This is a genomic window from Mesorhizobium sp. BR1-1-3 (assembly GCF_020165455.1).
Classification (GTDB): domain Bacteria; phylum Pseudomonadota; class Alphaproteobacteria; order Rhizobiales; family Rhizobiaceae; genus Mesorhizobium; species Mesorhizobium ciceri.
Window position 1 is genome coordinate 56,424 of the sequence record NZ_JAIUIC010000002.1, and the last position, 114,139, is coordinate 170,562.

At 59.6% G+C, this 114,139-nt stretch carries 111 protein-coding genes and 2 pseudogenes (2 of these 113 only partly in view); 54 read left to right on the forward strand and 59 right to left on the reverse strand.

All coding sequences use genetic code 11. From position 1 onward, the window contains the following. The 6 genes from LB559_RS04615 to LB559_RS04640 form a co-directional block, all read right to left on the reverse strand. Positions 1-10, reverse strand: the start of a protein-coding gene (locus LB559_RS04615) for a hypothetical protein (protein ID WP_013525073.1). 338 nt of this gene lie to the left of the window's left edge; only the first 10 of its 348 coding nucleotides appear in the window; its start codon is at positions 8-10; its stop codon lies beyond the left edge, outside the window. Positions 11-93: 83 nt separating this feature from the next. Beyond that, the gene (locus LB559_RS04620; protein ID WP_224673141.1) at positions 94-525 is read right to left on the reverse strand and encodes a hypothetical protein; all 432 of its coding nucleotides are present in this window, start codon (positions 523-525) and stop codon (positions 94-96) included. Positions 526-942: 417 nt separating this feature from the next. Then, positions 943-2,253: an HlyD family type I secretion periplasmic adaptor subunit gene (locus LB559_RS04625; protein WP_224673142.1), complete on the reverse strand. Its 1,311-nt coding sequence runs from the start codon at positions 2,251-2,253 to the stop codon at positions 943-945. Then, positions 2,253-3,998, reverse strand: coding sequence for a type I secretion system permease/ATPase (locus LB559_RS04630; protein WP_224673143.1), 1,746 nt, complete (start codon positions 3,996-3,998; stop codon positions 2,253-2,255). Before LB559_RS04630 ends, LB559_RS04625 begins: the two co-directional genes overlap by 1 nt. Before the next feature lie 101 nt (positions 3,999-4,099). Further along, positions 4,100-5,491, reverse strand: coding sequence for a family 16 glycosylhydrolase (locus LB559_RS04635; RefSeq protein ID WP_063170806.1), 1,392 nt, complete (start codon positions 5,489-5,491; stop codon positions 4,100-4,102). A gap of 346 nt (positions 5,492-5,837) precedes the next feature. Further along, the gene (locus LB559_RS04640; RefSeq protein WP_013525078.1) at positions 5,838-6,101 is read right to left on the reverse strand and encodes a hypothetical protein; all 264 of its coding nucleotides are present in this window, start codon (positions 6,099-6,101) and stop codon (positions 5,838-5,840) included. A gap of 297 nt (positions 6,102-6,398) precedes the next feature. On the opposite strand from LB559_RS04640, the gene LB559_RS04645 reads away from it, so the two are divergent. From LB559_RS04645 to LB559_RS04665, 5 genes are all read left to right on the forward strand, one after another. Beyond that, positions 6,399-6,920 carry a hypothetical protein gene (locus tag LB559_RS04645; RefSeq protein ID WP_156949288.1) on the forward strand — a complete coding sequence of 174 codons (522 nt, stop codon included), beginning with the start codon at positions 6,399-6,401 and terminating at the stop codon, positions 6,918-6,920. Positions 6,921-6,940: 20 nt separating this feature from the next. Then, positions 6,941-7,849, forward strand: coding sequence for a lipid kinase (locus LB559_RS04650; RefSeq protein WP_013525079.1), 909 nt, complete (start codon positions 6,941-6,943; stop codon positions 7,847-7,849). Between the two features lie 387 nt (positions 7,850-8,236). Further along, positions 8,237-8,473, forward strand: a complete 237-nt coding sequence (locus tag LB559_RS04655) for a hypothetical protein (RefSeq protein WP_013525080.1) — start codon at positions 8,237-8,239, stop codon at positions 8,471-8,473. After that, positions 8,470-9,717 (forward strand): hypothetical protein, encoded by a 1,248-nt coding sequence (locus LB559_RS04660; RefSeq protein WP_224673144.1) that lies wholly within the window; start codon positions 8,470-8,472, stop codon positions 9,715-9,717. Before LB559_RS04655 ends, LB559_RS04660 begins: the two co-directional genes overlap by 4 nt. After that, positions 9,704-10,327, forward strand: coding sequence for a hypothetical protein (locus LB559_RS04665; RefSeq protein ID WP_224673145.1), 624 nt, complete (start codon positions 9,704-9,706; stop codon positions 10,325-10,327). Before LB559_RS04660 ends, LB559_RS04665 begins: the two co-directional genes overlap by 14 nt. Positions 10,328-10,330: 3 nt before the next feature. Here LB559_RS04665 and LB559_RS04670 read toward each other — a convergent pair whose 3' ends face one another. The 3 genes from LB559_RS04670 to LB559_RS04680 are packed head-to-tail and all read right to left on the reverse strand — an operon-like array spanning position 10,331 to position 12,507. Next, positions 10,331-10,780: a GtrA family protein gene (locus LB559_RS04670; protein ID WP_224673146.1), complete on the reverse strand. Its 450-nt coding sequence runs from the start codon at positions 10,778-10,780 to the stop codon at positions 10,331-10,333. Beyond that, complete coding sequence (locus tag LB559_RS04675) at positions 10,773-11,465, reverse strand: class I SAM-dependent methyltransferase (RefSeq protein WP_027161851.1); 693 nt, start codon at positions 11,463-11,465, stop codon at positions 10,773-10,775. Before LB559_RS04675 ends, LB559_RS04670 begins: the two co-directional genes overlap by 8 nt. Beyond that, complete coding sequence (locus LB559_RS04680) at positions 11,440-12,507, reverse strand: glycosyltransferase family 2 protein (RefSeq protein WP_164753819.1); 1,068 nt, start codon at positions 12,505-12,507, stop codon at positions 11,440-11,442. The genes LB559_RS04675 and LB559_RS04680 overlap by 26 nt, the downstream gene beginning before the upstream one ends. Before the next feature lie 262 nt (positions 12,508-12,769). Here LB559_RS04680 and LB559_RS04685 point away from each other — a divergent pair, with 262 nt between their 5' ends. Beyond that, entirely contained in the window at positions 12,770-13,201 is a 432-nt protein-coding gene (locus LB559_RS04685; RefSeq protein ID WP_027161853.1) for a hypothetical protein, read from the forward strand. A 237-nt stretch (positions 13,202-13,438) separates the two neighbouring features. Here the strand turns inward: LB559_RS04685 and LB559_RS04690 are convergent, their stop codons facing one another. The 4 genes from LB559_RS04690 to LB559_RS04705 all read right to left on the reverse strand — a co-directional run bounded on the left by LB559_RS04690 (position 13,439) and on the right by LB559_RS04705 (position 16,987). After that, entirely contained in the window at positions 13,439-13,936 is a 498-nt protein-coding gene (locus LB559_RS04690) for a metallophosphoesterase (RefSeq protein ID WP_013525087.1), read from the reverse strand. Positions 13,937-13,973: 37 nt separating this feature from the next. Further along, positions 13,974-14,150, reverse strand: coding sequence for a hypothetical protein (locus LB559_RS04695; RefSeq protein ID WP_084015754.1), 177 nt, complete (start codon positions 14,148-14,150; stop codon positions 13,974-13,976). Positions 14,151-14,436: 286 nt separating this feature from the next. Further along, positions 14,437-14,781: a hypothetical protein gene (locus LB559_RS04700; RefSeq protein ID WP_224673148.1), complete on the reverse strand. Its 345-nt coding sequence runs from the start codon at positions 14,779-14,781 to the stop codon at positions 14,437-14,439. A gap of 571 nt (positions 14,782-15,352) precedes the next feature. After that, positions 15,353-16,987 (reverse strand): FAD-dependent oxidoreductase, encoded by a 1,635-nt coding sequence (locus tag LB559_RS04705; protein ID WP_013525090.1) that lies wholly within the window; start codon positions 16,985-16,987, stop codon positions 15,353-15,355. Positions 16,988-17,550: 563 nt separating this feature from the next. Here LB559_RS04705 and LB559_RS04710 point away from each other — a divergent pair. Together LB559_RS04710 and LB559_RS04715 are read left to right on the forward strand one after the other, a co-directional pair. Then, a complete protein-coding gene (locus LB559_RS04710) occupies positions 17,551-17,859 on the forward strand; it encodes a hypothetical protein (RefSeq protein ID WP_224673149.1) in 309 nt (102 codons plus the stop codon). Between the two features lie 543 nt (positions 17,860-18,402). After that, positions 18,403-19,302: an SIR2 family NAD-dependent protein deacylase gene (locus LB559_RS04715; protein WP_024504643.1), complete on the forward strand. Its 900-nt coding sequence runs from the start codon at positions 18,403-18,405 to the stop codon at positions 19,300-19,302. Positions 19,303-21,615: 2,313 nt separating this feature from the next. Here the strand turns inward: LB559_RS04715 and LB559_RS04720 are convergent. Further along, positions 21,616-21,867 carry a hypothetical protein gene (locus LB559_RS04720; RefSeq protein WP_024504642.1) on the reverse strand — a complete coding sequence of 84 codons (252 nt, stop codon included), beginning with the start codon at positions 21,865-21,867 and terminating at the stop codon, positions 21,616-21,618. A 239-nt stretch (positions 21,868-22,106) separates the two neighbouring features. After that, positions 22,107-22,400 (reverse strand): multiprotein-bridging factor 1 family protein, encoded by a 294-nt coding sequence (locus tag LB559_RS04725; protein WP_224673634.1) that lies wholly within the window; start codon positions 22,398-22,400, stop codon positions 22,107-22,109. A gap of 686 nt (positions 22,401-23,086) precedes the next feature. On the opposite strand from LB559_RS04725, the gene LB559_RS04730 reads away from it, so the two are divergent. Continuing rightward, on the forward strand, positions 23,087-23,326 hold the full coding sequence (locus LB559_RS04730; RefSeq protein WP_024504641.1) for a hypothetical protein: 240 nt from the start codon (positions 23,087-23,089) through the stop codon (positions 23,324-23,326). A 63-nt stretch (positions 23,327-23,389) separates the two neighbouring features. Here LB559_RS04730 and LB559_RS04735 read toward each other — a convergent pair whose 3' ends face one another. Together LB559_RS04735 and LB559_RS04740 are read right to left on the reverse strand one after the other, a co-directional pair. Further along, entirely contained in the window at positions 23,390-24,319 is a 930-nt protein-coding gene (locus LB559_RS04735; RefSeq protein ID WP_224673150.1) for an NAD(P)/FAD-dependent oxidoreductase, read from the reverse strand. A 94-nt stretch (positions 24,320-24,413) separates the two neighbouring features. Continuing rightward, positions 24,414-24,566 carry a hypothetical protein gene (locus tag LB559_RS04740; RefSeq protein WP_164760674.1) on the reverse strand — a complete coding sequence of 51 codons (153 nt, stop codon included), beginning with the start codon at positions 24,564-24,566 and terminating at the stop codon, positions 24,414-24,416. 895 nt (positions 24,567-25,461) lie between these two features. On the opposite strand from LB559_RS04740, the gene LB559_RS04745 reads away from it, so the two are divergent. Further along, positions 25,462-27,234: an SLC13 family permease gene (locus LB559_RS04745; RefSeq protein WP_024504640.1), complete on the forward strand. Its 1,773-nt coding sequence runs from the start codon at positions 25,462-25,464 to the stop codon at positions 27,232-27,234. A 500-nt stretch (positions 27,235-27,734) separates the two neighbouring features. On the opposite strand, the gene LB559_RS04750 is transcribed toward LB559_RS04745, so the two are convergent. The 3 genes from LB559_RS04750 to LB559_RS04760 form a co-directional block, all read right to left on the reverse strand. Beyond that, the gene (locus LB559_RS04750; RefSeq protein WP_013525101.1) at positions 27,735-28,331 is read right to left on the reverse strand and encodes a hypothetical protein; all 597 of its coding nucleotides are present in this window, start codon (positions 28,329-28,331) and stop codon (positions 27,735-27,737) included. 22 nt (positions 28,332-28,353) lie between these two features. Further along, the gene (locus LB559_RS04755) at positions 28,354-29,097 is read right to left on the reverse strand and encodes a DUF4142 domain-containing protein (protein WP_024504639.1); all 744 of its coding nucleotides are present in this window, start codon (positions 29,095-29,097) and stop codon (positions 28,354-28,356) included. Between the two features lie 800 nt (positions 29,098-29,897). Further along, complete coding sequence (locus LB559_RS04760; RefSeq protein WP_024504638.1) at positions 29,898-30,275, reverse strand: low affinity iron permease family protein; 378 nt, start codon at positions 30,273-30,275, stop codon at positions 29,898-29,900. Positions 30,276-30,749: 474 nt separating this feature from the next. On the opposite strand from LB559_RS04760, the gene LB559_RS04765 reads away from it, so the two are divergent. After that, the gene (locus LB559_RS04765) at positions 30,750-31,049 is read left to right on the forward strand and encodes a DUF1236 domain-containing protein (protein WP_013525105.1); all 300 of its coding nucleotides are present in this window, start codon (positions 30,750-30,752) and stop codon (positions 31,047-31,049) included. A 114-nt stretch (positions 31,050-31,163) separates the two neighbouring features. On the opposite strand, the gene LB559_RS04770 is transcribed toward LB559_RS04765, so the two are convergent. Beyond that, on the reverse strand, positions 31,164-31,481 hold the full coding sequence (locus LB559_RS04770; RefSeq protein ID WP_050580505.1) for an ArsR/SmtB family transcription factor: 318 nt from the start codon (positions 31,479-31,481) through the stop codon (positions 31,164-31,166). Between the two features lie 398 nt (positions 31,482-31,879). Continuing rightward, positions 31,880-32,128, reverse strand: a pseudogene (locus LB559_RS04775) (amino acid synthesis family protein); the annotation flags it as partial. A 97-nt stretch (positions 32,129-32,225) separates the two neighbouring features. On the opposite strand from LB559_RS04775, the gene LB559_RS04780 reads away from it, so the two are divergent. Beyond that, positions 32,226-32,390, forward strand: coding sequence for a hypothetical protein (locus LB559_RS04780; protein WP_164752019.1), 165 nt, complete (start codon positions 32,226-32,228; stop codon positions 32,388-32,390). Positions 32,391-32,900: 510 nt separating this feature from the next. Here LB559_RS04780 and LB559_RS04785 read toward each other — a convergent pair. After that, entirely contained in the window at positions 32,901-33,410 is a 510-nt protein-coding gene (locus LB559_RS04785; protein ID WP_024504634.1) for a ferritin-like domain-containing protein, read from the reverse strand. Positions 33,411-34,069: 659 nt separating this feature from the next. On the opposite strand from LB559_RS04785, the gene LB559_RS04790 reads away from it, so the two are divergent. From LB559_RS04790 to LB559_RS04815, 6 genes are all read left to right on the forward strand, one after another. Then, positions 34,070-34,369 (forward strand): hypothetical protein, encoded by a 300-nt coding sequence (locus LB559_RS04790; protein WP_024504632.1) that lies wholly within the window; start codon positions 34,070-34,072, stop codon positions 34,367-34,369. A gap of 234 nt (positions 34,370-34,603) precedes the next feature. Beyond that, positions 34,604-36,001, forward strand: coding sequence for a cytochrome b6 (locus LB559_RS04795; RefSeq protein ID WP_013525109.1), 1,398 nt, complete (start codon positions 34,604-34,606; stop codon positions 35,999-36,001). 59 nt (positions 36,002-36,060) lie between these two features. Continuing rightward, positions 36,061-36,663 carry a DUF4142 domain-containing protein gene (locus tag LB559_RS04800; RefSeq protein ID WP_224673151.1) on the forward strand — a complete coding sequence of 201 codons (603 nt, stop codon included), beginning with the start codon at positions 36,061-36,063 and terminating at the stop codon, positions 36,661-36,663. Between the two features lie 142 nt (positions 36,664-36,805). Further along, positions 36,806-37,099, forward strand: coding sequence for a DUF768 domain-containing protein (locus LB559_RS04805; RefSeq protein WP_013525111.1), 294 nt, complete (start codon positions 36,806-36,808; stop codon positions 37,097-37,099). Positions 37,100-37,802: 703 nt separating this feature from the next. After that, a complete protein-coding gene (locus LB559_RS04810; RefSeq protein ID WP_013525113.1) occupies positions 37,803-38,003 on the forward strand; it encodes a hypothetical protein in 201 nt (66 codons plus the stop codon). A gap of 9 nt (positions 38,004-38,012) precedes the next feature. Continuing rightward, entirely contained in the window at positions 38,013-38,234 is a 222-nt protein-coding gene (locus LB559_RS04815) for a hypothetical protein (RefSeq protein WP_013525114.1), read from the forward strand. A 144-nt stretch (positions 38,235-38,378) separates the two neighbouring features. Here LB559_RS04815 and LB559_RS04820 read toward each other — a convergent pair whose 3' ends face one another. The 3 genes from LB559_RS04820 to LB559_RS04830 all read right to left on the reverse strand — a co-directional run bounded on the left by LB559_RS04820 (position 38,379) and on the right by LB559_RS04830 (position 43,302). Further along, the gene (locus LB559_RS04820) at positions 38,379-39,767 is read right to left on the reverse strand and encodes a phospholipase D-like domain-containing protein (protein ID WP_224673152.1); all 1,389 of its coding nucleotides are present in this window, start codon (positions 39,765-39,767) and stop codon (positions 38,379-38,381) included. After that, positions 39,712-40,038, reverse strand: a complete 327-nt coding sequence (locus LB559_RS04825; protein WP_027161870.1) for a low affinity iron permease family protein — start codon at positions 40,036-40,038, stop codon at positions 39,712-39,714. Before LB559_RS04825 ends, LB559_RS04820 begins: the two co-directional genes overlap by 56 nt. Before the next feature lie 111 nt (positions 40,039-40,149). Continuing rightward, a complete protein-coding gene (locus LB559_RS04830) occupies positions 40,150-43,302 on the reverse strand; it encodes a GAF domain-containing protein (protein ID WP_224673153.1) in 3,153 nt (1,050 codons plus the stop codon). Between the two features lie 278 nt (positions 43,303-43,580). Between LB559_RS04830 and LB559_RS04835 the strand changes: the two genes are divergently transcribed. Further along, positions 43,581-43,829, forward strand: coding sequence for a hypothetical protein (locus LB559_RS04835; RefSeq protein WP_013525118.1), 249 nt, complete (start codon positions 43,581-43,583; stop codon positions 43,827-43,829). Positions 43,830-43,940: 111 nt separating this feature from the next. After that, entirely contained in the window at positions 43,941-44,225 is a 285-nt protein-coding gene (locus tag LB559_RS04840) for a DUF6894 family protein (protein ID WP_013525119.1), read from the forward strand. A gap of 387 nt (positions 44,226-44,612) precedes the next feature. Here the strand turns inward: LB559_RS04840 and LB559_RS04850 are convergent, their stop codons facing one another. The 3 genes from LB559_RS04850 to LB559_RS04860 all read right to left on the reverse strand — a co-directional run bounded on the left by LB559_RS04850 (position 44,613) and on the right by LB559_RS04860 (position 46,068). Continuing rightward, positions 44,613-44,852 carry a hypothetical protein gene (locus LB559_RS04850; RefSeq protein ID WP_032899472.1) on the reverse strand — a complete coding sequence of 80 codons (240 nt, stop codon included), beginning with the start codon at positions 44,850-44,852 and terminating at the stop codon, positions 44,613-44,615. 225 nt (positions 44,853-45,077) lie between these two features. Then, positions 45,078-45,314 (reverse strand): DUF6894 family protein, encoded by a 237-nt coding sequence (locus tag LB559_RS04855; protein ID WP_224673154.1) that lies wholly within the window; start codon positions 45,312-45,314, stop codon positions 45,078-45,080. A 19-nt stretch (positions 45,315-45,333) separates the two neighbouring features. Beyond that, positions 45,334-46,068, reverse strand: coding sequence for a Crp/Fnr family transcriptional regulator (locus LB559_RS04860; protein ID WP_013525123.1), 735 nt, complete (start codon positions 46,066-46,068; stop codon positions 45,334-45,336). A 544-nt stretch (positions 46,069-46,612) separates the two neighbouring features. On the opposite strand from LB559_RS04860, the gene LB559_RS04865 reads away from it, so the two are divergent. Continuing rightward, positions 46,613-47,110, forward strand: coding sequence for a hypothetical protein (locus LB559_RS04865; RefSeq protein WP_013525124.1), 498 nt, complete (start codon positions 46,613-46,615; stop codon positions 47,108-47,110). 473 nt (positions 47,111-47,583) lie between these two features. After that, positions 47,584-47,757, forward strand: a complete 174-nt coding sequence (locus LB559_RS04870; RefSeq protein WP_013525125.1) for a hypothetical protein — start codon at positions 47,584-47,586, stop codon at positions 47,755-47,757. A 635-nt stretch (positions 47,758-48,392) separates the two neighbouring features. Here the strand turns inward: LB559_RS04870 and LB559_RS04875 are convergent. Continuing rightward, complete coding sequence (locus tag LB559_RS04875) at positions 48,393-48,668, reverse strand: hypothetical protein (RefSeq protein WP_224673155.1); 276 nt, start codon at positions 48,666-48,668, stop codon at positions 48,393-48,395. Positions 48,669-49,119: 451 nt separating this feature from the next. Here LB559_RS04875 and LB559_RS04880 point away from each other — a divergent pair, with 451 nt between their 5' ends. Next, positions 49,120-50,286: a beta-glucosidase gene (locus LB559_RS04880; protein ID WP_013525128.1), complete on the forward strand. Its 1,167-nt coding sequence runs from the start codon at positions 49,120-49,122 to the stop codon at positions 50,284-50,286. Between the two features lie 87 nt (positions 50,287-50,373). On the opposite strand, the gene glf is transcribed toward LB559_RS04880, so the two are convergent. Both glf and LB559_RS04890 read right to left on the reverse strand, forming a co-directional pair. Beyond that, positions 50,374-51,516, reverse strand: coding sequence for a UDP-galactopyranose mutase (glf, locus tag LB559_RS04885; RefSeq protein WP_024504623.1), 1,143 nt, complete (start codon positions 51,514-51,516; stop codon positions 50,374-50,376). 2 nt (positions 51,517-51,518) lie between these two features. Next, on the reverse strand, positions 51,519-52,691 hold the full coding sequence (locus tag LB559_RS04890) for a glycosyltransferase (protein WP_224673156.1): 1,173 nt from the start codon (positions 52,689-52,691) through the stop codon (positions 51,519-51,521). Between the two features lie 356 nt (positions 52,692-53,047). On the opposite strand from LB559_RS04890, the gene LB559_RS04895 reads away from it, so the two are divergent. The 5 genes from LB559_RS04895 to LB559_RS04915 all read left to right on the forward strand — a co-directional run bounded on the left by LB559_RS04895 (position 53,048) and on the right by LB559_RS04915 (position 57,135). Next, positions 53,048-53,965 (forward strand): hypothetical protein, encoded by a 918-nt coding sequence (locus LB559_RS04895; RefSeq protein WP_024504621.1) that lies wholly within the window; start codon positions 53,048-53,050, stop codon positions 53,963-53,965. A gap of 172 nt (positions 53,966-54,137) precedes the next feature. Beyond that, complete coding sequence (locus LB559_RS04900; RefSeq protein WP_013525132.1) at positions 54,138-54,983, forward strand: manganese catalase family protein; 846 nt, start codon at positions 54,138-54,140, stop codon at positions 54,981-54,983. A gap of 318 nt (positions 54,984-55,301) precedes the next feature. Further along, positions 55,302-55,910, forward strand: a complete 609-nt coding sequence (locus LB559_RS04905) for a hypothetical protein (RefSeq protein WP_224673157.1) — start codon at positions 55,302-55,304, stop codon at positions 55,908-55,910. Next, on the forward strand, positions 55,907-56,299 hold the full coding sequence (locus LB559_RS04910; RefSeq protein ID WP_013525134.1) for a phage holin family protein: 393 nt from the start codon (positions 55,907-55,909) through the stop codon (positions 56,297-56,299). Before LB559_RS04905 ends, LB559_RS04910 begins: the two co-directional genes overlap by 4 nt. Positions 56,300-56,355: 56 nt before the next feature. Continuing rightward, positions 56,356-57,135, forward strand: a complete 780-nt coding sequence (locus LB559_RS04915; protein WP_224673158.1) for a hypothetical protein — start codon at positions 56,356-56,358, stop codon at positions 57,133-57,135. A gap of 73 nt (positions 57,136-57,208) precedes the next feature. Here the strand turns inward: LB559_RS04915 and LB559_RS04920 are convergent, their stop codons facing one another. Genes LB559_RS04920 through LB559_RS04965 form a run of 10 tightly spaced genes read right to left on the reverse strand, consistent with a single transcriptional unit; the run spans position 57,209 to position 66,367 of the window. Beyond that, positions 57,209-57,625 carry a c-type cytochrome gene (locus LB559_RS04920; RefSeq protein WP_027161878.1) on the reverse strand — a complete coding sequence of 139 codons (417 nt, stop codon included), beginning with the start codon at positions 57,623-57,625 and terminating at the stop codon, positions 57,209-57,211. After that, positions 57,606-58,484, reverse strand: coding sequence for a cytochrome c oxidase assembly protein (locus LB559_RS04925; RefSeq protein WP_127412907.1), 879 nt, complete (start codon positions 58,482-58,484; stop codon positions 57,606-57,608). Before LB559_RS04925 ends, LB559_RS04920 begins: the two co-directional genes overlap by 20 nt. After that, positions 58,481-58,822 carry a hypothetical protein gene (locus tag LB559_RS04930; protein ID WP_013525138.1) on the reverse strand — a complete coding sequence of 114 codons (342 nt, stop codon included), beginning with the start codon at positions 58,820-58,822 and terminating at the stop codon, positions 58,481-58,483. Before LB559_RS04930 ends, LB559_RS04925 begins: the two co-directional genes overlap by 4 nt. 1 nt (position 58,823) lies before the next feature. Continuing rightward, complete coding sequence (locus tag LB559_RS04935; RefSeq protein ID WP_013525139.1) at positions 58,824-59,429, reverse strand: heme-copper oxidase subunit III; 606 nt, start codon at positions 59,427-59,429, stop codon at positions 58,824-58,826. Continuing rightward, the gene (gene ctaD / locus LB559_RS04940; protein ID WP_013525140.1) at positions 59,426-61,402 is read right to left on the reverse strand and encodes a cytochrome c oxidase subunit I; all 1,977 of its coding nucleotides are present in this window, start codon (positions 61,400-61,402) and stop codon (positions 59,426-59,428) included. The genes LB559_RS04935 and ctaD overlap by 4 nt, the downstream gene beginning before the upstream one ends. After that, positions 61,399-62,391 carry a cytochrome c oxidase subunit II gene (gene coxB / locus LB559_RS04945; RefSeq protein WP_013525141.1) on the reverse strand — a complete coding sequence of 331 codons (993 nt, stop codon included), beginning with the start codon at positions 62,389-62,391 and terminating at the stop codon, positions 61,399-61,401. The genes ctaD and coxB overlap by 4 nt, the downstream gene beginning before the upstream one ends. A 14-nt stretch (positions 62,392-62,405) precedes the next feature. Then, positions 62,406-62,939, reverse strand: coding sequence for a c-type cytochrome (locus LB559_RS04950; protein WP_224673159.1), 534 nt, complete (start codon positions 62,937-62,939; stop codon positions 62,406-62,408). Then, on the reverse strand, positions 62,936-63,805 hold the full coding sequence (locus tag LB559_RS04955; protein WP_224673160.1) for a substrate-binding domain-containing protein: 870 nt from the start codon (positions 63,803-63,805) through the stop codon (positions 62,936-62,938). The genes LB559_RS04950 and LB559_RS04955 overlap by 4 nt, the downstream gene beginning before the upstream one ends. Continuing rightward, positions 63,786-65,666: a methanol/ethanol family PQQ-dependent dehydrogenase gene (locus LB559_RS04960; protein WP_224673161.1), complete on the reverse strand. Its 1,881-nt coding sequence runs from the start codon at positions 65,664-65,666 to the stop codon at positions 63,786-63,788. Before LB559_RS04960 ends, LB559_RS04955 begins: the two co-directional genes overlap by 20 nt. Then, positions 65,663-66,367: a heme-binding protein gene (locus LB559_RS04965; RefSeq protein WP_224673162.1), complete on the reverse strand. Its 705-nt coding sequence runs from the start codon at positions 66,365-66,367 to the stop codon at positions 65,663-65,665. Before LB559_RS04965 ends, LB559_RS04960 begins: the two co-directional genes overlap by 4 nt. Before the next feature lie 411 nt (positions 66,368-66,778). Between LB559_RS04965 and LB559_RS32985 the strand changes: the two genes are divergently transcribed. Next, positions 66,779-67,048: an enolase C-terminal domain-like protein gene (locus LB559_RS32985; RefSeq protein WP_318014152.1), complete on the forward strand. Its 270-nt coding sequence runs from the start codon at positions 66,779-66,781 to the stop codon at positions 67,046-67,048. Then, on the forward strand, positions 67,002-67,307 hold the full coding sequence (locus LB559_RS04975; protein WP_224673163.1) for a hypothetical protein: 306 nt from the start codon (positions 67,002-67,004) through the stop codon (positions 67,305-67,307). The genes LB559_RS32985 and LB559_RS04975 overlap by 47 nt, the downstream gene beginning before the upstream one ends. A gap of 607 nt (positions 67,308-67,914) precedes the next feature. On the opposite strand, the gene LB559_RS04980 is transcribed toward LB559_RS04975, so the two are convergent. The 4 genes and pseudogenes from LB559_RS04980 to LB559_RS04995 all read right to left on the reverse strand — a co-directional run. Then, positions 67,915-68,427: a ferritin-like domain-containing protein gene (locus tag LB559_RS04980; RefSeq protein ID WP_024504610.1), complete on the reverse strand. Its 513-nt coding sequence runs from the start codon at positions 68,425-68,427 to the stop codon at positions 67,915-67,917. A 326-nt stretch (positions 68,428-68,753) separates the two neighbouring features. Continuing rightward, positions 68,754-70,226, reverse strand: coding sequence for a protein adenylyltransferase SelO (locus LB559_RS04985; protein WP_224673164.1), 1,473 nt, complete (start codon positions 70,224-70,226; stop codon positions 68,754-68,756). Positions 70,227-71,270: 1,044 nt separating this feature from the next. Then, a complete protein-coding gene (locus LB559_RS04990; protein ID WP_224673165.1) occupies positions 71,271-71,771 on the reverse strand; it encodes an HAD-IIA family hydrolase in 501 nt (166 codons plus the stop codon). Between the two features lie 10 nt (positions 71,772-71,781). Continuing rightward, positions 71,782-72,033, reverse strand: a pseudogene (locus LB559_RS04995) (TIGR01457 family HAD-type hydrolase); the annotation flags it as partial. A gap of 382 nt (positions 72,034-72,415) precedes the next feature. On the opposite strand from LB559_RS04995, the gene LB559_RS05000 reads away from it, so the two are divergent. Both LB559_RS05000 and LB559_RS05005 read left to right on the forward strand, forming a co-directional pair. Beyond that, positions 72,416-72,682 (forward strand): DUF982 domain-containing protein, encoded by a 267-nt coding sequence (locus LB559_RS05000; RefSeq protein ID WP_224673166.1) that lies wholly within the window; start codon positions 72,416-72,418, stop codon positions 72,680-72,682. Between the two features lie 73 nt (positions 72,683-72,755). Then, the gene (locus tag LB559_RS05005) at positions 72,756-72,896 is read left to right on the forward strand and encodes a hypothetical protein (RefSeq protein WP_224673167.1); all 141 of its coding nucleotides are present in this window, start codon (positions 72,756-72,758) and stop codon (positions 72,894-72,896) included. Between the two features lie 8 nt (positions 72,897-72,904). On the opposite strand, the gene LB559_RS05010 is transcribed toward LB559_RS05005, so the two are convergent. From LB559_RS05010 to LB559_RS05025, 4 genes are all read right to left on the reverse strand, one after another. Continuing rightward, on the reverse strand, positions 72,905-73,156 hold the full coding sequence (locus tag LB559_RS05010; protein ID WP_224673168.1) for a hypothetical protein: 252 nt from the start codon (positions 73,154-73,156) through the stop codon (positions 72,905-72,907). A 3-nt stretch (positions 73,157-73,159) separates the two neighbouring features. Beyond that, complete coding sequence (locus LB559_RS05015; RefSeq protein ID WP_224673169.1) at positions 73,160-73,420, reverse strand: hypothetical protein; 261 nt, start codon at positions 73,418-73,420, stop codon at positions 73,160-73,162. Further along, complete coding sequence (locus LB559_RS05020) at positions 73,421-73,618, reverse strand: hypothetical protein (protein WP_224673170.1); 198 nt, start codon at positions 73,616-73,618, stop codon at positions 73,421-73,423. 112 nt (positions 73,619-73,730) lie between these two features. Further along, positions 73,731-74,486: a hypothetical protein gene (locus LB559_RS05025; RefSeq protein ID WP_224673171.1), complete on the reverse strand. Its 756-nt coding sequence runs from the start codon at positions 74,484-74,486 to the stop codon at positions 73,731-73,733. Between the two features lie 527 nt (positions 74,487-75,013). On the opposite strand from LB559_RS05025, the gene LB559_RS05030 reads away from it, so the two are divergent. The 5 genes from LB559_RS05030 (at position 75,014) to LB559_RS05050 (ending at position 82,438) form a co-directional block, all read left to right on the forward strand. Next, positions 75,014-75,778, forward strand: coding sequence for an ImuA family protein (locus tag LB559_RS05030; RefSeq protein ID WP_224673635.1), 765 nt, complete (start codon positions 75,014-75,016; stop codon positions 75,776-75,778). After that, positions 75,690-77,213: a DUF6504 family protein gene (locus LB559_RS05035; protein ID WP_224673172.1), complete on the forward strand. Its 1,524-nt coding sequence runs from the start codon at positions 75,690-75,692 to the stop codon at positions 77,211-77,213. The genes LB559_RS05030 and LB559_RS05035 overlap by 89 nt, the downstream gene beginning before the upstream one ends. Beyond that, entirely contained in the window at positions 77,210-80,473 is a 3,264-nt protein-coding gene (locus LB559_RS05040) for an error-prone DNA polymerase (protein ID WP_224673173.1), read from the forward strand. The genes LB559_RS05035 and LB559_RS05040 overlap by 4 nt, the downstream gene beginning before the upstream one ends. Positions 80,474-80,652: 179 nt before the next feature. Further along, a complete protein-coding gene (gene greA, locus LB559_RS05045) occupies positions 80,653-81,135 on the forward strand; it encodes a transcription elongation factor GreA (RefSeq protein ID WP_224673174.1) in 483 nt (160 codons plus the stop codon). 511 nt (positions 81,136-81,646) lie between these two features. Further along, positions 81,647-82,438: a hypothetical protein gene (locus tag LB559_RS05050; protein ID WP_224673175.1), complete on the forward strand. Its 792-nt coding sequence runs from the start codon at positions 81,647-81,649 to the stop codon at positions 82,436-82,438. Between the two features lie 228 nt (positions 82,439-82,666). On the opposite strand, the gene LB559_RS05055 is transcribed toward LB559_RS05050, so the two are convergent. After that, positions 82,667-84,100 carry a helix-turn-helix domain-containing protein gene (locus LB559_RS05055; protein ID WP_224673636.1) on the reverse strand — a complete coding sequence of 478 codons (1,434 nt, stop codon included), beginning with the start codon at positions 84,098-84,100 and terminating at the stop codon, positions 82,667-82,669. A gap of 334 nt (positions 84,101-84,434) precedes the next feature. Between LB559_RS05055 and LB559_RS05060 the strand changes: the two genes are divergently transcribed. From LB559_RS05060 to LB559_RS05070, 3 genes are read left to right on the forward strand one after another with little or no spacing between them, the layout of a single operon-like run. Further along, complete coding sequence (locus tag LB559_RS05060; RefSeq protein ID WP_224673176.1) at positions 84,435-85,295, forward strand: ADP-ribosyltransferase domain-containing protein; 861 nt, start codon at positions 84,435-84,437, stop codon at positions 85,293-85,295. Next, positions 85,276-85,596, forward strand: a complete 321-nt coding sequence (locus LB559_RS33070) for a nucleotidyltransferase domain-containing protein (protein WP_224673177.1) — start codon at positions 85,276-85,278, stop codon at positions 85,594-85,596. Before LB559_RS05060 ends, LB559_RS33070 begins: the two co-directional genes overlap by 20 nt. Beyond that, complete coding sequence (locus tag LB559_RS05070) at positions 85,571-85,981, forward strand: HI0074 family nucleotidyltransferase substrate-binding subunit (protein ID WP_224673183.1); 411 nt, start codon at positions 85,571-85,573, stop codon at positions 85,979-85,981. Before LB559_RS33070 ends, LB559_RS05070 begins: the two co-directional genes overlap by 26 nt. 289 nt (positions 85,982-86,270) lie before the next feature. Here LB559_RS05070 and LB559_RS05075 read toward each other — a convergent pair whose 3' ends face one another. Both LB559_RS05075 and LB559_RS05080 read right to left on the reverse strand, forming a co-directional pair. Continuing rightward, positions 86,271-86,864: an SOS response-associated peptidase gene (locus LB559_RS05075; protein WP_224673637.1), complete on the reverse strand. Its 594-nt coding sequence runs from the start codon at positions 86,862-86,864 to the stop codon at positions 86,271-86,273. Positions 86,865-86,948: 84 nt separating this feature from the next. Then, a complete protein-coding gene (locus LB559_RS05080) occupies positions 86,949-87,698 on the reverse strand; it encodes a hypothetical protein (RefSeq protein WP_224673185.1) in 750 nt (249 codons plus the stop codon). Between the two features lie 146 nt (positions 87,699-87,844). Here LB559_RS05080 and LB559_RS05085 point away from each other — a divergent pair, with 146 nt between their 5' ends. Then, positions 87,845-88,231 carry a very short patch repair endonuclease gene (locus tag LB559_RS05085; RefSeq protein WP_224673187.1) on the forward strand — a complete coding sequence of 129 codons (387 nt, stop codon included), beginning with the start codon at positions 87,845-87,847 and terminating at the stop codon, positions 88,229-88,231. Here the strand turns inward: LB559_RS05085 and LB559_RS05090 are convergent. The 4 genes from LB559_RS05090 to LB559_RS05105 form a co-directional block, all read right to left on the reverse strand. Next, positions 88,228-94,110 carry a DEAD/DEAH box helicase gene (locus LB559_RS05090; RefSeq protein WP_224673189.1) on the reverse strand — a complete coding sequence of 1,961 codons (5,883 nt, stop codon included), beginning with the start codon at positions 94,108-94,110 and terminating at the stop codon, positions 88,228-88,230. The genes LB559_RS05085 and LB559_RS05090 overlap by 4 nt on opposite strands. 3 nt (positions 94,111-94,113) lie before the next feature. After that, entirely contained in the window at positions 94,114-96,159 is a 2,046-nt protein-coding gene (locus tag LB559_RS05095; RefSeq protein ID WP_224673191.1) for an ELKS/Rab6-interacting/CAST family protein, read from the reverse strand. A 59-nt stretch (positions 96,160-96,218) separates the two neighbouring features. Next, the gene (locus LB559_RS05100) at positions 96,219-98,648 is read right to left on the reverse strand and encodes a hypothetical protein (RefSeq protein WP_224673193.1); all 2,430 of its coding nucleotides are present in this window, start codon (positions 98,646-98,648) and stop codon (positions 96,219-96,221) included. Between the two features lie 169 nt (positions 98,649-98,817). Then, positions 98,818-100,644 (reverse strand): DNA cytosine methyltransferase, encoded by a 1,827-nt coding sequence (locus LB559_RS05105; protein ID WP_224673195.1) that lies wholly within the window; start codon positions 100,642-100,644, stop codon positions 98,818-98,820. Positions 100,645-100,991: 347 nt separating this feature from the next. Between LB559_RS05105 and LB559_RS05110 the strand changes: the two genes are divergently transcribed. Then, a complete protein-coding gene (locus tag LB559_RS05110) occupies positions 100,992-103,085 on the forward strand; it encodes a ParB/RepB/Spo0J family partition protein (RefSeq protein WP_224673197.1) in 2,094 nt (697 codons plus the stop codon). A gap of 880 nt (positions 103,086-103,965) precedes the next feature. After that, positions 103,966-104,277 (forward strand): DUF736 domain-containing protein, encoded by a 312-nt coding sequence (locus LB559_RS05115; protein WP_127390927.1) that lies wholly within the window; start codon positions 103,966-103,968, stop codon positions 104,275-104,277. An 88-nt stretch (positions 104,278-104,365) separates the two neighbouring features. Here LB559_RS05115 and LB559_RS05120 read toward each other — a convergent pair whose 3' ends face one another. After that, the gene (locus tag LB559_RS05120) at positions 104,366-104,896 is read right to left on the reverse strand and encodes a MucR family transcriptional regulator (protein WP_224673206.1); all 531 of its coding nucleotides are present in this window, start codon (positions 104,894-104,896) and stop codon (positions 104,366-104,368) included. A 414-nt stretch (positions 104,897-105,310) separates the two neighbouring features. On the opposite strand from LB559_RS05120, the gene LB559_RS05125 reads away from it, so the two are divergent. Then, the gene (locus LB559_RS05125; protein ID WP_224673638.1) at positions 105,311-106,516 is read left to right on the forward strand and encodes a DUF932 domain-containing protein; all 1,206 of its coding nucleotides are present in this window, start codon (positions 105,311-105,313) and stop codon (positions 106,514-106,516) included. A 251-nt stretch (positions 106,517-106,767) separates the two neighbouring features. Here the strand turns inward: LB559_RS05125 and LB559_RS05130 are convergent, their stop codons facing one another. Next, a complete protein-coding gene (locus LB559_RS05130) occupies positions 106,768-107,028 on the reverse strand; it encodes a helix-turn-helix transcriptional regulator (RefSeq protein ID WP_224673208.1) in 261 nt (86 codons plus the stop codon). A gap of 116 nt (positions 107,029-107,144) precedes the next feature. Here LB559_RS05130 and LB559_RS05135 point away from each other — a divergent pair, with 116 nt between their 5' ends. The 10 genes from LB559_RS05135 to LB559_RS05180 all read left to right on the forward strand — a co-directional run. Then, complete coding sequence (locus tag LB559_RS05135) at positions 107,145-107,423, forward strand: DNA -binding domain-containing protein (RefSeq protein WP_224673639.1); 279 nt, start codon at positions 107,145-107,147, stop codon at positions 107,421-107,423. A gap of 140 nt (positions 107,424-107,563) precedes the next feature. Next, the gene (locus LB559_RS05140) at positions 107,564-107,770 is read left to right on the forward strand and encodes a transcriptional regulator domain-containing protein (RefSeq protein WP_224673211.1); all 207 of its coding nucleotides are present in this window, start codon (positions 107,564-107,566) and stop codon (positions 107,768-107,770) included. Positions 107,771-107,840: 70 nt separating this feature from the next. Continuing rightward, on the forward strand, positions 107,841-108,359 hold the full coding sequence (locus LB559_RS05145) for a DUF2285 domain-containing protein (RefSeq protein ID WP_224673212.1): 519 nt from the start codon (positions 107,841-107,843) through the stop codon (positions 108,357-108,359). Between the two features lie 136 nt (positions 108,360-108,495). Beyond that, positions 108,496-108,786 carry a helix-turn-helix transcriptional regulator gene (locus LB559_RS05150; RefSeq protein WP_224673215.1) on the forward strand — a complete coding sequence of 97 codons (291 nt, stop codon included), beginning with the start codon at positions 108,496-108,498 and terminating at the stop codon, positions 108,784-108,786. A 17-nt stretch (positions 108,787-108,803) separates the two neighbouring features. After that, positions 108,804-109,670, forward strand: a complete 867-nt coding sequence (locus LB559_RS05155; protein WP_224673217.1) for a replication initiator protein A — start codon at positions 108,804-108,806, stop codon at positions 109,668-109,670. A gap of 319 nt (positions 109,671-109,989) precedes the next feature. Continuing rightward, entirely contained in the window at positions 109,990-110,454 is a 465-nt protein-coding gene (locus LB559_RS05160) for a DUF2840 domain-containing protein (RefSeq protein WP_224673225.1), read from the forward strand. Then, the gene (locus tag LB559_RS05165; protein WP_411970027.1) at positions 110,451-111,011 is read left to right on the forward strand and encodes a S26 family signal peptidase; all 561 of its coding nucleotides are present in this window, start codon (positions 110,451-110,453) and stop codon (positions 111,009-111,011) included. Before LB559_RS05160 ends, LB559_RS05165 begins: the two co-directional genes overlap by 4 nt. Positions 111,012-111,057: 46 nt before the next feature. Continuing rightward, positions 111,058-111,384 (forward strand): DUF736 domain-containing protein, encoded by a 327-nt coding sequence (locus LB559_RS05170; protein ID WP_224673227.1) that lies wholly within the window; start codon positions 111,058-111,060, stop codon positions 111,382-111,384. 4 nt (positions 111,385-111,388) lie between these two features. Beyond that, the gene (locus LB559_RS05175) at positions 111,389-112,477 is read left to right on the forward strand and encodes a lytic transglycosylase domain-containing protein (protein ID WP_224673229.1); all 1,089 of its coding nucleotides are present in this window, start codon (positions 111,389-111,391) and stop codon (positions 112,475-112,477) included. A 247-nt stretch (positions 112,478-112,724) separates the two neighbouring features. Continuing rightward, a protein-coding gene (locus LB559_RS05180) for a relaxase/mobilization nuclease domain-containing protein (RefSeq protein WP_224673641.1) crosses the window boundary here: on the forward strand, positions 112,725-114,139 show its 5' portion. Its footprint extends 325 nt past the window's final position; only the first 1,415 of its 1,740 coding nucleotides appear in the window; the start codon lies at positions 112,725-112,727; its stop codon lies beyond the right edge, outside the window.

Below are 114,139 nucleotides of genomic sequence, written 5' to 3' on the forward strand. Positions count from 1 at the left end.
GGTCATGCATGGCTAAAAAGCTCTCCTGTCACGCCGGGAACGATTCAACCTGCCGAGGTCGCGCGAGGGGTCGCAATACCAAGTCTCCTCCGATCAGTTTATGGGCAACTTCGTTTCCCCGCCTCGCCCTGCCGTGCGGAGCGCCGCGAGTGCGTCAGCACAAGCTGCCTCAGAGGTCGTTCCGTTCATCCGCGCTATCCTAGCCGCAGGGCGGGACTTCGCAATGTCCACGCCGGTCATCCTACAACAGGGGGCGTATCGTCGTAGCCAATGGAACCTATCCCCGGATGCCTGGGCTATGGCGAGTATCTGAGTCTCTGGCTCGCGGTTGTAGGCCATCAGCGCCTTCACGGTCTCAAGCGGGCTTTCGTAGCGGGCGACAAGCTTCACGGCTTCAGAGTGCAACTCGGCTTTGACCTCGGCATCGAAGTACATCGTTCCCATCGCGGTTCCTCCTAGCGTGTCGCACGCGTGATGGAGGGAGCACATCAAGTCGCTCCTAAGTTGGCCGTTGAGCAGGTTCATCCCTTTGAGCGCCTTACGTGATGATCGGCATGAGCATGGCAGTTGGCCTTTCCGGCAGGCTCGGGAAGTGAACATAACGGGAACATAAATGTCAAGCAAGAATTGACTCGGGCGAGGGGTCAATTCCTATTTTTGGCCATGCCGGACGCGGCAGAACTCGGTCGGCTATGTCCTGGCATGCTGCAGCCACCCTCAAGGCGCGGCTCCACTCGGTCCTTAACCCCTAGGCCGGTTGAGCATTGAAGCCAACGTGCCCGCGTTCGACGTCCCCATGCCTTTTACCTCGGAGGCGGCCAGTGGATCGAGCCCAGCAGGGAGTCGTCGAGGATCAATAAACCGAAAGCAGCATTCCGCCAATTTCCCAGCCGATGAATGCTCGCGGCGGGAAGCGGCCGGTCGCTGCAGCCCAGGCGCGCTTCACTCCTCCCGGAATGCTCGCTGGATCTGATCGGCCAGGGGCTTGACGAGATAGGACAGCATCGTGCGGCTGCTGGTCGTGAAGAACACCTCGACCGGCATGCCGGGCGCCAGGGTCAGTCTTTTGAGTCTGGCAAGTTCCGTGCGCGGCAAAACGATATGCACGGTGTAATAACCGGCGCCGGTGCGCTCGTCGGTGCTGAGATCGGGGGAGATCTTGCTGACGCTTCCGTTGAGTTCAGGCGTGGTCCGCTGATTGAAGGCCGAAAGCCGCAGCGTCGCCTCCTGCCCCTGTTTCAGCTGATCGATGTCCTGTGGAGCGACACGGGCATCGACGGTCAGTCGGTCCGCGACCGGCACGATGAGCATGACCGGTTCGCCCGCAGTGATGACACCCCCAATCGTATGTACGGCAAGCTGAAGGACGACGCCGGCCTGCGGGCTTCGAATGTCGATGCGCTTGAGCTGGTCCTCGGCCGATACCTTGCGTTCGACTAGCTCCGAGAGTTTTGCCTGGACCTCACGCAGCTCCGTGGCGACTTCGCTGCGCAGATCCTGATCGATCTGGATGATCTGCAGGCGGATTTCCGACGTGTGACCTTTCGACTGCGCTATCGCCGCGATCAACTGCCCGTGTTCAGCCTCCAGCCGCACGGCCTCGCGCTCGAGCGCGGTGATGCGATCGATCGAGACCAGCTTGCGCTCCCATAATGTGCGCATGCCCGCGAGCTCGGTTCCGATCAGCTTGATTTCCTGGCTCTTGGCGTCCTTTTGCTCGGTCAGGCCGGAGACTTCTTCGGCGAGCTGGGAGATACGTTCCGCCAACTGCGCCTTCTGGCCAGCGCGTGCCTGCCGGCGGAACTCGAAGAGCGACTGCTCTCCGGCCATTGTTCCGCTGACATCCGGATCGTCCCGCCGAGACATCAGCGACGGCGGAAAACCGATGGCGTCCGCACCATCGCGCTCGGCCTTGAGACGTGCCAGGCGGGCATCGAGTTCATCCGCGCTCTTGGTGACAATGGCCAGATTGGCGCGGGTGACGGTTTCATCGAGATGAATCAGAACCTGTCCCGCTTGCACGGCATCGCCTTCGCGCACGAAGATTTGGCCGACCACGCCGCCGGTTGGATGCTGCACCTTTTTGACGCTGGAATCGACAACCAGCTTTCCCGATCCAATGACCGCGCCAGAGAGGTCGATCACGGCGGCAAGGCTGCCCGCTCCACCGACCAGTAGGATGGAGGTCGCAATGCCGCCAAGCAGATAACGTCGAATGGCCCGGTCGATCACCGATGTCGCCCTCTCTGGCATCAGAGCGCCGCCTCTTCAGGACTTGGGACAACTTTCAACGGAACGCTGATGGGACGGGTCACCTTGGTCATGATCTCATTCTTCGGGCCAAAGGCCTGAATGCTGCCGTTCGTCATGACAAGGATCTGGTCAAGACTTTGCAATGCACTCGGGCGATGCGCCACCACGATGGCCATGCCGCCTCTGTCGCGCACGCCTTGGATCGCCACCGTCAAGGCGGCTTCGCCATCGGCATCGAGATTGGAATTCGGCTCGTCGAGTACTACAAGAAACGGATCGCCATAGAGAGCACGCGCCAAAGCGACCCTCTGTCGCTGGCCCGCCGAAAGCGCCGACCCGGCCTCGCCGATACGCGTTTCATAACCTTCAGGCAGGTGAACCACCAGATCATGAACACCGGCGGCGCGCGCAGCGGTCAGTATTTTGTCCGAGGGGGGTTCGGGTTCGAAGCGAGCTATGTTCTCGGCAATGGTGCCGTCGAACAGCTCGACATCCTGCGGCAGATATCCGACATGCTTGCCGAGGTCGTCCGACGACCACTGGTCGAGCGTCGCACCGTCGAGCCTGACGGTACCGCGCACTGGCAGCCAGACGCCGGCGATGGCTCTGACGAGCGAGGATTTTCCCGAAGCGCTCGGACCGATGATGCCGAGGCCGGCGCCCTTCTCCAGCACGAAGCCCGCATCCTGGACGACAAGGCGGCGCTCGCCCGGCGGCGCCACACTGATGCCCTCTACCGAGAGGCGAAACGACGGCGGCGGCAGCGAGACAGTTGTTGCAGCCTCGGGCAGCAGCCCCAGAAGGTTGGTGAGGCGGGCCCCGGCCTGGCGGGCGCTGACGAAGCTCTTCCAATGCACGATCGCGAGTTCAATCGGTGCCAGCGCCCGGCTCATCATGATCGAGCTGGCAATCATGATGCCTCCTGTTGCCTCCTGATGGATGACGAGCCAGGCGCCGATCGCCAGGATGCCGGATTGAAGCATCATGCGCACGACTTTCGAAATCGTTCCGAGCGTCCCCGCCAAATCGCTCGCCTTGGCATTCGTCTTGAGATAGTCGTCGTTGACGGCAGACCAGCGATCGGCAATGCGTGGGCCAAAACCCATTGCCTGAAGCACCTCGACGTTGCGGCGTGTCGCTTCCGCCAGCGTGTTGCGCGAAGCGGCCTGGCTGTTAGCACGTTTCGCCGTCTCCCTCGTGCGCAGTTCCGCCAGTAAGGTCAGGGCAAACAGAATGATGGCGCCCAAGAGCGCGGTCATGCCGATCCAGAAATGGAACAGGAAACAGATTGCGAGATAAAGCGGCATCCAGGGCAGGTCGAACAGCGCGGTCGGCCCAGCGCTCGACAGGAACGATCGGACCTGATCGAGGTCCCGCAATGACTGCAAGCCATCGCCGGGAAGCTTCGTGCGCAACGGCAGACGCATCAGTGCGGTGTAGACCTGCCCGCTGAGCCGCGCATCGAGCGCCATGCCGATACGCACCAGCAGCCGCGATCGGATCAGCTCAAGAACGCCCTGGAAGAGGAACAGCGTGCCCGCAAACAAGCAAAGGCCGACAAGCGTCGGCACGCTGCGGCCGGGGATGACGCGATCGTAGACCTGCAGCATGAAGAACGAGCCGGTCAGCGCCAGGACATTGACGACCCCGCTCATCAACGCGATGCCGGCGAATGCCCGGCGAAAGGAAGCCAATACGGCCGTGAGCGTTGTTCGCGGCGGCTCAGAAGGGTGGGAGTGAGACATCGTCCTTCACCTCGGGCCTAGTGCGGCGGCAAGCGGCAATGAACGCGTTCGAGACCAGTTGGTGAAGGATGTCGGTTTCACTCCATCTTCCAGCATGGCACCTAGATGAACCAGTCATTCAGCGCGTAGGCATGAACATAGTCGACGTGCATTTCAGAAGGGGTGGCAAGCCCGTCGGCGGGCGCTCCCGCCATGCCGCCGACAGCCTGGTCGACCAGCATATACATTGGCTTGTGCATGTCGGCAGGCGTTGGTGCGCGGGCAACTTCGACATCGTCGAAATACCAGACCAGTTCGCTTGGGGTCCAAAGCACCCCATATTTGTGGAACCCTGCGGTATCCGCTGCATATACGGTCGAGGTCACTTTTGTATGCGACCCCGTGGCATTCGAGTGGCTGGTCAGGGTGAGCTTGTTGGGATCCTGGCCGATCATCTCCACTGCGTCCAGTTCCGGCGGCCAGGAGCCATCCGCCGGAAGAAGCCAGAAGGCCGGCCATGCACCCTGCTTTTCGGGCATGTCGGCTCGAATTTCGAAATAGCCGTAGGTCTGTGCGAAGGAATGGTAGGTCGTCAGCAGACCTGACGTGTAATCATAGTTGTTTATGTAGGGCTTGATCGCATCGGGAGCCCGGGCGGCCGTAATGGTGAGAACACCGTCCTGTACGCTGAACGGGTTGACCGAACTCGTGGGGGCGTAGCTGGTGTCGATATACCACTGAAGCTCGCTGTTGGTGGTGAGCGAGCTGCCGTTCGGAGCACCCCACCAGAAGTTCGTATCCCAGGTCCCGCTAGAACCGCTGTGCAGGTTCAACGTATTGAACTCGTCCGAGAAGGTGAGCGTCAGATGCGACTTGTCCAGGGCGAGATCGAACTGGTTGGCGCTGAACTGGTCGATGGTCTTGTTCTCGAAGACGAGAAACTCGGTTGGCGACAGGGTAAGTCGGACGTTCGATCCCGACTGCACCATGGCGGCGTGCACCTGGTCGAAAGAGAGGAAGCCGTAGCCTCCGACGCGCACGGTGTCGTCGGCGCCGAAGTCGAGAATAAGGTCGCTGCCATTGCCTGGTTTGACGACGAAAATGTCAGCGCCGGAGCCACCCTTGAGAACGTCGTCGCCCTTCAAGCCGTCGAGCGTCTGCTGGCCGGAACCGCCGACGACGATATTGTTCAATGCGTTTCCGAAGGCATATTGTTTATCGCCGGTGACCGTCAGATTCTCAAAATTCGCCGGCAGCCTGTAGCTCATCCAGGTCGAGATCGTATCGATGCCCTCGTTGGGCAGCTCCGCCGCTTTGTTTTTCGCGGAGTACAGGTAGTAGATATCGTCGCCCTGGCCGCCATACATCGTAACGCTGACGCTGCCGTCGCCATACAGCGAATCGTTGTAGATGCTGCCGTAGAGGGCCGGGCCCGAATTCGTCGCCGAGTACCACCTTGCGGAGGACCCACTATAGGGGAGCGGAACGCCCTTGGCATTGGTTACGGCGGCCATTTTGCTTGCAGCTCCGTTGGTTTGTTCCAAGCCCTAACACGATGCAAGGCAAAAGGAGCCGATAGGTTTTGTCTTCAAACTCAGGAGGGTTATCAAAACGTAAATGCCCGAGGGGCAGGACGCGTCCGTCAGGCGAAGCTGGCTTGAGCGTGAAGTGGGGCGACTGGGGCCGGTTGGGCGAAGAGCGCGCACCAACGAGAATGCTGCCGAAACGTGGCAGGCTTCTGAGCGGAACCTTGGACCCGAATCGCAAGTTTGGCGGGACACCCGCGAGAGCCCTGCCCATCGGGCGCGGATGCGGGACCTTCCCCCTAGCCGCCGAACGCTTGCGGCCATTCCTCGCAGATCAGAGGCCGAGGGTCTGACCCGTTTCCATCTGAAGGAAATCTGCCGACGAATTCCGCAACACCGAGTTCTGGAACGCGTCAAGGGCAGAGCCGTGGGTGATATCGACCAGCACGGCCGCTGCGGCTTCAACCTTATCGGCCGCTTCGTCTACCTTGTCGAAACGCATCAGCATTCGATCGTGGAGCATCGACAACCGCGTGGCGTGGTAAAGCACGCTGCGCTTATGGTAATCCGAGTCCAGCGGCTCAAACAGTATTGTCATGACGGCAACTCCTCGCCATTTCATGTCCATTCGGGGGTGATTTGGAGGCCGCCCGCGTATAGATATTGGTCTGGCGCTCCCGAGGCCTCCGTCACGCGCTGTTGAGCTGCCCGGACCCTGCAGCACAGGGCGATATTCACCACGCCATTTTTCCTGTCCGTTTCTTCCTTTGCGCGCCTCAACGATTTCTCAGCACGTTTGAAGCGCAACCTTGAACTGCCAAGTTTCAAGAATTTCAGCCATCGTTCCGCTTCCTATGCGGTTGCTTCCCTCGGCTGATAATTACGGCTGTTCTGTTTGGTTCCGGCCAATCGCGACCGGCTCCCAGATTTTACAGAGCCAGGCCGATCTGGCGCTGCCGATTTAAATCTCTCCGGCAATGGGCTTGAGCGCATCTTCTGTCTCAGGCTCCAGCGGGACGCCGGCGACGTTCCGGAGCATCAAAGCGGCGCGCTGAAGGACGGACTGCAAATCCGCCCCGGATATATCCGCGATGCGATCGACCGCGCTTCAACCTCTTCCGCGATAAATAGGCGCGCCGATGATCATTCCTTCGACCATGTCCTCTCCGAGGAGGTTTCAGCTTGTTTGGGAATGGCATGTGCTGGCCAAGTGGTCTATCTCACGCACCACCAGAACCTGTGCGAAATTGCCAGGACGGTTGTGCACGGCGTGACGGCCACGAACTCGGATAGCGATCCAGGGGCCGCTGGAGGTCAAAAAATTGCGCCGTTCGCAACCGCGGTGGAGGTAGGTCCGGAGAGCCAAAAACGTCGGCTGCGGTCGAATGAACAGCCGCCTTGTGTGCATGCGTTATGAACCATCGGATCGATCTTTGAATGAGCAAACTGGCCAAAAGGCGCGCATTGCTGCTCCTCAATCCAAAGGCGCGGCGCGGCCAGGAGCTGATCGCCCCGATTGTGGAGCGGCTGGAGCGCGGCCGGCTTTCTGTCACTGTCGAAAAGTTCGAGGCGTTGCCGGAGATCGCTCGTGACATCGTTCGCTTGCGCCAAACGGCGGACCTTGTGGTCGTGTGCGGTGGCGATGGTTCGTTGTCGGCGGCGGCGATGGCTGTAGTGGAAAGCCGCCTGCCGATGGGCATTATTCCTATGGGAACGGCTAATGACCTCGCTCGCACACTCGACATCCCTATGGATCTTCTGCAGGCCGCTGACGTGATCGTGCGGGGCCGACTCCGGCAGATCGATATCGGCACGGTCAATGGCAATGCCTTCTTCAACGTTGCGAGTATCGGACTCAGCACTGAATTGGCGAAGGGTCTGGATCCCACTTTGAAGAAGCGTTTCGGCAGGCTCGGCTATGCGCTGGCGGCGGTGAAAGTGTTGACGCGGGCCACGCGATTCCACGCGAAGATTATTGAGAAAGGCGCGTCGACCGACGTCGAAACCTACCAGATTGCGGTGGGAAACGGTCGCCACTACGGCGGCGGCAACGTGGTGGAAGAGACGGCCGAGATCGATGACGGACATCTCGATCTTTATAGCTTGGAAATGACGAACCTCTGGAAGCTGGCGCTGATGCTCCGCTCCTTCCGGTCTGGAAGGCATGGCGCCTGGCGAGAGGTGCGCACGGCTAGGTGCGTCGAGTTCGACATCGAGACGGAGAAGCCGATGCCGGTCAACACCGATGGTGAGATCGTCACCTCGACACCAGCCCATTTCAAGGTCCATCCAAAGGCGATCTCGGTCTTCGCGCCTCCGCCCGTCGACGACGCTGACCTCCACTAGGCAAGCAATTTGGCCCCACGATCGTCCCGAGGTCATCAAAACGGCGACAACGACCGGTCCATACGAGAAGCGGCGAGCTCGACAAATTATGATTTCCTGGTCTGTTGCTAGCAGGTCGACATGCGCGACTTGGGGCCGTGGCCGCTTGGCACGACCGGCCTGAAAAGAGTCCTTGGCCGGAGCTTTGCGTCATGAGCCGGAATGCAAACGGTTGCTGCGGCTCGTTACAACGCGCCTTGGCAAAGGTGCCGAACGCGGCCCTTAGGCGTTCCCGAAGGCTGGTTCAAAATGAACTGATATGTGATGCAGGCAAAGGATTGTTGCCCTTTGCCGTTCGAATATTAGCAACCTCTTGACGACCGCCGGCCGCGCTCCAGAATCTCTCACATGGCGCAGAGACAGACTGGCATCGACTTTGGGCTCGAGGTGACGGCAGGCGGCGTCACTCATCTGGAACTGCGCGACGACCGTCGGGCAAGCAACGCGCCGGAGAAGGCAAAGGCGCCGGGCCACGCCACGCCGGTCGACTATGAAGCTGGCAAGGCCACGGTCGGCGGTTTGGTCACAGTCGAAGCGGGCTCCCATCAGGGGATGGAAACGCGCCGCGCCGGTGCTTCGCGATGAGAAAATCCGGGACTGACAATCTCGTCCCGGCCATCAAGAGCCCCGGCGATGCGCCGTCGATGAAGGGCGCAGAGCAGTTCGAGATTTTCCCCGGCTACGGCCCGACGATCAACAGGCGCCACATGTTAGCGGCAGCGGTTGTGGCAGTCCCGCTCCTGTTCGGTTTCACTGGCCTTGCCATTCGTTATGCCGCTGTTGCTTCAACGTTGGCAGAGCCAGGCTTCGAGTCTTATGCTCGTGCGCTCTGCCGATGGGATTGCCACTGGTATGTGGATATTTCCGAACGCGGCTACGAGCGCTTTCCCATCCCGAACCAAAGCAATGTCGGACGATGGGGCTTCTTTCCATTCTACCCGTTGCTGGTAGCGGTGATCCGAGCGATTTTTCCTTTCCCCACGATAGTGGTCGCAACCGTCGCTTCACTTGCATGCAGCTACGCCGCATGTCTGGTGGCATGGCCGCTGCTGAAGAAGAACATGCAGGCCTATGTGCTGTACTGCGCTTTTTTGCTTAGTGGCCCGTTCTCCTTCCACTTCACCACTTTCCTTTCCGAACCTCTTTTCGTGCTCCTGACCTCGAGCGTTTTCCTGGCACTCAAACGCTCCAGCTATCCCGCCGCTGGCATCTCGTCAGCGCTCCTCTCGGCAACGCGGCTTGTTGGGGTCCTTGTCGTCTTTGCGACCGTCATTGAAATGTTCCAACAGCATCGGAAAGGGGGCGGCTCACCACTCTCCTTTCCTCGTTGGGTGCTCGGTCGGCCGGATCTGCTCGTCGCTATCTTGATCTCGCCTGCCGGCTTGTTCGCTTACATCCTGTTTTTGTATGTCACTGTCGGCGACGGCTTTGCGTTCCTGCACGTCCAACGCGCCTTTGGACGAGTGGCTGGGAACCCGATCCTGTTTCTGTGGGACGGCCTCTCAGCGTTTCCCAAGACCGGGTGGCTGCCCACGGCGCCGCAATGGAGTGCGCTCGCGGCAATCGCCGGGCTGGCGCTATCAGTCGTGCTGATGGCTCGCAAGCAATATGGCGCTGGTATCTTTTGCGCGATCAGCATTGTCGTGCCATTGATTACGAATCTGGCCTCCATGGTCAGATACGTCATTGGGCTTGCGCCTCTGATACTGTTGATGGCGTTCTTGCTGTCGGCATCGAAACTGACCTGGATAGCCGCTTTGTTTCTCTTTCTGGTCGCCTGCTATTTCATGACAGTGGCATGGATTGGGGGCTACCTTGCTTTGGTCTGACGTCGGCAACCCCTACGCACGCGCGATCTCGCTTGGGTGTTACGCGCTCGCCGCGGCTTTGGCCGTGTCAGAAATCCTCATCCTTGCGCTGGCTCTCCATCCGAATGTCCACCCCGACTATCGGGCCTATTACATCGACCGCACGACAACCTGCCTCAACCGCGATACCGTTGGCATCTACTCACTCGGCCAGACAGTGTCCTTCCGGTCCGACGGCGCCAAACGGGCTTCCGGCATGAAAGTTTGTGGCTGGTCGGGGCCAGCAGCCGACGGCACGCATTCGCTGGGTGAAACCTCGCGGCTCCGCCTGCAGATACCGCCGCTTCGCGACGGCCTAAAGGCAACGCTACAAATGGCCGCTGTCGTTCGTCCGCCACAGATGACCCAGAGGGTGATTATCTCAGTCCATGGCGTATCCGTGCATAACGTTACGCTGTCGGGCAAGCAACCCATGACCGTCTCGTTCTTCATTCCGCACGCAGCTTTTTCGAACGCCAGCACGTTCGAGATGACGTTTGACTATCTCGACGGGATCCCGCCCAGCAAGGCCGCCAGCAGCATTTACAAACGCTCCATCAAATTGGTGTCGTTTCGACTGGACGCCGTTTAAGTATTATCGCCGCTGGCGGGAGCGGTTGCCCTGCCGACCGGGACGGCGATCGGCAAAAACCCACCGGTCAAGGACGAAGAAATTGATGGTGGGAACGAGCAGGCACGTAATCAGGACGGGAACGACGAGCGGCAAGCCCAGCTTCACCGTCATAAGTGCCGGCGCCCCATAGGCAATGGCAAAGCCTGTTGCCGCCAGCAGGAGAAAACGTGGCGCTGCGGTTCGATGCGACCGGCCCGACACGAACGTCAGGTATTTGTGCGCGAGATACGAAAACAAGGTGGCTGCGGCATATGCCCCAAGCGAAGCCTGGATGGGCGTGAAACCGAGCAGTTGCGATTTGGAAAAAGCGGCAACCAAAGCGGCATACAGAATTGTGGCAGAGATGCCGACCATGCCGAAGCGTGCCAGCAGCGTGAGCGCGTCGTCGCCGGGAGACAGGTGCTCAGGCACGCGCACTAGACACATACTGTGCTCCCAACGGCAGGCGGGCGAGCATGCGCTCGACGTTTCGGGCAAACGGTCTGCCTGACGGCAGCAGCAGGAAGTGCTCGGACCGGATGTTCGTGAAGCCTGTCATCTGCAAGAGTGACGCTGTTTTGGCTGCGCTGAGCAGCACGGCATCTCGGTCGAAGGGACACCGGAACACAGCCAGACGCGTCAGCGGGTTATAGGGATTATGCTCGATGATGCAGGCGACACCGCCCGGGCGAAGGACGCGCCGCATCTCGCGTACGAACTCAAGCCAGGAAGCTGGCGGTACATGATGGACGACGCAGCTGGCGAAGGCCAGATCGAAGACGCCGTTGTCGTATGGCAGGGTCAGGCTGGAGCAGACCTTGTACATGACGCCAGGATTTTCCTCCCTGGCACGCAGGATGGAGTCCGGCGAGATGTCGCAGCCGTCCAGGGACGCGAAGGCGCCTTTGAGAAATGGATGGAGAACGCCTACGCCGCAGCCGACATCAAGCGCCCGCACACCCGAGCCATCAGGGCCGAGCCCTCGTTCAACCACAACGCGTCGCAGAAACTCGGCCTTGGCCTTAAGAAAGAAGTCGTGCTTAAGCCCCGAAAATCGGATCGATCCCTGGACTGTCTCGTCATAGATCGATCTATAACTGTCGAAGAGTTCGGACATTGGCCGGCACTCCAATCCGGGATTTTCGAGACGATCGTCGGTTCTTGACGGGAACGGCAGGCATCGCCCGGTCGAAGCCGGTGAGGCGATCGATCACGTAAAGTGGGCGCCGTTTCACTTCAGCGTGGATGCTTCCGACATACATCCCGACTACGCCGGTCATGAAAAGGTTGATGCCGCACAGGAGCGATACAATCATCACGGTCGAGGTCCAGCCGGCAACAACGCCGGTTTCAAAAGCCCAGGCATAAATTGCAAACGCACCAAAGGCGACGGCCAGCGCAGAAATGGCCAAGCCACCCCAGAGCGCCAGGCGCAGCGGCCGTTCCGAGAAGCTGACGATGGCGTGAGCAGCAAGATGCACCATCTTCCAGAATGGATATTTGGTCTGGCCAAGGGCTCGTGCTGGACGTTCGAACGGCACCGCCGCCTGCTTGAATCCCATCCAGCCAAACATGCCCCTGACGAAGCGATCCTGTTCGGGCATCTGTCTGAAAGTTCTCAGCGCTTTGGGGCCGACCAACCGGAAATCTCCAACGTCGCGCGGAATGTCGACGGTCGTCATCTTTTCCAGTAAGCGATAAAAGAGACTTGCCGTGAAGCGCTTGAACAAAGATTCGCCTTCGCGTTTAACGCGCCGGGCATAGACAATCTCGAAACCTTCCTTCCACTTCGCCACCAGATCGAGGACCACCTCGGGTGGGTCTTGGAGGTCGGCATCCATGACGATGACAGCATCCCCCTGGGCGGCGTCCATACCGGCTGTAATTGCTATCTGATGCCCAAAATTGCGCGAAAGTTCGATCAGCCGAAAACGAGGCTCGGCGGCAACCACGCACCGAAGGTATCTGACGCTACCGTCGCGGCTTCCGTCATCAACGAAAATAGCCTCGGTCTCACCGTCCAGCTGGTGGATTAGCAACCTGATGCGCTCGACCAGGCGAGGCAGCACTTGTTCTTCGTTGTATATCGGCAAAACCAGTGAGTAGCGCAGCGACACGTTCGCTCCGGTCCCGGTACCTTGGATCACAGTGGCCTCCATGCCGATGAAATGAAACGCCAGCCCCAAAGTTCCATAAGACGTTGCTAATTTAACAGTTGCCGTAGGCGGGTGGCGAACTGTCCGTTCGGAACGTCTTCGGTCTGATTAGGAGTGAGATATCGTTTCGCGCGCCGGCGGAGCAATGCGCTGTTTCGTCATTTCGCAATCCATTGTCGGGTAAGGCCGCCTTGCCAGCTCTTGTCAGCGCGTCGGCGCGCGATAATTTTTGTGGGGAAGGGACTTCGATCAAAAGGAGCCGACGATGGAACACCAAACTCTAAGCCAACTGCAGACAATTGCAGATGTAGAACCCCTGTCGACATACCCGATCATGACCCGCCAACAGCGAATCGAGCGCTGGGCAGAGTTGCTGGAACAACGTCCCGAGCGACGCCTGAGAGCGCTTACTGGCACTGAGTATCTGAAGCGCGAAGCTCGCGACGCGGCGCGCGGTGAGGGCTCGCCGATTACAGTGGCCTTCGAGGACCCGCTACTGCGTGCGTTAGGCCTGAAGGATGACACCTATGGGGAAGCAAAGCGCTTCTTCGAACTGTCCGACGGGGAATTGCATGACATCGTCTGCAGTTGCCATGTCGGAACCACGTTCAGAGGGCAGTGGGCTGCCGCTCGAGTCCGCCGGTCAATCGGAGGGAACAGGCTTCTCAAGTGGCTCAGAGAAAGAATGTGGCATTGAGGTCGCCAAGGACGGCGATTGAAGCTCGTTCAGAGCGAGGTGGATGAACGATTGGCGCGCCAGCGCTCCGCCGTGGTGACGAGGGGGTTCGGCACCCAAAGGTTGTCACGCAGACGGGTGGGCGCTCTACTTGCGGTGCTTCCAGGCAAGGCTGCATTCCCAGGGGCAGGATTCTGGGCTTCTCTTTGCGGCTAGCATCACGACGTGAAGACGTCGATCGCTCGGCCCTCTGTTGCGCTAACCTCGGCGGCGCCTGGCCTGAATGGCAGCAAAAGTCACTGGGCGAAAATCCCAGGCGTCAACGCCGACATCGTGCTGGCGCGTCATTGGCTTCAGCCGGCCATGAGAATGGCCGTGCAGGTTTATTGATTTCTTGCCGATCTGGTTCCAGGTGCGGAACGGGTAGTGGCAAAGAACCAGGAAACTGCCCTCGACAGTTAGCTCCTTGTAGTGTTGGACGCTTGCCCAAGCCGAAGCGCCGAGCGTTACCACGCCGTCGTTGTTGCCGATGATCAGGTGCTTCGTGCCGTGGAGGCAGGACAGCAGCGAAGACACTGTCTCGGCAGATCCCTTGGCGAAGTCGCCGAGGTGCCAGACCTCGTCGCTTGGAGCAACAGTCTCGTTCCAAAGTTCAATCAGTGCTTGGTCATGCCCCGCCAATGAACTGAAGGGGCGGGGGCCGAGCCGCAGAATGCGGGGATCGTTGAAATGCGTGTCGGAGGTGAAGAAGATCATGCCGCCGCTGGCTGTGACGAGCGATCGACGATCGCTTCTAAGTTCGGTTGCCGGAGCTTTTTTTGGGTCCACCATCGATCCTGATTTGGGCTTCCCTGAGCATCTTGAGTGCCTCCTCCTTGGTGAGGCCGCACTTGCGCGCAAAGTAGAGCGCTTCGATCGCCCTTTCACGATCCGCCGTGGCTTCTGAGGGCTGTTTGGGCTTCTTACCCATCGTTCCCAATCACCTTTTGATGCCACCGAACCATCACCGTGCCGGGTTTGTTCCCCCTCGGATCTGCTAACCTGCCGAGCGTCGCCGCCTGATACGCCGATGAAACAACATCCGAGCCCTGCAACCGGCATCATCTCCAACAACGAGCGAGCAGGTCGGCCCTTCCGTGTATAAATTCCACGCCGGCGTGGGGAGGGACCGGCGGTGCGTTTTTTGGGTGAGCCAGTCTGAGGCGCTTCTAAGCGCCACGCCACCGAGCCGGCGGGGGCGAAGCATTGTCGTTGGTTCAAAGATCCGTTCTGGTCCGCCCTCGCTCAAAAACCGGAACGTCTTCATCATCTCCTTCGCTTAATCCCGTGGGGATGTCTTCCGCGAAGCTGCGGGTCATCTCTTCGGTGTCGCTCAACCCGTCGACCGTTTCATTTGCGCCGGCTCCCTCGTCGTGACGGCCCGTGATCTCGCTTCGAGGCTGCGCGCCGATCGGCTGCTCGATGTCGGACCCCAAAACGCCCGGTTCCGCACCGTGTCTATCCTCGTGGCCTGCGATGCTCTCCAGTACGGCCGCATCCTCCTCGGGGATGGGCTTGTCATTGGCAAAGTCGCTCTTTTGCTTCCGGGTTGTTATCGGCATGTTGTGAACTCCTACGCAGTGAATCGCACAACGTACGACTACGGCCGAAGTTGCGAGGCGGCTGCTTTGATTTTAAGGAACCCCGACTTCGGGCAAGCGGTCGCAAAAATCGAGACAGTGGCGCACGTGCTGAAATGGAACAATCAAGCGCGCAAGTTGGCACGATGGCGGGATTTTGAACGAAGCACTCCTCTCCTCGCTATCGACTCCAGTCGGGTAAGGCCTGCTCCCAGCCACGGTTCTTGCACGCCCTTTGCAAAAGGCGCCAATCGAGGCCGAACGAACTGCGCTCGGAATTGCTTTACAGCCGCCAACAGGCTGCGCGGTCGCGTCGTTTTTCGTCGCTTAATGGCACAGCGATGGCGAAGGTGGCGGACGAGCCTTAAGCACCAGCTTACGAGTATGCGTGCCTCGCTGGCGAGCTTGCCCACATTCGCGCGAACTAGAGACGCTGGCGATACGTGCGGACAGCAGATAGCCTGACACACAGCAAGGGGCCTCCGAATGTGATGAAGCAGCCCACGCTAGGCGCGAGTTGGGCGCAGTCACTCAGCAGCTGCCGGTGTGATCATCACCGACGAAGCCTGTCGGCGAGACGGAGCCCAAGGGCCAAGATCGTCAAGGTGGGATTCGCCTGGCTGGATGTTGCCAGAACCGAGCCGCCCGCGATGTGCAGGTTCATCAGTCCATGAACTCGGCATTCAGCATCAACAACCCCGTCGGTCGGGCTCGCAGACATTCGCGTGGTACCGAGATGATGACCGTCCATGGCGCCTGATTTGCCTGCCATTTCGACCACATGGCCAGGTTCAAATCCTGAAATGGTAGCTCCGATCTTCTCCAGCTTCCAACCGAGCAGTCGATAGGCGCGCGCGACGCTTTGGAGATCGTTGTTCGTGATTTTCCAATCGACGCGCAGCTTCGGCATACCCAATCGGTCGCGTTCGCTCACCAACGTCAGTCTGCTTGCGGGGTTCGGCTCCTGTTCCGAATGAAACTCAAGATTGACCACATTAGCGCGCGGGCCCAATACGATGGAGGGCAGCTTTCGCCGCGTGAACGTTCTGTTCGCCATCCAGCCCAAACCGAAGCGCCCGAGGCGCACTGGCGACGATACGACGTTCTGAACGTGCGCGAGCTTTTGGTCCAGCGTCACTGAATGCTGCTGCCGACCTCTGAGGTGTTTCGGGAGAAATGTCCTTTTCACGAGATACATCGCCGAGAGGATCGGGTCGTTGTGTCTGGGATCGGCTGGATCTGGCAGATGGGTGCGGAAGATCTGGTTGAGCAAGCAATGCTCCCGCTGCGCTTGCTCCGTGAGCGACAGCCGCCTTCGGCAGTAGATGCCGGCCGCGTCCCGCTCGTAGCCAAAAGCCACCGCCTGCTGGGCGTTCGGCAACTTTAGTGCTCCGACTGTGGCTCCCAGATGGGCCATATAGAAACGACCGAGCTGATCTCGGGCATTGCCGATACCAGCCGGCATCACATCATTCGAGGCAAGTAGCAATCGGGTGGTCTCAAAACCGCCGGCGGCTACAATGTAATGGCAAGCCGTGACCTCACGCTTTGTGCCCTTCAAGTCAACACAGTCGATGTGGTGGACGCAACGCCCGTTCGGCGCCAGGCGAATTCCCGTCGCCGCAGCGTTTAACCAGATGTGGATATGACGCGAAGTCCGCAGCAACCCGGAAAGCCGTTTCCACACGTTGGTTGGTCGACTAAACCGCTCCAGGCGGGTCCTGAACAAATCGCCGTCGACGCCCTCGAATAGCTCAACGCGAGAACCAGGCAACGCGCTTGTTGGATCGTAGTCGTAAGACCCGACCTCGATCACCTCGTGCGCCCGACGGTAGTAGGGCAGCAGGGTTTCATAGGTGATCGGCCAGCCCGAATTGCACACCCATTCGCGCTTCTGGAAGTCGATGCTATCGAACGGCACGCAGCGGCCACCCCATGCTCGGCTCGATCCTCCCAGCGCTCGTATCCGGAAATTCTGGACAGGCGGGTGGACGAGGGGATCTGCGACAATGCCGTGGTAGAGCTCCTGCGATCTATTGGTCTGCCACCTGCCGCCCGCTTCCAGAACGCAGACGCGTAGCTTTGCATTTTCGAGCGCGGCGGCAATGGCCAGGCCGACAGTGCCACCTCCGACAATGCAGATGTCGTAGGCAAGTCCGTCGCCCGCTGCGGTGAATTGAGCGATCAACGTTCACTCCGGATTTGTTCGATCCCCGAAGGCACGCTCCCACCCTTCGCGCCCGGCTTGGGCGAAGCAGGTAGCGCGCGAGGAGCAGTTGGCAACCACCCGATTGATCGCATTTGAAGCGCCGGCCCAAAAGAGGTGGCTTTGGTGACGAGGTCCGTGACGACTTCAAGGGGCCCGAACCGGAAGAGTTTTTGTCGCGACCACCCTCAAAGGGGCATGGTTATGGTGAACGCTACTTCTCAGCCTGAGTTCGGTGGTGGTATTCCGGTTCGATCCGCGAGATTTCCCGCCCATGGCTCGCCGACAGACACGCTGTTGGCTCCGGCTGAAGCCTTGCCTCTGCTTGCGAGGTTGCCATGGCGATCCGGAACCTCGAGGCATGTGGAGAGTTGTCCAGCAGCCCAGCGGAGATCCAAGCCATGGCGCCACCAGATGCCAATCCGGCGCCGCCGCGCAGCCGAAACGCTCTGGCGTGCCGGCAACCCCATGGCCGGCAGGGCACAAGGCTTCCGGAGCAGGATTATCGATAGACGGGCGCCCAACGATATGAAGGACAATGGCCCATGAACGTCGCCAACCTGCAACTGGAAGGTCTGCTTATGGCGGTCGCTGCCATCAATAACGCCCTGGTCCGGTGGGGCCTTCTTTCGGTTGATGATATCGACATGGCTTTGAAGACCGCGGAGGCCTCGTTCACGGCTGATGAGCGCCTCTTCGAGGACATGTCGCCCGCCAACCGGGACGCAGTCTGTTTTCCTTTGCGGCTTTTGCGGTTGGCTAACACCAAACAGTTCGAAGCGGGTGTGCCACCGTTTGCCGAGCTGGCCAGGCAAGTCGGGATAACCAAGCAGCCCTACAACGATCAGCTGTGAAGGGAGGAAGATAGGCAGGTGCAGGGAATCGTCGTGGTCAACAAGGTGGTCGAATTCCGGGGAGAGGCGGTGACCGCATACCGTGACGGTCACGCACACTGCTGCATGCCGCCGCTTTCGGGGAGGCGGGCCGCGACCCTGGACGCGAGACCATTCCCGCATTGAACCCGTAGCTCTGGCGAAGGCACCACATGGAATATTTTCGAGCACAAGGAACATGTCAGCCCACGGGTGTTTAGGCCGGAATGACAATCATCGCCGTCACGACAATGAACTACCCTCTCGCCGACTTCCCTGGCCCGAAGCGACGCAGGCTCTCAGCAATTGCGCGACTGGAACGAAGCCGTGGCAAGTGGCTGGCGCAGAACCGGATCCACATGACCGGTAAGCAGAAACAGGAGCCGGTCGCTGGCAGCGAACCACAATGCGGCTGCCATGAGCCGTGCGGTTCCAGATGGTTGGCTGCATTCCAAGATCGACAGCAACCGAAACAACAAGCGCCTTTAGGGTCTGCCTGCGCGCGTGGCCTCGAAAGCCTTGGCCATGAACGATGACCCTGTAGATTCGCTCGCCAACGCAATTCACCACCGCAGCGCAATTCTGTTTGTTGGGGCAGGGGTGTCGATCAGTGTTGGACTCCCTTCTTGGGAGAAGCTGATAGAGCGGATGGCAAAGGAGCTCGGTGTCGACGACGAATTTTCCATGCGACGCGATCGTTTTCAAACCCTGGCCGAGTATTATCGGATCAAGCATGGCAGCATCGGGCCACTTCGCAGTTGGATGGACCGAAATTGGTCTGTCCCCAAGGACCGGATCGAGAAATCCGAGTTGCATCGTCTCATCGTGAAGCTCGATTTCCCTGTCATCTACACAACCAATTATGACCGGAACCTGGAACTGGCTTACGAAATATACGGTCGGGACTACGTGAAAGTGGCCAATGCACGCGATGTAGCGCAGGCCCGCCAGGGCGTTACCCACATCGTCAAATTCCATGGTGATTTCGACGAGGATTCTTCCCTCGTCCTCACCGAAACGGACTACCTTGATCGTCTCTCCTTCAATTCTCCGCTGGACGTGCGTTTTCGCTCGGATGCACTCGGCAGCACGATCCTCTTCATTGGCTATAGCCTTTCCGACCCAAACATTCGGTTGTTGCTGCACCGTCTCTGGCAGACGTGGCATCGGTCCGGCTATGAGAAAGATCGCCCGCCGTCGTTCATCTTCATGACCAGCCGAAACCCTGTGGAGGAGGCCGTGCTTGGACGTTGGGGCATTTCGGTCGTCGTCGGCGAAATCGACGAGCCGCAAGCTGCTTTGGTGGACTTCCTCAGCCGGCTGGCGGAGATGGTTGGGGACAGAGCCGAGCCTGGAGAGACGACCCATGAGGGAACCGTCGTCAGACAAAGAGCGATTGAAACAGTCAGATCAAGGGGCAGCTAGGCGGGCTCTCAAGGAACGCCGTACGGCAGAGAACGTCGTTCCAGAGGCGATCATAGCCAGTTTGTGTGGCCAGTTTGAAAATCGCATCCCATAGAGCATGCGATCTCCCATGTGAGCTTTCAACTATTCTGGCGGACGCGCTGGAACATTCTCGCATCAACGAGCTTCGAAGGGGGCACTGTTCCCGTTCAGTGTGTTTTCCCCCTGTGAGACTGCCCGCCGCCGAAAGGTGGCGGGCTTTTTTGTTGGGACGCAACCTTGGACATTATAGCGACTTTGGCCGGACACGCGCAGCGTCGCTTCCCATCATCGGTGCCCGAAGTTGGCGACAGCTTCGAAGTCCTCCCGATGCGATCGCAATTTTTGGGATAGATGTTCGTGTGGTGCCTGTCGGCGACCTGGACGCTGCCTACCAGAACCGGCCTCCTCCGGTCCGAACCACGGCGCTGGAACCCTTGTGAAAAGATCGATGTTCGGCATGCAGCTTGGCCTGCACAGCCAAGCGGTCTGGTGCGGCCCGTCGCCGCCTGTCCGTTCAGCGGCGGGCCTTTGTGTGGTGATGACGCCACCGGCATTATTTGGCCAAGCTGGGAACCTGTGTCGCGAATCAAAGTTTGGGTGGCAGCTTGGCTTACAACCCCGGGCCAAGTGGTCTCAAAGCAAGACCCGTCATTGCTGATCAATGACGGGTCTTCGCTGTGTATCGATCGATTGACCAACATCCCGAAGCTCAGCGCCGCGCCCCGTCCTTCGCACAGAGCGTTGGCGTCACACGCCTGTCATGGGACGAGCTTATTCGCTGAAGAACCGGCCTGCGGCCAGCGACCTGCGTTTTTAGGATGGCTCGACGCCGAGGTCGGTCCGCTCCTGCCTACCTGGCTGCCGTTGCCGGTCGGAGGGCGGGAGAGGAATGACCTCCTGCTCACTGCGCCCGGCAGCTTCGCCGAGTTTGTATGCCGCATATAAGGCGCCGATTCTGACTAGCCAACGGATCATCGCGATCTCCTTTGGCGCCAGAACACAGCGGCTTTCGATATGTTCCACATGCTGGAAGCGCCACCCTCCGCATCGTGCAGAATGGCGAGTGCTACAGACCATCGCGGCATGCCGACGTTTGGCATGTCTATCGGTGTCGATGCTCTCATCAACGCCTCGGCAATCTTTATCATTTCATCTCGGCCATCGTAATCTGTGCGCCGCGGCAAGGTGCTTGCAGCGGATGAAGGCCGCTCGATCATGTGGCGGCCGCTACGGGACGCCGTCCTAAACGTGAAGCCAGGCTCAAACGAACCTCCTCGGTTTTATGAACCAAAGCTCTGCCGTCGTCGCTGTCATGCAACGAGATGGTCAGAAAACGAGTGATCGAACCAAGCATCAGCCGGACGTGCTGGCAGGCGAACACTCTTCCGCTGCCTCGTCGGTTACCCTTCCCGTCCCGGTGGAGCGTCACTGGCCTTGTCGTTGCCTTGTAAGCTGGGGCACTCGCGCGGCCTCGTTGTCCCTCGCTGCGAGACTGTCGTCAGACGCTTGGTATATCTGTCGAACAATTCCACCTTTTCTGGATAGGTAAGGCGGTGTAAACGCTGGCAACCTTCGCACCGATAGTGGGCGGCAGCGATGAACCAACGCCCCGGTTTGATGAAAGCCGTTCCGCATGCCGGACATTCGAGCGTCATCTCAATCGAAGACAGTGTCTGGGGGAGCGGCATCAGGTCCCGTGGCTCAAACCGCCGCCGCCAGAAGCAGCGTTATACCCACGACCGTCGACCCACAGATCGTCGCTAGAAGCACAATCGGCCGCGGATACTCGGTGGGTGCTGCGAGGCTGGTGAGGTCGGAACCTCGAAATCTCACGGCGCTGGGCGACTGGACGTGGGCAGCGGTAGACTTGTCATTGCACGCTAGCACAGAAAGACGCTGGCGATATCGGCGGCGATGAGAGGATCGTCCGCCACCAACTTCGACCAGTCCGAAACAGTGCCGATTTCGTGATGCAACATCGTTCCCTCCCAGGTGATCGCACAACTGCGAGATCTGACCTTTGTTCCTTTGATTTTTGCGAGGGGGGAAGTCGCGCCCGCTGCCTCGATGGACGGCGGGTCACATGCGACTGATCGCTATTTCCGGGGCTCCGGGAACTTGATTATCGTCGCGCTGTCTTCCGGCTCCAGCGGCTCGTGGCCAGGCCGTTCGTGCCACATGACTTGCCGCAAATCGGTCTGATCGACTTTCTGGCCGCAAGATGGACACGCGTAGAAGCGGTCCTTTTCGCGAATGCAATTACCCCCGTTGCGGGGGATGCGAGGTCCAAGGTCAGACAGTTTTGTCATGGCGACGAAAATCACCGCCGGAGGAAAAAGTTCCCGCCATTTCAGCAAAAACCAACGGAACACTCTTTGGCGCCCGAGGTTCGATGAGCTGAAAGCATCGTGACTGCATGGACGCTTCCGCCAGCCCATCGACAGCCTCTATGGCACGATCCACGATGCCATCTCCACTACGATCCTGGTTTGACCGGATGATGCTCGCGGCCGCAGGTTCCTCGACGATTGGATCGCGAGCCATCTGCCGTTTCCAGAACCGGCTCCCCCCATGGCTGCCAGCGACCTTGCGGACCAGCCGCCGGTGATGCCGGTACCAAGCCTGACGAGGTCAATGAAGAAGTCAGGAGCGTATCGGAAGTAATGTTCAAACGATGCATACAGCAACGACGCCTCACCGGCTTGACCGGTTTCTTGGCTCGCCCCTTTAGGTGGGCTGTGGGTCAAGTGGATTGCTAATACGAGGCTCAAGGACCTTTATCGTTATGCTTGTCTCTGCCGGCTGCGCCACATTCTATTGGTGGTGGAGAGACTGCTATGCCCTTCACGGCGGGCTAGCGATGGAGCGCCTTCGAAGGTGAAAGCAATTCCCGCGTCCTCAAACGCCTGACGCATGGCCGCGATCTTGTGGGGACGCGGATTTCGAATACCGTTCTCAAAATCTCTGATCGTCATTTCGCTAACGCTCGCTTTTGCGGCAAGCCGTACTCGCGGCCAGTTCAGCAGGGCGCGTGCTGCTCTCGATTGAGCTGGTGAAAGTTGGGTTCGGCTGTCCATAGGATTTGAACATTCGATACGTCTAAAATGTTCCTTCGATCTATCGACGATCGAAAGATCGAGCAATTCCCGCGCGGGGGACGGTCGTCACGAGCGATGTCTCAGCGATGCATGCGTCAGGCAATAGGCCGGCACTGGGACGAGGGGGGCAAGCAGTGGGCGCCTGAAGCGAGCGCTGAGGGTTGGCGGGCGTCCGCCCGCTATCGCAACCAACCCTGTTGCGGCTCGTTGACCTATGCTGGTTGGTCCCAGCACACTCCAGAACCTGCCCGCCACCACTTCGCGGTGGCCGGCTTTTCGTTAATCAGCGGAACCTGATATGCCACGGCAGGTTGGAATAGCGGCAGCGTCCCCCGCTGCCGGTCGAGGTCCCCAAGCCTCGCCCGGGTCCGCCTCTACCCGCAAGTGGGGGCGGACCCACTAAATATGTTGCGGATCCAGGCAACCTGGTTTGTTGCTGATGACGGGCCTTCGCGCTGGCGCTGCTACACACCTCATTGCAAGCACTCTACCGTGTCTGGGCCCGACCAAAGCCCGACATGGAATCGCAAAGGTCTGACCTATGAAACAAGGAAGCCTTTTCCACATTTGGAATGTGACCGTCGATCATCGTCCCTTCATCGTCGGTTGGTTGTTTACCCGCCACGGCTCGCTTGGCGTGGCGGGTACTCATTCATGGAGAGTGTATGCAGCCTGGTGAGATCATCGCGAACGTGTTTGCAGCGGGGTTGGTCAGTGTCCTGGTAGCAGTCGTTTTTCTGATTTTCGGGAACCCGCTCTGGCCTGAACGACACGTCCGGATGGTCATCATCCCGCCTGTCCATCGAATGACAACCACCGCTATCAAAAATGCCTGGCCAGACCTGCCGGACAAAATTGATTTGAACGTTTCGCGCCCGAGGCCGGCCACCGATGAGCGGATCTGAAGCGTCCTTCGAAGCGCACTGACCTGGAGCGCTATGGCGCGCGCCCTGTGCTAGGGTGGCCGGTCAGCTTTCCGGTCTAGACTGAAGTGCATTGTGGATATGTGTTGCTGCGGTGGCGGCATGGCCAAACGCAACGGCAATTTGATTGAGGCCCTCAGCCACGTCTCCAATGGCATAGAGACCCGCAGTCGACGTTTCGAGGTGTCGGCTGACCAGAACATATCCTTGCGCGTCACACTCTGCACCGAGTGCGACGGCAAGTTCAGAGCGCACATCAGACCCCATTGCGGGGTACACCACATCCAATTCCCGCATTGGCGCACCGTCGGCCATGACAACGCCGAACCCGGTTGCCCGAGCAACAAGATCCTCGACGGTGTCCCAGATTTCGATGCCGCCTGCCGAGGCCATGCCGCGGGCGGCATCCGAAATATCCTCCGGATAGTTGGCGAGCAAGGTAACCTGACCGCTGTACTCCTTCAAAAACAGGGCTTCCTTGAGCGCCAGATGCTCTGGGCCGACGACGCCGATGCGCTTGCCCACGGCCTCATAGGCGTCGCAGACCGGACACAGTCGGACAGTGCCGGCCGCGACGGCCTCCTCCAGCCCTTCTATTGCCGGGGCCTTGTCCACGATCCCGGTTGCAAGAACCACGCGCCTTGCTCGGATGGTCCCGAAGGTGGTCGTCAGCACAAAGGTCCCGTCGCGCTTCTTGGCGCCCGCTACACGACCGTCCACTACGCCTGCACCGTATCTCTGTGCCTGGGCTTTGAGACGGCCGAGCAACTCTGACCCGCCTACGCCGTCCGGGAAGCCAGGACAGTTATGCGATTTTGGAATGAGCTTGGCTCGTGCGTCGCCAGCGTCGACCACGATCACCGAATGCAGGAATCTGGCCAGATACATGCCTGCCGCAAGTCCTGCGGGGCCGCCGCCGACAATAGCCACGTCGAATTCATGACCGGGGGAAGAAATTGGCATTTCGCCCAACATTGCAAACAGGATCTTGTTCCCTGCTTTGGCAGAGGGGATGAGCGACGGTCAGGCCTCCAAACGTGATTTACGCGGCAACTCGTCGAGGTCCCTTTCACCGGGCGATGGCGCGCGCCTCGATCTGATTTGCGCAGTCTTCGCCATCAAGCGATTCCAGCTTCTGCAAATCAGGCTTCAATTCGAGGTGCCCGAAAATGCCGACATGGCATTTCACAGGCCAACTTGTTAGACCTGCGACCGTGCGCATTTTCCAAGCCGACGCGATTCGAATCGGATCGACCTGCCGGGAAAACCCACCTGATAGCCCCGTCCTTCCGATCCGGAGGGCGCAATGCCGATCGTCTGAAGGGCCGCTCAAATTTACTGACCCAGTCGAGGTGCAGACTATCATAGTTGATTGTTGCTGCCGGTGACCTCGCGTAATCAAAGGCTCACGAGGCTTTCCAACAGAGGACGGTATGTTGTATCCAGGTCGATTTTTGGAACCGAGCGATATTGTGATGCTTGCCCGTGTTTGTGCGACGGTCTGCGAACAGCGCGGCGTACCTGTTGCTTCGTGGGCCGGAGAACGGACAGCTGCGCACGTACTCAGGCTGTTTCTGAACGGCTTGACTGGGGAGAATGAGCTGATCGATGCTGAGAAGAACTGGGCTCGCGGGAGTGATCTGGCTTTCGAGGGGGCTCCTGTCAGCTACGAAAACAAAAGAGAGGCCGCGTGATTCAAGCTTCCTGAGAATCGAATGTAGCCAAGAAAACTGCTCGCCCACGGGTCAGGCACCAGAGGCACCTCCCTGCATATCGGGGGTGTTGCTGTGGCACTTCAGGTGAGAAAAAGATCTCCGCACGCCGCCCGATCCGTGGTGTCCGGGCGATTTTCCAGGTGGACTCGACATGAGGCAAGCGCATCCTTTTTGATCCCGGCTCGGCCTTCCTGGTTTGGGGCTGAAGCGTCGGATTGGTCAGAGCACATCGATGTCTGTCAAAGTCCGAAGACCGCTTCGTAAAATCCGTTTCTAAACGCTGCCGATCCGCTCCTGGCCCAACGCCGCCGGACCGCTTTGGCCCAGCAATGAGCGAAGCAACAAAAGGGGCGGTTTGGCCGTTCTCATTAGTCGCACTGGCGGGCCGGGGCATTCGAAGACATGACTACGCCGCAAATTTTGTCGTTTGCCGTAACCTTCGTGATGATGGCAGCGTTCGTGTGGGGTCGCTATCGATATGATCTGGTCGCGGCTGTGGCACTGTTGCTTGCTGTCGCGGTTGGCATTGTGCCTTTTGACGAAGCCTTCAGCGGGTTCAGCGACGATATCGTGATTATTGTCGGCAGTGCTCTGCTGGTGAGCGCAGGGATAGCACGCTCGGGTATCATGGAGGCAGCGATCAAGCGCTTTGCTCCGAAATTATCGGGAGTTCGGTCGCAACTGGCGCTGCTGGTGATCGTGGTCACGATCCTCTCTGCCTTTGTAAAGAATATCGGGGCGCTCGCTATCATGATTCCGATCGCCTTCCAGTTCGCGCGCCGGTCTAACATTTCACCCTCGATATTCCTGATGCCCATGGCATTCGGGTCACTGCTCGGCGGACTAATGACGCAGGTGGGAACATCACCCAACATCGTAGTGTCCCGAGTGCGAGAGGAGCTGATCGGAACCGCCTTCACAATGTTCGACTTCACACCTGTTGGAGCTGCCATAGCCGCTGCCGGAACGATCTTCCTGCTGTTTTTCTATTGGTTGTTGCCGGTGCGCGAAAAGCATGGCGGGTCACTGAATGAAGCCCTCGACATCAAGAATTACCTTACAGAGGCTCGAATTGTCGCCGACTCCACGGTGCTCGGGAAAACCGTCGCAGACCTCATGAAGCTCGCCGGGGGCGATGCAATCGTGACGTCGATCCTGCGCAATCGCACGATGCGGATGACGCCACTGCCCGACGTGGTCCTCAAGGTGGATGACATCCTGTTGCTCGAGGGCGACCCAGAAGCGCTGGATCGCCTTGTCTCCCAGGGCAGGCTCAGCGTGACCGGGGATAGGGGCGGTGGTGACGACACCACCAACGAGATGGTCGCTATCGAAGCCGTAATCGGTGAAAGCTCCTCTTTGATCGGCTGGACCGCCCAGCGCCTTGCCCTTTACGATCGCTTCAACGTCAACCTCCTGGCCGTCAGCCGTCGTGGGGAGCGCCTCGACCGCAGGCTGGCCGCAGTCGAGCTGAGGCTCGGGGACGTTGTCGTCTTGCGGGGCAGTGCAGCGAGGATGCCCGAGATACTTCGTGAACTCGGCTGCTTACCGCTGGCAGAAAGGGCTATCCTTCTTGGTAGCGTCCGCAAGGGTATCGTGCCGGTAGTGGTCCTTGCTCTCGCCATGGTGGCGACGGCGTTTGGGCTGCTGCCAGTGTCCGTCGCTTTTTTCGCGGCCGCGGTCGCGATTGTGCTTTTCAAGGTCATTCCGCTCCGCGATGTTTACCAATCGCTCGATGGGCCTATCCTCGTCATGCTCGCCGTTCTCATTCCAGTGAGCGATTCACTACGCAGTACAGGAGCTACGGGAGTAGTTGCCGGCGAGCTTGCTAGACTGGGGACCCTCCTTCCGGCGTCCGGCGCACTGACGCTCATCCTTGTCGCCGCCATGGCCGTTACGCCATTCCTCAACAATGCCGCCACCGTCCTTGTCATGGCGCCTATCGCCGCCGAATTTGCTAGTGATCTGGGCTACAGGCCCGAACCGTTCTTGATGGCTGTCGCCATTGGCGCCGGCTGTGATTTTCTCACCCCGATCGGACACCAGTGCAACACGCTTGTCATGGGGCCGGGTGGCTACCGCTTCAGCGACTATCCGCGTCTGGGACTGCCCCTGTCTTTCCTCGTAGTCATTGTTGCTGTGCCGATGCTTATGATCGTCTGGCCAATGAACTGACATCCGATATTCGGATGTCTTCTTGGAAATCCCACACGACACCACATTCGTGAATGAGGTCGCCGCGCAAGCCTGACGCGGGCTGGCCAACCTGCGGTCAGTGTCGCCAGCAGTTCCCCTCTCGTCCCGCCCGCGGCAACAGAAACTGTGTTCCGGCCGCTCTATCGGGGCAAAGGGAAAGCCAGCAAACAAACCTTAGGCCATGGACTATACACCGCAGCGAGATTGTCAGGGGCTTGGCGGAGTATTGACGTCGTTTCTCACCTAGGAAAAGCCGGTTCACCTTCGTGATGACGACAGGCCGATAACGCTTTCTTCGAGAATACGAGGCCCTTTCGGGCTGCGATCAGCATCACAAGTCGTGTGTTGCTCAGCGGCAGGGCCCTGGTGAACTGCAAGTCGTCGCGACGACCATTCGACCTTGGTGCTACCTGAGATACCAGCGTTGCACATCGCGCAGGAAGGACGAGGGCGGCTGTTAGCCGCCCAGTCATTTCATCTCACACGTTGCGACGACCTCTGGCGCTTTCCAGGTCATCACCTGTGTAGACTTCATCCGTTGGATCGAAGCCGGTCCAACCGCCTGCTTCGTATTCGGTTCGCCGATGGGCTATGTCGACGGAATTATATTGCTTCAGTATCTGTTCCGCGTCGGGGACAAGGTCGTCTTCGACCCTGGCTATAACCATTGTTCCCCCGCGCCGAACGCCTTCGGCATAAACATGTGCGTCGCTTTCCGGCACACCGGACTCTGTCATCGCGCCGATGATGCCGCCAGCTGCGCCACCGACCACGGCACCGCCGACAGCGCCGACCGCAGTCGCTGCCAGCCAGCCCGCGGCAACCACGGGGCCGAGACCAGGTATGGCCATCAGGCCAAGGCCGGTGAGCAGGCCGCCGGCCCCGCCGACTACGGCGCCGACACCAGCCCCTGCTGCCGCATCCTCGCCAGCCTCCGACGCTTCGCCCGTAAGCCGGCCGCCCGAATTACCCGCCACGATGCTAATATCGTCGTGCGGAACGCCCGTGGCTTCAAGCTCGCCCACAGCGTCGCTTGCTTGATCATAATTGTCGAAGAGGCCTGTTACGGTTTTCATCTGATTTGTCCTTGGTTGGAGATCAATTCTTGCCGGCAACGACGTTGCCTTGAAAGTCGAGGGCGATGGGTGCTGCTTTGCCGTCCTTGCTCGCCGTTCCACGCCAGATGCCCTTGTCATCCTTCGTCAGGGCGGAGACGTCCGAGTAGCCCGCCTTCTCGATGGCGTTCTTGGCCTGGTCCTCGGTGAAGCTGTTGGCGCCAGGCACCGGGGCCACAGAATTTGTGGCGGCCGCATCGGACGCGGCTGGCGCGGAACTGTCGGGGGCAGGAGCGGCAGCCGCGACCTTGCCAACCATCTCCTGATGCATCTTGAGTGTCGGCAACGTCTCGCTTGCAAACGACTTGAGAGCGGAATTGTCGCCGTCCCTGGCGTAGCTTTCAAACATGCTTACAGCATCGGCATGCGCCGTCTTCTGCATGTCGGCATAGGTTGCATCGACTGGCGCCGCAGCTGACTGCAACTTGTCGACGTCGCTCTTGTGGGCAGCGTCGAGGTCGGCGGGCACCTGCAATTTCTGTTCGCCGGCAATACTCTCGAGTTTGGCGTTCGCAGCACCGTGGTCGGAGATCATCTTCTGCGCGAAATCCTTAAGGGTCGGATCCTGGAGCTTGCTTTGAGCGACCTTGCTGGACTGCACTTCGAACATCCCGCCGATCGCGGCCTTCGTGACGAAGTCCTGGGCCGTCTCTGCTGACAAGGCAGGCAGTACAGCGGTCATTGCGGTCGCGATCGACAGCGATGCCATGCGTAGTTTGGTTCTCATGCTTAGGTTCCTTGGTTGAGGAGGACGATGAACTCCAATCTCCCGGCGCCATCTTTGTTCCGGGCCTTGATAAATGTCGGATATTTTCGGGGCGCCATTCCCGCCGTCACGAGCTGGGCGGAGTGACACCGATCCCAGATTGTCCAGGAACCCCAGACCGATCGAAGAGTTGCCATTGCTCGCAGAGGGGACCTGATGGCGGAAAACCAACGGTGAGTTTGGTATGCTTGCCGGCAAAGAGCCTGAAGCAGACGGGACGGCCGACCAGAAGATCACCACACGGCGGAAAGATGTCAGTAGCGCAACAGATTGCGCTTACCCAGGCATCCCGGCGGCGTCAGCAGGTCGACATGCGTGACCTTCGCCAAGTAAAATGCCGGCCAAGGCTCGTTTCTGAGGGTTAGCTTATGAAAGCCCGCCGCCCCATTTGCGAAGCGGCGGGCTTCATCCGCCCCAACTTGTCAAAGCAACTTTGATGCCAAACCTTTTTGGCTCTTTATAGGACAATGGCCCCTCCGACAGCGATCAAACAGACATCCAAAATGCCAGCAGCAGGGCGCATAAGGACGAGACGAGGGCAGCGGTGGCAAAAAACACGCCCTGCCAATCTGGCGGTGGCTCGGATATCAACTTGTCGGGGGGCGGCTGATTGTCATTCATGAAAGCAATTTGCGACGCCAAGTGTAGTTCCCCCTGATCCTTCAGGTTGTCGGCGGAAATGCTCGTCGCCTACCGAAGGCCAAAAAAACTCAAAATCGCCAAGACGACGACCACCGCACCAACGAGCCAAATGAGATTGTTCATGATCTCTCTCCTGTTGCTTTCGAAAGTTCGCGCCTGGCAGCCCCGATCGTTTGGGACGCTTCTTCTTCGAGTTTTACAAGCTTCTCCCTGATCTCGTCCGGCTCGGCATGCTCCAATCCGACAACGTCGTTCCTGGTTTCCTTCAGTGAAACGATGATCTCGTCGAGTTTTGCGTGAATGGCGGCGGTATCGCGATAGCCTTGTAAAAGGACAACACCGGTGATCACGATGGCGGCAACCGACAGGGCATAGGTGACCGCATTTGTCAGTCCAAAAGGCACCAGGGCGGTGCACAAAACCATTGCCATGAGCATGACATAGAAGCCTGGCGGCCGAGATAGGAAGTCGGAGGCCGCGAAAAGGAACCGATTCATATGCTGGCCAAGGTCATCAAGGCGACCAGTGCGGTAATCGCCACACAAACAGGCACGGCCGCCAGCAGGCCTGCCTCTAAGATCCGACTCTCCTTGTCGCGCAACATCAGGTCACCTACTGCAGGTTAAAGATACGGGTTCGGCGTCGGAAGGGACGTTTGCCCGCCGATCCACCACATGCCAGCCAAGAACGAGTGCCATCACGAGAAAGGGAACAGCCGCGAATAACCAGCGTGCTTGGTCCACACTTTATCCATCTGCATTCTTCCAAATTCGAGAGACAACAGCCGCGGAAGCCAAGCGTTCCAGCCGCTGCCGCTGACAGGACCAATGCGGTTTCCAGAACCAGACTTAGGTCCCAAGGGGACTAGACCTAAGTACCTAGGGCGGAACGTTTAGGGCGGCTCCATGTTCAACTTGCCGGGCGGCGCGGGACGATGATCGTGTTGCGCCCGTCCCTACAGGAGTGCAGATATGAACATGCTTCTAAAGAACACCGCAGCAGCGATGTTGCTATTGGCTGGGATCGGCTCAGCCGCCGCGGACGACATCATCATCCAGCCGGAACAGGACACCGTCATCCGCGAATATGTGAAGAAGCAGCCCCTGGCGTCGGTCAAGCTCCCCGGCGTGGAACTGAATGTCGGGACAGCCCTGCCGGAAACGGTTGAGATCCATGAGGTCCCCAACGTCAAATATCGCTACGTTGTGGTCGACAACCGCACGGTGCTGGTGGACCCGGGCACCCGAAAAATCATCAAGGTTTACGACTGAACGAACCATCCAACCCCGCCGCCATCGCCTGGCGGCGGGGTCGAAGCTTACAAATCTCCACAATCCGGTGACGAGCCTTGAGTCCCGACATCGCAACCTTCCAAAGGTCCGGCTTTATGGATGATGGTCGCCGCCAGGCAGAGTTTTCCGCTCAACAAGCCAGTCCAGGAGCTCAAGGACTTTCAGGGCAAGATCTGTGCACGAGTAATACGCTTTATGGCGCTCCTGCCTCCGGGTGACCAGACCAGATTCTCGCATCATGCCGAGATGCTGGGAGAGTGCTGAGTTGCTAAGCCCCAATCGCGGCGCCAGATCAGAAACGGACATTTCTCCGTCAGCAAGAATCATTAGAGCGAGAAGGCGCTTTTCATTAGCCATGGCAGCGAGCAGCTCGGCGGATGGCGCATAAATGCTGGGCTTTTCGGGATTCATGATGTTCCCCTCGCTCACGCGTCGAGCGCGCCTTGCGCCGGCCTCCTTGACGGCAGCGGCGGGCGCCCCAATGAGGATGTGCCGGGATCGTCGCGTGCCCGGCGCGCTAGAACTATTAGCGTGGTGTATGTTCCATCAGAAGGGCGTCGCTGTCTCACGGCCAGCCTCGGCGGCTAAGCGCCTTAGCTCCTGGATCGGCCTTTCTTCGAAGCCTGGGGACCCTTGGCTTCGGCAGCAAGGCGTTGTTCTCGAAGTCGCGCAGTTTTCAAATAACGCGCCTCTCTCTCGGCCGCGTTAGCAACTTTTGCCTCGCGGTCTGCGCGCTCCAATCGGTCTTTGTCGACGCTTCGCTGGGACACTTTTGCCTCCTACCAGAAGACCGTTGAATTTACTGTTCGCTAAATTGTTCCCGTCAATCGGCGACTGCCTTCCTGACGCATGCCGACCCAGCCGCCGTCCGCAGCACCGATGGCCACGACGATCTCGTCGGCAGCCGGGCCGTCTGCGATCTGAAAATTGGCGGTGATGAAGTGTGAGCGGCGACCGTTCTCACTCTTGTGCATCATCGGAAGCGACAGCAGCGCGCCAGGCGCGCTGCGTGTGTTGCAGAATTCGAGATAGGTCGTGCCGCCCACGAGGTGAAGGAAATTGCTTCTCGCCTCGCGGATAATGGCGTCATTAACATGGGCTAATGCGAGAGACCCTCCGAGAGGGTATTGGAGAGCTTAGCGAAAGGGCTGAACGATGACGATAGTCGAACTGGCTTTCGATTTGCTTGCGAAGAAGCTCGCCGCCCGCACCGGCATTTCCAGCGAAGAAGCTAGTGACCTCGTCGCCACTATGGGAGCTGATTGGTCGTCACTCGTGCGAGCAGCAAGGGTAATGAAAAAATACTCCGGTGTTGCCTGACCCGCTCGGCCTGGAAGGACTTCCTCCTCGCATGAGGGCACAAACGACCAGCTTGATGGGACGAATCGTCAGGCCATAACGGAGGCCGCGTGGCACGCGCATTTCCCAGAACGCACTCGATCACCTGCCAAGAAAACATGGCGGTGCGGGTCGCCCCAAACTCCCGAGACAACGCCCGACCGCTGCCGAATGTTTCGTGGCCCGGCCCGACGGAGGTTCTCACTTCAGTGGCCTAACGATGCTTCTTGCGACTTGCGTCTTGATGCAAGATGCCGCTCTCTCAGTTCCTGTTTTCAATCGGAATGACGCTCCACGCCCGCATGAGGAACTGCCGTCATCAGACCAGGTCGTTTTGTCGTTGCCGCCCAAACAGGACGGTCACCCCCAAGACCGATACGAATATTACCTGGTCAAGGTAGTTGCTATGTGGGCCCGCGCCACGGCGGTCAGCGTGGGCCCGTACGCTGCGCTGACCGGTGCTCACTATCGCCTGCGAGCCACGATCGTAGATCAGCGCTTGGCGTTGTCACTCTCCGAGTCGGCCCGCGCGAGGAACTGCTCGGCTGTCGCTGGAATATGGCTTTTCAACCAGTCCGCCATCGCAACTTCCTCACGCAGATTCTCTTCGCAGAGCTGGGCGACCTCTGCTTCGCCTAGCGATTTGGCGGCGGCGATCAGGATTGTGTAGGAGGCGATTTCCATGTGCTCGAACGTGTAGCTTGCAAGCGATCCCTTCATCACTTCGTCCCCGGCGAACACCCCACTGAGCGACTGCGCCATTGCCGTCAGCTTGCCGCCGGCATCCTTCAGTGTGGAAGATCCTTGTCCGATGCGGTCAAGACAGGTTTCCAGCCGAGCAGCCTGCTGTCTGGTCTCCTGGATGTGCTGGCGAATCCGCTCGCTGAGCTCAGGATAGTTCTCTATCCGGTTCAGTTGCCCATTCAACATGGTTTCGGCCTGCTCCTCCATGGCGTGAGCATCCCTGAGCCATTGGACAAGCCATTCGCGTGATTCTGACATTTCATACCTCCTTCATGGGTCGGCCAGAACTTTCAAAGGGAGATATTGTTCCTCATCGGTTGAGCTGCCGAGTCAGCCTGTATTGCAGGCTCCTGGAGGTAGGCGCTGCAAGCGGGCGCTTGGCACCAGGAGAGAGTGGCGGGCGACGGGCATGGTCGCGGTGTCCGCGTTGGCAAAACGCATTCCTGCAGAAATGACGAAGCTGCTGCCTGCCGCGGGTTCCGTGATGGATGATCTCAATGAAGCGTTTCGCGTCGGCTCGCATTCCAATACCCGCACCGCGACGTGTCAGGCTGTGTCTTGCCCGAGCGCCTTGGCCGTTGCTATTCGTCTTGCGAAATCAGCCCATTGCCGGTGCGCCCCAGCGAGGCCTCCAGGTTCAACAACGGAGATCATATCACGATGGAACGTCACGGCGTTTCGCAGGTTGGTATTGGGGTTTTCGCGCTAGGGAAAGAGCCATGACTTCTTCAGACAAGTCTTCAACTAACATATCACACCGCCCCGAGAAATCGAGCGGCAGGACCCCGTCAAAGCCGGCGACACCTTCACCGGCCCCAGAGAAAATATCCGGAGCAGGCCCTGCGGTCGCCGAGCATTCGAAAGACGCCAAGGCGCCCAGAGGCGGGCGTCAACCTGGGGCGTATGTCAAGGATTAGATGGCCGAGCTGGGTGCGTTTGTCTGGCCAACAGGAAGCGACGAGGAGGTTTTTATGCAGATGATGGGAGTTGTCGTCAGCCGAGACCAGGCTCCGGTCGTGGAATTTCGGGGCGAGGGAGGCGAGTGTATTACAGTTACCCTGCAGGCCGGGCATACTCTTCCCGACGATGAACTCATTGCAAAGGCCAGGGCCATGATGGTTCAGGTCGCTCAGTTCGGGACGGACCAGATCAACAATGCGGCGATGTCTGACGGGTCGTCGGCCGATGGGGTGATACAATCCGGAATGTCGGGATAGATAGCTTCGCTCGATGCAGGCCTGCTGCAAGGCCACGAGTCGGCAGCGGACGTGCAGTCATCAGCCAGAAGATGGCGAGAGCGGTACGCAGGCAAGGCACGCAGATCGCACCCTCCAGAGCAGAGACACCGGTGATCATCGAAAAGCCGAGCGTGAGCGTTGGGGCTATCAAAGCTATGGAACAAAGCTGGCGCGCACTGGTTGGGTCCAAATTCAACGCTGTGGGGAGGGGATATGTCGCGTATCTTCAATCTTGGTTTGCCGGTCCTGCTTGGCGCTGCAACGTTCACGCTCAATGTTGCTTCGGACCCGCTGCCGCCGGATCTGACGTATCGTCCATTGCCAAGCTTGCCTTTTTCTGCGGTCAAGGAAACTGACGAGGCGCAAAAGCCGGCTGTGACACAACGGCAACGCGGCCTGCTCGAGAGCCGTTACGATCTGGCCGACCGGCCGATGCCCGGCGTCATGATGTCGGGCGGGCGCAAGGCTGTACAAGAAGGCTCGCGAGTGAAACTGCCGGCAGGCGAAACCTGGAGCAGCCTGGCAGCGAAAACCCCTCAGGAAATTCGTGATCGTGGTCTGTTGCCGCAAGGCTTCCTACCGTTGCCGCACGTCAAGCAGGCCGCCGGAGGTCAGGTCTTTCCTGAAAGTGAGATTAGAGAGATCGGCGCTGATGAAGGACGCGATCTGCGCCGCTTCGACGTCGATTTCGATCTACCGGATCACCTTACCCCGGAGTTTCCACCTCCAATATTTCTGACCACGCACCCGGAGCTTGGAGATGTGTCGCGAGGGGATCTGCTGACGATACGCAACTTCTACGAATACATGAACGGCATCATCACGCCCGTGCAGATGGAAGGACTTCGTCTGCTGCTGACGCCATTTCCGCAGGAGGAATTCAACCAGACCGAGGACAGGAAGGTAGCGATGCAAAGCACGGGTGTCGCTTGCCTCGATTGCCATTCCAATTTCCACACCAACGGGGCGTTTCACCTCACCCCGGACGTGCGGCCGCAAGCCGAGCGCTTCCGGCTCGACACAACCAGCCTGCGCGGCTTGTTCAACCAGCAGATCCACGGATCCAAGCGCTCGCTGCGTTCCGTGGAAGACTTTACGGAGTTCGAACAGCGCACCGCCTATTTCAACGGCGATCACGTGAGCGCCACCCGCAAGGGCGTGAACCTGCCGGATCGGCCCAACCAGGTCGCGATGATGGCGCAGATGCAGAACATCATCGATTTTCCTCCGGCACCCAAGCTCGATCCATTTGGACGACTTGACCCGGCTACCGCCAGTGCGCTGGAGATCAAGGGCGAGCAGGTGTTCATGGGAAAGGGCCGCTGCGGCGAATGTCATGTTCCAGCCCAGTCCTTCATGGACAACAATATGCACGACCTGAAGCTCGAGCGATTCTACAAAGTTGGTCAGACGTTCAACGACCAGGTTGCCATTCCAGATGGACCGATCAAGACCTTCACGTTGCGCGGGATCAAGGATTCTCCGCCCTATCTTCATGACGGCCGTCTGATGACGCTGGGCGATACCGTTGAGTTCTTCAACCTGGTGCTCGGAACGAAGCTCGACCAATCGGAAAAGGAAGCATTGGTGGCCTATTTGCTCACGCTCTAGACATCATCCGGGAAAAACCGTGGCCGACAATTAACTTGGTATTGAATGGAGGACAGTTCATGCGTGCCGCCATAATGACAGTAGTCCTGGCAGTGTCGCCCTGCTGTGCGCTGGCGCAAATCGGCAATCCAGCCGGTCTTGCCCCCGATACCAGTATGGAGAAGCCTGGAATTCCAGCACCGCACCAGACGAATTATCAGGATCGGCTTTTCGTACAGCTAATTACGGCAGGCGGCAGGGCCGAGATAGAGTTCGGGCGACTCGCGGCTGGAAAGACAAGCCACGAAGACCTCCGTGAATTTGCAAATCGGATGGTCGATGATCACGACAAGGCCAATGAGCAGCTGAAATCCGTGGCCGATAAAAGCAAGATTCCACTTCCCGAAGGGCTCGACCCAGATCACAAGAAAATCCGTTCCGATCTCGAAAAGCTCGACGGCGCCGCGTTTGAGCTGGCGTACCTGAGGGCGCAGATCGTCGATCACCAAAGGACGGCGCAGCTCCTGGCTTGGGAGATAGGCTCGGGCGAGGATGCAGCGCTTCAGCGCTTCGCCTCCGAAAAGCTGCCGACGGTGCTTGAACATCTTGACCTGGCCCGCACGTTGCACGCGAAGCTGGCAGGCCAAGCCCTGTTCGCGCCGGATACGCAAAAGGCCAAATGAAGCGGCGGTCATGTGGCACCTGAAAGTTCAGCTGCCTTCCGTGAATGTCAGCGCACGCGCGTCTGCTTGTCTGATTGAGAAAGTGACGCCATGGCGGAACTTCGGATCGCCGCCGCGCTTAATCCGGTGGAGGAGTTATCCGATGAACGCGACCAAAGAGTTTTTTGAAAGCTGGCTGCAGGAGAATGTCGGCACTCTTGCCGGCCAAGAGGAAGTGAGCTTCGCCGTGCTGGCCCAGCAATTCGAGCAGGATGCCGAAGCGGCCGGTTATGGTCGCGAGGTGCGTGAGGACGAGCTCGGAAACATTGAAGATGCGATCGAGCAAGCGCTCAAGAAAGCGCGAACTGGCGTGCATGGTGACGCCGCTGGCGAACCCAGCGATGTGGCAGCCCTCATGGATGCGCTGGAGGTCGAAGATGCCAAAAGCGGGCCGTAGGCCATACCAGATCAGCTCTTTTCGTTTGTCGAAGTTGCCGGGGTAGCCCCATGGAGCAGTTTCGCAAGGACATGGCCGCCTTGGCAGAGCCGGCTTTCTGGGTGACGATAGGTTTGCTTCTGGTCCCTTATGCGCTTGGAACGGTGCTGCTCGTTTGGACCTGCGGCTGCCTGTAAGGTGCTACTGACACACCCCGGTGGTGGTTCAACGGCCCTAACGCCCTACAACACCCAGCTAATGCGCTCGCGGGGGGATCCTGCGCCGCAGCAAAGTCCGAACGATCTCGTCGCCAGGAAGTTCATCGTCGACACCAAGCTCCTTTGCTGCCGGTAATCGCACCGCCGCGGCTGACAGCGTTTGGGAGAGGTCCGCCGTGTGCAGGCGCCGACGCTATCTGCGCTCTCAAAGTTCCAGCTAGGGCCCCCTGTCACGGTTCCCCGATCACGCGCCTGAAGCGCGTTTCCTTGCATCGAAAATAGCCCAGCAGCTTGCGCGTTGCCTTGGAACACTTGGGTCATATCGAAGTTCGGCCCGCATAGGAGAACCGAGATGGCCATCCCACAAGCGGACAACGACAACCACCTGCGCAAGAAGCCGGCTCATCGAGGCAAAATCTCGCCCAAGGGGGCGATACACCAGGTTAGAGCACGACCCAGGTACAAAATGGCTCTGCGGGCGACAAGAATTAAGGCGAGGCGCTGAGATGCCGCGGACCAATAATGACGCTCGCAACGAGAAGACCACATCAGCTGCAGCAATCATTGTCGACAAGGAACGTGCTGAGCGCGCCGCCAAGACGGCGCGGTTGAAGGAAGCGCGCCTCGCACAGGCCATCACGCCGTCTCCCATAGAACGCAAGCAGCGTGTCACCAAAAAGGTTCGCAGGATTTTTGTTGCTGGCTAGGAGGTGTCCGTGACGCGCAATCATGACAAGGAAAGATACGACCGCGCCAAACGCATCAGCCAAGAGACGCTGGACGCTGAACGCGCACAACGCGCCGAGAAGACGGCGCGGCTGAGACAAGCAAGGCTTGCACAGCGTCCGGTGGAGTCGTCGCCGGCGCAGCCGCAAACTCGCCGCAAACCCATCCAGGCTCTCAAAAAGAGAAGCCGTAAGGTGATCGAAGTCTTTTAGGCTCTCCACATCCGTGCGGAACACTGGGAGAGTCCAGCGGCGAGCGCGGCTGGGAGGGAGGGCTTCCGCGACCTGATCCAGCAAGGCTGCGAAATACCTGGCGAGCAATCGCGGGGACTTTGGATCTCCGCCTCCTCGCCATTATCAGAGCTGGGAGCGAAACCTGCTCGCAAAGTAGTCGGTGACCTTTTCGCTTAGCGGACGCGCTTGCCATTCTTCCAGACTGACCTGCCTTGATCGCTTCAGGTCCTCGTTGAAAACGTCTATTTGCGTCCGCGCGAATTCCAAGCCGTAGACGTTCAGACTGGCCTCATCGTTGAGGCGCAAGGATCGCTCATCCAGATTAGCCGAGCCAAAGCTCACCCAGGCATCGTCGACGATCAAAAGCTTGGGATGGTACATTGTGGGTTGAAACTCAAAGATGCGCACACCGGCCTTGAGCAATTCGCCCCAGAAAAAGCGCGAGCCCTTTCGCACCACAGGCACATCCGTGAGCCAATTGGGAACGATGACATCGACCGAGACGCCTCGCTTCCTTGCATCAAGAATCTGCTGCAGCGCGATGTCGTCCGGCACGAAGTAGGCCATGCCGATGCGCAGATGATCCTTGGCCGCGGCTATTGCCGCCAACATCATCAACTCCATGTTCTCCGAGCCGTTTGGCTGCGAAGAAAGTATCAACTGCGCATCGAGACCGCCAGCGGCCGCAACTGCAGGGTAGAACTTCCCGCCCTGCAATGTCTCGCCGGTCGTCTCAAGCCAGTTTTCGGCGAACGCCGCCTGGAATGCGGGCACGGCTGGTCCTTCGATCCGGTAATGCGTGTCGCGCCATTCATTTGAGTTGCGTGCGTTCCCGCGCCAATCATCGGCAATGCCGACCCCGCCAGTGAAAGCGATCCGGCCATCAACGATCAGCAGCTTGCGATGAGTTCGGTTGTTTACACGGTCCAACGTATACCAGCGTAGCGGCCGATAGCGTTCGAACCGCACACCTGCCGTCGTCATGATGCGGATCAGGTCCTCGTCGAAGGGAAGGCTGCCAACCCAGTCGACGTTCACGCGGACTTCCACGCCTTCGCGGGCCTTCGTCGCCAATGCGATCGCGAACTCGTAGCCGATGGCTCCTGACCAATAAATATACGTTTCCATGTTGACGCTGGATCGAGCCGCCCCGATTGCTTGCAGCATTGAGGGAAATATTTCGTCTCCGTTGACGAGAGTTTGGACCGCGTTGGAACCGAACATCTGCCCTTGCGAATAGCTGCTCATCGTCTTGGGAAATTGGGGATCCGTAGCGTCGAACCGGTGGGGGACGATAGATCGTAGAACGCGCGGCTGTGGAGTGAGGTTTATGATCAACACCGTGAGCAGGCTGCCGATGGCGGCAATGGCCAGATAGATGAGCACCTTTCGCCAAGGCGCAATGCGGGAGGTCTTCTTGCGGGCGCCTGACGCAACGGAACCGAAAGGCTGCACGTCAATCGCCCTGTTGCTGGCGATGGCGATGTTTTTCGATCTCCTCAGGCTCTTCATCGTCGATCCGGGTGATGTTTGAAGCCGCGTGATCTGACCGCAGGATCTCGTCCAGCTTGGCGTGGATCGCTTGAGTGTCGCGGTGCTCCGCGCGCTGGATGAACAGCGTCATCGCCCACGTGAACAATGTTGCGGCTCCATGCCAATCCAAGCTCTGTCGCTCGAAAATCATCCAAAGAATTGCGTAGGCCAACAAGACCAGGAACGCAGCGGGACGGGAAGTCAGTGTGCCGATTGTGGTAAGGGCGCTGGTGATCGGATGATTTGCCATTCCAGAGAACTCGCGGCAGTCCCCCCTGGTTCCGGCGAGACATCATACCGCCCCGCCGTGCCTGCAGTGGATTTGGGTCGGCCGCTTGAGTACATCGCCTCTGGCCGATCGTTACTTTCGATCGAGCACCTTTCGGACCTTCTCGGCCAGCTCGTCGATCGTGTAGGGTTTGGTCAAAAGCTCCGTTCCAAAATCGAGCGTGCCATTGTGAACAATCGCGTTTCGCGTGTAGCCGGTGGTGTAGAGCACCTTTAGTGACGGGTGCGATGTCCTGACCTTGTCCACCAGTTCGCGGCCTGACATTTCCGGCATGACCACATCGGTGAACAGAAGCGAAGGCACATGCCCGCTCTCCACGGCGGCAAGTGCATCTCGTGGCCCCGACATTTCCAGGACGGAATAGCCCAGTTCTCGCAGCGCTTCTGCGGCCATCAGGCGTACACGATCTTCATCCTCGACGATCATGATGACCTCGTCTGAATGTCCCGGATGCTCGCCCGCCAAGGCGGCGGCCGGGCTGTCGGGAATGCCGCCATGCGACCGCGGTAGATAGATCTTCAAGGTGGTTCCGACACCGAGTTCGGAATAGATCTTGACGCTGCCGCCGGACTGACGAACAAACCCATACACTTGGCTAAGTCCCAATCCGGTACCCTTGCCGACTCCCTTTGTGGTGAAGAACGGATCGAAGGCTCTTGCCAGCACGTCCGCAGTCATGCCCGTTCCGGAATCGGTGACCGCTATCATCACATACTGGCCCGAGGAGATCGCGTTTTCTCTCGCATACCGATCGTCAATATGGGCGTTAGACGTTTCAATCGTGAGCTTTCCGCCGCCGGGCATGGCATCGCGTGCGTTGACGCAAAGGTTGAGCAATGCGCTTTCCAATTGCCCTGCATCGGCCTCCACATGCCACAGCCCAGCGGCGAGCACCGTCTCGATTGCTATGGTCTCTCCAAGCGTTCGGCTCAGCAGTTCGCTCATGCCGGAGACGAGTCGATTAGGATTCAGGCGCGTCGGTGCCAAGGGCTGCTGGCGAGAGAAGGCAAGCAGCCGCTTGGTAAGTTCCGCAGCGCGTTGTGCCCCATCGATTGCACCGGTGACGAAGTGGTTCACGTTCGTGTCGCCGTTTCGGAGCTTGCGCTGCACGAGATTCAAACCGCCAATGATGACAGCCAGCATATTGTTGAAGTCGTGGGCGATGCCACCGGTAAGCTGTCCCACGGCCTCCATCTTCTGCGCCTGGCGCAGGTGCTCTTCTGCTCGGACGCGTTCGGCAACTTCCTCAGCCACACGCTGCTCAAGAGTGGCGTTGAGCGTCTGCAGCGCTTTGAACAGTCGGGAGTTGTCGATTGCCGTGGCGGCATGACCGGCCAGCCCCAGCAAGGCTGTCTCATGCTCTGCGGCAAAGACACCGCAACCGGAATGTCCGAAGAACAGCCCACCCAGCACTTCGCCCGATCGCGAAATGACCGGCACGGCAAGATAGGATCGCACGGGAAGATGGCCTTCCGGCATTCCCTTCCTCGGCGGATTTTTTCCATAGCGCACATCCATGAGGATATCATCGGAACGCACCACGCCCGTCCCGCGAAAAGTAGGCTCGAACACGGCCGTGTTGCGTGGCATGGGGAAATTTTCGAAAGCGGAGCGTGGCGCTCCCGACAGGGCGTAGAGCACATAGCTGTCCCCCTTGTCATCGAGGACATTGTAGAAAAAAGCTCCGAATTGCGCGCCTGACAGCGCGACGCCAGCGTCGGTGACAATCTGGACAATACGCTCCACGTCCAGCTCGGCTGCCACGGCGGCGGCAGTCGCATTCATCATCTGAAGCTGGTTCTCCACCCGCTTTCGCGCGGTAATATCCATGACGGTGCCGATGAAACGCACCGCGCGCCCGGACCGGAAAAGAGATTCGCCCGTTGCAGCTATCCAACGCTCCTTTCCGTCGCGCAGCCCGATCGTCCGATATTCGATGTCGTAGCGGGAAGACTCGCCCGGCGCGAGCGCCCGGCGTACGGCCTCATCCGCCCGTTTGCGGTCTTCTGGATGGAGACCGGCCAGGAACGCGCTCTCATATGTCACCTCCGCCTCAGGTGGCAGACCGAAGAGAGCTTTGCATCGGTCGTCCCAACGCAGCACCCTTGTGATGGGATCATAGTCCCACGTTCCGATAGCGGCTGCATCGGTCGCTAGCCTTAGCCGCTCCTCGCTCGCTCGGGCAGCCTGTTCCGAGCGGACGCGCTCGATGTGAGCCCATGACCGCTCTGTCACCTCCGCCAGCAAGGACAGTTCGCGCTGCGACCAGACGCGGCGCTGCGTGTCGTGAACGGCCATTAGCGCAGCCAGCCGGCCTTGCTTGACCAAGGGCATGCAGATCGTTGCCGTTATGCCGATATCCTGAAAGGTCTTTGCTTCCTCGGGCGCAATTTCCTCGAGATTGTCGTTGATGACGAGCGGCCGATTGGCGGTCAGATTTCCAACAGCGAGGCGACCGAAATCGGCAAGACTGTAGTATCCCCTGATGCTAGGCGAGCCAGGAGCGCTCCAGTCGCCGCGAATGGTGAAGTGGTCCTGGTCCGGCTCCATGTCAGCGTAGGCGCAAATCGAAACGCCTAGATGTTCGCCAAGTAGACGGGTGGTGACCTCCATGACAGCGTCGGCATCTGTCGCCGGGGAGATCTCTCTGCCGAGGCGATCCAGAAAGGCCAGGCGCTCGGCATTTTCACGCAGGGCCTTCTCCGCACGAAGCCGTTCAATTGCGGTGCGCGTCCGGTCAGCCACTTCCGAAACCAGAGCAACCTCGGCCGGCGTCCAGTGTCTTGGCTCGGAGTGATTGAGGTACAATAACGCAACCAACCCGCCGCGCTCCGTGACCGGCATGTTGATGACGGATTGGGCGCTGATTGCTTTGAGAGCCTCGGCATGGTCGTGGGTTCGCGGGTCTGTCTCGGCATTCTCGAAGACGACCGTCTCGCCTCGTTTCAAATCATCGACATAGGAGCCGTAGTCCCTGAAGTTCAGAGTTCCGGCCAGACTTCGAATTCCCGGCGCGTTCCAGTCTCTGTCGATGGCTATCGTTTCTTTCTCGAGATCGATCGTGCCATATCCGGCTCGACTGATGCCAAAATGCTTCCCAAGCAATTCCGCTGCCGCAAATGCCAGTTCGGCAGGATCATCGATCTCCCGAATCCTGTCACCCAACCCCGCCAGAAGCTGGAAGCGCTGCACTTCAGACGAACGTTCGCGTGACGTGACTCCCATTTCGCCCCCGGTTGGTCGGACTAGATAATGCCGTCAGTCGCGAAGAGTTCCAGGCGCCGGACAACAGGTCGGGGCTAGGCCGCCGACGCATTGCGAAGAAACTTGCGTCACGACAGCCAAGGACAACTCCATATGCGCCCTCAACGGGCGAACGACGCGCCGTGCATCATAGTTTAATGACACCTGCTGGGCTGTGCCGCATAAAGCCATTGTCAGCGGCTGTGTAACGGGCGCCGCTGCTTGGGAGCAATCCCACTGTAGCCGAATAGGAGCGCCTGATGCTTAGCCGACCAACCCGCACGAATACGGAAGCTCTCTACCCCAGTGACCTGAACATCCTTCGCGACGCGTTCGACGCGCTGTGCCAGGAATTTGCTATCTTGCCCGACACGGCGGCGGCCAACGCCGTAGCGAGAGAACTGATCAGGTTGTTTGAAACAGGAATGACGGAAGCGGCCACACTGATGATCGCCGTGCGCGCACGTTGGCAAGGCGACTGGGAGATGGGAGGCAGCAATGCTGCCTGAGGTTTGATGATCACGCGCAATCAACCCGCTGCATCCTTTTCGACACCGCCGCGTTGAGCGTCAAACCTGCCAGAAATGTCCGATGCGCTGGCACAATGACTGGAGCGACCGATGCCGAAATTTCGCTTCGAGTTTATCGAAGGCATGGCCCAGCCTGCAATCTTTGCCGATATGGCTGATCGAGATGAGGCTGTCAGAGAGGCGAAGCGTGCAGCCAAGGAGGCCATGCTCGACGGAATTGTCGATGGCGTGGACCCGACAAGTTGGGTGACGAAGGTTTACGACGAAGCAGGCTATCTCGTCGCCACTATCGGATTCCAGGATCTGGTCGCCGCGCCCAGGGATACGGAAGAGTTCAAGGAAACAGAGGAGCCAGGCGTCTTGCGATCGGGTTGAAGCCGGTTTCTCCGCTGTCGCCATCGAGCCAGATGTTGCGGCCGCCGGGCAGATCACGCCGTGAACCCGAAAAAGACCGTTTCTGGCTGGTGCGGACAGCCTTTTTGTTTAATCTCCGAAAGACGCGCAGAGGCTGCAACACGGCTTCAGCCCACCTCGACGCTCTCGAGACGGGCGCGCGGGAGTTGAGATGCGATGCATAGAGACGCCTTCACCCCATCAGAACTTGCCCTGCTCAGTCGCGTCTTCGCACGCAGCAAAATCAAAAACGAAACCGCAACCGAGAAGGAGCGGCGCGCATCACGTATTCTGGCTTACTACCAGGCTGGGGTCACGGATGAGGATGAGCTAGAACTGCTTTCTCGCCAACCGCTCGGAAGGTGACGATTAGTCTTCCTTCTTCAGAGCTTCCGCCTCGTCTTTGAGCTTCGGCCAATCGGCGCCATGCCTGCGAAGCAGCGTTCGTGCCTGCTTGGGGTCAATTTCCGTGAGCTCGACCAGATGTTCGACCTCAAGGTCCTGGCCTTTCGCAACCCGGCTTGCCTCGTTCGCTTTTCGTTGCATCTCGACGACCCTCTGCTGAGACAACATGAACGAGCGCTGAGAGTGCGCGTTCCAGAACTTCATACAAAAATCGGGACATCGATTAAATCAGTCGTATTGCGCCACTGAGGCGGGCATGCCCTTCTGCTGCGGCTTTCCGATTTGTCCAATGTGGAGAACCCGAGCTGGTCGCAAATGGCGGCGGCATCTTCGTGCGACAGTCCGGCCACGCGGCATTCGGTTTCGTCGCCGCTCTGTTTGGTGTGCCGGCGTTCGGCAGCGTTCTGTCGCAGCAAGTCCTATCGCACGTTATCTCATCAGCTTGATCTGAAGCGAGATGCTCAGCCTCAGAATCCTGTCGCCGTTTTCGTTCCGCACTTCAACAAATACTTGCTGCCCGTCCACCTCGGTCAGTGCATCTTTCGTAAGGTCGATAAGGCCTTCGAAGCCCACGCGGCGCACCTCCTCCAGACCGGCACATTCGATGCCGATTTCGTCGTGGATGACCACATCTTGATCGCCACTATCAAAGAAAAATCGTGCCATCCGAAAGCTTCCGTCACCACTAAGCTGCGGGGTTCCTTTGGTGCAGGTAGGTCGTTTCGAAATCACCTGCACGAGTGAGGCCGGGCCAATCAAGAGCCTGCACCCTTGGGCCTGTGGTGGCGATGAGGCCTCTACGTCGAAGTTCCTGAAGCATTCGGTTGACGTGGACTGTAGACAAGCCCAATGCATCGCCAAGTGCTGCCTGGGTAATGGGAAGATCCGCGACGTGATCCTGGATGCGTCCAACCGAGCGCAAGCGAAAGATCAGTTCGCACAAGATGTGAGCCATGCGCGTATAGGCCTCTCGTCGTCCCACATTCGTTACCCATTCCCTGTAAATCGCTGCATCGATCAGCGTCGAGCGCCAAAAAGCCGTCGCGATTCGGGGATGCTGTTCGCAAATGGCTCGAAGAGCGTCATGTCGCATGAAGCCCAGTCTGGCTGCTGTCAGGGTCGTGAAATTGCAATCCATGACCGACAGATGCAGTCCATGCAGATCGGGAATGTCCCCAGCCACAAAGAAGGATGTAATCTGCCGTTTGCCATCGCCGGTAAGTTTGGTGGAACCGAGCAGGCCATCCAAAACCACGAACGAATTGACAGGGCGGTCACCCTCACGCACCAGGTCGTAATTGGCAAGAAAATCCTTCTCCTGAATTTGGATGTCTTTCAAAACATCAATATCGCCCTCTCGGAGATCCGAGATGCTCTGGAGCTTGCGGATAAGTACATCCGAGGATGAAGTGGGTGACAAAGTGGCTACCTAGCTGATGTTGGTTATCGAACTTGCATCCGCGTCAAAAGTTCCGGATAGCCGTAACGAGGCGCCGGACTGCTGGTCGGGAACTGGGAATTCAGGATGCCGAGGCAGGTCCTTGGCCGGGACTTCATTGCACGGGGCACAGGAGTGCTGCACACCCATAATCGAGCCCCTCGAGCAGCGCATTAACCTATGACATAGGCTGCGCTCGCAATGGTCGCTGCGACATCACATGAGGTGGTTGATCCGCCAAGGCCTGACGCTGCAACCTCACCTATGAGGGCCAGATGGCTCCGGCCAGGCATCAGGCAAAAGGCGTCTCACCTGAAGCGAGAAATCCGGCCTTGCAAATGGGCATCTCAACGAGCCCGCTTGAGGTGCGGCCGCGCAATGTCGCTACACGGTTGACGAGCGGCTATCTATTGGGGTCACTCATGGTTCATCAGGCGTCTCCAAAATCCGGCCTGGTGGGGAATGGAACTTTCTGCCGATCAGTGGGCTTTCGGATATGTCCTTCGGAAACGATGTGGAGAAATTGATGCGGAACCTTATACTGGCCTTCGCAGCACTTGCCCTACCCGCGTGCCAATCGGCTCCTGAACCGCTGCAATCCGCCGCTATCGAACCTGCTGCCATTCCCTCCCAATCCGCCTTGGATCCTGCCGTTGTTCCCCCCGGCCCGGCAATAATGGATCAATCCGTGGCAATCATTCCTCCTTCAAAGGGCGTTCCAACAAAGTACGCCGCTTTTTCGGGCAATTGGGTCGGGCGATTGGAAGGCACATATGAAGGTAAACTGTCTGTTCAATCTGTTTCTTCAAACGGAAAGGTGACCGTAACCTACGCATGGGGAATTCTGAGCGATGACAATCCGGGTGAGGCCGCGGGCGAAGGAAAAATTGTAGGGAATACGTTGAAGCTGGGGCGCCTCCCGAATGGCGCGGACGTCAGTTTTAGGATGATGCCCGACGGCACGCTGTCCGCAACCCATACGCTCGCCGGCCAGACCTATACGGGCATGTTCATCAGGCAGTGATCAAAGAAGATACGGCCGCGTTCCCGCGGTTTTTGATCCGAGCGATCCCGCGCCCTTGGACCATCTCCCATAGCGGCCCTTGAAATACCAGTCCCTGGCGTCATAGTCGCTACGTTCGAGGACCGTGGCGGCCCCGGACCGAAGCATTTCCTCAACATGGGGGTCAGGAGACCCGCCTGACCGCCCACGTCCCAAAACACACCACCGATGCCAATCCCCATTAATTCTGAGGGGCTGCGGGGCGTTTCGGCGCGGCTTGCATGGGTTTCGCGCAGGTTCTGTTGGGACCGGTTTGCGTACGTTATCGAAGGTGTGTGGTGTTGGATCGCCCCAGGTGGACCTGCTTTGCACCGCCTGCGACAGTCCCTAGCGAATGGCGCTATCCTCGCTGCCGCGAATCGGACGCGGGCTTTTTTCTTGTTTCGTGAAACGAAAGGTCATTCCGCAAGTTGGCTTCCCAAAGGAGGAACCCAATGAAAAAGGATGGCGATGGCCGAGTCGAAAAGGGCAATCAGCAATTGCTTGCCCGACGTCTGTCTGAAGAAGTCGGTATTTCAGAGCCGGATGCGCGCGGTCTGATCAAGCTTATCGGCACGGATTGGAATTCGCTGCTTCGTGAAGCCCGATTTCTGAAAGAGAGGCACTAGAACGCTTCTGCCGGTCACATGATCTCGACTGAAAATATTATTGCTCTCGCGGCGGTAGTTTCTGGGCGCCGCCGGCTGTGAGCGAAGAACATGCTTCCGCCCCATCGGAGGGTGTCATGACTGCTCCCGCTACCACGCGCCTTTAGAAGGCAGCGTCGACGACAAAACCCGTGTGATGTGGCTGCTGCACTCCGGAGCGCACTTCGAAGAAGCCACTTTAAAGACATGCTACGGGGTAGAGGCTGTTGAGCCGCGCACCTTATGGCTGGATCATCTCATTGCCAGAACAGGACCGTCCAAGGGAACTGCTGCAGGTGGCGCCTGGTGGGATATTGTCACTGGCATCCGACGAAGGCTAGTGGGTCATACCTCGGCCGGGCCGCGCTATTGGTCCCTCCATGGCACGGCCTTCTTGGGAGAAGAGATTGACCCGTGGGTACGGGTTGGCTCACGCGCGACTGTGCCGCATAGCGTCGCAGGCGGACCGAAGCGATGGCGCGATGAAGAGGCGCACGCCAACCGTCGTTGATCTTCAGGCCGTAAGCCCGGCCCCACACCTCAAACGTTGAAGCCGTTCGCTCGGCATTCGACGCCGTGCGTGGTGCCCGTCAGAGGCGTGAGCCTTGACCGTGGATTCATCTGCAGTGACTGGCAAAGGTAAGATCATCCGAGCCGGCGCCGTATCCCTCCATACAGCTTGCGGCTTGCTCAACTGCGACTGATTTATGCCGATCGTCGGCGCGTTGCGATGGCACCTCGCAGGAAGGGTCTGCCCGGATAACCGGCTCCAGATCGTGGGGGAAGTTCGGCGCATGGACAGGCAGTGCTTCGGCCGAATTGTCGCCCTTTTGAGCCATCGCTGGAAGGATTTCAGCGATCTCGACCAGGATTTCCTTGAGCAGATGTCTCATCTGCGCGCCCGCCCTGCGGCCCCTTGCTATGGCGATCAAACTTGCTGACGTAGCCAATGTTCCCGCTTGAGCTGAATGGCGCGCGCTCTGCCGGCAAAGATCGACGGAGCGGCTTGACGCGACGGGCCTCGTCCCTCTCGCCTGCATGATCGATATTGGAAAGTCGAAATTTGAACGGACTGTTGCCTGCCTTCGCCGGAGCGTTGGATGATCCGATCACGGCATGTGCCTGACCCCCGACTTGCCTCGCGCAGCTTCTTCCCTGGCTGCTGTCTGCCTCTGACGGGGTCGACGGGAACAAAGGCTCGATCATCCGGTTTGGAACCATCCCGTTAAGCACAGGACGAAAGTGCAGCCTGGCGGATGAGATACGGCAGCCGGATTGCTCATGGCTGCTTCGATCTGCATTCGGCAGCCGAGACTGAGCCCAAATGCCTGCAGGAGACTTCGTATGAGCGAAGCACGACACAGCGAAGGCAATGAGGTGACTTCGATTGCGGGCACGTCGCCCTTCGCCAGTTTTTTCATGGCTGGTTTTGAGTGCTCGTCGCACCGGCGCAAGGACGGCGTCCGCCTCGATCTTATCCGTGCGACCTCGCATTATTTGCACGCCCTGGGCGACTACCGCGGTTGCGCCGAACTCGGTCTTCGTACCGTCCGCGACGGGTTGCGCTGGCACCTCATCGAAACCGCTCCTGGAAACTATGACTGGTCAAGCTGGACGCCGATGGTCGAAGCAGCGCAATCGGCAGGTGTCCAGGTCATCTGGGACATCTTCCACTACGGATGTCCAGACCACGTTGATCAAGGGTCGATGCATTTCATCGATGCCTATGCCTCGTTCGCTGCAGAAGCTGTGAGGGTTCATCGTTCAATCGCCGGTACAGCGCCTTTGTTGTGCCCGATCAACGAAATCTCGTTTTTCGCCTGGGCTGTTGAGGTTGGCTATTTCCCGCGCGTTGGCCCGAAGAAGCGGGGATGGTTCAAGAGGCACCTCGTGAGAGCTGCAATAGCTGGAGTTCGCGCGATGCGCGAGGTCGATCCCGCTTGCAGATTTGTCTGGGCCGAGCCGCTTATCCACATTGCCCCTCGCGACCGGACGCGGACCGAACGGCGTCGGGCCGAAAATGCCCGTCTCGGACAGTTCGAAGCTTACGACATGCTGCTGGGCCGGGCAGAGCCTGAGTTGGGGGGTAGCGACGATGTTGTCGATGTCGTTGGCCTGAATTTCTACCCGCACAATCAGTGGTACCTCAACGGGCCGACGATTCCCATGGGGCACCACGAGTACCGTGCCCTATCCGAGATGCTGATCGAGGTCGCGCATCGATATGGCAAGTCGATGTTCATCGCCGAGACCGGCTCCGAGGGATCAGGCGGGGCGGCGTGGCTCCATTATGTCTGCGACGAGGTGCGTGCCGCAATTGACCTCGAAGCGCCGATCGAAGGTATTTGCCTATACCCGATAACCGCCTATCCGGGCTGGGACAATTCGCGGCATGCGGAGGTGGGATTGTTTTCGGTCGTCCAGGCGGACGGCAGTCGGCACGTCCGCAAGCCCATCGCGGAGGAATTGGCCCGCCAGCGAGCTTTGTTCGCGGCGAACCTGACGCGTTAATACATGAGCGGCACGAGGGATGTTGCGAGCGCCTGTCGGCGCCGCCTTGCCACGCTCGATGCTCCCAGGTACGTCCGGGTGGGCGAGCTACAGCGCCCCTTCGGCCAACGACGCCTTCCCCGCGCTCGCCCATTCCGGGACGCTCTTCTGGATGCGGGCGAAGGTTGCCAGGGCCTGCCCGACCACCTGATCCATGTTGTAGTAGCGGTAGGTTGCCAGGCGACCGACAAACCACACGTCGGGACAGGTTGCGCCAAGCGCTTCGTAGCGCTTGAAGAGCTCTTCGTTTTCGGCCCGCGGCACCGGATAGTACGGGTCCCCGATATCGGTGGGATATTCGTAGGTCAGACTGGTCCGCGCGTTCTGCTGGCCGGTCAGATGTTTGTACTCGGTGATGCGGGTGTAATCTTCCGTCTGGGGATAGTTGACGACGGCAACCGGCTGAAACTGCTCTTGGTCGAGGGTGACGTGCTCGAAGCGGAGCGAACGATAAGGAAGACGCCCCAGCTGCCAGCCGAAGTACTCGTCGATCGGGCCGGTATAGATCAGGCGGTTGAACGGTATCTCGTCACGAATTTCGCGGAAGTCGGTCTGCAGCATGATCTTGATGTTCGGATGGTCGAGCATGCGCTCGAACATCCTCGTGTATCCGCCGGCAGGCATCTTCTGGAAGCTGTCGCTGAAATATCGGTCATCGCGGTTGGTCCTGGTCGGCACTCGTGCCGTCACCGATTTGCTCAGCTGGTTCGGATCGACGCCCCATTGCTTTCTGGTGTAGCCACGGAAGAATTTTTCGTAGAGTTCGCGTCCCACGGTGCTGACGACAACATCCTCGGCCGTTCGCACGTCCTCTACCGTTTCGCGTCGCGACGCGAAGAACTCCTCCAACTGTGCAGAATTCAGTTCGAGGCCATAAAGGCGGTTTATCGTGTCCAGATTGATCGGGATGGGGAGCAGTATCCCATCCACCGCCGCCAGAACCCTATGCTCGTATGTGCGCCATTGGGTGAACTGCGAGAGGTAGTCCACGATCGACTGGCTGTTGGTGTGAAAAATATGTGGCCCATAGCGGTGGATGAGGATGCCGGCTTCATTATAGCAATCATAGGCGTTGCCGCCGACATGGCTGCGGCGATCGACCAAGAGAACGCTTTCATGACGCTGCGAGGCTATTCTTTCGGCAAGCACGCTGCCGGCAAACCCCGCGCCGACGATCAGCCAATCGAACATGGCTATGCGCTCCTGCGCAACGGGACGACCTTCTTGCGTCGGTAGGCGCCCTCAATGTGAGCGGCCATGGCCGTCCATGTTCTTTCCCACGACATGTCAGCCAGATAGGCATCGACTTGCGGCAGCAGCATCTCACGCGGTCGCAAAAGCATGGAGCGCAGCTTGCTCTCCAAGTCGTCACTGTCGGCGATTTCCACCAGTCCAGCAGCGCCGTAGCTGCGCACGACGTCAACGATCGCCGTCGAGATTACGGGCAGGCCCGCAGCCAGGAACTCTGGCGTCTTGGTTGGGCTGATGAACCGGGTCGCCTCGTTGAGTGCAAACGGCATCCAGCCGGCATCCCAATGGCGCAGATAATCGGGCAGGTCGCAGTAGGCCTTGGCACCCAACCAATGCAGGTTGTCGGCCTTCGGCAGGATTGCAGGATCGATTTTGACCACGGGGCCAATCATGACGAAATGCACCTCCGGCATCGTCCGCGCCGCTAGCGCCACGAGTCCGGCGTCCAGCCGCTCGTCGATGACGCCGAAATACCCCACCCTCGGGTGAGGAATGCCGGCCTGATCGGCTGGGTCCTTTCCTGGCAGCCTTGCCTTGTGAAAGTGTTTCACGTCGATGCTGCTCGGAAAGGGGTAAATAGCCTGATGCAGGCGGCGCTTGGTCTCGAACAGGCTCAGGCCACCGGTGAAAACGAGATCGGCGCGGCGCAGAAGTGCCTTTTCCATCTGCGCCAGTTCGGGCGGCGCATTCTTGAAAGCGGAGAGTTCGTCCATGCAGTCGTAGACGCATATGTCTGGGTCAAGAAACTCCGTGAAGCGGAGAGCCATCGGCGTGTAATACCAGGCGATCAGCCGGCTGTGCGGCATAGAAGCTATGATCTGCTGAACAAACCTCCGCTGCACGGCATCTGATTTCGCGGCCGACGCGCCGAGCGGCAGCACTGGTGTCACGATCAGGATGTTTGGCGATGCCTCGCTCGTCCGCATCTGCGGCTGTGGCAGTTCTTCGAAAACAGGCTCCTCAAAGTAGACCACTCTCTGCTGCTCGGATGCGAGGGTGAGGATATGCTGCGGCCGTTGATGAACGAAATTCCATCGCAAGTGGGAGAAGCAAACCAGTAGATTTTCCCTGCCAGTGTGTTTACTGGCGGATACCCTGCCCAAGGCTGCTTCCATTGAGATGTTCCTTCCCGTAATCTTTCGTTTATGTTACGACTAACATTTGTTAAGCGCGGATCGAGGAGAAATAGACTTCGATGCCAGCTCCTAACTTTCCAGCGCGTGAGTTGTTCCAAGGTGAAGTGAAGAGCTCTCGGTCACCGCTCGGATGACGAATGCGACCATATTTCCGCGAAGCTGAGAACGCCCGCCGCGCATCGCCGGGCTTTGAAAGCGTGAGCGACGGGGGAATGTCGGTGGAGAACGGACCTGCCGTATTTGCGTTGAAGTCGCTGGCTATAAGATGCGCAGGACATCAAGTTGATTCGCCCGCATCGCTGGCGAGTCCGTGCCAGGCGAATTCCGGGGCTGATATGAAGATCGACTTTGCGACCAACGTTTTTCCGCTGTTTCATCCGCAAAGCGTGGATGATCTCAAGGACCCTTGCCCCGTCTTTGATGGCAGCCTGTGGCACGTCTTCGGCTCGAGCGGCACGGTGACCACCGAGACGTGGACGATACTGCACGCCACGGCGCCGGACCTTTATGGGCCGTGGACCGAGCATCAGTCGATCGAGCTTCCAATCAATGGGAGTGGTGTTGCGGCTCCGGGGGTCATCCACGAAAGCGGCGTCTTTCACATGTTCATCCAGACCGAGTTCATGAAGTCTGGCGGCCGCTGCGAGCATGCGGTTTCCAATGACGGGTTCCAGTGGGTGGTTCTTAGCCCCGCAATCCTCGCGATCCCGGACACGGAGGAAGATGGCATTTACGATCCGCATCCCGCACTTATTGGCGGCAAGCGCTACCTCGTCTATTCCGCCATGCCAAAATTCACCAGGGTGCCGCAGCCCGACATCTATCTCGCACGCAGCCAATCCGACTCATGGTTCGGTCCCTGGAAGCGGATCGGCAAGATCCTCGACCACAATGATGTGCCTCACCACAACACGAGAGAGGATCCCGACTATGAATGGGGCATTGAGGGCGCACAACTGGTCGAATTGCCGGACGGTCGCGTGCTTCTCAATGCCACTTGCTTTCTGCCCAATGGCCTTCGCGGGAACCGGCAACGCGTGTTTTTTGCCATCGCGGATAACGTTGCTGGACCTTACGTCTCGATTGGCCCGGTGCTGGAACCAGGCCAGCCCGGAGAGAACGGCCACTCGACAGTGATGATCGAAGGCAGCCAGCTTTCACTGTTTTATCAGAGCCGGGTCGCCACGACTGATCATCGGTGGCGCTACGGCTTGGCCAGATGTGACGTCGCTCTGCTTTCCAGGGTCGCGTGATCCGGTCGGCGCCACTCGTACCGACTGCATCAACGAACTGGACGGCTCGCATTGCGAATAAGCGTCCGTGGCTCGAGACATTCCCGCGGAAAGCCTGCCGGAATTAAGTGTTCCTCGCACGGAACAATGCATCAGAGCTGAGGTTCGGCTGACTTCCAACCAGGAGTCAGCCATGTATTACACCGACAAGAAATTGCAGTACCCGGTTCGTGTGGAAACGCCCAATCCAGTCTTCGCCCGTGCCTTGCAGCAGGCCATCGGCGGAGTAGAAGGCGAAATCCGCGTGGCCTTGCAGTATTTCTTCCAGGCATGGGGATGCCGCGGGCCGGCCAAATACCGCGACCTGTTGTTGAACACGGCGACCGAGGAGCTCGGCCATATCGAAATGCTGGCGACTGCGGTCGCCCTCAATCTTGAGGGTGCACCACTTTCGCTGCAGGAGGACATCTCGTCGGACACGGTCGGCGGCTCGGTCCTCAACGGGATGAACTTCCGCCATATCTTGTCGACCGGCCTGGCCGCACTGCCTGAAAACGCCAACGGCGTTCCCTTCAATGCTTCGCATGTCTATGCCAGCGGCAATCTTGCCGCGGATATGGTCGCAAACGTCACCGCGGAAGGAAGCGGCCGCGTGCTTGCGACCCGCCTGTACAACATGACCAGCGATCCCGGCATGAAGGACATGCTGTCCTTCCTTATTGCGCGCGACACCATGCACCAACAGCAGTGGCTCGCGGCAATCGAAGATATGGGCGGACTGAACGCGTCTCTGCCGGTCCCCAACTCCTTCCCGCAGGAGAAGGAGCATCAGGACGTATCCTATGCCTTCATCAATTGCTTCGTCGAAGGTGTCGAACCAGCGCAGGGTCGTTGGAGCGAAGGACCGTCGATGGACGGCAAGGGCGAGTTCTCCCTGGTCGCCGGTTCGCCAATGGGCGAGGAGCCCATGCTGTCGCCGCCTCGGCCAAGTTCCGGCGCCCAGAGCGAGCAGATGATCGACAGGCGGGCAGCCGAATAGGTAAAGATAGCAATGCCGGAGGCAGCCGGCACTCGGCTGTCTCCTGCTAGCGGCTCCTGCGGAGTCGGGCGCACCCGGTGGTACCGAGCAACTGGCGCTCCGCACGAGGGATAGCGCGACCCATTGGTGACTGGTGCGTGCCTGACGAAGCTCTCCATTTCCGCTTCGACATAAATGCTTCACCTAGGGAACATCGCCGGCTCCGCGAAGTTGGACAGCCACGGAGGACGTGCACATGAACAGTGTCATCTATCTTATCGGCGTTATCGTTGTCGTGCTGGCGGTCCTCTCCTTCCTCGGTCTTCACTAGGTGGCCCCATGCAGCATGAAAACGATCAGGGCGGACAGCCCACCGATTTCGACAAGGCGAAAAGCGACGTTTCCGAAAGGCTTCGCCAGGAAAATGAGCGTGCCAGCGAGTTGCTTCACGACGCGCGTGATACGGTGACCCGCAAGGCTGGCGACTATGCATCTGAAGCCAGGGAGGTCATCTCCGACAAGGCGCAGGAAGCGCAGCGCGACATCGGATCGAGCCTGGCGGCGCTGGGCGGCGCACTGCGCGCGGCCAGTGATCACCTGGCCAACAACGATGAAAGGAACGCATCGAAGTTCGCATTGGATGCTGCCGGTGGCTTGGAGCGGCTTTCATCGTCATTGAAACAGAAGCCGTTCGGCCAGGTCCTGGAGGACGTGCAGTCCTTTGGCCGGCAAAATCCCGGTGTCCTGCTTGCCGGATCGGTATTGGCCGGATTGGCTCTCGGGCGGTTCATCAAGGCCTCGCCGCCGGCGGGTCGAGAATTTCAGGATGCGCCGGGAGACCTCAAATCCCACACCGATCAGGCACAGGGTTGGTCCGCTGATCGGTCGCTGGATTCGGGCGTCGTCGGCGATGATGGGGCCATGCAGAGCGCGGAGCAGGACAGATGAACACCCAGGACAACCCAAGCCTTGCCGGGCTGATCACCGACTTGGCCCAGAATGTCACCACTTTGGTGCAAACCGAGGCCAGGCTGTTTCGGGCCGAGCTTTCTGAAAAGCTTGCCAAAGCCGGAGCAGGTGCCGCGGAAGTGCTGGGCGGCGCGATCTGCCTGCTCGCCGCGCTAATGGTGTTGCTGCAGGCACTCGTTATTGCACTGACGCGGGCAGGACTTGGCGCGGGGTGGTCTTCCCTGCTGGTCGGCGTGGTCGTGGCGGCCCTCGGCATTATCCTGCTGCGGACCGGGACGGCCAGCATGGCGCCTTCGGAACTTACCCCCGACCGCACCCAGGAACAGCTCAAGCGCGACGCGAGCGTGATCAAGGAACAGGTGAGATGACTGAGAAATCCGCAGCCGAACTTGAACGCGAGGCCGAGGCAGCCCGTGCCCGGGTGATGGAGACCGCCGAATCCATTCGAGGCAGGATGACGCCGGGACAATTGCTGGATGAGTTCACCGGGCTGTTCTCGGGAGGGGAGAGTTCGGCCATGCTCGCCAACCTCAGAACGCAGGTCCGAGACAATCCTTTGCCGGTCACCATGGTGGGAGCGGGTCTGGCTTGGCTGATGTTCGGCAGTGGTATCGCAGACACCGCCCGCGGTTCGGCTGGCTACTCAATGCCCTCGGCGCCGGGACGACATGATGAACGGGAACGTGGAGGCCTGGGCAGCACGCTTTCCGATGCCGCCGCATCTCTGTCATCAGCTGCCACCAGCGTCGGCGATACCGTTTCCAGCGCGGCAAGCAGCGCCGCGGAGGGTTTGACGGGCAGCACGGCCACTGCAAGATCGGTGACCGGCGACATGGCGGCGAAAGCCACCCGCTCCGCGCAAGATCTGTTGGAGAACCAGCCCTTGGCCATAGCGGCCGCGGGTCTCGCCATCGGCGCCGCCATAGGTGCAATGCTGCCCCATACCGCAACGGAGGATGAGCAGCTAGGCGCCTATGGCGACAAGCTTCGCGATACCGCCGAAACCATGCTCGACAGGGGTCTCGACGAGGCCAAGCAGGTCGCCGCCGAAGCCTATGAGACCATCAAGCAGGAAGCTGGCCGGCAACATATGGAAGCAGACACGATCGCCGATCAGCTCGGCGAGATCGTGAAGTCCACAGCAGACAAGACCGAGCATGCCGTGCGTGAACGGATATCCGATCCGTCTCAGCATCAAAGCTAGATGATCCTGGATCGGCGATAGTCGGTCTCTTCCACACAGGGTCGGCGTTGCCCGTCAAACGGTGAACCGCTCATCATTTCAGAGCGTAGAGGTAGGCCGCGATATCGCGCGCCTGCTGCTCCGAAATTCGGGTCGATGGCATGGCCGTGCGCGGATTGATTTCCCTGGCAGATCGTATCCAGCGGATCAGGTTCTCTGGATTGTTGGCCAGCCCGCCGCCGATAAAGGTGCGGTCAGCAAGACTGGCGTCGAGGCGTGGACCGACCTGCCCTTGCGCGCCCGGCACGCCCGAAATCGTATGGCAGCCGGAACAACCATTCGCAGTCATGATCGGCATGGCGCGCGCAATGTCACCTCCCGTGGCCGCCTCCGCCTCGTGGCGGATGCGCGCCGCCTGATCGGACCACCAGGTCATTCCGGCCACGCCCGCAACGAGCAGCACCAGCGCGGCGCTGGCGCCGGCAAGCAGCTTAGACAAGCTCGTAGGCATGCGCCGCCTCCCCCCTTCCGCTCGCCTTGATCCACAGCGCGGCCAGCAGCAGCGCTGCGCCGCCATAGATCAGTCCAGCGGGAACCCACATCACCAGCCCGGCAAGTTGCTGGTCTTCCAGGGGGCTCAAATTCCATAGTGCCGCACCCACCGCGTTCTGCGGGTACCAGAGCCGCGGCGAGAGCAGCAGGAGCACGCCAAGCAGGCCAGTGTGCAGCGAGGTGACGAAAAGATGCATCACTGCGGTCCCATAGGCATGCTGGCGGCCGGGACGCGGCAAGAGTACCCACCAGAACAGCAGCCCTGTTCCGAAGAAGCTCGCGTGCTGTGCATAGTGCATCACGCCGCGTTCGAGCGCGGCCTCGAACAACGCCGGAAGGTGCCAGATCCATATGGCCAGGCCGTGGGCAATGGTCGCGCTGAGCGGTCGAGTTACGAAAGACCAAACCGCATTCAGCCATCTGCCGTGCGCGGCCATTCCAAGAATGCGCCGGACCCCGGCGGGAAATCCCCACATCAAGGCCGCAGCCGGGCTGGCGGAGACCAGCAGCGGCGCCGCCACGGCCATCAGCAGTTCATGCTCGATCATATGCGCCGCAAAGATCTGCTCACCGAGTGCATGAATCGGGCTGACCAACGCGGCCGTCAACACGCCCCATCCGGCCGTGAACAGCAGAGCCTGGCGCAGCCGCAAAGTCCTGCCGCGGCTGCTGCGCCGCCAAAGCCGGCCAGCTCCAACGACATATATCAGGGCAAGCACCGCAAGTGGCAGGGTGATGGGCAGCGCGAGCGTCCACCCGGCCTCGGGTGCGCCGGCGCCGTAGCAGATGGAAGTAGAGAACAGCCCGTCCAGATTCATCGCAGGCACTCATCCAGGATCAGCGCCGCGCTGCCTTGCATGAGGATCACAAGCGCAAACAGCAACGCCGACAGCATGCCGAGATTGGCGACGAAGCGCTCTGTGGCGCGCGTACGCTCCGGCTTGAATGCGGCACCGCCTCGCCGCTTCGCCCGCCACGACAGCGCCCCGCCGAGCAGCGACAACAAGACGAGCAGCAGCGCCACGGGAAGCACGACCGGCACCTGGCGATTGCATTGCCAGGGCACCAGCGCATAATTCAGCTGTGTCGAGACCGCCCACGCCAGCGGCCCTGACAGAAGACCACCCCAAGACGTTCCCAGGCGTAATGCACGCATCTCAGCCTAGCCTCGGCACCCAGTAGATGAGCAGATAGATCGGAATCCAGGTCAGGACCACGAAGTCCCAGTAGAAGACATTGTCGCCGACATCGCCGAAGCGACGGCCGCTATAGCCGTGGCGCGTGAACATCAGCACAGTCAGCACGATAGTGTCGCCGACATCGGTGATGAGATGGGTGGTGTGCAGCCCGAGCAGCACCCAGAGCATCGATCCATAGGCATTGGTGTCCCAATAGATGTTGAGGGCCGGGAATTCGAACCAGCGCACGACGAGCGGAGCGATGCCGAGCAGCGACATGACCATCAGCCCGATCCGCACCGGCACCATCGAACATTGCTTGGCATAGCGGTGGAGGATGTGGTTAGGCACAAGGCTGACGATGAACAAAATGGTGACGATCGTTCCGGGCCAATGGTTCGGGCGCGGTGCGCTGAGCGGCCAGTCTGGCCATGACTGCGCAAGGTAGAGATAAGCGCCGGCCGCCAGCGCGAAGCCCGTGCCTTCCAGCGCCATGAAACCCAGCGTGCCCCACCAGGTCGGGCTGCGCGGACCGTGCCCGAAGGTGGGCAGGCCAGAAAGATCGGCGGCGGCGCGCTGCTTCATTCCTCGTCCTCCGGATCGCCCTTGGGCCAGAACCATCCGATCAACGTGATGGCGATTGGCGCGGCGCCCCAGACGATCGCCCAGGGCGTGAAGATTGAATAGAGAAACGTGCCGCCGACGGCCAGCGCCGCTAAAAGCGGCCAGATCGAAGGGGCGGCCGATTTCTCGCGAATGTCGGGATGAGCTTCGGCCACGGTCGAGATGAGGAGTTCGCGCGCGTCGACGCGGAGCCCGGTCGCTACAGGGAGCGCCTCGCGCTCGGCCCAGAGCGGCTCGATATGAGTTACGATGGGAATGCGTGCGAAATTATAGCTCGGCGGCGGCGAGGATGTTGCCCACTCCAAGGTTCCTGCGTCCCAAGGATTGTTGCCGGCCGAGGTGCCTTTCAACGCGCCATGCACAAGGTTGAAGGTGAACAGGACAAAGCTCAGGAAGAAGAGTAACGCCCCAGCCGAGATGAAAAGGTTGATGTTGCCCCAGCCAAGCTCGGCCGGATAGGTGTAGACACGTCGTGGCATGCCCCACAGGCCGACCAGATGCATCGGGAAAAAGGCTGCATTGAACCCGATGAAGGCCAGCCAGAAATGCCACCGCCCGAGGCGTTCGCTCATCATGCGGCCGGTGACCTTCGGGAACCAGAAATAAGCCGCGCCAAGCAGCGGGAACACCGAGCCGCCGATCAGCACGTAATGGAAATGAGCGACGACGAAATAGGTGTCGTGGACCTGAAGATCCAACGGCACTGAGGCGAGCATCACGCCCGTCAGCCCGCCGATGACGAAGATGAAGAAAAAGCCGAAGACGAACAGCAACGGAGTTCGGATCACCGGTCTGCCGTCCCATAATGTTGCCAGCCAGCAGAAGATCTGTACGCCGTTCGGGATGGCGATCATCATGCTGGATGCGGTGAAGAAGCTGGCGCCAAGCTTTGGCAGGCCGGTGGCGAACATGTGATGGACCCAAAGCCCGAACGAAAGGAAGCCGACCGCGATCAGCGACAGGACCAGCCCGAGATGACCGAATGTCGGTCGCCTGGCGAAAACAGGAATGATCGAGGACACCATGCCCGTCGCCGGCAGGAAGATGATGTAAACTTCCGGATGGCCGAAGAACCAGAAGAGGTGTTGGAACAGCAGAGCATCCCCACCTTCGGCCGGGTTGAAGATGTGCGTGCCAACCAGCCGGTCAAGGATCAGGAAAGTCGAGGTGATCATCACCGCCGGCATCGCGAAGACGACGACGAAGGAAGTGACCAGCATCGCCCAGACATAGAGCGGGATCTTGTCCAGCGACATGCCGGGGGCTCGCTGCTTGAAGACCGTGACGATGGTCGCCACCGCGACGGCCAGTGACGACACTTCGGTATAGGTGATCATCTGCGCCCAGACGTCAGCCCGCTTGCCCGGTGCGAATTCGGGGCCGGACAGCGGCACGTAGGCGAACCAGCCCACATCAGGGGCCATGTTGAGGGCGAAGGACACCCAGGCGAAAGCGCCGCCCGAGACGTAGACCCAGTAGCTGAACGCGTTCAGGCGCGGAAACGCGATGTTGCGGGTGCCGACCATCAGCGGCACCAGGTAGATCCCGGTCGCCTGCACGATGGGCACGGCGAACAGAAACATCATCGTAACGCCATGCATGGTGAACAGCTGATTGTAGAGGTCGGGCCCGATCAGCCCGCGTTGCGGTCCAGAAAGCTGGATGCGCATGACGACAGCGTTGAGGCCGCCAAGACCAAGGAACACGAAAGCGGTGATCAAATAGCGTCGTGCGATCACCTTGTGATCGACGCTCGACAAGGCTCCGACGATGCCGGATGGCGTCCGCCAGGTGCGCTCGAGCCAGCGATGCAGGCCGGCATCATCCATGCCGGTGTCGCGCGGTCCGTCATGCTCGGGCGCGATGTCGCCTTTTGCAGATACCTTGCGCTCCGGCGGCAGGTCGCGTTGGCTTGTGAGATCCGCGCTGCTCATTTCAGACCCTCGAGATAGGCGACCACGGCATTGAGCTCATCGCCGCTGAGCTCCACCACCGGCATGTGGGAGCCGGGCTTGATGCCTTGCGGGTCGGCTATCCAGGCGGCGAGATTGCCGCGGCTCATCGTCAAGGTCCCGGCAGCGAGCGTCTGCCGGCTGGCTATGTGGGTGAGATCGGGAGCCACCGTTCCGCCGGCCGGCGTCCCCCCGATCCTGTGACACATCACGCAGGGGCGTTTGAGGAACAGGTCCGCACCGACCTTGGCTTCGCCGCTCGCCGGCGCGCCGGCCGGCTGCAACTGGTCGTTCAGCCAGGCATCGAATTTCGGGCGCGGCTCGGCGATGATGAAGGTGCCCATGTTGGCGTGCTGCGCACCGCAGAATTCAGCGCATTGACCACGGTAGACGCCTGGCTTGTCCGCCTTGATATCCAGGACGTTCATGTGGCCCGGGATAAGGTCGAGCTTGCCGGCCAAGCTTGGGATCCAGAAGGAATGGATCACATCGGTCGAGGTCAAAAGCAGCCGCACCGGCTCGCCGGCAGGGATATGAATCTCGTTTGCCGTCGTCAGGATGCGGCTCGGCGTAGCATCCTCGTAGCGCACCTCCCACCACCACTGGTGCCCGGTCACCCTGATTGTCAGCGCAGCCTCCGAGCCGATCGCAGCCAGCGTCCTGTTGGCGAAAAAGCTTAGCAGCGTCAGTCCGATCAGGATGATGGTGGTCACTCCGACGGCGGACACGACCACGCGCATCTTGCCGCGTTCGGCCGCTTCGTCGAGTAGGAGGGGTTCATCGCCGGAACGCGATCGCATGACCAGCGGTGCTGCGAGAGCGATCATCACCAGCGCCCAAACAACCGCGCAAAGCGCGGTAAAGAACCAGATGAGCCAGGCCAGCTCGCCGGCTGCGGGGCCCTTCGGGTCAAGCGCCGACTGCCAGCCTGCGCATCCCTGCAGAAACAGGACACAGAAGGCGAAGGCCATCGAGGCCGGGCGCTTCACGGTGATTTGCCCAGTGTCGCGGCATCCGGCAGGCGGTTTTCCGAGGGATGCACCATCATGTCGTCATTGCGTTGCGGCGCGGCGGAAGACGGCGCGTTGCCGCCCAGTGCGTGCACGAAGGCCGCCAGCTCCCATATCTGGTCGTCGGGTATCTTCTGGCCGAAGCTTGGCATCCCGTTGGGCCTGCCGTCGCGGATCGTGGCGTGGATGCTTTCCATCGAGCTGCCGTAGATCCACTTCTCGTCCATGAGCGCCGGACCCATGCCGCCACCGCCATTGGCATGGCAGCCCGAGCAGTTGAACCAGCCGAACAGGCGTTTGCCCTCGCTCATGTGGAAGGCGTTGGCCTCGAAGCTCGCCGCCTTGTTGTCGGTGGGGGAGGGTCGCTGTCCGCCCGGCTCCAACGTGGTCACAGGCGTCGGCTGCTCACCTGAGCCGAGCGCCGATTGCGGTCGCGTGTCGCGCTCCTCGCGCTGGCAGGCGACCAGGGCCAGTGTCAAGGGCAGCAACATCGCCAGAGCGCGCCTCATCGGGCCGGTCTCCCGGCCATGTCCAGACGCGGTACGCCGTATCGCGCCAGAACCGCGTCGATCTCGGCCTTGTGTCGGGCAAGCGCGCTATTCACATCGCCACGCAGCGCATCGTCCTCGCGTCGAACACCCATTGAGATGTCGTACATCAGCGGCAGTTGCGGTCCATCGACGCGAGGCGTGACCGGCGTGATCCGGAGCGGCACCTTTTGCCTCTGCGCGAAATAGCCGGCGAGCGGACCCCAGACCACGGCAAGGTCGATCTCGCCGTTCGCGACAGCTTCGACGATGCGCGCCGGCGGGTTGGGAGCAGAGTAGTCGCCATAGACGGGGTAGCCGATGAGGTGCCCGACAATGCCGCGGCGGCCAAGCGCCTGGACAGGCGGCGAGTTGGCGCCATCGTCGCCGATGAGCTGAACACCGATGCGCAATTCTTGCAACCGCGGGTCGTTGAAGGACGTCACGTCCGGGCCGTCCTGGCGGGTCACGAAGACATAGGACGAACGGTAGTAAGGCGTGGTGGTGCGCAGCATTTCGAGATTGGCAGGCGTGCCGGGCACGAGATCGCAAAGGCCTGCCTTCAGCGTGTTGCGGATGAAGCCACGGCGCTGCGCCCACCAGGTATACGTCAGCTTGGCGCCAAGATCAGTGGCGACAATTTCCGCGATCCTGTTCTCGAAGCCTTGACCGGCCGCATTGGAAAACGGCATGTTGTTCGGGTCGGCGCACACTCTCAATTCACGTGCGTTGGCAACAGCCGGAAAGAGCAACAAGGCGAGCCCGGCCATGCCGATCGCCACCCGTTGGAACGCCTTTCGCGCCGGACGTACGGTCAAGTTCAATCCATCAAGGCAGCCGGAACACATAAAGCGTGCCTCCCGCCGTGGTAGCGTTCTTCAGATCCTTCATCGCGTTGACGAAGCCAAGTGCCGCGGTGGCATCGCGTGGGTCTAAGTCGCCCGAAACGATGGCGCCGGCCCAGCCACCGACGCCTGACAGAATTGCGACATACTGGTGCCCATCGGGGCCGCGATAGGTTATTGGCTGGCCGATGATGCCGGACGACGTCTTGAACTGCCAAAGCAGATCGCCAGTCCTGGCGCTGACCGCCTTGAACCAGCCTTCCATGGTCCCGTAAAAGACGACATCGCCGGCAGTGACGACGGTGCCGCTCCATACCGGAAAGTTCTCCTTCAGGACCCAGGCCGGCTTGGCGGCGGAAACATCCCAGGCGGTAAAAGCACCACGATTGCCGCCCGGCCCGGGGATCATGCGTACGTTCATGCCGACATAGGGCGTGCCTGCGATGTAGTTTACCTCGACGCCTTCTTCATCCATGCAGAGATTGTTGTGGGGGATGTAGAGCAGGCCGGTCCTCGGCGAAAACGCCGATGGCTGCCAGTCCTTGAGGCCGGATGCCGTCGGACAAATGTCTCGGACCACCTTGCCGGTGCCGGTTCTCTTGTCAGGGTTTGCAATCAGGCGGCCGGTCTTCAGATCGACGCCTTTGCTGGAATTGACCGGGCCATAGGCTGTGGCCGATAGCACCTCTCCAGTGGTCCGATCGAGGATATAGAGGTAGCCGTTGCGTTCCGGTCGGACAAGGACCTTGCGCGGCTTGCCTTGCCAGGTCATGTCCAGAAGGATCTGCTCGTTGATGCCGTCATAGTCATGGAGGTCATGCGGGCTCCACTGATAGAACCACTTCGCCGCTCCGGTATCGGCGTCACGCGCGAAAATACCGGACGTCCATTTGTTGTCGCCTGGCCGCAAATCCGGATTCCACGGTCCTGGATTGCCCGTGCCGTGAAAGATCAGGTTCAAGTCCGGATCGTAGGAGATCCAGCCCCACATATTGCCGCCGCCGATCTTCCAGGCTTCCGGTGGCCATGTCGTCACGCCAAGGTCTGTGCCCCTGTCCATGTCGTAGTGGGGCTTGAAGTCCGGGCCGATCAGCACATCCTTGTCGGGTCCAGTGCCATAAGCCGTCCAGACAACATGCCCGTCTCCGGCATCCAGCGCCTTGACCCAGCCGCGGACGCCCATTTCGCCGCCGGAATTGCCGACCAGAACTTTGCCCTTCACCACCAGCGGAGCCATGGTGATGGTCTCGCCGATATTGATGTTGCCGATATGAGTGTTCCAGATCGGCTTGCCCGTATTGGCATCGAGCGCGATCGTGTGGCCGTCCAGCGTGTTGAAGAAGATGCGTCCGTTGGCGAAGGCCGCTCCGCGGTTGACGACATCGCAGCAGGCCACTCCTTGTGCCGCCGGCTCGGGGTTGGGCTCGTACTTCCACTTCATCGGCGCGCCGGGCCTGGAAAGGTCGAGCGCGTAGACGATGTTGGGAAAGGGCGTGACGATGTACATGTTGTTGCCGACGACCAGCGGCGCTGCTTCCTGGCCCTTGTTTACGCCGGTCGAGAAGGTGAAGGCGACCTGCAGGTTCTTGACGTTGCCTTCGTTGATCTCGCTGAGTTCGCTGAAGCGGGTCGACGCGTAGTTCTTGGCCGGCATTGTCCATTGCCCGTCATCGGGTGGCGCCGCGGCGGCGGGCGGCGCGATAGCCGCCGCCGATGCGGGCTCCGAGGCACCGCTCAGAAACAGGCCGCATGCCAGCAGCATCACCGAGAGTATGCCCGTGCGAAAGGAATTCTCGGTCGCCAATGCGCGGGCGCCTTGTCCTGCGTCAACGCGCGCTGGTGGCGGGTGCAGCATGCCTTTCATTTGTGGATCGAGCCTCCCACGCCGGCGCCGAGCTCCGCCGCGATGTCAGCCTCGGTGCCGGCACAAAGCGGATGGCCCCAGCCCGAGGCGCTTTTGCCGCCGGGATCGACATCGTAGACGATGGCGTCCTTGAGATTGGGATTGACCCCGGCGGGAACCTTGTCGAGGCCAAGCGCCGCGCGAACACGCCAGGCGACATTGTGATCGGCGCATGAGGAATCTCCTGAGACCCCGAGGCCTCCGACGATGCTCTTGCCGTCATAGAGGGCAAGCCCGCCGCCAAACACGACGACGCCTCCGATTGGCTTGCCGACGAGAGGATCGCTGGCACTTCCAAACGTTTTGGGATCGCCCGCGTAGGCTGCGGCCTGGTTGACCGGGTTGGTCTCCTGCAAGCCGAAAAGCGGCCCGCCCGGCTGCGTCCCCGCGTAGAGATTGGCCGTCGATAGGGCCATTTGCGCCAGGCTGAGCCCATTGGCTGTATTGGCCTTCTCCGCCGCGACGAGGCGACTGCCTGGCCATTGCGAATCGGCGGTGGGACCGCTGAAAGCGATCGCGCACACCGCGCCGTCGCGAGCAACGACAGCGGCCCATTCGTTCGTCTCAAAGCCTCCGTTGGCAGGTCCGCCGCTTGCTTTCACATTGGCCTTGAGTGCGGCGAGCAGCTTATCGTGGTCGGCCGGGCAGTGCGCCTGTGCCATGGCTGGGCCCTGTGGGAACAGGCCACTCGTCAACAACACCAGAGCAAAGGCTGATAGCAAACGCCGACAGCGATACATTGTCCTGCCCATTCGTTCGAGCATCAAAGAACCCCGGAGCATTCTGGCAGCCTGGAAAATGCGAAAATGAGTCCGTGGTCCAATGCCGTCGCTATTTAACTTGGGCGATGCAGCTATGTTCCTGCTTTTGCAAAAAATTGCGCAGCCGCGTGCGCCGATGCAAGGTTGCCGTCTGTCCGTGTCGCTGGCGCAATATCCGCGGCCGAGATCGTGTTACCATTGTGCCGGCACCTATGAACGCTGCGCCAGCATCGCCAAGGCACCTGCAGGCCTGTAGGCCTCTGGCAATGGGAGAAAACCTGCATGTCTTGAGGACTCGGGCACGCCTTTGCTTTGTCGAGGCTCGCCTACATCCAACCAGACGCCTCCAACTGCGGCGGTGTCACGGGCTGGCTGCGGGTGGCAGCACTTTCACGCAAGGCCAGGATTCCCATCTGGAGTCACGGAATGCAGGAACTTCCTGTCAGCCTGGTTCACATTTGCGCCTTTGCCCGCAGCGTCAGCCGATGGAACATGATGCCGGTCGCCGCCGTTGGAAGAGCTTGGAGGCGGCCGCATGCACCTTGTCCAGATCCTGCTTCCTCGTTCCGACAACGCGGGTGAGCCCTTCGCCAAGGAAGACTTCGATCGTGTGAAGGACGAACTCGCCAATACGTTCAACGGTGTCACCGCGTATTTTCGGACGCCCGCGGAAGGGGTATGGAGGGAGGGAAAAGAGTCCGACATGGACGAGATTGTCATCTTCGAGGTGATGACGGAAGAAGTCGATCTGCCCGATTGGCGAAGGCGCCGAGCGGAGTTGGAGCGCCGTTTCCGGCAGGACGAGATCATCATCCGCTACCTACCGATAGCATTGGTCTAAAGGTCCAGGCGCCTCCGGGATTGGGTTTTGCCACCCTCGTTCCCGAGCTGAACTGCATTCGAAATCTGGAATGGCCTATTAGAGGTTTAATTACGATCCTTTGGACCTGCGTAATTCATTCAGTGGGTCTTCTGTAGGGCATAATATTGCGCATCGGTCGAATTAGAGAGGAAGGAAATATAACATACGTTCCATTAACAATTTAGACCGTTTGTCGATGTTTGTACTGATGACACTGTTATTTTACTGGTTGCAAGCCTTGCGAGTCAACCTGACGGGGTCAGTCTGGACAGGACCGAACCGCCTGCTTCAAAGGGTTGACCGGAAATGGGCGCATTGTTGGCTGTCCAGTGACTACGCTCCTACGGCGTCGGTCATTTTTCTTTTGCTGCCGCCGATCGGTTCTGGCCGGTCGGCGCCGTTGTCTTCGCGTCTTTCGAATGCGCTGCTATTGCAGGACCCGCGCCAGTCGACTTGCGCATATCGCCGTTGCCAGCGGGGCCGGGCTTCTTGCCGAGTAGTCTTGAAACGAGCGTACCTAGATATCCCATTGATACCTCCCGTGAGATTCGCGTAGCGACGGGCCAGTCTTCGCCTGGTGGGGCTACTACACGTTTTCGGCAGCCATGTTGACAGCCGATTCAGCGAGTTGTGTCAGCGCCTCGTCGGTCGCCTTTTCCTCTCCAACGGTTAAATTGAGGAGCGAAACAGCTTCATCCAGCCCGAGTTCGGAGGCCCAGGTCTTCAGTGTGCCATAGCGTGAGATTTCGTAGTGCTCCACAGCCTGGGCCGCAGCCAGCAGGCCAGCGTCCAGGGCAGGTGTGCCCTTATATTCCTCCATGATCTCGGCACCTTCATCGGTGATGCCCACAATAGCCGCACACGTCTTTCCCTGCGGCTTCTTGCCGATCACTTCGAAAACCTGTTCGAGCCGGGCAACGTGTTCTTTCGTTTCCTCGCGGTGCTTTTCGAACGCCGCCTTCAAATCTGGGCTTTGAGCGGCCTTTGCCATTTTCGGCAGCGTCGCAACGATCTTCTTTTCGGCGAAATAGATGTCCTTCAACGTGTCGTGGAAAAGTTCGTTCAGGCCCTTCGGTGATGCCTTCTTAGTGGGTGCCATCCTGTGTTCTCCCGTTCGCCCTCAAAAGCGAGGCGGAATAGCAACTCGATGCGGGGCAACTGGTTCCGGAGGGTGTTCTCTGATTGCAGTGAAATTGAACGCGACCAATTTATTGCGGAGCCTTGACGCTCAAGATCTGTCTCCCAGCACCCGCCGCCCGACGCTCAGGTAGTCCTGGCTGCAACGGTGGAAGCATCGGCACGGGTGATCGACAAGCTTCCGTGAGTCCATAATCGTCATAGATCAGACGCTTCCGACTACTCACGACGGTAGCTTGCGAAGGGTCTTCCGCATTTGCACATGTTAACCGGCCATCATTCAATGTCTCATGTGCCGCAGAATGTCTGTAGGACGCGTTCATCCGGGCGTGGCGGGTCAGCATAGCGTTCCATGTCCGGCTGCTCATCGAAGGGCCGGCTGATGACCCTCAGAATCTCCTCGAAAGGTGTGAAGTCCCCGCCCAGCGCCGCCTGGATCATAGCCTCGATGCGATGGTTGCGAGGGATGAATTTGGGATTGACGGCATCCATGACCGCCCGGCGCGCGGCCGCGTCGGCAGCATCGCTTGCGATGCGCTCGCGCCAGCGCGCCGACCAAACATCGAATGCGCCTGGATCCTCAAACAACTGCCGCGCCCCGCCCTGATCGTCCGGGGCGGCGAGGTCGTCGCCCAGACGCCGGAAGGCGAGCGTAAAGTCGGCTTCGCCGCGAGCTAATACATCCAGAAAATCAGCCGCGAGCTGCAAGTCGCCTTCCGCCTCGGTCAGCAATCCGAGTTTTCTGCGGAAGCCGCGCTGCAACACAGTCTCATATGAGGACTGGAAAGACCCAAGCACCTCTTCGGCTTCAGAGACGGCTTCACTCTCGTCCGTGCTCATGAGCGGCAGCAGAGTCTCGGCAAAGCGTGCAAGATTCCATGTCGCCACATGAGGCTGGTTGGCATAGGCATAGCGGCCGACACGGTCGATCGAACTGAACACCGCGCTCGGGTCGTAGGCGTCCATGAAGGCGCATGGGCCATAGTCGATCGTCTCGCCCGAGATCGTCATGTTGTCGGTGTTCATGACGCCATGGATGAAGCCGACCAGCATCCAGCGCGCCACCAGATCGGCCTGTGCAGCGACAACGGCCTCAAGCAAAGCTCGGTACGGACGCGCTTGCCCGACCAGCTGCGGGAAGTGGCGTTCAATGGCATAGTCGGCGAGGATCTTGAGGCCTCCGGTATCGTGGCGCGCAGCGAAATATTGGAAGGTGCCTATCCGGATATGGCTGGCCGCCACTCTTGTAAGGACAGCGCCGGGCAGCCGGACCTCGCGATAGACCGGGTCCCCGGTGAGCACAGCCGCCAAGGCTCGCGTCGTCGGAATGCCCAGCGCGGCCATTGCTTCGCTGACGACATACTCGCGCAGAACCGGGCCGACGGCTGCGCGGCCGTCGCCATTGCGCGAGAACCGCGTCGGTCCCGATCCCTTCAACTGGATGTCACGGCGACTGTCGTTAACGTCCACCACCTCGCCAAGCAGCAGAGCGCGCCCGTCGCCGAGCTGAGGCACGAAGTTTCCGAACTGGTGACCTGCATAGGCCAGGGCGATTGCCTGCAAGCCTTCCGGAAATCTATGGCCAGAGAGCATATCCAATCCATCCGGGCTGGTAAGCTGGTCGGCATCGAGCCCGAGTTCCTCCGCAAGTGGCCGGTTGAATCGGATCAGCCGCGGTTCGGACACCGGCTTCGGATCTGTGGGCGCGAAGAAGCGCTCGGGCAATTGCGCATAGCTGTTGTTGAGGGCGGGAAGCCGCATCTGAATGCCCTGGGTTTATTCGGCGGTCGCAGGTACCGTCATGACAATCTGGCTCCGACGGGAAGGACCCAACAGCTCCCGTCTCGAGGAGACTGTCTTCACTTGTCATATAGGACACAATCTCGCTGGTACCATTCGGATCCATCAGGCCGGCACCGGATAAGCTTGAACTACCCGCCTACGTCGCGTTTCGGGGCTACCGTGCGAAAAAGGCGACAGGCAAGCTGATCCCTTCTGCTGTCTCGACCACCGATAGGCCTTGTGGATCCATTCTGCCCTTTGTCCATGACGACGATGTTGTCGGTCACCCTCATGGCCGTACTAGGCCGCAGGCGAAGGAAAAACTGTCGAGACTACGTTGCAGCTGGGGCGCCTCCCGAATGGCGCGGACGTCAGTTTTATGATGATGCCCCGACGGTACGCTGGCCGCAACCCATACGCTCGCCGGGCGGATCCGTACGGGCATGTCATCAGGCGAGATCAAAGAAGATACGGTCGCGTTCCCGCGTTTTTGATCCAAGCGATCGCGCGCCATTGGACACAATCACCCTAAGGGGGTCCTTTAAATGCCATCCTTGGCGTCATAGCCGCTACGTTCGAGGAGAGCATGGCGGGCCCGAACCGAAGCCTTCCCTGGTGGAAGGCCCTCATTGTCCGCAGCGCCGTTCAGTCTGCTTGGGTTTCCTAGAAGCTTTTCGAACTTTCTGTCTTGCGGCTCCCGTCGAGATGCGGGCGCTTCTGGAGGAGGTCGGGGTGTTTTGGATCCGCTGTGGTGCAACCTTGATCCAAGCATTTATGGGGTTCGAGTCGGTAGACCGCTACATCGCAACACCCACTATCAAAGAGGCCTTCTTCTGCTATCGGAGGCACGCGGCTTAGTCCAAAACTTTCCAATTTGGGGACAGAGATTAGCCGATGCCGTCCGAGGGCAGAGGTCACCGGTTCGAATCCTGTCGGGTGCGCTCGACGGGTCCGGGACAACGGAAGCCCACAAAGAGATTGCGACCGACCGGGTAGGCACCAGTGCGCGTCATTTCCACATGTTCATTCCTTTTTGAGGATCTCGCCAAGATCGGCGAGGCGGTCGATCACGTGGTCCGGTCTGAATGGAAATCGCTCCATGTCAGCCCGCGTGCTCACCCCAGTAAGAACAAGGGCTGTCTTCAGACCCGATTCCAGTCCGGCGACAACGTCCGTATCCATTCTGTCTCCGACCATGATCGTGTCGGCTGCACTAACTCCCAGGCGGTCGAGCGCGCTTCGCATCATGAATGAGTTCGGTTTGCCGATGAAATAGGGCTGACGGCCGGTAGCCTTTTCAATCAGGGCTGCGACTGCCCCGCAGGCCGGATGGAACCCGCGCTCGGTCGGGCCGGTGGCATCCGGATTGGTGGCGAGAAACCACGCGCCCTTTGCGACAAGCTCGGCACCGGCGGCGATCTGCTCGTAGTGGTACGAAGTGGTGTCGCCGAGGATGGGCAAACTGCGTGATCCGACAACCTGCGTGCCGGAGGGCCTCAACCAGTCCACTGTCGCCGATGACATACACGGATGATCCGGGCTTTTGCAGCTCCACGAATCGCGCAGTTGCGAGCGCCGATGTGTAGATGTGCTCAGGCTGAACAAGGAAGCCAACCGCCCTCAAACGTTCGGCATGATCTTCCGGCGTGAAGCGGGAGTTATTGGTAAAGATCTGAAACGGCTTGCCGTTGCAGACCAGCCCCGCGACATAGTCGATCGAGCCTTGAATTGGCTGACCGCCGCGGACCAAAACCCCGTCCATGTCAAGCAGATGCGCTACTATCATCCGACTATAACCCCTGATGTCTTTTGATATACGCGGGGTAGAGGTCGCTTCTGATTCACGTGCGTTGTTCCCTTTCCAGCCGGTTACGCGTGCACTCTACGCGTCGAATGCAGTGTGGGAACGGCATGAGATCGGTGGTGCGGTGATTAGGACGTCGCGGCGTGCAAAAGGGTCCATCGCACGTTCCGGATCGTCCCTTAACTGATCCTTCCCTTGCTGACAGATATTGCCGACCGGGCGATGGCGGATGCAGCCAAGGTCGGTATTTCGCGATCATGGTCGCGGCGGTCGCCAACAGCGCGGGCGTCATTCCGGAATGACGAGCCGGAACTGAATCGCGCGCCGATACTTGAATCGGGTTCGAGTAGCTCTGGGTGGCATGATGCAAGACAAGCGTTTCGATATGCCCGTTTCGGTCGCGTTAGGCCGGTCCGGCGACACTATTTACAAGGTTGAGCGTGTCGCGCAGGCGGCCGACGTGCTTCTCAATCGTTGGCCGGCAGTGACGGGAAAAAGCCATGTGGCCGCTCGAAGGGCCTGCCTGGCGGTCTTGGACGGGATCAAAGAAGCCAGTGTGGCAAGGGCGGCATTCGTAAAGGCCGCGGCTGACGCCGACATCTTGCGCGAGGACGACTATGGCCGTGGCTAAAAAGGATCAGGAGCGCGTCGGATATGCTTGGCTCTATGGGGTACAAGCGCGCAAGGACGGAAGAGAGCGCGTCGTGCCTGAATTCTGGAAGGAATATGCCGACGCCTGGTTGCAAGGTTTCGATGGCGAGTCCATCCATGGTGCCGGCAAGGCCGAGCCGGTCGGCGATCAGATGGAAGCGGAGGTCGATGAAGCCGGGGTCAGCAAACTGTAGCCGGCAGCCTAAAGCGGCTTGCCAGCGCGTATCATAGCGCGCGCGATCGCGAGCTCGGCTTCCGTCTTGGCATTCTCTTTCTGGGTCATGTTGTCGGCGGCAATGAGCGGCTTCAGCGCCCGCAGTGTCTCACCCCGGCTCCAGCCCACTTCCAACATGCAATCGATGATTGCCTGAAAGCCGGGTTCCATAGCCTCCTGGCAGTCTAGCGCGCGGTCTACGAAGTCATGGTCGTCCCGGTGCCTGGGCGGATTGATCATTCTTCACTCCATGTCCGGCAGTTCGCCGTTGGTGAACAACACTGTCGGCAACCCATAGTCGCCAAGCGCCGGGTCGGCGTCGCGACTCCATGCTATGACACCGACGTGGTTTGAAGCCAGCGCCTTTGCCGTGCGGATCGCGCGGTCCTCGCTTTGCTGGTCGGTCGGGCCGTATGCGGTGAACAGGTCGCCATCCTCGCCGCGGTCGAACGCGACGACAACGATCAGCTTCGGCTTTTTCTGATCTGGGACATCGTTGGACACTCAGTGCGTCCTGCCGGAGCGGAGATGCATCTCGATCTTATTGATTGCCTTGGTGAGGACATCGACTGCCTGCAGATTAACGGCGAAGTCGAAGTTACCTTCCGCGGTTTCAAATATCAGAACGCCGACCTTGGCCTCGTCGTCGCTTATCATGCCCATTCCAATGCCGGTCGGCATATAGGGTGGTTTTTCTGACATGATTCTCTCCTCGCATGGGTGTGGGCTTGTCAGGCTTTTGGCCATCTGGCTTGCGACCTGGAGTGGCCAAGTACGATCGATCGACGATGGCGGCCTTGTGATCCGTTCAGCCTTATTCGAAATGCATCGACTGGCCGCGCATCATCGCCAGGGTCAGTGCGATTGCAGGATTTGCAGGCGGCTTCTCCATAAGCAGCGAGCCGTCGAAATCGCGCCACGCCGCCATGCGCAATTCGTCACCGTCATCGGCGGCTGCAGGGTCGAAAACGCGGGCATCATAGGGATCCCGGTCAATCTCGATCGTCCAGTCCTTGAGCGCCTTGCGGGCCATTTCCTCAACCTGGGCAAGGTCGCTGGTGAAGAAGGGGATACGATCGCCGTCTTCCGATAGCGGCTCGACCCGATCCAGCGTCGGCCGCTCGGGGACCCAACCCAGAACGAAGGCAATATCGAAATCGATCTGGCGGTCCGGGCCAGCAGTAACCTCAAGCCGTTTGACGACGTCAGGATAGAGCTGCTTGCGCGCCGGCCACGTGTCCGGAAGCGCCTCGGCTTGCAATCTCGTTCGGGGAACGTCGATCAGTTCCATGATCTGATGGTGCGGAATCGTGTCCTCCGGCCAGTCCGCACAACATGCAATTGTCGCAGCTTCGTCGGCTTCTTCCCAGATTATGGCCGCTCGGTCCTCATCCTCGGTAGGTTTGTCGTCTTCCGGAAAGCCTTTGATTTCCCACCCCTCCAACGCGAACAAACCTTCCGCGCCTTGCAAGGGCGTTATGCCGGCTCGCGCGAAGACTGCTTCGGCTGCCGCGACACCGCGTGCCAGTTCTTCGGGCGTTGCACCTTCAATGTTCAAGCGAAGTTCCATGGTTCGCCTCCTGTGCCAATCGTGTCGACAGTGAACAAAATAAGAACATTGGAGTCAATAGGCTGTTGCCGATAGAAGAATAAGGTCTGTTTTTTCAACGCGATAACCCATTGGACAATGATCGGCGCATCATCCCGTTTCCAAGGCAACTGCTTCCATCGCCGATCAAGATGCGGACCGCCGCGGACGGGGACAGTCGGTCCCGCGTCCCGTCCTGCGGCCGGCGCTATGCTGACGCTCCTACGGCTGTCCTGTTAACCGCCCGCGGCGGGGGCGAATTTCCTCCGTCCTGCGCGCGACAATGTCCGCATTTGCGGACGCGCGCAGGACTGCGGTTTATGCGCCGTTTTTCCTTTAGGCGCCGGCAGTCGCCGGCGCGACGTCCAGCGCGGCATCGTGGCCTTCGTCACGAGGCAGCGGTCGCGCCAAACATTTCTTCCGCAGCGCCACCGCACCATGCCATTGACTCTTCATTAGGAAGAGAACAAATGAGGAACATATCACAGCATTTCGCGTTCAGAGGACAGATGAGTGCATCGGCGCCAAACGCTGCCATTTCCGATCTGCGAGATCGCATTGCGCGTCTCGAAGGCGGCAATACGCGTGAAAGAGCGGTGCTCCCCTTCGGTATCTCCTCTATCGACAGTCATCTGCCAGGCGGCGGTGTGGCACTTGGCGCTCTCCATGAAGTTGCCGGCGGCGGCAATGGAGCAATCGATGGCGCCGCCGCGTCGCTTTTTGCGGCGGGCATTGCGGCCAGAACGCAAGGCAAGGTGCTGTGGTGCGTGACGCGCCAGGATCTGTTTGCGCCGGCAATCGCCCAGGTCGGACTTCACCCCGACCGGGTGATCTATGTCGAAGCCGGTGACGACAAAGCCTTGCTCGCCTGCTTCGAGGAAGGTTTGCGGCATGTGGGGCTTGGGGCTGTGGTTGCCGAAGTTGCCCGGCTCTCGATGACGGCCTCGCGACGTTTGCAGCTTGCATCGGAAGGCTCCGGCGCGATGGGCATCGCCATCCGCCGCTGGCGCCGCCAGACCGAAGCTGCCGATTTCGGGCAGCCGACGGCTTCGGTCACGCGCTGGCGCGTTTCCGTGCTGCCGTCGCGACCGCTGCCCGTGCCAGGCGTCGGCCGGGCACGATGGCAACTTGAATTGATCCGATCACGTGGAGGGGAAACGCTCGATATCGAAGTGGAGGCTTGTGATGCAAAGGGTCGTCTCGCTCTTCCTTCCAAGCTGGTCGACCGACCGGCTCAGAAGGAAATTGGGCGACGTCTCGCCGCCACCGGATAGACCCTTGGTGCTGGTCGGGCAGCAAGGCAACCGTCGCTTGGTGGTAGCAACAGATCGCGCGGCTGTGGAAGCGGGCCTGCGGGTGGGAATGCCGGCGACGAAAGCACAGGCGCTCGTTCAGGGGCTGGCGGTCATGGATGCCGAACCCGAGGCAGACGGTGAGGCATTGGAGCGGCTGGCGCTATGGGCATTACGGCGATACGCGCCGATCGTCGCTGTGGATCCTCCGGACGGATTGGTCATGGATACCACGGGCGCCGATCACCTTCATGGCGGCGAACAGTTGATGCTGGCCGATATGGTCGACCGTCTCAACCAAGTCAGCTTTTCGGCGCGGGCCGCGATAGCCGATAGCTGGGGTACCGCTCACGCCGTTGCGCGATACGTCAATCAGACCATCAGCGTGGTCGCCGTCAACGCAGCCTATGATGCGATCCTCCCTCTGCCCATCGCGGCGCTGCGATTGCCCGATGCGATCGTTGGCGGTCTGCGGGTTTTGGGCTTCGACAGGGTAGGGGAGCTTCTGAAGCAGCCGCGAGCGCCACTGACGCTGCGCTTCGGGCCGGAACTCGGTCGCCGCCTTGACCAGGCGGCTGGACGCCTTGCCGAACCGATAGAGCCGGTCCGGCCGGCGGATGTGGTCGAGGTAAAACGTGCGTTTGGCGAACCCATCGGTGCGGCCGAGACGATCGCCCGCTACACTGGCAAGCTTGTTCAAGCGCTGTGTGTAGAGCTGGAGACGAAGGGTCTGGGTGCCCGGCGGCTCGACCTGCTGCTTTACCGCGTCGACAACCGTATCGAAGCCATCCGCGTCGGCACGGCCTTGCCGGTCCGTGACGTGAAGCGCCTGACGCGGCTCATCTGCGACAAGATCGAGACGGTCGATCCGGGCTTCGGCATCGAGTTGATGCGCTTGTCCGCACCTGTGGCCGAACCACTGACACCCACGCAGACCATTTCGTCGCTCATCGAGCAACGGGATGCGGATATCTCGGACTTGATCGACATCCTCGGAAATCGTGTCGGTGAGGAAAAGCTCTATCGGTTTACCCCGGTGGCCAGCGACGTGCCCGAGCGATCGTTCCGGCGTGTAGCGCCCGCGTCCGTTGAGACCGGCGAGGCATGGCCAGACCATTGGCCGCGTCCGGCTCGTCTGTTTGCCATGCCGGAGCTGATCGAGGCGATAGCGCTCCTGCCCGATCATCCGCCGGCGAGCTTTACTTGGAGAGGTATCCGTCGAAAGGTGAAGCGCGCCGATGGCCCTGAGCGGGTGTTCGGCGAGTGGTGGAAGCGCGACGCCGAGCTTGCCGCCGTGCGCGACTATTTCCAGGTCGAGGACGAAGCCGGCGAGCGGTTCTGGATCTATCGCGCGGGCGACGGCGAGGATGCCGCGACCGGTTCGCATCGCTGGTTCCTGCACGGCATCTTCGGATGACTGCGACCTACGTCGAACTGCAATGCACCTCGCATTTTTCCTTTTTGCGCGGCGCCAGTTCCTGCGAGGAATTGTTTGCGCAGGCCGCACTTGTGGACATGCCCGCACTTGCCATCTGCGATCGCAACAGCCTGGCTGGCATTGTCCGCGCGAATGAGGCGGCGAAGGCGACAGGTGTCAGGCTGATCGTCGGCTGCCGACTGGATCTGGTGGAAGAGATTTCGGTCCTGGTCTATCCGACCGAGCGCGCATCCTACTCCCGATTATGCCGCTTGCTGTCGCTGGGCAAGGGACGCGGCGGCAAGGCGAAGTGCGTGCTGCACTGGGCCGACCTCGTCGCCTATGGCGAGGGCCTCGTTGCGGTGTTCGTGCCCGACCAGGCCGACGATACATGCTCACTTTGGTTGCGGCGGCTTCGCGAGGCATTTGACGGTCGCGCCTATATGGCGCTGACGCTGCGCCGCCGTCCCAATGATGCGCTGCGGCTACACGATCTGTCCAACCTCGCTGGACAGGCCGGCGTGCCAACGGTGGTCACCAACGATGTCCTGTTCCATGAACCGTCGCGGCGCATCCTGCAGGATGTCGTCACCTGCATCCGGCATAATGTCACGATCGATGACGCCGGGTTTCGGCGCGAGCGGCATGCCGACCGCTACCTGAAGCCGCCCGATGAAATGGCACGGCTGTTCGGCCGCTACCCCGAAGCGATCGCCCGGACGGTCGAGATCGCCGACCGCTGCCGGTTCTCACTGGACGAGCTTGCCTATCAATATCCCGAGGAGCGACTGCTGCCGGAACTGACGCCGCAGCAGGCGCTGGAGAAACTGACATGGGAGGGCGCCACGGAGCGTTTCCCCGAAGGCGTGCCGGACAAGGTTGTCGGCACGCTCAAGCATGAGTTGCAGCTCATCGACAAGCTGCAATACGCGCCGTATTTTCTGACGGTCAATGCGATCGTTCGCTTTGCCCGCAGTCAGGACATTCTGTGCCAGGGCAGGGGGTCGGCCGCCAACAGCGCCGTCTGCTATGTGCTTGGCATCACCTCGATCGACCCCGATCGCAACGACCTTCTGTTCGAGCGCTTTGTCTCGGAGGAGCGGCGTGAGCCGCCTGACATCGATGTCGATTTCGAGCACGAACGGCGTGAAATCGTCATGCAATGGGTGTTCGACACCTATGGCCGTGAACATGCCGCGCTGTGCTCGACCGTCATCCGCTATCGCTCGAAAGGCGCCTTGCGTGACGTTGGTAAGGCGCTGGGCTTGCCCGAAGACCTCATGAAGATGCTGTCGTCGCAGGTGTGGGGCTGGTCAGAGGAAGGTGTTCAGCCAAAACATGCAGAGGAGCTGAACCTCAATCTCGGCGACCGCCGCCTGCGCCTGGCACTCGACCTCGCCAGGCAGCTGATCGGCGCCCCGCGCCATCTGTCACAGCACCCCGGCGGTTTTGTGCTGACCCGCGACCGGCTGGACGATCTCGTGCCGATCGAGCCCGCAGCGATGAAGGATCGTCAGGTCATCGAATGGGATAAGGACGACATCGACGCGTTGAAGTTCATGAAGGTCGACGTGCTGGCGCTCGGCATGCTGTCCTGCATGAAGCGCGGCTTCGATCTGCTCTCGCAACACAAGGGCGTCACGCTCGATCTTGCCACGATCCCGGCCGAGGATCCGCGCACCTACGCGATGATCCGCAAGGCCGATACGCTCGGCACCTTCCAGATTGAGTCTCGCGCCCAGATGTCGATGCTGCCCCGCATCAAACCGCGAACTTTCTATGACCTGGTCATTGAGGTCGCGATCGTTCGACCGGGACCAATCCAGGGTGACATGGTGCATCCGTATCTGCGTCGACGCGAAGGCAAGGAAGAGGTTGTCTATCCCAAGCCTGAACTGGAGAAGGTGCTCGGAAAAACACTGGGCGTGCCGCTGTTTCAGGAACAGGCGATGCGGGTGGCGATCGAATGCGCCGGCTTCACGCCGGGTGAGGCCGATCAGCTGCGCCGCGCCATGGCGACCTTCAAACATACCGGCGGCGTCTCCAGCTTCGGCGCCAAGCTGATCGGCGGCATGGTGAAGAACGGCTATGAGCGCGAATTCGCCGAAAACACCTTCAAGCAACTGGAGGGCTTCGGCAGCTATGGTTTTCCCGAGAGCCATGCTGCGAGCTTCGCGCTCATCGCCTACGCCTCCTCGTGGATGAAATGTCATCACCCCGACGTCTTCTGCGCCGCCCTCCTAAACGCGCAGCCGATGGGATTCTACGCCCCGGCCCAGATCGTTCGTGATGCCCGCGACCACGGTGTCGAGGTGCGCCCGGTCTGTGTAAACGCTTCACGTTGGGATTGTACGCTGGAGCCCACCGAGCACGACGATCGGTTTGCCGTTCGGCTTGGCCTGCGAATGGTCCGCGGCTTGGCCAATGTCGATGCGGCCACCATCATCACCACAAGAGCCGATCAACCCTTTGGGTCGGTAGACGACCTCTGGCGTCGAGCCGGTGTTCCCGCCGCCTCGCTGGTTGAACTCGCCCAGGCCGACGCGTTTCAGCCTTCACTGTCGCTGGCGAGGCGTGAGGCCTTGTGGGCGATCAAGGCGCTGCGCGACGAGCCGCTGCCGCTGTTTGCGGCGGCCTCGGCTCGCGAACAACGGACGGTGTCAGAGATCTTGGAGCCCAGGGTCACGTTGCGTGCCATGACGGCCGGCGGCGAGGTCGTCGAAGATTATGGGCATGTCGGGCTGACCCTGCGCGACCACCCCGTCTCTTTCCTACGTGCCGATCTGCGGCGCAAGCGCATCGTTTCTTGCCGCGAAGCCATGCAGGCGCGCGACGGGCAGTGGCTCGAGGCAGCGGGCCTCGTGCTGGTTCGTCAACGGCCGGGCTCAGCCAAAGGGGTGATGTTCATCACGATAGAGGATGAGACGGGCATTGCCAATCTGGTCGTGTGGGTGAAGGTCTTCGAAAAATATCGCAGGGTCGTGCTCGGCGCCGGCATGATTGGCGTCTATGGGCGCATCCAGAGGGAAGGCGATGTGGTCCATCTGGTGGCGCACCGGCTGAGCGATCTCTCAGCCGATCTAGCCAGCGTTGGCGATCGCGATACTGCCTTTCCGCTGCCGCGTGGCCGCGGCGATGAGTTTCATCATGGCAGTCCGGCGCCCGACCCGCGCGTGCCGAAGGGACCGCGGCCGCGGAACATCATCGATCCCTATCTGCACATCGACCAGATCAAGGTGAAGACACGGGATTTCAAATAGTCCTGGGCGGAAAATCGGTGGAGTGGCTCTGGCTAGGTTGAATACCAGAACCTTGACGGCGCAGGCGCGGAAGTCTCTTGTTCCAACGGGCTCGGCCGACCAAAGATCATCCTGGACTGCGACCCTGGGCATGATGACGCCATCGCCATCCAACAGCGTTTGATAGGAGACCCGAACAATTGAGCGTAGCATTTGCCAAGGAGGAAAGCGCCGAGACGGCGTCGGAAACAATCTTGCCGGCCCGCCCTATCTCCGATCGCATCAACCTCGTCACTGAGGCGGGTTTCAAGATGCTGCAGGATGAATTGACTCGCGCTCAGCAGTCTTTCGAGGCCGCTAGCGCGCTGGAAGATGTCAACGAGAAGCGACGGCAATCGGCCGTTCCGATTCGAGACATGCGATACTATGCCGAGCGCGTCCGTACGGCTCGGCCTATGTCGGTGCCGACGTCCAACGAAGTGATCACCTTCGGTCACACCGTTACCTTCGAGCGCGACGATGGCCGCACTCAGACCTTCCACATCGTCGGTGAGGACGAAGCCAACCCGTCTCAAGCTTCCATATCGCATGGTTCACCGGTCGCCATCGCGCTGATTGGCAAAACCGTTGGCGATGTTGTCCGGTTCGGAGAGCGCGAGCTCGAGATCCTGTCCATTTCTTAGTTTGACATCGGGGAAGGCGCACGACCGAATTGCAGATGTTTTGTGACCTCTTCACGGTCAACCGCCACTCTGACGGTTGATACACCTTCGGGTGCGCAGCGAGTTATACCGTCGCCGCAACGTGGAGGTCGCCAGGCGGCAACCCAGGGCGATTGATGGCTGAGAGCGGAACGTCCGCTATCTGAGGGTTTCTATGCGCAAGCCGCCCTTGGGAGCGAGCATTCATAGATCATTGATCGAGGGCAACGGTTGTGGCAACCACATTGGCTAGTCGCGCCAAATCCACTAACAAATCAGGGGAAATGGCGGTCCAGTCCTTCGCCTTCGCCAGATATCGTTTAAACGAATTCCCTAATCTAACTGGCCCTGGATGCCGTCCGGACCATTCGATGATATTGGAGCCTGTGCAACGGCACCATGCGGCCGTCTAGGCACCTTCCAGTCGTCACTGGCTCCGGCCATTTCGCAGGCGTAACATGCTGGGCAGAAGAAACCGGGGCTATGATTAGAAATGCTTCTCCGCGATCTACCTAGCTTTAATACTGTCAAGGTTGGCAGGCGGTATCTCAGACCCGGCGACGTGTTCGAAACGATCACGCAGTCCTGTCGCATGGTCCTGATCGAGATGAGCGACCGGTCGCTGCCTCTAGCTCGCAGAGGGACGGCGACATTGATCGAGCACGGCGGGACAAATTTCGTTGTCATGACGCGGCACCAATTCGACTTGCCGCGTGGAAGCGAGGTGGCGAAAGAAGTTCTTGAAACGGCTCGTGTCGCAAGCGGCAAAGGAGTCCTGTCCAACATCCTGCTACAGCACTGCATATTCGAGACTGGTAACCCCGACGAGGAGTATCATGACCTTCTCCTGTTCGAGACGGCGGCTGACTGGAAAACTAAACACCAAGACCAGCCGTATTTCTTTCCGCTGGAGCCGTTGTGGAGGGGAGAGAGGATCAAATCGTTCTTGGTGGGTAACCCATCCCTCGATGGTGTCATCGACGCCTATCATGAGAACTTCGAGCCATTGCGGCCGGGCGATATCAACATCAAACGCGCGATATCAGATTGTGACTTTGACTACTCATTCAAGTCGAACGCCTCATATTACCGCAGATACGTGAACGCACGGGGGCGACCAGTTGCAGACGGCTATAGCGGCGGAGCAGTGTTCTCCATGATCGGTGAAGTCGGGAGCCATGCAGTCGTCCTAGACGGGATCGTAGTCCGCGCCGGAAGGAAGCATGTCCACGTCATTGATGTTGATTACCTGCTTACGATTATCGCCGACAGGCGAAGAAGCTAGGCGAGTAATTTTTTTGCTCGCGTCTTGCGCCTCTGTAATCACCACAAAGAACCTATCACTACGCGCCATTTGGACGCCGTTGCGGCGATTGAGCACGAACGCTTGGCAACTGAGTTCCTTCCCCGACAGCGGAAAGCTCCGCCGGAATGGCAGGGCTTCGGGACCAGGGGCCAGGCATTTGCGTCAGCCTTCTGATTGTTGACGTACACCACGATCCGGCTCGGGATGCTATTGAGGTCGACTTGTGCCTTCTTTTTCCTTTGAGATAGACGGCCTGGAGCTCTGTGTCAGGAGGATAATTTCCTCGCCGGGGTTTTCGGTCGAGGGGTACGCGGCGCCGTTCTGGAAGAAGCGATGATGCTTGAGGATGCGTTGTAATTTTTCGTTGGCCTTGCGGGTCGTCGCATAAACGAGCTTGGCTCGCGCCGCATCCAGCAAGCCCGCGATCAAGTCTCGGGTCTGCTTTCCACGATGCTTTTGCTCGACGAAGAGCCATCGCGTGAAGTCGCCTGGATTGGCTGTAGCCTGCGCCTTCTGAAAAACACCGTTCCGGTAGGCGGCAGCCGGCTTCTTAAGTGCCCCGACTCCGACGATTGCCTTGTCGTATCGGATGAAGCCCAGGACATCGGCCGTCTTGAGGCGAGCCTCGATGCCATCCGCGACTTCGCCCCCCTTCTTGACGAGGACCGCGAAATCGTTGAGTTCGTTCTCGGTAAAGTCGCCAGGCTTCTTGATCTGAACCGAGTATTTTTCCTTCTCGACCTTGTCGACCACGATCTTCAGCGCGTCTTCGAAAATCGATTGGAGATCTTCCTTGGTCAGCTCTTCTGCGGCCTTACCCTTTGCGCTGATCGTGAAGTTGGCGGTGCCTTTTGCGATGGAGTCCAGAAGTTTTCTATCGTCCAGAAGTTGGTCGACCAGCTCGTCACGAAGCTTGGTTCGCTCACGCTCCGTGACCGGATCGTCGCGCTTGTCCTGACGGAAAATCGTTCGAAGTCTCGAAGCAACATCATTGGTTTCTGAGTTGATGCGGGTGACGTAAGCTTGGATGGTACCGAGGGCGCCTTCCGTATCGCCAAGCTTGCTGTCGGCCCAGCCGAGTTGATCGGCCATGCTCTGGATGCTGGCATCCAAAGAAGATTCGAGCTGACGGAGTTCTTTCGTCATGCGGCCTGCTGCCGCCTCAAACCGCTCGGCAAATGCGCGCGCTTCGCTTTCGAGAAAGATTTTCAGAAGCTCGGTTGGATGCAGCGCGCGAATACGTCGACCATCACGCGTACAGTAGATGCCCTTGGGGGTGTAATGCGGCTTCGTGGCGCTGCTCGGGACATCGATCCGCAGAAACGACGTGCCGTCGTCACTTTCGATGCTGACATTGATCGCGACCGGTGGGATGCATCCCAGAGCTTTGTTGGCGATCTGAAGTATCGTTCCATCGCCAACATCGCATCCCACCACGATGCCGACCTGTGCGCCTCCATCCCCGGTCCGTTCATCGACGCCAGCAAGAATGGCTCCGCCACCCGCGTTGGCGAACGCGACTAGATCCTCAGCAGACACGCCGTCAGGGCCGCGCTTAAAGTCCGCGCGATCACCTTCTCCTTCCTGCAGGAGCGAGGCGGTATCCGCGGTTACTGTCTTAGTAGTCTTCTTCGAAGGCATGTCCAACGTTAGCATATCGCAATCTTTGGAACACAAAATCGCCTGCCTCATACAAGGACGTGGCGCCGATCTCGCCGCACCTGATCAATCAGGTCTTTGCCACCTCTGCGTTGGCGCGCATACCGCATCGAACCAACAGAAGGTGCAGCTTCGGCATCAGAGCAGCGGATCTCAGATCCAATCGGCGTCCCGCAATTGTCCGGCCGGCGGTCTCACTGGGATCGAGGGAGGCGAATACTGGCATTTTCATTGTTAGCCAAGTAGCGTCGACTGCCTGATTATGACGGAGGTGTAAGTGGCTCGAAGGCGGAGACTAAGCGGGGCGGCATTGCCTTTGCCGCTGAAAACGATGTCGGCCTTGGGCGTAAATCACGAGTATGAGAACTTCATCGTGCCGCGCAATGTTGAGGCAGTACCGTTTCAACATTGGACAGCGCATCTCCGGTCATTTTGGGGTTGGTATGCTGACCCACCAGACTATGCGGCGTCGCCGAACGACCTTCCAAAGCTAATCGTACAAATTTCCAATGGTCTAGCCGCATCGGGAAACGCCGAGTTCGCAAAGCAAGTTTTGGCCTGTACCGATGACGCCAGTTTGAACCGTGCAATCATATCTCAATACACGGCTGACACGACCCTCTACGAACAAATAAACGGGCTCCTGAGGACCGCACATGACGGCGGTGCGCTCCATTCGTCCCCATTCGCTCCTTGGATTCTGCAACTTAATGCCGCGCTACGACAAAAGAGAGCTATTGAAGGGCCGGTTTTTCGCGGCGCGCTGATAAGCGAAGCCCACTTAGCTACTTACACCCCGGATCTCCTGTTTGAATGGGCATCATTTATATCGGCCACTCCCGATCTTGACGTTGCGACGGAATTTGATGGCAACGTGCTGTTCGAGATAAAGCCCAGTGGCTCGCACGCTTTGTACGGAAAACGGAACCCCTACGATGTCTCAGAGGATTCGGTTTTTCCAGACGAGTTTGAAGTGATTTTTCCTATCGCGTGTACCTATCGCGTCTTGAGCGTAGGTTCGGCAAAAGGGAGATCGCATGTAAAAACTGGAGACGGTGGATTTCTACTGAACAGTGGCGACGCATTGAACCACCCCGGTTGGAAGCTGGCCTTCTACATTTGTGACGCTACACTGCTGCGTTCAGCCGGGAGGATTCGTGGCCGAGGATCATTTTAACATACCAGAGAGTGTCGCTTGCGCTTTGGAGGCGCTGAGGAGATGCGACAAAATTGAGCAGGTGATTCTATTCGGCTCAAGGGCTGTTGGCGACCACGATCCCCGATCTGATGTGGACCTAGCTATCTCTGGACCAAGTCTATCAAGGGGGGAGATAGCTATTCTCAGAGATGAGATCGAACGCGCGCCCTCCCTCTTCCGCATTGCCGTGTCTCATCTTGAGAAGATGCCCGCTACGCTGCGCGAACGGGTAATGAAACAGGGGATCGTAATCCATGACCGAGAGAAAGCTCTTAGATAGTTTGTCGAACCTCGAAAGGGTCGTATCAAACTTGGAGCGTGCACTGGCCGTCCCACGTGACCGTGAGTTGGTATTCGAGGGCACGATCCATCGTTTCGAGATGACCATCGAATTGATGTGGAAGACTCTAAGCCGTGCGCTCGCTTACGAGGGCGTTGCCGCAAAAACGCCGCGGGAGAGCTTGACGCGCGCCTTCAGTTTGGGATGGCTGCATGATGAAGGGATCTGGCTGGACATGGTCCAGAACAGAAATACCACATCACACGAGTATCTCGCCGAAGAACTAGCTGAGGACAATTACGACGACATCGCAAAAGTCGCACCGCTTTTAAGGGCGACAAACGACCTTCTACAGTCGAAGTACAGTGCCTTGAAGCCGAGGTAGAAGCACTCGGATCGCGTCGCGCGATCACATGCAGCGACGCGCTTTCTCCGCTTGACCGCCGATAGAAGCGATATGGCAGGGACAGCAGCGCACCCTGAGCGAGACCTCCTTGCGCGACTGCGATGTCCGCTCTTCGGGAATCGTGATGCGCGTCCTGATGATCAGCTAGAGGCGCAAAGCAGTCATGCGGGCTTCGCTTCGTAGGGTGCTGATGCTCAGGACCCCACAGGTGAACGGTTGTTTTGCCCTTATAGCCCTTGGGTCGACGAGTGCCGGCGTTGGCGCAAAGTCAGTCGCTCCCTTCTCGAACGGTCTCGACCGACAACGACCCGGCCGGGAGGGCCTTCAATAGTTCTGCCTCGGGTTTCGTGAGATGGATCCATGCCGCCCAGTCTTCCGGGCGCAGCACCACAATCTGGCGATTGTGGATGGGCTCTACATCCGGCCCGGGCTCGGTCGTCAGCATCGCGAATGTAGGTGGCTTGTTTCCTTCGCCATCGCGCCACAGTCCGGCGATCGCCATGAACGAGGCGCCGTTGAGCGTGAAGCGATGCTTCGCTTTTGGAGACTTCTTTCCGGTGAATTCGAAAAAAGCCGATGCCGGGATAAGGCAGCGCTTGCTGTTGGAGAAATTCCGACCGTCCGAGCGGAAGTTGAAGATCGGTCCGCCTTTGGGCCCAGAGGGCGGAAAGGCAAAGGTCATGCGCGCGAGTTCTATTGTGTCGCCGGCGGAGCGCATGATCGGGGCAGGGTCACTGATGCGGATGTCATCCGCCTGTGGCAAATCCAGTTCGGTCTGATGAGTGGGAATATCGAGCGACAGCGATTGCATCATCCGGCAATATTCGGCCCAGGCGATATGCTGCTCATAGTCATTGCACATGGCTGCCCTACGCGTTCCGTCCGTTGCAGAGTCATGCAAAATAGCGCGACTTGGCCACAGCGCCACCGTCAAGAAATTTTTCTGCTATACGCCGAAATCTTGCGCGACCCGCTCAAGCACTTTGCGCGGTTTGTCAGTGATGACATCTCCATGGCTTACAATGATGCGCTCAAGGTCGGGCTCATCAGACCATTTGCGGAAAGCCGCGCTCAGCGCCTTGCCGTCCTTGACAAAGAACCACCTGCCAATACGCGGCATGCTGGGCCGGTCAACGCCAAAGCCAAGCACACGCGCCATGATCTGGGCACCAATCCCATGAGGGTGGCGGACATTGGCTAGGATGTCGTTGACGACAAGGGTTGTACTGCCGTCGCGGCGCACGAGCAGCGCCGCTTCCTTTTCGGCCACACCCGGCACCGTCTCCATGCGAACGGAAGGATCATCGAAGATATTCGCAGTTGAATCGACTTTGACAACTTTCTCCACGGCTTCCCGCGCCCCCGGCGGGCAGACAATTTTCGCTCGGGGATAGCGAAGCTTCCAAGGCTTGATGTCGAGCCGATGGCCAGGGCCTGGCACGATGAGAAAGGCTGGATCGCCGAGCGCTTCAATCTCCTGCATTTCCGGTTCCGCAAGGGGGATGCAGCTCCAGATCGCGGTGCGGTCTCCCGTCAAGCCGATGACCGTCATTCGTCGCGGAAAATGGCCAAGCGGCATCTGGATTTCGCCGCTGACCGTCAAGAGACCGTCAGCGACCTTTTCCAAACGGCCGTGCGGCTCGACTTGCCACGTCTCATGGACCTTCGGCATGCAAACACCACGCTTGGTTTGCATCCATAATTGCGGTGGGTGATTTTCGTTCCGCACCGACACTCGTGTTCAAGCGAGTGGAGGTTCAACGTCTACGGCCCCGTCGGTGTGGTATGCCGCGGCTTCGCGCAGGCAAGGAGGATCGAATGTCGAGTCCAGCGAGTCACAGAATGAGCAGGACGCCAAGCCGAGATAACGCCTTCGAACGATCGGTTCGCTCATTGCTATTCGCACGCGGGCTGAGATATCAAGTGCACTTTTCGCTTCCCGGGATGCCGCGCAGAACGTGCGACGTGGCATTTCCCAAGAAGAAGATCGCCATTTTTCTCGACGGGTGTTTTTGGCATGGTTGTCCTGTCCATGGTTCGCAGGCCAAGACAAACTCGGATTTTTGGTCGAGAAAATTCAAGCGAAACACCGATCGCGATCACGAGACGGACGTTCACCTGCACTCCCAAGGTTGGCGAGTACTGCGTTTCTGGGAGCACGAGCAGCCATACGACATAGTCGATCGCATCGTCGCGGAGGTGGCGGCGAGGACGGCGACGGATAGCTAGAGTCCAACTGATCCCGTGCGTTGACTGCGAGCTCGCTCGATCGCGAGAAGCGGTCGTCGTGCGAGTTCGAAGGTGTCGATCGGAACATAGCGGTCGTCGAGGCCGAGGAAACTCAGAAGGCCCTCGCGCCTCCAAAGCGGGTGAACTACGACAGCCCATTTGTCGGAACCCTCGGATAGTGAGAATGCCGGCAACTTGAGGGTGGAACCTACTATGGATCTCGAGTTTCGCGGGATGAAGGTAGCGGAATCCGCCGCACTCCGGTCGGCCAATGCCCGCCAGTCGGTCAGCTCGTAGGCATCGTAATTTCCGTCGAGACCACAGGTATGGTTCTGATCCACCAGCGACCTGAGATATGAGAGCCCGAGGCGCCAATCGAGTAGGCCGTGGTAGTTGCGGTTGTTATAACGCTGAAGGCATCGGTAGCACGAGGTGCCACATGCATCCGAGTGGCCGCGATCATCGAAAACCCGCCTCGGCCAAGCCGCTGTGTCATTCAAAACACTATTGATGAGTGACGTCACCGGCAGAGAGCTGTCACTCAAAAGATGTCGGCAAAATCCCGAGCCGTTGGGTAATGCGTCCGCGATCTGGAGGTACGGAAGTAGGGCGCCGGACTTCCCAGGCATGGCATTGGGAGCGAGCGCATCGAACTCTTCCGGCGCGATGTCTAGTTCGAATGCTGCTCGTTGCACCACGATTTCTGTTGCGGAAATGGCGGCAGCTCGAACGCTTGTCCGGCCGGGGCTGCGACTTCCCATCGACAACCCACCGTCCAACTCGTTTAGCCGCAGTCTATCGTTCAGCACTGAAGCGCCGATCTGCAGCGAGTTGGTAATCTTGGGAGAAGCGAGCCATGCTCTCTCGCTAGGTCCAGTGCCCACCCACCGTGTTGGTGCCTCAAGCACGACATCCGTCATGATCGCTTGGTTGGACAATTGTAGTTTCTTGGGCGCGAAAGGGAGATTGGCGGCGTAGAGATCAATCGATGGAGTGACGTCGAACCCGGTGAACCCCTCGTCGTCGCGACCACCGGGATTGACGATGAATACCTCGGAACGCTCGGCGAAATTTACCCGCAGATTGCCGCTCTCGACCGTCTCGTCGGCTTTGCCCAAGCTCGCAAGCGTTATGCGTTGGCCGACCTTCGAGGCGATCGAATCTTCGGACGGCCGCAGATCGCTCCTGTACCCCGAAGGAGTGATGCAGCGGCGCGCGTTCGCTGCCAGATCGGTCCCGCATCCGCCGCAGACGATGGATTCGAACGAGCTGCGCGTCCAGGTGCCGCAATGATCGCAATAGCCGAGCAGAAAATCATCTTTGAACCAGCTAGAATAGGGCTCCAAAGGTTTGGTTAGATCATCCGTGAACTGGCTAGGTACTGGGAGGGGACCGGTGAAGCCTATACTTCTGTGATGCAGTTTTTCCCTCGTGCGCACGCTACCGGGGGCAAAGTCGAAGATCGCCATATCCTGGTCACGGTCGATCGTATCCCACTCCAGGGCAAGGTCCTGCTGAGCTCTCTTCCAAAGAAGCTCGACATATAGATTCCGCGAGCGGGTTGGCATCCCATACATGGGAATGAGACCCCGCTCAGCCAAGGCGGAAGCAATGCCGATAGCCTGCATCGAATATTCTGCTCGCAGAGCTTCCACGTCTGCAAGCACGCTTTCGACACCGACCACGTTCCGAAGCTGGTCGATGTCACATCGGGCGCCTCTTGCGAGGATGCCAGCGAAAAGCTCGTACTGCGGATTTGTCTCCACCAACGCGTCGTGTAAGAGTTTAGGCCACGTCTTGTTAGGATCGAAGTATTCATGGCAGTAGAGAAACTCACCGTGGATGTCCCCAGGTACCATGTCGTCGCCGGCCCAAGCGTCGGTCGCGTCGTTTCTCAACTTGTTGAACGCCTCGACGAGCCAGAACTTTCGCAGCAGTCTCGACGGGATGTCCACGAGACCGGTCGTTATGAACGGCGGCGGCGGGGCTGCACCGGTCATGTCGAGCGGGTTGCGGAAATAGTGTATGTCATGGCTCTTACTCCGGCACACCGTAAGAACCGTCGAGAACGCCTGTCCCCGCCGACCGGCGCGGCCCACTCGCTGTTGATAGTTGAAGCGCTGGGGAGGCATGTTGCCCTGATAGACGGCCTGCAACGAGCCGATGTCGACGCCGACCTCCATCGTGGTGGTGACCGATATGAGATCGACTTCATCGAACTTTTTGCGAAGTAAGAAATCGTTCTCACTCTCTCCGTCGTCCGGTACGAAGACACCCTTGAACTGCTGCAACCGGGTGGCCGGATCCTCCGTTTGACCCGTCAGCTCTTCACATCTCAAGCGAAAGAGCGCCCCGCCCGTTTCGAGCGAGCGCATTACGCGGCGACCGAGGAAATTTCCCGATGACACCAACCCGGCAGTCAAAGCCGTTTCCGTAGGTAGGCGTTCGCCGCAGCGCGTACAGCTCTCCAGGCCCCTGTGAAGGTGGACGCGACCGCATTTTGCGCAACGCCAAGCCGGCGCGTCGGGGTTTGCCGTCCTAAAGAATAGGCGAGTGACGTCGATCGTCCCATTGGTACGTTGTCCCAACTCGGCGCCAAGCTGGGAGAGGAACTCGTTCGCAGCGGCGGCTGGATCGGTAAAGAGCTTTTCCATCAAGTGCCGAAGTCGTCCTGTCCGCCTCGCGCCTAGCATATCGCGAGCGTCGTTCCAGTTCTTCTTGGCCTCGCTCTGAAACTCGTTGGGTACCAGTCGATATGCGTCGGCGAACAGTCTGAGCCACGCGTCCTTCTTGGAGAGCTCTGCCGTGTATTCGCTCGGTCCGTAGAAGCTAGGCCAACCCAGACCTGTTTCCTCGAGCGCGAAATATGTCTTACTGAACAGTAGATCGGTAGCTTCTGGCTTCTGTTGTTCCTCGACCCAATTACGAGCTTTTCCAACCAGGCTATGTAACGGTTCGGGCTCATCGGATTTCCAAAAGCTTTCACCATCGCGCTCGTTGAAGAAGCGGTACCATGGTTGGCGCTGCACACGGTTCAGCACGGTGTCGGCGCCTTTCACGGGCAAGGCTCCGATCTTCAACAGTCCGCCGACGATGGGGCGGACGTCGTCCCCGGCTCTACCCCGATTGAATTCGAACAATTCCGAGAGCGACAGGCTTGGCGAGTATTTGCCTTCTTCTTTTTTCTGCCGCAGAGCCTTTCTCTTCGCAACCATGGCCTCCAGTGCGTCCTCTTCTTCGGGAAGGTCGCGTTGCATGAGCGCCTTGATGTCGAGGCTTAGCTGCTCCAACACCCGTTCATCAGCGGCAGTAAACGCTCGCTCGCGAGCTAACCGCTCCGCTGAGGAGATTAGAATTTCGCGACGAAGGTCGGTCTGGTGTTGTACCTCGACTTCCAGGGCTAGGTTGGCAGCGTCTTCCCGGCTGTCGGAAAACGCGACGAGCTTGCCGTCGCCTCCTTGCGATTTCAATGCAGCAACCAATTCTGTTGCCAGCAGCTGCGAGGTTTTGGAAAAGCCCGTTCGGAAGCTTCTGATGGGTGACAGCCTGCCCTCTCTCCGCAATGAGTTGGGGGCACGGTAGCGACCGGAATAGTCGGTCCCACATTTGGGGCAGCAGTAGGGAACGGCGGTGCCGCCCGTAGTTCGATCGCGATCGTGATGGTCCTTCGCATCGCGCCGATGGAGGGAGTAGCCTAGGACAGCATCAGGAAGCTCCGATGGTGAGATCAAGCCTGTTCGAGAATCGAGAAACGCAGCGTTCCACCGAAACGCGGGATCATCGCGCAACTCGTTAATCGGCTCCGTCCCGCCTGGCCAGAACATTGCGAATTCCTCGTAGCTGGCGTCCTCGAAACGCAACGACGCAGCCACTTCAGGCAATTTCTCCAGCTCCTCCGGTGCGGGCAGCAGCGAAATGAAGCGGCCAGATTCGCCACGTTTACCGCCCACGTACAGTTCCCCGCAGGCTTCGCAATAGAGGAGCTCGAAGAGACGTCGCTTTTCGCCATCCATAGACGTGTCGTAGTCGACGCCACGCTCAATGCTCGGAGCGCCCCAGACAGGCGCCTTGTCGGGGCCGGGCAACACGGAGGCAAACATCCCTTCGACATTCCGTACGAAGGTATGCATCCTGAAACTCGGGAGAGAGGAGATCTCGCTCCGCCGTGGTCTAAGATAGTCCGGCAGCACTTCGGTCGGAAGGTCGGGAATCGCTCTGAGAACCAACAATCCCCTTACCGCATCGTCATCGCGTTCCCCGAACAAGCGAGTACCGATTTCCCCAACCGAGCTGGGACGCCTCCTTCCGTGTACTTCAGGATCTTGTGTTGCGAACTCGAGCATAGCTGCGGCGGTCTTGGTCGCCTGCTCTAGGACCTCCAGGTCCGTACTCGCGGGCGTGTCCTCGATCGTTTTGGACGCTGTCAGAATGCTCGCTAGCAGCGCGCCTGCACCAGCAGGTGTCGAGGTGCCGCGTTCGACCGAATCGGCAACAGCTCGCAGCGATTCCGAGGTCGGAGTATGGTCGGGGCGGGGCGTAACTTCGGTCGTCCCTGTGACGACGCTGTCACGCCAGGCTCTATCGAGGTCTGTGCTCCCTGCAGTACCGGCGTTGCCGAACATGCTTTTCAGATATTGGACGCTGAAAGCGGAATCGGCCCCTTCCATAGGCAACGATGCGCTAGATGACAGTACGCGGAGCTTATGGGCATGATCGGGATGCGACAGCCCCAACCTTTCGATCAAGATCCTTAATAGCGAAGCCATCTCGGCGCCGGCAGATCCACGAACGAGATGCAGTTCATCCAGGATCAGGTAAAAGCGGGCTGAAGGTTCCCGCAATATCCAGTCGCGGGTCTGATCTATGATTGGTGCATCGATCTCGCGCACCAGCATGGCGTTTAGGATCGACTGGTTGGTGACGAGGATATCCGGAGGCGTGGCCTGCATATCCCAACGCGAGATCAACTCTCCGCCATCGGTAGATGGGAACAAGTACCTCAGATCGTCGGGGAGCGTCGGGTCAGCACCGATCTTCGCCTGGATTTCCCGGTAGCGTCGAAGCTCCTTTCGGAGTTCGCCAGTGGCCCGCTTCGAGCGCTTGTCCCAATATGGCGTGTCCGCCAAGCGTGGGTGTTCGAGGTACCCAGTAACGGGAGATTTGCCCGTGTATCGCCCAAAGAAAATTCGGTTCCCCGCGAAGTACTGATCCATCACGGCGCGAGCCTCTGGCGAATCCACCGCCTTCCTAAGTCGAACCATCTGGTCTTCGACGAGGGCGTTCAGCGGATAGAGGACGATCGCCCTCATCGCCTTTGGCCGATCGGGATGTTCGTTTCTGCGGTGATATTTGAATCTTCCGCGCGGATCCAACCAGTCGTCGTCTAGCGGCTGGAGGGGAGCCGGCCAGGAAGTCGCCTCTCGAGAGATTTGCGCCAGCAAAGGCAGAAGAAAACTCTCGGTCTTTCCTGAACCCGTTCCAGAGGTGACGATACCCGGCAGACCGTCTGCGACCCCGCGGCGCAACATGTCCATTTGGTGAAGGTATGGTTTGTAAGATCCCTTTCTTCCGAGCTCGGAGTCATCGGCAACGCTGTCGAAAAGACCGCACAGAACCAACTCGGCAAACGCTCGCCTTTGTACCTTGGAAAAGCCTTCGAGCCGCCCCTCGGAGTCGGCCACCAGTTCCTCGATGCCATGACCCCACTGCACGTACCGTGGCACCGCCTCGAAGATTGGATCGAGGGCGAGTTCGCCGGGAGCCGATAGCAAGACGTGCCGCGCAGCTGCCACGGTCGGATTCTCGATCCGATAGGCGGTGTCGAGGTAGACCATGAACTGGTCGATCATACGCTTGAAGCCACCGATCGGATCGTACATCGTTCAATCCTCAAATTGCTGAAAATACTTGGTGCTTGGGTGCTGTGGCGAAGTCGGTCCACGAACGGCCGCGAGCCAATCAAGGCAGTCTTTGAGCGCGGCAACAAGGTCGATCGCGGCGATGTCGACGGATGCTTGGCAGTCGTTGGATATCTTTCCGAGGAACGCAATTGTCGTTCGATCTGAGACCTCGAGCAGGTCTTGAAGTCCGACACGCAGGTTCTTGGACTCTTCAGTCTGCACAGCGGGCAAGGCCGGCCATGCTCCCGCCGGCGTCAAAGATGGCGGTAGATCGACCAACCGGGACCGATCGACACCGATGTCGATAGGAACGATTGCGCGAAGCAGAGAGCCGGGCAGGGGCACTCTGATCCCATCTGACGATACGGTCGCAAACAGCCTCAGGTTCTGCGGGAAATAGCCAGATCGCTGGCCATCTAAGAGCGCCGGCAGCCAGAATTCGCAGGGAGCCTTTGTGAGACCGCAAAGGGCTACCGCAACGAGTATGTCAGGATGTGCCTTTGCGGTTTCGATCGCAGTAGATAGACCTGTCACGCGCGTCACGGTCGGAGCGAACAAGTCCTGCAAAGAAACCAATGTCGGGTCGCAGAAGATTGCGACAGCTTGATCGGAAATGCTCCGTGCCAAGGCCAATGCCACCACGTCGGGGTCGGACCCAACGAATACAGGAAGCAGTCCGGCACCGCCAAGCGCGATCCCGAGCAACAGCTTGGCTTCATCGATGGACAGTGCAGAAGAGAGCGCCCGCAACGCAGCGATGCGTTTCGGACGAGGTAGGATGTCCCGCGGTGAGATGAGACGAATGTCATGGACTACGGGCGATTCGGTTGGAACGGGCTCGACTTCTAGCCTGCTTGCGTCCCTGATGCGTTCGACCTCGCTTTTCAGGTTAAGCCATTCTTCGCGCTCCACCCACGGCTCGGTTTTGATCTCGGCCATACGTTTCTTGATGACCGAGTCAATCTTGTCGCTCACCCTCTCCTCGACGTCTGCCAAGGCGTCTCGATACGCTCGTTCTCGTTCACCGAGCCGAGAGAGTTGAGCCTCCCGTTCTCTCAGGACGCCATCGAGCACATCGATCGCAGCTTGCTTTTCAAGCGCTTCCGCCTTGAAACGAGATTCCAGCGCGTTGAGCTTGCGCTCGACCTCCTGATCCGTCGCTGCCTGAACCCTGACCGACCAAGCGGCATTGCGATTGAGAATCTCGGGGAGGGCATCAACTAGCGCTGGGCGTTGTTCTAAGGTTGTCAGGGTGGCGAACAGGTCGTTCAGTTGATGATCGCCGACGGTCTCTTCGGCGTATCTCGTGAGCAACCCGCGCAGTTCTGCGATCCTGGCCCGATCCTCATTCGTTGACTTCAGCGATTCTGAAATACGAGCTAACCATGCGTCAGCCGACTCGAGCACTTCCTCCTCGGCACGGAAGTCCCGGGTTCCGCGATGTTCGAACAGTGGAGGCTCTGGAAACAGGACGATATTCGCGCCCGCAGGAATAATTGACGTCTCGATTGGCAAAGTGACAACAGGTACCGCGAATTTCTTGATATCCGTGGCGAATCGGTATGTGCCGCCTCTTTCGGTGAACTCGGTATCGCGTAGCCAATAGCCTTGCCCGAGGTCGATCGCATCCACCCGGCCCTTGATGGGCGACTTCAGTGTTCCGTCGATCAAAGCATCAATGAGTTTCGCAGCCACCTCACGGTCGGGTCTGTAACCAACGGTGAGCCTGGTGACTTCTTTGAACGATTTGAAGTCGGTCTGAGCTTCGATCGCTGGAAGCCCGAATACCTTTGACGGCACCGGTCTTGGCTTGCTGCCGTCAAAGATCGGAAAGGAGACGCTCTCGCCGCTCATGAGTGGAGAGGAGATCGTTCGCTTGTCTCTTTTCGTCGTCGATTTAGGCTTCGGCTCAGCACTCTCTCCCGAAACACGCCAAAAACTATCTGCTCCACCTCGAGCCAAGAGCGACGACCGAACGACTCGGTCGGCAAGCAGCGGGTCGGCATGCTCCGCGATGTCGGAGATCAAGACCGAGTCTGAGCCCAAAACCACTTTGACTCGGACGATTGCGCTGTTTAGTGGGAGGGTCATGCTGGGGGCCTGTGACGCGCTCGATTGGCTACTGTCATGCCGCTCTTGCCATCGAAGACCGATCGCTCCCGCCTTGTTCGAGAGTTGCCGAAATGGGGAACCCAGATGGAGGTCGATTTCATCGTTGCATGATCGATCTTCAGTAGGCTCGATAGTGCTCGCAAACAGGCTTCATCGACTGGATATAGGTAGTCCCACCGTCCATCGATTTGGACCGGTGCAGGATTGCATGAGACCTTGGCAGCGAGCCAACGCGCCCAAGATGACGGCAAGAACAAGCGGGGCGCTTTCGCGACCAAGACGTTCTTCCGGACGAACATGGTAGAGACGGACATTCTTGAAATATGCGCTAGGATCGCGAGGGAGGGCGACCGAACGCGTGTCTCGGGCATGCCGGCCAATCGCGAGCTGAACACATGGGAAGCGTTTCCTTCGGTGCGCTCGTATCGGATCAAGCCGGTCGCCGGAGCCTCGGTCAGTCGATCGAAGAACCCAGTCGACTGGTTCCATACGGCGCCTACGGCATAGCCTTCCAGGGTCAATTTATCGTCCAGCGTGTTCACCGGTGTTGGCGCCGAGCCGTTGACGTACTTTCCCAGGCGTGAGCGAGCTACGAACTCTTCGAGCTGTGACGTGGAGGCGAAGCGAACGAAAAATCGCGGCAAGCCCCACTCCCCGATAGCCCCAACGCTTTCGAAAGTCCCCCCACAGGCAACAGCAGTCGCCGCAAGTCGAGCTTGCACTGCATCCGGTGTCGGTCCCTCGATCCAAGCACGTGTCGGATCCGTCGCTATGATGGATACGGTTGTGGGTCTGAGCAGCAGGCGGCGCGCGGGCACGTTCCGCAGTATCGTGAGATCGAACCAGCCGGCGTCGGATAGAGCTCGAAGGATCGTCCAGGGGGATGGGCAGTCTGCGACACTTCTAACTACTCGAGCGATGATCCCAACCGCAGTCGACATAGCAAGGCCTCCCGTCGATTTGGCATAAAGGCCTTCGCAGATAGTGTTGAGAAGCATGTTTGTTGCGTGCCGCTCGCCGGACCAAAAAGCGGATGGGCCGAGTATGTCAGTTGGTATAGTTCCGAACAGTAGGCCATCCTCACTGAACTCATTCTGGTCATCGAGAATTTGTCTAGAACTGGAGTCGGATTCGCTGGCCCGTTCTACAAGATTGACCGACCGTTGAATGCCGTCGAGCGTTCCCGTGAGTCGCCCACGATAGCTCCCGGACGGTAGCATCAGCTTTCCATCTACAACGATGCAGGAAATGCTCGCTGCTTCCACCGTCACTTCCGGCCAAGTCTCACCCGTGAATTGAAGTGCTGGAGTGAGTGGTGCCCTTCCCAAGAGCGCTCCGCCCACCCTAATCCCTTCGATCCATCGCAAGGAGGTCGGGACTGAGGACGTCTGCCGTTGCTCGGGCATTCCATTGTTGATGAACGTGACGAGCGACCAGCCATTTCCCAGCGGTCGTACTGACCGAATTGCACTCGGGTGGAATTTGGCAAAGTGCGTTGCGGTCACCAACAATGTCGGCGATCCCGGCTTGGTATTGGATCGGAAACGTCCGAGGCCAAGGTCGTCCATGAACACCCAGCCCTTCTTTACGAAGGCCCACAATTCAGGTCGCAGACGGTCTTCATGTGCCATTAGGTCGATGACAGGGCTGGTACGACCATCAGGGGCGACAGAGAAAAGTTCGATCTCACAATACTCGCTCTCGATCGCCTCGAGTTCGTTCTGACCAGACCCTTGGAGGGTTTCCCGCCATGCTCGCCAGAACGGCATGTCGGCGGCCGCCAAGTCCCCTTCTAGCCGGGCTATGTCCCACTGTTCGAAGGCATACTTGAACGAAATTGGCGAACCGGCGAACGTTTGTGAATTTCGGATCCGATTCCCGATCACCAGTTCGTTGAGTTGGTACCGGCTTTCGATCGCTGCATGCAGCTTTGCAAGGACTCTCTGATCGCGCCACGTTGGAAAGCTAATCCGAATTGTCCGCCCGATACGCGAATGCGGCAACGCGCTGGGCAACGCGAGACGCACCGAATGCTTTGTCTCGAGGAATTCCTGCAACGACGACCAAAGTCGATTTAATCCTGCCAGTCCCTGAAATCGATGGTTGAAATATCCTTCTAGAATGTCTCGAAAATTTCGATCGGCCTGTTGCCTGAGACCTGTGACCTGCATCCAGCATAGGAAAACGAGTATGCGAACGAAATCTGGTTTGCCATCGCAGAAGGGAGGACGAATCTCGCCATCGACAATTTGAGCAATCCGGTTCGGGTGAGGCAAAGCGCGGATAAAGGCAGAGGCGGCGCTTTCGACATTCGTTGTCTCAAACAACTCGATCAAGTCATCGTCTGAGACCTGGACGCCATAAATAGGGCCCATGCTGCCGGGACCGAGAAAGAAACGGTCCAAGCAGTTTTCCTCGACGGATAGACCCACGATCCCCCCTAGCTTCCTACCAAATCAGTCGTTGGCACATGAAAGTGCTCTCGGTTAAAGTAAATTGAAGCCGAGAACGTCGCGATTGCAACATCCGAAAATATTATTTTTGAAATGACCATCGGGCGGGCCGGCTTTGCCTCTAGGCTGATGCGGTCGCCGTGCGTTGGGAGTGGAATGCGATCCAGTCGTGCCGAGGCGCATCCAGCACGAGCAGGAGAGACGCCCCATCCTCCGCCGCCTTGCTACTGGCGAATTCACCAAAGCTCAGCCTTGCAGCGGATCTTTCACCCTTCGCGGAAACTAGCCGCACAACTCCGGACCGCGCTCGCTTATCCATGTGAGGCAGGCCGCCGGCATTCTGTTGCTTCAGAGACGTCCATAGGAGCTCGATCCGCGTTCTGAGATACTCGACGGGCAGTTCAATATCGATTTGCCCGGGAAGCGAACTGATGGATGCGAGTATTTTCACGAGGGCATGATCGATCGAGTCGGTTCGACCAGCGGCGATCAGTGGGACCGCGAGCACTCGATCCGACAATGCCGCAAGTTTAACTGGCGAGTTATAGAGTGTGAGCAAGTCATGCTGGGAAAATCGATCGCGATCGACGCGCCATTCGTCCCGACGCCGATATCGTAGAGGGACGTCATGCAGCCGATTGCCGCTCTTGGTCAATTCGTCCACGGTCAGACGTTCTCCCCAGCCCAGAGGCCAGTACGTTCCTCCTCCGTAGCCGCCCAACGAGCGAGACGATTCCGATTTTTTGGTTTTGAACCGCCGTACCAGCGGAGGAAGCGCTCTGCCTGTATTCAGCGCGGCAGAAGTGATCCGCGCAGCAATGCCGTGTCGTCCCGCAGCAATGTGCTCAACGATCTGAGCCATGAAGAATGGAGGTACGGCGTTGCCGACTTGCCGGTATTGCGCCGAGCGAGGGCCGGCGAATTCGAAGTCGTCCGGAAAACCTTGAAGCCTGGCTCCCTCCCGCACGGTCAGCGATCGATCTTCTCTGGGATGGGTGAAGCAACCCGATGTCACGTTCGCGAAACCTGCCGAGATTGTATAGGCTGGATCGTCTTCATGCAGCCGTCCGTACAGTGTGGTGTAGTCTGTAAGCCGCACTCGCCGAAAACGATCGGGCAAAAGGTCTTGTGGGATGTCCTTCCATGAGCCGCCTTGCGGTACGCTAGCGATACGTCGCCGGTTGATGTCGGAGACGTTCGCTCCCCAGTGGCAGGCGATTGTTTGGCTTGGTCTTTGAACGAAAGCTGCGAACTCCCCAGCGATACGCTGGGAGTTTGCCTTGACGATACCTGTGCTATTGTTCGGCTCTATGTCGAAGAGGTCGCCGATAGCATCACGCACGCTGAGGTATGACGGGAGCCCGACGCTTGCGTTTTCCGACCGTTTGGCCCGAGGAAATGTGGCTGGAATTGCATCCGATGTGGCCACTAAAATAAACCGATTGCGAAGTTGCGGCAGCCCGTACTCGGCCATGTTCAGAACATCTGCGAAAACGTAGTAGTCGCGGGCCTCTAGTGCTCGGAACAATTGCCGTATGATCGTGACGTTCTTGCCGTAAACGACGCCGGGCACGTTTTCCAAAACGATTTTGTCGGGCCGACGGCCTGCGGTGATGAAACCGTCCAAAAGCCTCAGGAAATGCACGAAGAGGGCGTTTCGTGGATCGTCGGGATGGAAGATTCCCATCGTGCTTACGGCTTGGCAGGTCGGGCCCGCGAAGAACCAATCGATACGGTCGATTGTCGCCCGCTCCAAAATATCGGTGGCCGACACTTCGGCAACGTCTCTGCAATCGACGACTGCCTTTGGATGGACTCTCGCGAAGGTTTTCGTGGCATACTCGTCAATGTCGAGGGCCCACTTGATCTCGAGATCAGGGAGCGCGGCGCAGGCGCCAGCCGACATGCCGCCACAGCCCGAGTACAGATCGATTCCTACCTGACGCATCGAAACGACCCCGGCGCAATTTGCACGAGAGTAGCGGAGTTTTCGAGGCTCGTCGAGTCGGCAAAATGCCGTGATTTGCCCCGTTTCCGACGTCGCTGGTTCAAATGAGGGGAGAGATGGTCTTGGCCATCTCTCCCCCGCGAATGCCGCCTGCGTCAGCGCGGGGCCGCCCGCTCGCAAGGCGACGCAAAATCGTCACCTCTCTAACTCACCCGATCCGCCCCGCTCGGCGCGCAGCCCAGCTCCGCTCGCCGGCATTTGCCCCCCTCTCTACCGTGCGCTCACGCGCCCCCGGAAGGCATGCCGAGGGGCATGCCTTCGGCATGTAACGGGAAAGGACCAGAACCATGACGACCAATGAAACTAGCGCGAAGACCGGAACCGCCAGCGCGAGCGGCACGGATGTTTTCATTCCACTGAACAAGCTGAAAAAGTCGCCCCGCAATGCGCGTAAGACCGCGCATAGCGGAGCAATCATCGAAGCCTATGCCGCGAGCATCGCGGCCAAGGGCATCCTGCAAAACCTAGTGGTGGAGCCGGAGCTTGACGGCGAGGGCGCGGAAACCGGCTTCTACTTCGTCAGCATAGGTGAAGGCCGCAGGCTGGCGCAGTTGCTGCGCGTTAAGCGCAAGCAGATCAAGAAGACCGAGCCGATCCGCTGTGTCGTTGACACCGTGAATGATGCGCACGAGATCAGCCTGGACGAGAATATCACCCGCGAGGATATGCACCCCGCAGATCAGTTCGAGGCGTTCCGCGAGCTTCACGAGGAACGCGGATGGGGTGCTGAGGAAATCGCCGCCCGCTTCGGGATTACCGCGCATGTCGTGCGGCAGCGCCTGCGGCTTGGAGCCGTAAGCCCGAAGCTGATGCAGGTCTACCGCGACGGCGAACTGACCCTCGATCAGTTGATGGCCTTCACCATCACCGACGATCACGCCCGGCAGGAGCAGGTTTTCGAAAGCCTCACCTACAATCGAGAGCCTTACATCATCCGCCGCGAACTGACGCGGACGCATGTTGCTGCGAACGATCGCCGCGCCATCTTCATCGGCGCGGAAGCCTATATGGAAGCGGGGGGTGCCATCCTGCGCGACCTGTTCACCGAGGATCGCGGCGGCTTCTACGAGGATGCCGCACTGCTCGACAGATTGGTCATCGAGAAGCTGCAGGGCATCGCCGAAACCATCAGGCAGGCGGAAGGCTGGAAATGGGCGGACGTTCATATCGACTATCCGCACGCAAACGGCTTGCGCCGCACCTACCCGCAACCGGTGGATTTGTCGGAGGAAGACAAGGCCGCCTACGCGGCGGCATCCGACGAATTCAACCGGCTCACGGACGAATGGAATAGCGCCGAGGAACTGCCGAACGATGTCGATGAGCGTTTCGGCAAGCTTGAAGCGGAGATCGAGCGCATCGACGCTCTGCGTTACGTCTTCGATCCTGATCCTGTTGCGCGCGGTGGCGTGTTCGTCGTTCTTTCCCATGACGGGACGGCCCGCATCGAACGTGGCTTCGTCCGTGCCGAGGATGAGCAAGCGGGATCGGAAGCGGAAACGCGGCCGGATGGCGAGGACTACACCGTCAATGACGATGGCGAGATCATCGAAGACGACAATGGTTCAGATTCTGATGGTGGGAACGATGAAGAAGCGGAGGACGACGGCAAGCCGTTGTCGGACCTTCTTGTTCGCGACTTGACTGCTCATCGGACGCTTGGGCTTCGCCTTGCGCTTGGCGAACAGCCGGACATCGCCCTTGTCGTGGTGACCCATACGCTTGCCGCGCAGACCTTCTATCAGGGTGCTGAAGCCCACTGCCTGGAAATCCGCCCAACCAGCGTCTATCTCGCCGGTCATGCGGACGGCATCGAGGATACGGCGGCAGGCAAGGCACTGGCAGATCGACATGGGGAGTGGGCTGCGGACATGCCTCGCGATGTGGCTGACCTGTGGGGCTTCATCGCCTCACTCGACCATGCCAGCGTCATGGCGTTGTTCGCCCATTGCGCCTCGCTCACCATCAACGCCGTAAAGCAGCCTTGGGAGCGCAAGCCTCGCGCCCACGAGACTGCGAACAGGCTGGCGACAGCCGCCAACCTCGATATGACGGCACATTGGACGCCGACCGTCCGCACGTATCTCGGGCGCATCACCAAGGCACATATCCTCGATGCCGTGCGCGAAGCTGCCAGCGAAGAGGCGGCACAGAGGCTGTCGGACCTGAAAAAGCAGCCAATGGCGGAAGCCGCCGAGCAGTTGCTCGCCGGAACCGGCTGGCTGCCTGCGGTGTTGCGCACCGAGCAACGTGCACTGTCCGGTGAACGGCAAGACCACGTTACAGATGCCAGATCGGCGGACGTTGCCGAGCTGGAGCCAAAACCCACTCAGCCGGATACAGCCGAGGAAGCCGAGGCCTTCAACGTCGCTGCCGAGTGAGGCGCAACCGGCAGGAGCCGCAGCGCGGCTCCTGCCTACATTCCGAGAATTTTTCGGCCGCGCCAACGGCGCGGCCAGACACCTCGATAGCACGAAGTTTTGCAAGCTGTAGAACCCAGAACGTACCCGACACGAACGTCTCCTCGGCGTGTCATCGCCCTAGCCATCTGGTGCGATACCCTGCGTGAGGTGCCTTGTGCTTAGGCGTCCCTTTCCGGCAATGCCTCGCCGCGCGCGAGTGGGTCAGTGCAGCGGTACCATTCCTCGATGCTGAGGGGGATCGGGTGTGAATAAGCTTGCCCTCGCTTCGATCTCACCCGGGCTCGCAGCCATTCTGCTGAGACGCGAAATCGTCATGACGTTTGGCGGCTTGCTAGCCTGTGCCCTCAACAATCACTCGGCCCCCTTCGGAGCCGCCCCGAACTCGATGGCGGTTCAGCCCGAAGATTAGAGAAATCGCGTCGTCACTTCGTCACCTGTTGGTGTAGCAACCAACACAGTCCTGGCGCTTGAGGCCAGTTTGACAGGAACGGAGAAGCGCAACGGCGGGGGCGACATTGGCTGGGATTGATCGGAGCCTCGTGGCGTTTCCTTCCGCTGGTTCGTTCTAAGCCACGCCCACGGCGTCCTCGAATGGATTGGGTCTGACCGAAGACCGACTTCGCTTCACTCAGTCTCGATCGTCTTCCCGCAACGACGCCGCTGCGTTTTCTTCCCCTGTCCGCTGCGCGTCCATTCCTCGCGGTGCAAGAAAGCCTCGCGTCGCCGTCTTCCACTTCGTTTCAGCCCCTTCGGGGTGCGGACCGATCGTCTCCGGCCTCACGACCACCATCGAGGCCGCGATGGGCGCGGCCCGAGAAAAACAGAAGGAACCACCACAATGGCTACGATCGGCACTTTCTCCCGCACCGCGAACGGCTTCTCCGGCTCGGTCAAGACCCTCAACCTCAACGTCAAGACGGTGACGTTCTCTCCGGCCGAAGGCGATAACGAAAAAGGTCCCGACTTCCGCATCTTCGCCGGCGCCACCGAGTTCGGGGCGGCATGGAAGAAGACCTCGCGTGAAGGCCGCGACTACCACTCAGTCAAGCTCGACGATCCGAGCTTCCCGGCTCCGATCTATGCGAGCCTGGTCGAGACCGACACCGAGGGCGACTTCTCGCTCATCTGGTCCCGCCGCGCCGCAGAGTGATCCGGCCCACGAAACGAAGCCTCGCCGCAAGGCGGGGCTTCGCCATGTTTAGGTTCGCCACTGCCTGACCTTCGTCAGACGCGGCACGCTAGGCTTTGGCCGGCGCCTTGCGCGCCTTCTTCACCGGCGAGTTGATTGCAGCCACAGTCGTTCTCGCTGCCGCCGCACGCACGACCGGTTTCCGGTTTTCTGCCGCGGCAGATGTGGGCGCTGGGGCCTTGCGCCCGAGCCCTATTGATTTCGCCAGGGCCGAGCGCGTGGCCGCGTAATTCGGCGCCACCATCGGGTAATCGGCCGGCAGGTTCCATTTCTGCCGATATTGGTCGGGGGTCAGGTTAAAGTGCTGAAGATGCCGCTTGAGCGATTTGAATTTCTTTCCGTCTTCCAGACAGATGATGAAGTCCGGCGTCACCGATTTCTTGATCGAGACTGCCGGCTCCTGCTTGACCACCGGTTCTACCGCCGGCGTGCCGATGCTTTTCAGAGCGGCATGGATATCGCCGATCAGTTTCGGCAATTCGCCGACCGGCAGTGGATTGTTCGACACATAGGCGGCGACAAGGTCGGCCGCTATCGACACGGTATCCGATTGGCTGAGTTGTTCGGGAGCAGTGGTCATACAGTTTTCCTTTTATTGTATCCGACGGATTTAATGCGTTTTATTCCCCATGCCGCCGACGACAAATAGTGCTTTTCTGTATAAAATCCAAATCTCTTGCACAACATTATAAGAGTAAGCTTCGCTTTCATCGTTCTGATCGACTGCGGATACCCTTGTCGGTCCGCTGGGAAGCGAGGAACTTCCCCTCGCTTCCCCGCCATTGCCGCCTGTGCAGAGCAGGGCCGCCGGCTCGCAAAGCTGCCAACTGCAGCAATAGTCGCGATCACTTTCCATCAGCTCCGCTCGACCGCGCAGCCCGGCTCCGCGCGCCGGCATTGGCCCCCAACACTCCCGCGCGCTCACGCGCCCCCGGAAGGCATGCCGGGGGACATGCCTCCGGCATTGACGAAACAAGGAGTGAGCACAATGAACATGACCACCATCATCAACGGCGAGAGCAACAGCCAGCAACAGGCGGCTTCCAGCGGCTTTCGCGTGGATATCTCGCGCGGCGAGAGGATCGGACGAGTTTCCTCCGAATGGTTTTCGCGTCCCGATGACGAGCGCTATCTGAGCCTTACCGAGCTTTATGATGCCGTGAAGCAGCGCGCGGACCGAGCGACCGCCCGTACCGTTGAGAGCCGCGCAGTGCGCGTGGAAGCCACCCGCGACAATGCAGAGCGATTTTCGCTCATTGTTCCCGGACAGGAGCAGCCGATAGCGCCTACGCATTGGAGCTTCGGCCAGCTTTGCAGCCTTGTCAGCGCACCGGCCAACTACATGCGCCAGCTACCCGCGCCGCTTGCAGGCATCAATTTGCAGCATGGCCTTTTGAGCCATCAAGCGGAATTGATGAAGACGCTCGAGACAGAGGACGGACGCATTGAGCTTCGCGCCGTGACCGGCCCGGACTATGGCCGCATCTGGGATCACGAGCTTGTCGCCGCCGTCATGAAGATCGCGGGCAACGGCACTGGTGACACCATGTGGAAGGTGCCCGGTGTTCTCGATTGGGCGACGATGACGCACAATCCATTTGTGGACATCAGCAAGGACACCACCACGCTCTACGCCAGCGACCGCGACGTGTTCCTCTTTCTAGTGGACGACACGCATCCAATCGAAGCCGGACGCCTGCCGAATGGCGAGCCGGATTTGTATTTCCGTGGGTTCTATTGCTGGAACTCGGAAGTCGGTTCGAAGACGCTGGGCATTGCGAGTTTCTACCTCCGCGCTGTGTGCATGTACCGCAACCTGTGGGGCGTCGAAGGTTTTGAGGAAATCACGATCCGGCATTCGAAGTTTGCCGCGCAGCGTTTTGCCCATGAGGCAGCACCTGCTTTGACAAGCTTTGCGAACTCAAGCCCCGCGCCGTTCGTCGCCGGCATCAGGGCCGCGCGTGAGAAGATTGTAGCCCGCACCGCCGAGGACCGCGAAACCTTCCTGCGCAAGCGCGGTTTCTCCAAGGGCGAAACGGGCAAGATCATCGATGCTGTGTTGCAGGAGGAAGGCCGTCCGCCGGAAAGCATCTTCGATTTCGTCCAAGGCATGACCGCACACGCCCGCAGCAAGGCACATCAGGATAGCCGGCTTGAACTGGAAGGCAGGGCGAAGGCTCTATTGGAAAAGGTGGCATGAGCAAACGAAAGGCCGCGCGGCGAACGTCTCGCCGCGCGGCCTTCAGGTCCGCCGTATCAACGAGACCGTCATAGCATAAGAATAACTAGCGACCAGATCATCAGGGTCGGCGCGTGCAGCCGCTTTTGAACACGGCGGCCGCTCGCCGGGCTCCGCCCCGCTCGCAATGCGACTGCTGTCATTTTGAGCACAGCCACAAGAAATTCGCTCAGATTTCAGAGGTCTGATTTCGCCTTTGAGCAGCTCGCCTGCTAACGCTTTCTGGCGGGCATACCCGGAACTGTTGCCACCTCATCTAGAATATCATGGGGATCGAATCCGATGGTTTCAGCTAGATCGAGGAACTCGATCACGTCCAAGCGTCGCCCTCCTGACTCGATGGCTGCGACTACTGATTGGTATCGATCGATTGCCTTTGCCAAGTCTGCTTGGCTCAAGCCTGCAGCTTTGCGCTTGTCCACGATCAATTGGATAAGTCGCAAATGTCTTGGCGACCGAAGTGTCTTTTGCATTCGCTGTCGGTCCTTGACGAAACCGGCAGATCAATTAAATGGAAATCCAGATAACCAGAAAATCCGGTTATCTGGTGAATGCAGCCACTTGTGCTTCCACGACTTTTGGTGGGCCCGTGCTTAAACCACTCCTCGATCCCGATGTCGCCGACGTTGCGCCGGATGCCCCGATCCTGACCGGATACGACGAGGTGCGACTGCTCACCTACATCCGCCTTCTTGATGCGGCGGCCGAACATGCGGACTGGCGCGAGGTGGCCAGGATCGTCCTGCACATCGATCCTGAGCAGGAGCCGGAGCGAGCGTTCAAGTCCTGGGAGAGCCATCTTGCCCGCGCGCGCTGGATGACGACGAGTGGCTATCGGTATCTTCTGGCGGGCGGTGCGCCCCACTAGGTGCAGCATACCATGCGCCACGCTTTGCTGAATCAGCACAGCGGTTTGCTGACTCTCCAACTACCCAGCCCGCGCATCGCCCCCGATGCTGATCCCGAAGCTCGCAGCCTAGTGCTGGCATCGGGAGAGGACCTGGCAAATTGCAAGGCGATTGGACCAATCCGGCGGCCTATGTGCACATGCGCGACTACGAGGCGCAGGAGTTCGCTGCAGAATATCTGATCCGGAACGACGCCTTCATCGTCGAGTGCAGTCAGCTTGCGTCGCTGGGCGCAAATACCGGAGGCCTGCTCGGACAATCTGACTTCGCCGCACGGTGGGGCGCGCGATTTCACAGTCACCGGTGACGGACTTCCATCTGCCGAGAACATCGTCTGGACGGAACAGGCCTCGCCGCGCGTTCTCCGGGCCACGCGGATGCCCGCTTCGATCGACTCTTCGCATCAGAGCGTGCTTCTTCGCGAGCTCAGCAACGCTAGCGTTTGGGAGCAGGGCGAAGACCTTGAGGCTCTTTGGTCGGCATCGACCGCAACGCATCGCCTGATTGCCGAGAGTTGCGACGGTTCACTTGGCATCAATGCCATCATTCTCCCGCTCGACGAAGCCATCGAAACAAGACTGGACGCCGCGCGCCAGTTCTGGCGGGCATTGAACGGTCGATCGCCCGGCTCGGTCTATGGTGCGCTGCCACAGCAGACGAAGATCAGGCACATTCTCAATCTGCGCGCTCACGATGCGCGACGCGCAGCGGCTTCCTATCGGATGATCGCGGAGGTGCTGCTGTCACGAGATCCAATCGTGCCACGGGACTGGCGCGACCATCACCTCAGACACAGGGTACGGGCGATCCTGCGACGAGCGGATCGTCTGATCTCCGGCGGCTATCGCGACCTTCTCTTCTATCCACACAGCCGCTGCCCAAAATCCGATCTCTGAAGACTTTTCTTCGCAGGGGTAGCAAAAACACATCCCCCGGTCTTTGCCCTCCCTCGTCTTTTCTCATTTCGGCCATCGTCCGTTTCGCGCGTCCCGGCAGGCCAGGATGACAGCAAAACCGGATGGAGATCGAGCGATGTCGAAGGGTCCCGCGGACGCGCCCCAAAAATACCTGCGAACCAAGGAGGCAGCACCGATCGTCGGTCTTTGCGCCCGAACACTGGAGAAACATCGAACCTACGGCACTGGCCCAAAGTATCGGAAAGTCGGTGGGCGCGTACTATACGACATCGATGACCTTCATGCCTGGATAGACCTCGGCGCGCGCACCTCCACCAGTGATACGGACGCGACCATTGTTCCGCCGGCCAAGCCACATGCCGCCCGCGCGCCGGCCTATATCGGCAGACGCGGTCCCGCTTCCTAACCGCTGGGGTGGCGTCAGTGCGGTACCGCTCCGAAGGCCAGCTCGATCTCTTTCACGCTCGTGCCAGCGTCGTCACGCCACGCGACGCGCAGGATCTCATGTCGTGGCCGTTCTTCTCCCTCGCCAAATCTCGCCGCGTCACACCGATTGACTTTCGCATGGGCGACGTGTCGATCCGCGTCGAGGCGACGGTCGAACATGGCATGGCGACCATCTGGGACGCCGACATTCTGATCTGGGCGGCCAGCCAGATCATCGACGCACGAGACAATGGTCTTCGCACGTCGCGTTTGATGGCGGCCACGCCCTACGAAATCCTTGCGTTCATCGGCCGAGGCGATTCCGCCCACAGCTATCACAGGCTGAAGGCCGCGCTTGACCGGCTGCAATCGACCACGGTTGCCACGTCGATCCGACAGCCGGCCGAACGACGGCGGCATCGCTTCTCGTGGATCAACGAGTGGAAGGAGCGAATGGACGCCAGCGGGCGCCCGCTCGGCATCGAGCTTATCCTGCCCGATTGGTTCTATGCCGGCGTCCTCGACGATGCCCTGATCCTCACCATTGACCGAGAGTACTTTGGGCTGACGGGCGGCCTGGAGCGATGGCTTTACCGTCTGGTGCGAAAACACGGTGGCCGCCAGACCTATGGCTGGAGCTTTGATCTCCACCATCTCCATCTGAAATCGGGCGGCCTGTCGCCCTTCAAGCGTTTCACCTTCGACCTGCGTGAGATCGTCCGTCGCCAACCGCTGCCTGGCTATTGGCTTGCACTCACCATCGATCCTGACGGCCGATCGCGCCTGACGTTTCAACCCAATCCGCCCGAACCGTACGCGACGCAACGCGCGCCACGCGCCCGAACGACTAAGGCTGTGAAATGACTGTGGACAGCCCCGTGCTATCAGGAACCGCAACTCCCGTGCCATCGGGAACCGGATTCCCGTGCTATCAGGAACCGGTTTCGATCCTAAGCCATTGTGGCGATTGTCGAACCGGCTCCTCTAACGTTTCTAACCGAGAATCCTTCGGATTCTTTCTAACGGAAAGCGCCGATCGGCGAGGCTGTGAACGACGGCCGAGCCCTGAACTTTCGGCCATGCCGACAGCGATCGACGTCCACTGCTCCTGCGGGAACAAGGCCACTTTTTCCGCCCCTCGCTTCGCCGTGCTTGCTTGTGGCCTCCTGTCGTGGAGGTCGGCATGAGCGATCTCACCACCGTCGAACTGGTGTGGCTGAAGAAGCGGATCGAGAACTACATCCGCTTCGGCAAGGTAGCTTCGAACAGGAACATCGACCGCACTCGTCGTGTCGTCACCTTCACGCCCGGCAGCATCTTCGCTTTCGTCCGGTGGGCGTCCAATAACTTCGGCACGGTCGCGTCCCGCATCGACATTCTGCGCGCCGTCGCGACCGGTGAGCGCTGCTCGACCGTCGCCTATGTGTGCCCCGGCGCTGAGATCCTGCTCACAGCGATCGGATGGCCGAATGTCGAAAAGGTGCTGAAGATCATCGACGCCATCGAGGCTATCGGCATCGAGCCTGTTGATGTGTCACCGGATTACTGGCGCCATGCCCACAGTAGGTTTGCCGCGCGCGAGACGCCCAGGCCCTACACACGCCAGCGCCATGAGGCCTGGCTCCTACGCCGCAGGATTGAGCCATGAGCATGCGCGCAACGATCATCGCCGGCATGCTTGGCGGCGCGGTTCTCGCTTTCGCTCCGGCATGGGTCGATCATCGCCCGCGGTTCATCTGGAACGCATCCGCGAGTGTCCCCGTCGGATTGTATCGTATCGAGCTGGCTAGCCGGATCGACGTTGGCGACATCGCCGTGGTCATGCCGCCTGAACCGCTCGCGAGCTTCCTGGCTGAGCGTCAATATCTACCGCACGGCGTGCCGCTTCTGAAGCGCGTGCTGGCACTCAAAGGCACCACAGTCTGCCGCCAGGGCACCGCTATCATCACCCATGGCGTGACCGTTGGACTTGCGCGCGAGCGCGATAGTCGCGGCCGACCGTTGCCCGTCTGGCAGGGCTGCCGCGTGATCGCCGACGGCGAAGTATTTCTCATGAACCGGGATGTCGCCGACAGTTTCGACGGCCGGTATTTCGGGCCGCTGCCGCTCACTTCGGTCATCGGTCGCGCGGCTCCTGTCTGGGTCACCGAAAGCACCTCTCCGACGCCGAAGCTTTCCAACAGTAACGTTCCAAGCGAGCCGTGAAGGCCCGCGCCAATCATCCCCAAACGCTCATGAAAGGAGCACTGCAATGGCCCAGATCGGCACCTTCACCCGCAACAACGACGGCTTCTTCGGCAACGTCTCAACGCTGACGCTCGACGCAAAGCTTGCCATCCTGCCCGCCGAGAAGTCGGATGCCGAGAACGCGCCTGACCACCGCGTCTTCTGCGAAGGTATGGAGATTGGTGCGGCATGGGAACGCACCGGCGAGAAGGCTGGCGCCTATCTCTCTGTCACCCTCGACGACCCCTCCTTTGCGCAACCGATCCGCGCTAATCTGTTCCAGTCCGATGCCGAGAAAAGTGTCTGGGCTTTGCACTGGAGTCGCCCGTCGAAGCGCGACGATCGAGGCTGATCAGATGCTTTGGGCGCGCTTTGGCGAAGCTCTCTTGTCAAACCCTTTGATCGATCGGGCGCTGGTCAAACCCTTCGACCCGATCGCCTGTCAGGCGGCTGCCGCGCGCAGCGAAGGTCAAGGGCGGCCTGACGCTTGCCGAGCCCTGCCGACGCTCATCGCGCCGCAATTTGTGGCAAGCAGGTCCGGCCGGCGAAGCCTTGCCCTTGACGGAAGTGAGCACGGTGGCAGGATTTTCGCGCGTCGGGACGGCGGTGTATACGCTGCCATCCGGCGAGGCGTGACGATGGTGTGTGCATGCGTCATGCTCCTTCCATCTGCATCGGCGGTTTACGCAAAACCTCTTTCTCATGGCAAGGGGCCGGCTCTCTCGAACGCCAAGACTTCGTCCGTTGATCCCTGGTCGACTCATATCCGCGAAGCCGCGATACGCTTTGCTATTCCTGAGCGGCTGCTGCGCGCCGTCATGCGGGTCGAGAGCGTTGGCGATGTTCATGCGCTATCGAGCAAAGGCGCGATGGGCCTGATGCAGATCATGCCGGCGACGTGGGAAGAACTGCGGATCAAGCATCATCTCGGCGACGACCCCTATCAGCCGCGCGACAACATTCTCGCCGGCGCAGCGTATCTGCGCGAGATGCTCGACCGCTTCGGCCGTAACGGCTTCCTCGCCGCCTACAATGCCGGTCCTGGGCGATACGAAGAGTATCTTGCGACCGGCCGGCCGCTGCCGCTCGAGACGATTGATTATGTCAGGAAACTCGCCCCAATGATCAACGGTTCGGTTCCCATTCCGAAGCGCGGACGGCAAGGAGCGGGCAAAGCGAGTGTACTCGAAGCGGTGATTTTCGCGCAGGTCGAAAGCACAGCGAATGGCTCATCTTCGCGAGACGAACGCGAGACCGATGGTCATGTCGAGACTGTGTTCTCGGCGATCCGCTCACCCAGACAGCGAGCACCGATGGGCAAAGCAGTCACCGATCTCACGGCGCTCGTGCCGCCAGTGGACGCCTCGCGCAGTGAGGGTGCAATGGATCCGAATCCAACCGTTCTTGGCCCGTTTGTTCACAGTTCTTCCGGGCCATCACAGTGATTACCGCTATTTCGGTCAATCGCATTCCGGCCTGTTCCGTCGCGGAAATTGCGGCGGGAGGGTTGGCCGTGAGAGACGACGAAGAGGGATGGCAGGATAAAGGGCCGCGATGTGCGGCTCGGTCGGTGCGTTCGATTTCAAAGACTTACGCATCACATCCGCGATGTGCGTGGCAAATCCGCGATGTGCGCGATTACCAATTTCTCAAATTTCTCAAGAAAAGCTGCACCTCGCAGACTCGGCGGCCATGAAAAGTGACGACGATTTCCGGGTCCGTCCTGGCCGCATTCGTTCCCGGGCCGCTCAGCGTGCACGCCCCTTCATCTTCCAGGCACTGGCCGCTGCACAAAGGGCAGGGGGACATATCTCGCGCAAGGGAAACGTCATCTCCTCACGCGCCTCGACGTTCGGTCGTGGCAGGTCGGCGAGCATCCGCGCCAATCGCCTCATCACCGGCCGCTCGCGCGGCGCCGTCGTAAAGGCACGCGTTGTCCGGCAGTTCAGGGGATCGACGCCGCTCGCCGCCCATCTCAAATATCTTGGTCGCGAGGGTGTGTCGCGCGACGGCGAGAAAGCAAAAATGTTCGGACCGGACGGGGACGAGGCTGATCATGATGCATTCTCGGACCGCTGCAAGGATGATCGGCACCATTTCCGTTTCATTGTCTCTCCTGATGACGCCCAGGAGTTGGGCGACCTCAAGAGTTTTGCTCGCGGCCTCATGGTCGATATGGAGCGCGACCTCGGCACCAAACTCGACTGGATCGGCATCGATCACTGGAACACCGAACACCCCCACGTCCACATTCTTGTGCGCGGCGTGGCGGATGATGGCGAGAACCTCGTCATCTCACGCGACTACATCCGCCAGGGCATGCGCGACCGAGCAAGCGACATCCTCACCCAGACGCTGGGGCCTCGGACCGATAAGGACATCCGCCGGACAGTCGAACGGCAGATCGACACCGAGCGCTGGACACAGCTCGACCGCCAGCTTGTTCGCGATGCCGATCGCCTTGGAATCATCAATCTCGCGCCGCCTGGCAGCCACCACCCCGACGAGTTCCTCACGCTTAAGATCGGGCGGCTGCGCAAGTTGGAACGGCTTGGCCTCGCCAGCGAGATACGTCCTGGCCAGTGGACCATTGCCGAGGAGGCTGAGACGACGTTGCATGCGCTCGGCGAGCGTGGCGACATCATCAAACGGATGCATCGCAGCATATCCGACCATGGCGTCGAGAGAGGCGCGGCCGACTATGTCCTTGCAGCTGGACAGACAGCCGAACCTGTTATCGGTCGGCTTTTGGAGCGGGGGCTCGACGACGAACTGCGGGGCTCGGCATATGCCGTGGTCGATGGTGTCGACGGACGCGTCCATCACATCCGGTTTCAAGATCTCGATGCAACAGGAGATTCAGCACCTGGCTCCATAGTTGAGCTCCGCCACTACAAGGATGCGAAGGGCCGTGGTCGTGTCGCGCTCGCCATCCGTTCAGACTTCTCCGTCGAGGAGCAGATCGGTGCCGGCGGCGCGACTTGGCTCGACCGTCAGCTTGTCGCGAGCAGACCCGCCGAAATCGGGGAGGGGGGCTTCGGCAGGCAAGTGAAGCAGGCGCTTCAGGATCGCACCGATCATCATGTCAAGGAGGGCCTCGCACGGCA

Coding starts and splice junctions, on each gene's coding strand:
- LB559_RS05170 (WP_224673227.1), top strand. CDS start 111,058: ATGGCCCAGATCGGCACCTTCACCCGCAACAACGACGGCTTCTTCGGC.
- LB559_RS04710 (WP_224673149.1), top strand. CDS start 17,551: ATGAACGTCGCCAACCTGCAACTGGAAGGTCTGCTTATGGCGGTCGCT.
- LB559_RS04965 (WP_224673162.1), bottom strand. CDS start 66,367: ATGGCACAGGCGCACTGCCCGGCCGACCACGATAAGCTGCTCGCCGCA.
- LB559_RS04695 (WP_084015754.1), bottom strand. CDS start 14,150: ATGGGTAAGAAGCCCAAACAGCCCTCAGAAGCCACGGCGGATCGTGAA.
- LB559_RS04690 (WP_013525087.1), bottom strand. CDS start 13,936: ATGATCTTCTTCACCTCCGACACGCATTTCAACGATCCCCGCATTCTG.
- LB559_RS04660 (WP_224673144.1), top strand. CDS start 8,470: ATGAGAAAATCCGGGACTGACAATCTCGTCCCGGCCATCAAGAGCCCC.
- LB559_RS04835 (WP_013525118.1), top strand. CDS start 43,581: ATGCTTAGCCGACCAACCCGCACGAATACGGAAGCTCTCTACCCCAGT.
- LB559_RS04650 (WP_013525079.1), top strand. CDS start 6,941: ATGAGCAAACTGGCCAAAAGGCGCGCATTGCTGCTCCTCAATCCAAAG.
- LB559_RS05055 (WP_224673636.1), bottom strand. CDS start 84,100: ATGCCTTCGAAGAAGACTACTAAGACAGTAACCGCGGATACCGCCTCG.
- LB559_RS04655 (WP_013525080.1), top strand. CDS start 8,237: ATGGCGCAGAGACAGACTGGCATCGACTTTGGGCTCGAGGTGACGGCA.
- LB559_RS04745 (WP_024504640.1), top strand. CDS start 25,462: ATGACTACGCCGCAAATTTTGTCGTTTGCCGTAACCTTCGTGATGATG.
- LB559_RS04925 (WP_127412907.1), bottom strand. CDS start 58,484: ATGAATCTGGACGGGCTGTTCTCTACTTCCATCTGCTACGGCGCCGGC.
- LB559_RS04865 (WP_013525124.1), top strand. CDS start 46,613: ATGCGGAACCTTATACTGGCCTTCGCAGCACTTGCCCTACCCGCGTGC.
- LB559_RS04735 (WP_224673150.1), bottom strand. CDS start 24,319: ATGTTGGGCGAAATGCCAATTTCTTCCCCCGGTCATGAATTCGACGTG.
- LB559_RS05150 (WP_224673215.1), top strand. CDS start 108,496: ATGTCGAAGGGTCCCGCGGACGCGCCCCAAAAATACCTGCGAACCAAG.
- LB559_RS04715 (WP_024504643.1), top strand. CDS start 18,403: ATGAACGATGACCCTGTAGATTCGCTCGCCAACGCAATTCACCACCGC.
- LB559_RS05120 (WP_224673206.1), bottom strand. CDS start 104,896: ATGACCACTGCTCCCGAACAACTCAGCCAATCGGATACCGTGTCGATA.
- LB559_RS04985 (WP_224673164.1), bottom strand. CDS start 70,226: ATGCGGCTTCCCGCCCTCAACAACAGCTATGCGCAATTGCCCGAGCGC.
- LB559_RS05105 (WP_224673195.1), bottom strand. CDS start 100,644: ATGCGTCAGGTAGGAATCGATCTGTACTCGGGCTGTGGCGGCATGTCG.
- LB559_RS05040 (WP_224673173.1), top strand. CDS start 77,210: ATGACTGCGACCTACGTCGAACTGCAATGCACCTCGCATTTTTCCTTT.
- LB559_RS05145 (WP_224673212.1), top strand. CDS start 107,841: ATGCCCGCTTCGATCGACTCTTCGCATCAGAGCGTGCTTCTTCGCGAG.
- LB559_RS04880 (WP_013525128.1), top strand. CDS start 49,120: ATGAGCGAAGCACGACACAGCGAAGGCAATGAGGTGACTTCGATTGCG.
- LB559_RS04890 (WP_224673156.1), bottom strand. CDS start 52,691: ATGGAAGCAGCCTTGGGCAGGGTATCCGCCAGTAAACACACTGGCAGG.
- LB559_RS05035 (WP_224673172.1), top strand. CDS start 75,690: ATGCAAAGGGTCGTCTCGCTCTTCCTTCCAAGCTGGTCGACCGACCGG.
- LB559_RS05110 (WP_224673197.1), top strand. CDS start 100,992: ATGACGACCAATGAAACTAGCGCGAAGACCGGAACCGCCAGCGCGAGC.
- LB559_RS04910 (WP_013525134.1), top strand. CDS start 55,907: ATGAACACCCAGGACAACCCAAGCCTTGCCGGGCTGATCACCGACTTG.
- LB559_RS05030 (WP_224673635.1), top strand. CDS start 75,014: ATGAGTGCATCGGCGCCAAACGCTGCCATTTCCGATCTGCGAGATCGC.
- LB559_RS04760 (WP_024504638.1), bottom strand. CDS start 30,275: ATGAATCGGTTCCTTTTCGCGGCCTCCGACTTCCTATCTCGGCCGCCA.
- LB559_RS05175 (WP_224673229.1), top strand. CDS start 111,389: ATGCTTTGGGCGCGCTTTGGCGAAGCTCTCTTGTCAAACCCTTTGATC.
- LB559_RS04620 (WP_224673141.1), bottom strand. CDS start 525: ATGAACCTGCTCAACGGCCAACTTAGGAGCGACTTGATGTGCTCCCTC.
- LB559_RS04725 (WP_224673634.1), bottom strand. CDS start 22,400: ATGGACAGCCGAACCCAACTTTCACCAGCTCAATCGAGAGCAGCACGC.
- LB559_RS04625 (WP_224673142.1), bottom strand. CDS start 2,253: ATGCCAGAGAGGGCGACATCGGTGATCGACCGGGCCATTCGACGTTAT.
- LB559_RS04780 (WP_164752019.1), top strand. CDS start 32,226: ATGACGATAGTCGAACTGGCTTTCGATTTGCTTGCGAAGAAGCTCGCC.
- LB559_RS04900 (WP_013525132.1), top strand. CDS start 54,138: ATGTATTACACCGACAAGAAATTGCAGTACCCGGTTCGTGTGGAAACG.
- LB559_RS04700 (WP_224673148.1), bottom strand. CDS start 14,781: ATGCCGATAACAACCCGGAAGCAAAAGAGCGACTTTGCCAATGACAAG.
- LB559_RS05085 (WP_224673187.1), top strand. CDS start 87,845: ATGAGCAGGACGCCAAGCCGAGATAACGCCTTCGAACGATCGGTTCGC.
- LB559_RS05080 (WP_224673185.1), bottom strand. CDS start 87,698: ATGCAAACCAAGCGTGGTGTTTGCATGCCGAAGGTCCATGAGACGTGG.
- LB559_RS05165 (WP_411970027.1), top strand. CDS start 110,451: ATGAGCATGCGCGCAACGATCATCGCCGGCATGCTTGGCGGCGCGGTT.
- coxB (WP_013525141.1), bottom strand. CDS start 62,391: ATGGCCTTCGCCTTCTGTGTCCTGTTTCTGCAGGGATGCGCAGGCTGG.
- LB559_RS04795 (WP_013525109.1), top strand. CDS start 34,604: ATGTCGCGTATCTTCAATCTTGGTTTGCCGGTCCTGCTTGGCGCTGCA.
- LB559_RS04915 (WP_224673158.1), top strand. CDS start 56,356: ATGGAGACCGCCGAATCCATTCGAGGCAGGATGACGCCGGGACAATTG.
- LB559_RS05070 (WP_224673183.1), top strand. CDS start 85,571: ATGACCGAGAGAAAGCTCTTAGATAGTTTGTCGAACCTCGAAAGGGTC.
- LB559_RS04935 (WP_013525139.1), bottom strand. CDS start 59,429: ATGAAGCAGCGCGCCGCCGCCGATCTTTCTGGCCTGCCCACCTTCGGG.
- LB559_RS05125 (WP_224673638.1), top strand. CDS start 105,311: ATGACCACCATCATCAACGGCGAGAGCAACAGCCAGCAACAGGCGGCT.
- LB559_RS04980 (WP_024504610.1), bottom strand. CDS start 68,427: ATGGCACCCACTAAGAAGGCATCACCGAAGGGCCTGAACGAACTTTTC.
- LB559_RS05050 (WP_224673175.1), top strand. CDS start 81,647: ATGCTTCTCCGCGATCTACCTAGCTTTAATACTGTCAAGGTTGGCAGG.
- LB559_RS04685 (WP_027161853.1), top strand. CDS start 12,770: ATGGAACACCAAACTCTAAGCCAACTGCAGACAATTGCAGATGTAGAA.
- LB559_RS05025 (WP_224673171.1), bottom strand. CDS start 74,486: ATGGAACTTCGCTTGAACATTGAAGGTGCAACGCCCGAAGAACTGGCA.
- LB559_RS04875 (WP_224673155.1), bottom strand. CDS start 48,668: ATGAGACATCTGCTCAAGGAAATCCTGGTCGAGATCGCTGAAATCCTT.
- LB559_RS04930 (WP_013525138.1), bottom strand. CDS start 58,822: ATGCGTGCATTACGCCTGGGAACGTCTTGGGGTGGTCTTCTGTCAGGG.
- LB559_RS05010 (WP_224673168.1), bottom strand. CDS start 73,156: ATGATCAATCCGCCCAGGCACCGGGACGACCATGACTTCGTAGACCGC.
- LB559_RS04825 (WP_027161870.1), bottom strand. CDS start 40,038: ATGGCAAATCATCCGATCACCAGCGCCCTTACCACAATCGGCACACTG.
- LB559_RS04830 (WP_224673153.1), bottom strand. CDS start 43,302: ATGGGAGTCACGTCACGCGAACGTTCGTCTGAAGTGCAGCGCTTCCAG.
- LB559_RS04850 (WP_032899472.1), bottom strand. CDS start 44,852: ATGAAGTTCTGGAACGCGCACTCTCAGCGCTCGTTCATGTTGTCTCAG.
- LB559_RS04955 (WP_224673160.1), bottom strand. CDS start 63,805: ATGTGTTCCGGCTGCCTTGATGGATTGAACTTGACCGTACGTCCGGCG.
- LB559_RS05160 (WP_224673225.1), top strand. CDS start 109,990: ATGAGCGATCTCACCACCGTCGAACTGGTGTGGCTGAAGAAGCGGATC.
- LB559_RS04990 (WP_224673165.1), bottom strand. CDS start 71,771: ATGTCATCGGCGACAGTGGACTGGTTGAGGCCCTCCGGCACGCAGGTT.
- ctaD (WP_013525140.1), bottom strand. CDS start 61,402: ATGAGCAGCGCGGATCTCACAAGCCAACGCGACCTGCCGCCGGAGCGC.
- LB559_RS04770 (WP_050580505.1), bottom strand. CDS start 31,481: ATGAATCCCGAAAAGCCCAGCATTTATGCGCCATCCGCCGAGCTGCTC.
- LB559_RS04680 (WP_164753819.1), bottom strand. CDS start 12,507: ATGGAGGCCACTGTGATCCAAGGTACCGGGACCGGAGCGAACGTGTCG.
- LB559_RS04785 (WP_024504634.1), bottom strand. CDS start 33,410: ATGTCAGAATCACGCGAATGGCTTGTCCAATGGCTCAGGGATGCTCAC.
- LB559_RS04975 (WP_224673163.1), top strand. CDS start 67,002: ATGCACCTTGTCCAGATCCTGCTTCCTCGTTCCGACAACGCGGGTGAG.
- LB559_RS04950 (WP_224673159.1), bottom strand. CDS start 62,939: ATGAGGCGCGCTCTGGCGATGTTGCTGCCCTTGACACTGGCCCTGGTC.
- LB559_RS04920 (WP_027161878.1), bottom strand. CDS start 57,625: ATGCCTACGAGCTTGTCTAAGCTGCTTGCCGGCGCCAGCGCCGCGCTG.
- LB559_RS05130 (WP_224673208.1), bottom strand. CDS start 107,028: ATGCAAAAGACACTTCGGTCGCCAAGACATTTGCGACTTATCCAATTG.
- LB559_RS05000 (WP_224673166.1), top strand. CDS start 72,416: ATGCAAGACAAGCGTTTCGATATGCCCGTTTCGGTCGCGTTAGGCCGG.
- LB559_RS05020 (WP_224673170.1), bottom strand. CDS start 73,618: ATGTCAGAAAAACCACCCTATATGCCGACCGGCATTGGAATGGGCATG.
- LB559_RS04765 (WP_013525105.1), top strand. CDS start 30,750: ATGAACATGCTTCTAAAGAACACCGCAGCAGCGATGTTGCTATTGGCT.
- LB559_RS04750 (WP_013525101.1), bottom strand. CDS start 28,331: ATGAAAACCGTAACAGGCCTCTTCGACAATTATGATCAAGCAAGCGAC.
- LB559_RS05090 (WP_224673189.1), bottom strand. CDS start 94,110: ATGTACGATCCGATCGGTGGCTTCAAGCGTATGATCGACCAGTTCATG.
- glf (WP_024504623.1), bottom strand. CDS start 51,516: ATGTTCGATTGGCTGATCGTCGGCGCGGGGTTTGCCGGCAGCGTGCTT.
- LB559_RS04730 (WP_024504641.1), top strand. CDS start 23,087: ATGCAGCCTGGTGAGATCATCGCGAACGTGTTTGCAGCGGGGTTGGTC.
- LB559_RS04855 (WP_224673154.1), bottom strand. CDS start 45,314: ATGGCACGATTTTTCTTTGATAGTGGCGATCAAGATGTGGTCATCCAC.
- LB559_RS04805 (WP_013525111.1), top strand. CDS start 36,806: ATGAACGCGACCAAAGAGTTTTTTGAAAGCTGGCTGCAGGAGAATGTC.
- LB559_RS04800 (WP_224673151.1), top strand. CDS start 36,061: ATGCGTGCCGCCATAATGACAGTAGTCCTGGCAGTGTCGCCCTGCTGT.
- LB559_RS04755 (WP_024504639.1), bottom strand. CDS start 29,097: ATGAGAACCAAACTACGCATGGCATCGCTGTCGATCGCGACCGCAATG.
- LB559_RS04635 (WP_063170806.1), bottom strand. CDS start 5,491: ATGGCCGCCGTAACCAATGCCAAGGGCGTTCCGCTCCCCTATAGTGGG.
- LB559_RS04740 (WP_164760674.1), bottom strand. CDS start 24,566: ATGCGCACGGTCGCAGGTCTAACAAGTTGGCCTGTGAAATGCCATGTC.
- LB559_RS04810 (WP_013525113.1), top strand. CDS start 37,803: ATGCCGCGGACCAATAATGACGCTCGCAACGAGAAGACCACATCAGCT.
- LB559_RS04840 (WP_013525119.1), top strand. CDS start 43,941: ATGCCGAAATTTCGCTTCGAGTTTATCGAAGGCATGGCCCAGCCTGCA.
- LB559_RS04640 (WP_013525078.1), bottom strand. CDS start 6,101: ATGACAATACTGTTTGAGCCGCTGGACTCGGATTACCATAAGCGCAGC.
- LB559_RS05075 (WP_224673637.1), bottom strand. CDS start 86,864: ATGTGCAATGACTATGAGCAGCATATCGCCTGGGCCGAATATTGCCGG.
- LB559_RS04870 (WP_013525125.1), top strand. CDS start 47,584: ATGAAAAAGGATGGCGATGGCCGAGTCGAAAAGGGCAATCAGCAATTG.
- LB559_RS04960 (WP_224673161.1), bottom strand. CDS start 65,666: ATGAAAGGCATGCTGCACCCGCCACCAGCGCGCGTTGACGCAGGACAA.
- LB559_RS04820 (WP_224673152.1), bottom strand. CDS start 39,767: ATGAAGAGCCTGAGGAGATCGAAAAACATCGCCATCGCCAGCAACAGG.
- LB559_RS04905 (WP_224673157.1), top strand. CDS start 55,302: ATGCAGCATGAAAACGATCAGGGCGGACAGCCCACCGATTTCGACAAG.
- LB559_RS04895 (WP_024504621.1), top strand. CDS start 53,048: ATGAAGATCGACTTTGCGACCAACGTTTTTCCGCTGTTTCATCCGCAA.
- LB559_RS04790 (WP_024504632.1), top strand. CDS start 34,070: ATGGCCGAGCTGGGTGCGTTTGTCTGGCCAACAGGAAGCGACGAGGAG.
- LB559_RS04720 (WP_024504642.1), bottom strand. CDS start 21,867: ATGGCTCGCGATCCAATCGTCGAGGAACCTGCGGCCGCGAGCATCATC.
- LB559_RS05115 (WP_127390927.1), top strand. CDS start 103,966: ATGGCTACGATCGGCACTTTCTCCCGCACCGCGAACGGCTTCTCCGGC.
- LB559_RS04675 (WP_027161851.1), bottom strand. CDS start 11,465: ATGTCCGAACTCTTCGACAGTTATAGATCGATCTATGACGAGACAGTC.
- LB559_RS04630 (WP_224673143.1), bottom strand. CDS start 3,998: ATGTCTCACTCCCACCCTTCTGAGCCGCCGCGAACAACGCTCACGGCC.